Annotated in this window: 94 protein-coding genes (2 of these 94 only partly in view); 33 read left to right on the forward strand and 61 right to left on the reverse strand. The window is 59.6% G+C overall.

Annotated features, from left to right (window positions below):
• From ABTV29_RS22955 to mtnA, 19 genes are all read right to left on the reverse strand, one after another.
• Positions 1 to 436, reverse strand: partial view of a GNAT family N-acetyltransferase gene (locus ABTV29_RS22955; RefSeq protein ID WP_433766935.1) — the 5' portion only. Its footprint begins 59 nt before the window's first position; the window shows 436 of its 495 coding nt (coding positions 1–436); it begins with the start codon at positions 434 to 436; the stop codon falls past the left edge of the window.
• Entirely contained in the window at positions 433 to 1,560 is a 1,128-nt protein-coding gene (locus ABTV29_RS22960) for a DegT/DnrJ/EryC1/StrS family aminotransferase (protein ID WP_433766936.1), read from the reverse strand. Before ABTV29_RS22960 ends, ABTV29_RS22955 begins: the two co-directional genes overlap by 4 nt.
• Before the next feature lie 15 nt (positions 1,561 to 1,575).
• On the reverse strand, positions 1,576 to 2,127 hold the full coding sequence (rfbC, locus tag ABTV29_RS22965; protein ID WP_433766937.1) for a dTDP-4-dehydrorhamnose 3,5-epimerase: 552 nt from the start codon (positions 2,125 to 2,127) through the stop codon (positions 1,576 to 1,578).
• A gap of 2 nt (positions 2,128 to 2,129) precedes the next feature.
• On the reverse strand, positions 2,130 to 3,011 hold the full coding sequence (gene rfbA / locus ABTV29_RS22970) for a glucose-1-phosphate thymidylyltransferase RfbA (RefSeq protein ID WP_433766938.1): 882 nt from the start codon (positions 3,009 to 3,011) through the stop codon (positions 2,130 to 2,132).
• 2 nt (positions 3,012 to 3,013) lie between these two features.
• Positions 3,014 to 3,913: a dTDP-4-dehydrorhamnose reductase gene (gene rfbD / locus ABTV29_RS22975; RefSeq protein ID WP_433766939.1), complete on the reverse strand. Its 900-nt coding sequence runs from the start codon at positions 3,911 to 3,913 to the stop codon at positions 3,014 to 3,016.
• Positions 3,910 to 4,968, reverse strand: coding sequence for a dTDP-glucose 4,6-dehydratase (rfbB, locus tag ABTV29_RS22980; protein WP_433766940.1), 1,059 nt, complete (start codon positions 4,966 to 4,968; stop codon positions 3,910 to 3,912). Before rfbB ends, rfbD begins: the two co-directional genes overlap by 4 nt.
• 4 nt (positions 4,969 to 4,972) lie before the next feature.
• The gene (locus ABTV29_RS22985) at positions 4,973 to 5,953 is read right to left on the reverse strand and encodes a glycosyltransferase family 2 protein (RefSeq protein ID WP_433766941.1); all 981 of its coding nucleotides are present in this window, start codon (positions 5,951 to 5,953) and stop codon (positions 4,973 to 4,975) included.
• 499 nt (positions 5,954 to 6,452) lie between these two features.
• Complete coding sequence (locus ABTV29_RS22990) at positions 6,453 to 7,373, reverse strand: glycosyltransferase (protein WP_433766942.1); 921 nt, start codon at positions 7,371 to 7,373, stop codon at positions 6,453 to 6,455.
• A gap of 177 nt (positions 7,374 to 7,550) precedes the next feature.
• Complete coding sequence (locus ABTV29_RS22995; RefSeq protein WP_433766943.1) at positions 7,551 to 7,790, reverse strand: LapA family protein; 240 nt, start codon at positions 7,788 to 7,790, stop codon at positions 7,551 to 7,553.
• A gap of 27 nt (positions 7,791 to 7,817) precedes the next feature.
• On the reverse strand, positions 7,818 to 8,114 hold the full coding sequence (ihfB, locus tag ABTV29_RS23000; protein ID WP_007899751.1) for an integration host factor subunit beta: 297 nt from the start codon (positions 8,112 to 8,114) through the stop codon (positions 7,818 to 7,820).
• Positions 8,115 to 8,268: 154 nt separating this feature from the next.
• Positions 8,269 to 8,547 carry a hypothetical protein gene (locus ABTV29_RS23005; RefSeq protein WP_433766944.1) on the reverse strand — a complete coding sequence of 93 codons (279 nt, stop codon included), beginning with the start codon at positions 8,545 to 8,547 and terminating at the stop codon, positions 8,269 to 8,271.
• 245 nt (positions 8,548 to 8,792) lie between these two features.
• On the reverse strand, positions 8,793 to 10,487 hold the full coding sequence (gene rpsA, locus ABTV29_RS23010; RefSeq protein WP_224536686.1) for a 30S ribosomal protein S1: 1,695 nt from the start codon (positions 10,485 to 10,487) through the stop codon (positions 8,793 to 8,795).
• A 119-nt stretch (positions 10,488 to 10,606) separates the two neighbouring features.
• Positions 10,607 to 11,296, reverse strand: a complete 690-nt coding sequence (gene cmk, locus ABTV29_RS23015; protein WP_433766945.1) for a (d)CMP kinase — start codon at positions 11,294 to 11,296, stop codon at positions 10,607 to 10,609.
• Positions 11,293 to 13,500, reverse strand: a complete 2,208-nt coding sequence (locus ABTV29_RS23020; RefSeq protein WP_433771984.1) for a bifunctional prephenate dehydrogenase/3-phosphoshikimate 1-carboxyvinyltransferase — start codon at positions 13,498 to 13,500, stop codon at positions 11,293 to 11,295. Before ABTV29_RS23020 ends, cmk begins: the two co-directional genes overlap by 4 nt.
• Before the next feature lie 28 nt (positions 13,501 to 13,528).
• On the reverse strand, positions 13,529 to 14,641 hold the full coding sequence (gene hisC, locus ABTV29_RS23025; protein ID WP_433766946.1) for a histidinol-phosphate transaminase: 1,113 nt from the start codon (positions 14,639 to 14,641) through the stop codon (positions 13,529 to 13,531).
• 13 nt (positions 14,642 to 14,654) lie between these two features.
• Positions 14,655 to 15,749, reverse strand: a complete 1,095-nt coding sequence (gene pheA, locus ABTV29_RS23030; protein ID WP_007939916.1) for a prephenate dehydratase — start codon at positions 15,747 to 15,749, stop codon at positions 14,655 to 14,657.
• On the reverse strand, positions 15,749 to 16,834 hold the full coding sequence (serC, locus tag ABTV29_RS23035; RefSeq protein ID WP_433766947.1) for a 3-phosphoserine/phosphohydroxythreonine transaminase: 1,086 nt from the start codon (positions 16,832 to 16,834) through the stop codon (positions 15,749 to 15,751). Before serC ends, pheA begins: the two co-directional genes overlap by 1 nt.
• A gap of 212 nt (positions 16,835 to 17,046) precedes the next feature.
• A complete protein-coding gene (gyrA, locus tag ABTV29_RS23040; protein ID WP_433766948.1) occupies positions 17,047 to 19,716 on the reverse strand; it encodes a DNA gyrase subunit A in 2,670 nt (889 codons plus the stop codon).
• A gap of 445 nt (positions 19,717 to 20,161) precedes the next feature.
• Complete coding sequence (mtnA, locus tag ABTV29_RS23045) at positions 20,162 to 21,238, reverse strand: S-methyl-5-thioribose-1-phosphate isomerase (RefSeq protein ID WP_433766949.1); 1,077 nt, start codon at positions 21,236 to 21,238, stop codon at positions 20,162 to 20,164.
• A 108-nt stretch (positions 21,239 to 21,346) separates the two neighbouring features.
• Between mtnA and ABTV29_RS23050 the strand changes: the two genes are divergently transcribed.
• From ABTV29_RS23050 to ABTV29_RS23070, 5 genes are all read left to right on the forward strand, one after another.
• Positions 21,347 to 22,681: a TRZ/ATZ family hydrolase gene (locus ABTV29_RS23050; protein ID WP_433766950.1), complete on the forward strand. Its 1,335-nt coding sequence runs from the start codon at positions 21,347 to 21,349 to the stop codon at positions 22,679 to 22,681.
• A 59-nt stretch (positions 22,682 to 22,740) separates the two neighbouring features.
• Positions 22,741 to 23,439, forward strand: a complete 699-nt coding sequence (gene ubiG / locus ABTV29_RS23055; protein ID WP_110967058.1) for a bifunctional 2-polyprenyl-6-hydroxyphenol methylase/3-demethylubiquinol 3-O-methyltransferase UbiG — start codon at positions 22,741 to 22,743, stop codon at positions 23,437 to 23,439.
• Between the two features lie 4 nt (positions 23,440 to 23,443).
• On the forward strand, positions 23,444 to 24,115 hold the full coding sequence (gene mupP / locus ABTV29_RS23060) for an N-acetylmuramic acid 6-phosphate phosphatase MupP (RefSeq protein WP_433766951.1): 672 nt from the start codon (positions 23,444 to 23,446) through the stop codon (positions 24,113 to 24,115).
• Between the two features lie 111 nt (positions 24,116 to 24,226).
• A complete protein-coding gene (locus tag ABTV29_RS23065; protein WP_433766952.1) occupies positions 24,227 to 24,967 on the forward strand; it encodes a YciK family oxidoreductase in 741 nt (246 codons plus the stop codon).
• A 185-nt stretch (positions 24,968 to 25,152) separates the two neighbouring features.
• A complete protein-coding gene (locus ABTV29_RS23070) occupies positions 25,153 to 26,079 on the forward strand; it encodes a GGDEF domain-containing protein (RefSeq protein WP_433766953.1) in 927 nt (308 codons plus the stop codon).
• 130 nt (positions 26,080 to 26,209) lie between these two features.
• On the opposite strand, the gene ABTV29_RS23075 is transcribed toward ABTV29_RS23070, so the two are convergent.
• The 7 genes from ABTV29_RS23075 to ABTV29_RS23105 form a co-directional block, all read right to left on the reverse strand.
• Positions 26,210 to 26,971 (reverse strand): TenA family transcriptional regulator, encoded by a 762-nt coding sequence (locus tag ABTV29_RS23075; protein WP_433771985.1) that lies wholly within the window; start codon positions 26,969 to 26,971, stop codon positions 26,210 to 26,212.
• Between the two features lie 77 nt (positions 26,972 to 27,048).
• Positions 27,049 to 29,505, reverse strand: a complete 2,457-nt coding sequence (locus ABTV29_RS23080; RefSeq protein WP_433766954.1) for an EAL domain-containing protein — start codon at positions 29,503 to 29,505, stop codon at positions 27,049 to 27,051.
• Positions 29,506 to 29,698: 193 nt separating this feature from the next.
• Positions 29,699 to 31,516: an ABC transporter ATP-binding protein gene (locus ABTV29_RS23085; protein WP_433766955.1), complete on the reverse strand. Its 1,818-nt coding sequence runs from the start codon at positions 31,514 to 31,516 to the stop codon at positions 29,699 to 29,701.
• The gene (locus ABTV29_RS23090) at positions 31,509 to 32,147 is read right to left on the reverse strand and encodes a DsbA family protein (RefSeq protein WP_433766956.1); all 639 of its coding nucleotides are present in this window, start codon (positions 32,145 to 32,147) and stop codon (positions 31,509 to 31,511) included. The genes ABTV29_RS23085 and ABTV29_RS23090 overlap by 8 nt, the downstream gene beginning before the upstream one ends.
• Positions 32,148 to 32,150: 3 nt before the next feature.
• Positions 32,151 to 33,092 carry a rhodanese-related sulfurtransferase gene (locus ABTV29_RS23095; protein WP_433766957.1) on the reverse strand — a complete coding sequence of 314 codons (942 nt, stop codon included), beginning with the start codon at positions 33,090 to 33,092 and terminating at the stop codon, positions 32,151 to 32,153.
• A 102-nt stretch (positions 33,093 to 33,194) separates the two neighbouring features.
• Entirely contained in the window at positions 33,195 to 33,494 is a 300-nt protein-coding gene (locus tag ABTV29_RS23100) for a BolA family protein (protein ID WP_110967048.1), read from the reverse strand.
• Positions 33,495 to 33,506: 12 nt separating this feature from the next.
• Entirely contained in the window at positions 33,507 to 34,031 is a 525-nt protein-coding gene (locus ABTV29_RS23105; protein WP_096512831.1) for a DUF2059 domain-containing protein, read from the reverse strand.
• A 190-nt stretch (positions 34,032 to 34,221) separates the two neighbouring features.
• On the opposite strand from ABTV29_RS23105, the gene ABTV29_RS23110 reads away from it, so the two are divergent.
• Positions 34,222 to 35,616: a class II fumarate hydratase gene (locus ABTV29_RS23110; RefSeq protein WP_433766958.1), complete on the forward strand. Its 1,395-nt coding sequence runs from the start codon at positions 34,222 to 34,224 to the stop codon at positions 35,614 to 35,616.
• 111 nt (positions 35,617 to 35,727) lie between these two features.
• Here ABTV29_RS23110 and ABTV29_RS23115 read toward each other — a convergent pair whose 3' ends face one another.
• On the reverse strand, positions 35,728 to 36,687 hold the full coding sequence (locus ABTV29_RS23115; protein WP_433766959.1) for a DMT family transporter: 960 nt from the start codon (positions 36,685 to 36,687) through the stop codon (positions 35,728 to 35,730).
• 209 nt (positions 36,688 to 36,896) lie between these two features.
• On the opposite strand from ABTV29_RS23115, the gene ABTV29_RS23120 reads away from it, so the two are divergent.
• Positions 36,897 to 37,091, forward strand: a complete 195-nt coding sequence (locus ABTV29_RS23120; protein ID WP_433766960.1) for a DUF6316 family protein — start codon at positions 36,897 to 36,899, stop codon at positions 37,089 to 37,091.
• 121 nt (positions 37,092 to 37,212) lie between these two features.
• On the opposite strand, the gene ABTV29_RS23125 is transcribed toward ABTV29_RS23120, so the two are convergent.
• Together ABTV29_RS23125 and pap are read right to left on the reverse strand one after the other, a co-directional pair.
• Positions 37,213 to 38,397: a thiolase family protein gene (locus ABTV29_RS23125; protein WP_433766961.1), complete on the reverse strand. Its 1,185-nt coding sequence runs from the start codon at positions 38,395 to 38,397 to the stop codon at positions 37,213 to 37,215.
• 102 nt (positions 38,398 to 38,499) lie between these two features.
• Entirely contained in the window at positions 38,500 to 40,020 is a 1,521-nt protein-coding gene (gene pap, locus ABTV29_RS23130) for a polyphosphate:AMP phosphotransferase (RefSeq protein ID WP_433766962.1), read from the reverse strand.
• 160 nt (positions 40,021 to 40,180) lie between these two features.
• Between pap and mnmC the strand changes: the two genes are divergently transcribed.
• Complete coding sequence (mnmC, locus tag ABTV29_RS23135; RefSeq protein WP_433766963.1) at positions 40,181 to 42,163, forward strand: bifunctional tRNA (5-methylaminomethyl-2-thiouridine)(34)-methyltransferase MnmD/FAD-dependent 5-carboxymethylaminomethyl-2-thiouridine(34) oxidoreductase MnmC; 1,983 nt, start codon at positions 40,181 to 40,183, stop codon at positions 42,161 to 42,163.
• 5 nt (positions 42,164 to 42,168) lie between these two features.
• Here the strand turns inward: mnmC and ABTV29_RS23140 are convergent, their stop codons facing one another.
• Complete coding sequence (locus ABTV29_RS23140) at positions 42,169 to 46,977, reverse strand: NEL-type E3 ubiquitin ligase domain-containing protein (protein ID WP_433766964.1); 4,809 nt, start codon at positions 46,975 to 46,977, stop codon at positions 42,169 to 42,171.
• 297 nt (positions 46,978 to 47,274) lie between these two features.
• On the opposite strand from ABTV29_RS23140, the gene ABTV29_RS23145 reads away from it, so the two are divergent.
• The 4 genes from ABTV29_RS23145 (at position 47,275) to ABTV29_RS23160 (ending at position 52,557) form a co-directional block, all read left to right on the forward strand.
• Positions 47,275 to 49,047: an N-acetylglutaminylglutamine amidotransferase gene (locus ABTV29_RS23145; protein WP_433766965.1), complete on the forward strand. Its 1,773-nt coding sequence runs from the start codon at positions 47,275 to 47,277 to the stop codon at positions 49,045 to 49,047.
• A 3-nt stretch (positions 49,048 to 49,050) separates the two neighbouring features.
• The gene (gene ngg, locus ABTV29_RS23150) at positions 49,051 to 50,802 is read left to right on the forward strand and encodes an N-acetylglutaminylglutamine synthetase (protein WP_433766966.1); all 1,752 of its coding nucleotides are present in this window, start codon (positions 49,051 to 49,053) and stop codon (positions 50,800 to 50,802) included.
• Positions 50,803 to 50,957: 155 nt separating this feature from the next.
• Complete coding sequence (locus tag ABTV29_RS23155; protein WP_433766967.1) at positions 50,958 to 52,148, forward strand: osmoprotectant NAGGN system M42 family peptidase; 1,191 nt, start codon at positions 50,958 to 50,960, stop codon at positions 52,146 to 52,148.
• Between the two features lie 181 nt (positions 52,149 to 52,329).
• On the forward strand, positions 52,330 to 52,557 hold the full coding sequence (locus ABTV29_RS23160) for a YheU family protein (RefSeq protein WP_110967037.1): 228 nt from the start codon (positions 52,330 to 52,332) through the stop codon (positions 52,555 to 52,557).
• On the opposite strand, the gene csrA is transcribed toward ABTV29_RS23160, so the two are convergent.
• The 3 genes from csrA to ABTV29_RS23175 all read right to left on the reverse strand — a co-directional run bounded on the left by csrA (position 52,546) and on the right by ABTV29_RS23175 (position 54,104).
• A complete protein-coding gene (gene csrA, locus ABTV29_RS23165) occupies positions 52,546 to 52,737 on the reverse strand; it encodes a carbon storage regulator CsrA (RefSeq protein ID WP_433766968.1) in 192 nt (63 codons plus the stop codon). The genes ABTV29_RS23160 and csrA overlap by 12 nt on opposite strands.
• 154 nt (positions 52,738 to 52,891) lie before the next feature.
• A complete protein-coding gene (locus ABTV29_RS23170) occupies positions 52,892 to 53,224 on the reverse strand; it encodes a YnfA family protein (RefSeq protein ID WP_433766969.1) in 333 nt (110 codons plus the stop codon).
• Positions 53,225 to 53,288: 64 nt separating this feature from the next.
• On the reverse strand, positions 53,289 to 54,104 hold the full coding sequence (locus ABTV29_RS23175) for an SDR family oxidoreductase (RefSeq protein ID WP_433766970.1): 816 nt from the start codon (positions 54,102 to 54,104) through the stop codon (positions 53,289 to 53,291).
• A gap of 269 nt (positions 54,105 to 54,373) precedes the next feature.
• Between ABTV29_RS23175 and ABTV29_RS23180 the strand changes: the two genes are divergently transcribed.
• Complete coding sequence (locus ABTV29_RS23180) at positions 54,374 to 54,532, forward strand: DUF3309 family protein (protein WP_170948722.1); 159 nt, start codon at positions 54,374 to 54,376, stop codon at positions 54,530 to 54,532.
• A gap of 60 nt (positions 54,533 to 54,592) precedes the next feature.
• Here the strand turns inward: ABTV29_RS23180 and ABTV29_RS23185 are convergent, their stop codons facing one another.
• From ABTV29_RS23185 to ABTV29_RS23230, 10 genes are all read right to left on the reverse strand, one after another.
• The gene (locus ABTV29_RS23185) at positions 54,593 to 56,692 is read right to left on the reverse strand and encodes an LTA synthase family protein (RefSeq protein ID WP_433766971.1); all 2,100 of its coding nucleotides are present in this window, start codon (positions 56,690 to 56,692) and stop codon (positions 54,593 to 54,595) included.
• Positions 56,693 to 57,066: 374 nt separating this feature from the next.
• Positions 57,067 to 57,672, reverse strand: coding sequence for an START domain-containing protein (locus ABTV29_RS23190; RefSeq protein WP_433766972.1), 606 nt, complete (start codon positions 57,670 to 57,672; stop codon positions 57,067 to 57,069).
• A gap of 41 nt (positions 57,673 to 57,713) precedes the next feature.
• A complete protein-coding gene (locus ABTV29_RS23195; protein WP_433766973.1) occupies positions 57,714 to 57,968 on the reverse strand; it encodes a YkgJ family cysteine cluster protein in 255 nt (84 codons plus the stop codon).
• 165 nt (positions 57,969 to 58,133) lie between these two features.
• The gene (locus ABTV29_RS23200; protein WP_433766974.1) at positions 58,134 to 58,622 is read right to left on the reverse strand and encodes a translation initiation factor 2; all 489 of its coding nucleotides are present in this window, start codon (positions 58,620 to 58,622) and stop codon (positions 58,134 to 58,136) included.
• A gap of 99 nt (positions 58,623 to 58,721) precedes the next feature.
• Positions 58,722 to 60,161 (reverse strand): PLP-dependent aminotransferase family protein, encoded by a 1,440-nt coding sequence (locus ABTV29_RS23205; RefSeq protein ID WP_433766975.1) that lies wholly within the window; start codon positions 60,159 to 60,161, stop codon positions 58,722 to 58,724.
• 202 nt (positions 60,162 to 60,363) lie between these two features.
• Positions 60,364 to 61,176 (reverse strand): OmpA family protein, encoded by an 813-nt coding sequence (locus ABTV29_RS23210; RefSeq protein ID WP_433766976.1) that lies wholly within the window; start codon positions 61,174 to 61,176, stop codon positions 60,364 to 60,366.
• Positions 61,173 to 61,529, reverse strand: coding sequence for a DUF4398 domain-containing protein (locus tag ABTV29_RS23215; RefSeq protein WP_433766977.1), 357 nt, complete (start codon positions 61,527 to 61,529; stop codon positions 61,173 to 61,175). The genes ABTV29_RS23210 and ABTV29_RS23215 overlap by 4 nt, the downstream gene beginning before the upstream one ends.
• Positions 61,530 to 61,538: 9 nt before the next feature.
• Positions 61,539 to 62,363 carry a substrate-binding periplasmic protein gene (locus tag ABTV29_RS23220; protein WP_433766978.1) on the reverse strand — a complete coding sequence of 275 codons (825 nt, stop codon included), beginning with the start codon at positions 62,361 to 62,363 and terminating at the stop codon, positions 61,539 to 61,541.
• Positions 62,364 to 62,559: 196 nt separating this feature from the next.
• Positions 62,560 to 63,489, reverse strand: a complete 930-nt coding sequence (locus ABTV29_RS23225; RefSeq protein ID WP_433766979.1) for an electron transfer flavoprotein subunit alpha/FixB family protein — start codon at positions 63,487 to 63,489, stop codon at positions 62,560 to 62,562.
• Positions 63,490 to 64,239 carry an electron transfer flavoprotein subunit beta/FixA family protein gene (locus ABTV29_RS23230; RefSeq protein WP_433766980.1) on the reverse strand — a complete coding sequence of 250 codons (750 nt, stop codon included), beginning with the start codon at positions 64,237 to 64,239 and terminating at the stop codon, positions 63,490 to 63,492.
• Between the two features lie 545 nt (positions 64,240 to 64,784).
• Here ABTV29_RS23230 and ABTV29_RS23235 point away from each other — a divergent pair.
• On the forward strand, positions 64,785 to 66,449 hold the full coding sequence (locus tag ABTV29_RS23235) for an electron transfer flavoprotein-ubiquinone oxidoreductase (RefSeq protein WP_433766981.1): 1,665 nt from the start codon (positions 64,785 to 64,787) through the stop codon (positions 66,447 to 66,449).
• Positions 66,450 to 66,586: 137 nt separating this feature from the next.
• On the opposite strand, the gene ABTV29_RS23240 is transcribed toward ABTV29_RS23235, so the two are convergent.
• The 6 genes from ABTV29_RS23240 to ABTV29_RS23265 form a co-directional block, all read right to left on the reverse strand.
• On the reverse strand, positions 66,587 to 67,999 hold the full coding sequence (locus ABTV29_RS23240) for an amino acid permease (RefSeq protein WP_433766982.1): 1,413 nt from the start codon (positions 67,997 to 67,999) through the stop codon (positions 66,587 to 66,589).
• 870 nt (positions 68,000 to 68,869) lie between these two features.
• Entirely contained in the window at positions 68,870 to 70,099 is a 1,230-nt protein-coding gene (gene rluB, locus ABTV29_RS23245; RefSeq protein WP_433766983.1) for a 23S rRNA pseudouridine(2605) synthase RluB, read from the reverse strand.
• Positions 70,100 to 70,395: 296 nt separating this feature from the next.
• On the reverse strand, positions 70,396 to 71,409 hold the full coding sequence (gene scpB, locus ABTV29_RS23250) for an SMC-Scp complex subunit ScpB (RefSeq protein ID WP_433766984.1): 1,014 nt from the start codon (positions 71,407 to 71,409) through the stop codon (positions 70,396 to 70,398).
• A gap of 11 nt (positions 71,410 to 71,420) precedes the next feature.
• Positions 71,421 to 72,119, reverse strand: a complete 699-nt coding sequence (locus tag ABTV29_RS23255) for a segregation and condensation protein A (RefSeq protein ID WP_204354372.1) — start codon at positions 72,117 to 72,119, stop codon at positions 71,421 to 71,423.
• Between the two features lie 120 nt (positions 72,120 to 72,239).
• Complete coding sequence (locus ABTV29_RS23260) at positions 72,240 to 72,869, reverse strand: L-threonylcarbamoyladenylate synthase (protein WP_433766985.1); 630 nt, start codon at positions 72,867 to 72,869, stop codon at positions 72,240 to 72,242.
• 13 nt (positions 72,870 to 72,882) lie between these two features.
• Positions 72,883 to 73,746, reverse strand: a complete 864-nt coding sequence (locus ABTV29_RS23265) for a PHP domain-containing protein (protein WP_433766986.1) — start codon at positions 73,744 to 73,746, stop codon at positions 72,883 to 72,885.
• Positions 73,747 to 73,833: 87 nt separating this feature from the next.
• Between ABTV29_RS23265 and ABTV29_RS23270 the strand changes: the two genes are divergently transcribed.
• From ABTV29_RS23270 to ABTV29_RS23295, 6 genes are all read left to right on the forward strand, one after another.
• Positions 73,834 to 74,430 (forward strand): septation protein A, encoded by a 597-nt coding sequence (locus tag ABTV29_RS23270; protein ID WP_433766987.1) that lies wholly within the window; start codon positions 73,834 to 73,836, stop codon positions 74,428 to 74,430.
• A gap of 1 nt (position 74,431) precedes the next feature.
• Complete coding sequence (locus ABTV29_RS23275; protein ID WP_008156126.1) at positions 74,432 to 74,731, forward strand: YciI family protein; 300 nt, start codon at positions 74,432 to 74,434, stop codon at positions 74,729 to 74,731.
• Positions 74,732 to 74,852: 121 nt separating this feature from the next.
• Positions 74,853 to 75,266 carry a translation initiation factor 2 gene (locus ABTV29_RS23280; protein WP_433766988.1) on the forward strand — a complete coding sequence of 138 codons (414 nt, stop codon included), beginning with the start codon at positions 74,853 to 74,855 and terminating at the stop codon, positions 75,264 to 75,266.
• 7 nt (positions 75,267 to 75,273) lie between these two features.
• Positions 75,274 to 75,951, forward strand: coding sequence for a response regulator transcription factor (locus ABTV29_RS23285; protein ID WP_433766989.1), 678 nt, complete (start codon positions 75,274 to 75,276; stop codon positions 75,949 to 75,951).
• Positions 75,952 to 76,114: 163 nt separating this feature from the next.
• The gene (locus ABTV29_RS23290) at positions 76,115 to 76,564 is read left to right on the forward strand and encodes a Spy/CpxP family protein refolding chaperone (RefSeq protein ID WP_433766990.1); all 450 of its coding nucleotides are present in this window, start codon (positions 76,115 to 76,117) and stop codon (positions 76,562 to 76,564) included.
• A gap of 174 nt (positions 76,565 to 76,738) precedes the next feature.
• Positions 76,739 to 78,082 carry an ATP-binding protein gene (locus ABTV29_RS23295; RefSeq protein ID WP_433766991.1) on the forward strand — a complete coding sequence of 448 codons (1,344 nt, stop codon included), beginning with the start codon at positions 76,739 to 76,741 and terminating at the stop codon, positions 78,080 to 78,082.
• A 105-nt stretch (positions 78,083 to 78,187) separates the two neighbouring features.
• On the opposite strand, the gene ABTV29_RS23300 is transcribed toward ABTV29_RS23295, so the two are convergent.
• Complete coding sequence (locus tag ABTV29_RS23300; RefSeq protein WP_433766992.1) at positions 78,188 to 78,754, reverse strand: NAD(P)H nitroreductase; 567 nt, start codon at positions 78,752 to 78,754, stop codon at positions 78,188 to 78,190.
• A gap of 121 nt (positions 78,755 to 78,875) precedes the next feature.
• Between ABTV29_RS23300 and ABTV29_RS23305 the strand changes: the two genes are divergently transcribed.
• Positions 78,876 to 80,330: a TrkH family potassium uptake protein gene (locus tag ABTV29_RS23305; protein WP_433766993.1), complete on the forward strand. Its 1,455-nt coding sequence runs from the start codon at positions 78,876 to 78,878 to the stop codon at positions 80,328 to 80,330.
• Here ABTV29_RS23305 and ABTV29_RS23310 read toward each other — a convergent pair.
• Complete coding sequence (locus ABTV29_RS23310; RefSeq protein WP_433766994.1) at positions 80,287 to 81,348, reverse strand: AraC family transcriptional regulator; 1,062 nt, start codon at positions 81,346 to 81,348, stop codon at positions 80,287 to 80,289. The two genes, ABTV29_RS23305 and ABTV29_RS23310, sit on opposite strands and share 44 nt — an antisense overlap.
• A 159-nt stretch (positions 81,349 to 81,507) precedes the next feature.
• Between ABTV29_RS23310 and ABTV29_RS23315 the strand changes: the two genes are divergently transcribed.
• Positions 81,508 to 81,819 carry an Mpo1-like protein gene (locus tag ABTV29_RS23315; protein WP_433766995.1) on the forward strand — a complete coding sequence of 104 codons (312 nt, stop codon included), beginning with the start codon at positions 81,508 to 81,510 and terminating at the stop codon, positions 81,817 to 81,819.
• A gap of 17 nt (positions 81,820 to 81,836) precedes the next feature.
• Complete coding sequence (locus tag ABTV29_RS23320; protein ID WP_433766996.1) at positions 81,837 to 82,427, forward strand: HD domain-containing protein; 591 nt, start codon at positions 81,837 to 81,839, stop codon at positions 82,425 to 82,427.
• Between the two features lie 138 nt (positions 82,428 to 82,565).
• Here the strand turns inward: ABTV29_RS23320 and ABTV29_RS23325 are convergent, their stop codons facing one another.
• A complete protein-coding gene (locus tag ABTV29_RS23325; protein WP_433766997.1) occupies positions 82,566 to 83,381 on the reverse strand; it encodes a UDP-2,3-diacylglucosamine diphosphatase in 816 nt (271 codons plus the stop codon).
• Positions 83,382 to 83,527: 146 nt separating this feature from the next.
• On the opposite strand from ABTV29_RS23325, the gene ABTV29_RS23330 reads away from it, so the two are divergent.
• Both ABTV29_RS23330 and ABTV29_RS23335 read left to right on the forward strand, forming a co-directional pair.
• On the forward strand, positions 83,528 to 84,292 hold the full coding sequence (locus ABTV29_RS23330) for an AraC family transcriptional regulator (RefSeq protein WP_433766998.1): 765 nt from the start codon (positions 83,528 to 83,530) through the stop codon (positions 84,290 to 84,292).
• A gap of 151 nt (positions 84,293 to 84,443) precedes the next feature.
• Positions 84,444 to 85,337, forward strand: coding sequence for a DMT family transporter (locus tag ABTV29_RS23335; protein ID WP_433766999.1), 894 nt, complete (start codon positions 84,444 to 84,446; stop codon positions 85,335 to 85,337).
• Here ABTV29_RS23335 and ABTV29_RS23340 read toward each other — a convergent pair.
• The 4 genes from ABTV29_RS23340 to recQ all read right to left on the reverse strand — a co-directional run bounded on the left by ABTV29_RS23340 (position 85,331) and on the right by recQ (position 90,180).
• Positions 85,331 to 85,618 (reverse strand): SelT/SelW/SelH family protein, encoded by a 288-nt coding sequence (locus ABTV29_RS23340; RefSeq protein ID WP_433767000.1) that lies wholly within the window; start codon positions 85,616 to 85,618, stop codon positions 85,331 to 85,333. The genes ABTV29_RS23335 and ABTV29_RS23340 overlap by 7 nt on opposite strands.
• A gap of 48 nt (positions 85,619 to 85,666) precedes the next feature.
• Complete coding sequence (locus ABTV29_RS23345) at positions 85,667 to 87,361, reverse strand: FimV/HubP family polar landmark protein (protein ID WP_433767001.1); 1,695 nt, start codon at positions 87,359 to 87,361, stop codon at positions 85,667 to 85,669.
• A 127-nt stretch (positions 87,362 to 87,488) separates the two neighbouring features.
• Positions 87,489 to 87,923 (reverse strand): MarR family transcriptional regulator, encoded by a 435-nt coding sequence (locus ABTV29_RS23350; RefSeq protein WP_433767002.1) that lies wholly within the window; start codon positions 87,921 to 87,923, stop codon positions 87,489 to 87,491.
• 130 nt (positions 87,924 to 88,053) lie between these two features.
• Positions 88,054 to 90,180: a DNA helicase RecQ gene (gene recQ, locus ABTV29_RS23355; protein WP_433767003.1), complete on the reverse strand. Its 2,127-nt coding sequence runs from the start codon at positions 90,178 to 90,180 to the stop codon at positions 88,054 to 88,056.
• Between the two features lie 391 nt (positions 90,181 to 90,571).
• On the opposite strand from recQ, the gene ABTV29_RS23360 reads away from it, so the two are divergent.
• The 4 genes from ABTV29_RS23360 to lapD all read left to right on the forward strand — a co-directional run bounded on the left by ABTV29_RS23360 (position 90,572) and on the right by lapD (position 94,452).
• The gene (locus ABTV29_RS23360; RefSeq protein WP_046816855.1) at positions 90,572 to 91,159 is read left to right on the forward strand and encodes a YecA family protein; all 588 of its coding nucleotides are present in this window, start codon (positions 90,572 to 90,574) and stop codon (positions 91,157 to 91,159) included.
• Between the two features lie 10 nt (positions 91,160 to 91,169).
• A complete protein-coding gene (locus ABTV29_RS23365) occupies positions 91,170 to 91,565 on the forward strand; it encodes a YbaN family protein (RefSeq protein ID WP_433767004.1) in 396 nt (131 codons plus the stop codon).
• Positions 91,566 to 91,781: 216 nt separating this feature from the next.
• Positions 91,782 to 92,489, forward strand: a complete 708-nt coding sequence (gene lapG / locus ABTV29_RS23370; protein WP_433767005.1) for a cysteine protease LapG — start codon at positions 91,782 to 91,784, stop codon at positions 92,487 to 92,489.
• A gap of 22 nt (positions 92,490 to 92,511) precedes the next feature.
• Positions 92,512 to 94,452, forward strand: a complete 1,941-nt coding sequence (lapD, locus tag ABTV29_RS23375; RefSeq protein WP_433767006.1) for a cyclic di-GMP receptor LapD — start codon at positions 92,512 to 92,514, stop codon at positions 94,450 to 94,452.
• A 7-nt stretch (positions 94,453 to 94,459) separates the two neighbouring features.
• Here lapD and ABTV29_RS23380 read toward each other — a convergent pair whose 3' ends face one another.
• The 3 genes from ABTV29_RS23380 to ABTV29_RS23390 form a co-directional block, all read right to left on the reverse strand.
• Positions 94,460 to 95,107 (reverse strand): HD domain-containing protein, encoded by a 648-nt coding sequence (locus ABTV29_RS23380; RefSeq protein ID WP_433767007.1) that lies wholly within the window; start codon positions 95,105 to 95,107, stop codon positions 94,460 to 94,462.
• A 96-nt stretch (positions 95,108 to 95,203) separates the two neighbouring features.
• A complete protein-coding gene (locus ABTV29_RS23385) occupies positions 95,204 to 96,169 on the reverse strand; it encodes a LysR family transcriptional regulator (protein WP_433767008.1) in 966 nt (321 codons plus the stop codon).
• 217 nt (positions 96,170 to 96,386) lie between these two features.
• On the reverse strand, positions 96,387 to 107,315 hold the full coding sequence (locus ABTV29_RS23390) for a retention module-containing protein (protein ID WP_433767009.1): 10,929 nt from the start codon (positions 107,313 to 107,315) through the stop codon (positions 96,387 to 96,389).
• A 593-nt stretch (positions 107,316 to 107,908) separates the two neighbouring features.
• On the opposite strand from ABTV29_RS23390, the gene ABTV29_RS23395 reads away from it, so the two are divergent.
• From ABTV29_RS23395 to ABTV29_RS23405, 3 genes are all read left to right on the forward strand, one after another.
• A complete protein-coding gene (locus tag ABTV29_RS23395) occupies positions 107,909 to 109,267 on the forward strand; it encodes a TolC family outer membrane protein (protein WP_433767010.1) in 1,359 nt (452 codons plus the stop codon).
• A 135-nt stretch (positions 109,268 to 109,402) separates the two neighbouring features.
• Positions 109,403 to 111,562, forward strand: a complete 2,160-nt coding sequence (locus tag ABTV29_RS23400) for a type I secretion system permease/ATPase (RefSeq protein ID WP_433767011.1) — start codon at positions 109,403 to 109,405, stop codon at positions 111,560 to 111,562.
• A 9-nt stretch (positions 111,563 to 111,571) separates the two neighbouring features.
• A complete protein-coding gene (locus tag ABTV29_RS23405; protein WP_433767012.1) occupies positions 111,572 to 112,939 on the forward strand; it encodes an HlyD family type I secretion periplasmic adaptor subunit in 1,368 nt (455 codons plus the stop codon).
• Between the two features lie 139 nt (positions 112,940 to 113,078).
• Here ABTV29_RS23405 and ABTV29_RS23410 read toward each other — a convergent pair whose 3' ends face one another.
• Both ABTV29_RS23410 and ABTV29_RS23415 read right to left on the reverse strand, forming a co-directional pair.
• Complete coding sequence (locus ABTV29_RS23410) at positions 113,079 to 113,675, reverse strand: tRNA-uridine aminocarboxypropyltransferase (RefSeq protein WP_433767013.1); 597 nt, start codon at positions 113,673 to 113,675, stop codon at positions 113,079 to 113,081.
• Between the two features lie 18 nt (positions 113,676 to 113,693).
• Positions 113,694 to 114,587 carry a LysR family transcriptional regulator gene (locus ABTV29_RS23415; protein ID WP_007984914.1) on the reverse strand — a complete coding sequence of 298 codons (894 nt, stop codon included), beginning with the start codon at positions 114,585 to 114,587 and terminating at the stop codon, positions 113,694 to 113,696.
• 355 nt (positions 114,588 to 114,942) lie between these two features.
• Between ABTV29_RS23415 and speB the strand changes: the two genes are divergently transcribed.
• On the forward strand, positions 114,943 to 115,343 hold the beginning of the coding sequence (gene speB / locus ABTV29_RS23420; protein WP_096512883.1) for an agmatinase. It continues 550 nt past the right edge of the window; 401 of the gene's 951 nt are visible here — the first part of the coding sequence; the start codon lies at positions 114,943 to 114,945; the stop codon falls past the right edge of the window.

Raw genomic sequence — 115,343 nt, forward strand, 5'->3', positions numbered from 1 at the left:
CTAGCTTTTCGTATAACTTAATCGCCCTGACATTTTCTTCAAGAACTTCTAGAAATACGCTATCAAGTGCGAGTTGCTGCCAACATGTTTCAATCAACAGTTGGCAGCCCCGCTTGATATAGCCTTTGCCGGCGCTATCTGGAGACACAAGAAAGCGCCCGACCTCAGCTCGTTTCTGCTGTAAATCTATGCCATAAACAGCACACTGCCCAACCAACTCACCATCCGCTTCGATGATAAACACAAAATCGTTAGATTTTTTCTGATAGGACTCAAACCATTTTACGTGGTCATTCCATTCAATAACGTTTGAGTTAATAAACCATCGGCGATTTTCGTCTCTGTTTCTCCAGCTCAAGGTGGCCTGTAAATCGGCCGCCTCTAATAGACGAATTTCGACAATACCATCGGATGTTGAGTGGAGGGCTAGTTTCATTTTGCGTACTTGGCTACCAATTCGGATACGGTGTCGACATCGGCCTTGCTCAGACCCAGATGTACCGGCAGCGAAATGATTTCCTGAGACGCCAACGCCGCTTTAGGGCAAGTACCCTTACCATGCGCGTACATACGATACTCAGTATTATCACGATAGTGCACACCTGGATATATTTGATGCTCGTTGAGTGCGAGCATCATCTCTTCACGGTTATTGATACGAATTTGCACCAGGTGAGTCGACGATTCGCATTCCGGATTAATGTCGATGAAGCGAACGTTATCGATGCCGCTCAGGTTCTCGCGATACCACTTGGCGATTTGGCGACGATAGGCGTTATCGCGATCCAGATACTTCAACTGCACCAGGCCCATTGCGGCCATGATGGAGTTACCGTGAAACTTGTAACCTACTTCTTCAACATCGTACATCCACTTATATGCACCCTGAGCGGCCGTACGTGCATATGTATCCTTGTTGATACCCAGCCAGCTCATCTTGCGAACACGCTCGTCATCTTCCGCATTTTTGAAGCAAATCATGCCGGAGTCAGCAGTTGCCAGGTTTTTCACGGCTTGGAAGCTAAATACCACTGCATCTGCTTCCGGACATACATGACGCCCATTAACGCGAGTGCCAGACATATGGGCTGCGTCAAGGATCAGTGCAATATTACGCGCTTTGCAAATTTCGATGATTTTTGCGTAATGGCCGACATTCCCGCCAATACCCACGAAAATCAGTGCTTTTGTTTTGTCAGTAATACGCTGTTCGACGCTAGCGGGATCAAGGCACAGCGAGTCGTCAACGTCTGCAAATACAGGCTTCATGCCTGCGTAAAGAATGGCGTGGTTAGTCGAAACAAAAGTCAGAGGAGTGGTAATCACCTCTGCATCATCGTCCCAGTTGTTCTTGGTCTTGAACAATTCAAGAGCCAAGTGAAGACCCACTGTGTTGGACGAGAGAAAATGTGCATGCGAAAGCCCAGTGTAGGATTTCCACGCTTCTTCCATCTCAACGGTTTTGAAACCCAACCCGGTCCAACCTTTTTCGAGACACTCACGAATGGCTTCAAGGCATTCATCGACACGAAAACTAGGTACAAAAAGTTGAATAGACATGTATTTGGCCTCGACTTACAAGTGCTCTGCGGTTTTAAAGTTTGATCCACTCTCATCTTTAGCAGACAATGCAAGCTTCGTACTATCTGTAAATGATGGCCATTCAATAGCCAGATCAGGATCGTTATAACGGATGGAACGCTCGAATTCGGGACACCAGTAATCAGTAACTTTATACTGAAACTCCGCAAACTCCGATGTCACGAGAAACCCATGAGCAAACCCTTCTGGAATCCAGAGTTGCTTATTATTTTCAGCCGATAGATAAACTCCAACCCACCGACCAAAAGTAGGCGATGACTTTCTAATATCTACCGCGACATCAAAAACCTCCCCGGCAGTGACTCTTACGAGCTTGCCCTGGGGTCGGGTTACTTGATAGTGAAGACCACGAAGTACGCCGCGCGTAGACTTTGAGTGGTTATCCTGGACGAAATTAGCCTCGCGCCCAGTGGCATCTGCAAACACTTTCGCATTAAAGCTTTCATAAAAAAAGCCTCGCTCGTCCCCAAAGACTTTTGGCTCAAATAAAAAAAGCCCCGGAAGCGCTAGTTCTGTCGCCTGCATAATCAGTGACTCTCATGTTCCAAGAGGCCTTTCAGATACTTTCCGTATCCGCTTTTAATTAACGGTGTAGCCAATTCTCTCAACTGTTCGTCTGAAATCCACCCTTTGCGCCATGCTAATTCCTCAGGACACGCAACCTTCAGACCTTGACGATTTTCCAGAGTAGCGATGAAGTGGCTCGCCTCAAGAAGCGATTCATGAGTACCTGTATCCAGCCAAGCGTACCCCCGTCCCATAATTTCTACCGAGAGCTTGTTGCGCTCCAGGTAAATGCGATTCACGTCGGTGATTTCCAACTCGCCACGATCGGACGGTTTAATGCTCTTGGCAATTTCCACGACGTTCGCATCGTAAAAATAAAGGCCAGTCACAGCGTAGCTGGATTTCGGAACCGAAGGCTTTTCTTCCAGGCTGATAGCTTTGCCTGACTTGGCGAACTCGACTACCCCGTAGCGCTCTGGATCGTTCACATGATAAGCGAACACGCTTGCCCCGCTGTCACGTTGCATAGCGTTAGCCAAGAGTTCCTGAAAATCATGGCCGTGATAGATGTTGTCGCCTAGCACCAAAGCGCATGCATTGCCGTCGAGAAACTCCTCACCAATTATAAATGCTTGAGCCAGCCCATCGGGAGATGGCTGAACGGCATAGTTGAGGTTGATTCCCCACTTTGCCCCATCACCCAGAAGCTGCTCGAAGCGAGGCGTGTCCTGTGGCGTGGAAATAATCAAAATATCTCGAATCCCCGCCAGCATTAATGTACTGAGCGGGTAATAGATCATCGGCTTGTCAAAAACCGGAAGCAGTTGTTTTGAAATCGCGAGCGTCGCTGGATGCAAGCGAGTACCAGAACCACCGGCTAAAATTATACCTTTACGATACATAATCATCCCTGCCTAGCTATATCAGAAAGCGTTCTCTTCATATGAATTTTCCAATCAGGAATACTTATATTGAACGCATTTTGAACTTTACTATTATCAAGTCTCGAATTTTTTGGTCTAGTTGCTTTAGTAGGGTACTCAGAACTGCTCACCGCACGTATATCGTGCTCTGTACAACTCAAACTAATCCCTAAATCCGCCGCTTCAGATACCAAATAACGAGCGTACTCATACCAGCTTGCATAACCCGATGCGACCACGTGATACGTTCCACTCAGTCCATTCGAATTTTCATCATTCAGAATTCGGTAAAGACAAAGTGCAGTGACATCCGCAACAAGTGAAGCACTTGTTGGCGCGCCAGTTTGGTCATCTACTACTGAAAGATCGGTCTTCGTCGCTGCAAGACGCAATATCGTTTTTACAAAATTTCGTCCTCTGGCGGAGTAGACCCAACTTGTTCTCAGCAAAAGATGATTACAACCACTTGAAACGAGAGCATGCTCGCCCTGCGCCTTGGATCTCCCATATGCATTCAATGGATTAGGAGCGTCTACCTCTGAGTATGGGAGTGCAGACTCTCCATCAAAAACATAATCGGTGGAATAATGTACGACCCAGGCATTATTATCCGCTGCGTACTCAGCAAGCATTTTGACCAGATAACAATTAATTTTCTGCGCGTCGTCTTCGAAAGACTCTGCCAAATCGACCGCATTGTATGCGGCCGCATTGACAATAATATCGGGACGTTCCTGCCGCAGAAAAGCCGACACGGCGTCTAAATCAGACAGGTCAACTTTACTACGGTCACAAACCGTCAAATTTCCAAGCAAGGGCAGTGAGCGTTGTAATTCCCACCCTACTTGCCCGTTGCTTCCGAAAAGCAGAATTTTTCTCATTTGTACTGCCTACTTACCCAATCTCGGTAAGCGCCGCTGGTGACATTACCTACCCAGACCTGGTTGTCCAGATACCACTCAACTGTTTTCCGGATGCCTGTCTCGAACGTTTCCGCTGGCTTCCAACCCAATTCCCGCTCCAATTTCCGAGCGTCAATTGCGTAACGGCGATCATGACCCGGGCGATCGGTAACGTAAGCGATCTGTTGGTGATACGGCTGGCCATCTGCACGCGGGCGCAACTCATCCAACAGCCCGCAAACGGTGTGCACGATTTCAAGATTGGGCTTCTCGTTCCATCCACCAACGTTATAGGTTTCCCCCACCACACCGGCTTCGAGCACACGACGGATAGCGCTGCAATGGTCTTTAACGTAGAGCCAATCGCGAATTTGTTGACCGTCGCCATACACAGGTAAAGATTTACCGGCCAGCGCGTTGACGATCATCAACGGTATAAGCTTTTCCGGGAAATGGTATGGCCCGTAGTTGTTTGAACAGTTGGTGGTAAGTACAGGCAAACCGTACGTATGGTGGTAGGCACGAACCAAATGATCACTGGCAGCCTTGCTTGCCGAATAGGGGCTATTCGGCTCGTACTGATGGGTTTCAGTGAACGCAGGATCATCTTTAGCCAGCGATCCGTAAACTTCGTCAGTGGAGACATGCAGAAAACGGAATGACTGTTTGGCATCCGTGTTGAGCCCGCCCCAATAGGCTCGCACTGCCTCCAAAAGCCGGAAGGTACCGACGATATTGGTTTCAATGAAGTCTTCTGGGCCATGAATGGAGCGGTCGACATGGGATTCGGCAGCGAAATTGAGAATCGCACGGGGCCGGTAATCACTCAACAACTGCGTTACCAATGCGCTATCACCGATATCACCCTGCACAAACACATGCCGCACATCTCCGTCCAGGCTGGCCAGACTTTCCAGATTGCCGGCATAGGTCAGTTTGTCCAGGTTAATTACCTGCTCATCCGACTGCGCCAGCCAGTCCAGTACAAAGTTTGCCCCGATAAACCCGGCGCCGCCGGTGACTAAGATGGTCATAATTTTAGATCTTTTTCAGTAGAGCTACGAGAATAAGTCCCAGGTTTCCAAGCAAGGTCTGCCGGTATATCCCAGCCCGCTGAAAACCTAAGATCCTTAAAAAGAGTTTCTGACTGCGTGCAGCTTTGAACTGGGTAAGAGTAGCCTGATTCTCAGGACTGAGGCGGTGGAACATCGCTTCCAGCGCAGAAATGATCTGATCATTCCACTCGCAAAATTGGCCTTGAAAAACCATTGACAAACGCTTAAGTCGTGCAGACCAACCAGCGTTACCACCAATCAGGTTTTCGTCGTGCTGGCGATACAACACCATGGGTTCCGGATCGTAATGAACCACCCCTCCCGCCCCGGAAACAAGCAGATATGCCCACCAATCGTGACACGGGACCTTCACGCGATCGCCGGCTTCAAGCAATAGTGAGCGCGCTGCCCGATTAAACACCATGGTGTTACCACCACCAATATTTTGAACCAGTGCATTGGAGAAATGCGGAGGGAGGCAGAACTTTGGAGAGTACCCATACGAAACGCCTGTCTCGCCAATCAGTTCGGTACGACCGCAGTAGAGCGCAGGAATGTGCGATGGTATTGTCTGTACCCAGGCAAGCGCCTTTTGGAGTTTTTCATCTTTCCAAATATCGTCCTGGTCAGACCAGGCAAAGAAATCCGCATCTATGTCCGCCTGGCAGGCCAGAGACAGGAAATTGGCAACGAAGCCCCGTTGAGGTCCCTTTTTAACCTGAACGCGCTCAGAACCCAATTTGGCTCCAAATGCTTGCAAAATCTCCAATGTCCCATCCTGGGAACCATCATCGGAAACATAAAGCGACCAATTGCGATGTGTTTGCTGCTCAAATGAGGCAAGTTGTTGCGCAAGAAATGTTGCACCGCTGTAAGTGCACATAAGGATCGCGACACTCGCAACGCTCTCGCCAGCTACCTGGTCGGCATTATCTGCAGCGAAGCACTGGTTGGAAACTGTCACAAAAACCCTCTATGCAAGAACTGTCGCCCCTAAAAAGGCGCTATCACTTGTAAGAAAACCAACCAATATTTACTTTTGCTATATCACTCTACATTCTACATCGTACAACAATTGTTGCAACGCATCCTCAAAAAAGCGACGACAGCCAGTGCTGGCACTGCCAGCGGACCAGCCATCCTTTAAGGAGGCTGCACTGCACCCCGGGGGAGCCATTCATCGGGGCGCCCTCTGGGCGCGAGCGATCGCGGCACATTGCCCGCTCATCGACGACCTTACTCGCCCCTGATGGAGGGGCAAACGCATGTCAGAGATCACAAAACCACCCGTATACCAGTGTACCGCAGCATCCAAGGGATAAGTCCAGTAAGCTTACCCACATTAGCAATGCGAAAGTAAACACTTCCAATCCGAGTCAACTTTAGTCAACACCGACACTTGCAACCGACGAAACTTCTACATCAAAAGCGCAACAGTCCCATTTTACGCTTTAATAAAATCATCACGCTTTATTCCCAATCAGCATCCTAGTCCAACAGACAAAAAAGAATAGTAATTTATCGCGTATCCGGCGCCGACAATGCCACGCACTCAAAGAAAGCCTGAACAACTGCGAACGGTTCAGCGATATCCAGCTTTTTACAAATGGATCATTGTCCTGTTTCAATAACTGGACAATTAACTGTACTTGCCTGAACCACCAACCGTTATGGATTGTTCTGTATCGAGAAACCAGAGATCGCAGCCCTGTATTGGCCCCCACTTGATTACGTTCATGCTGACGATAATCCATGGAGGGCACTGGATCGATGTACCAGCGATACCCATGACTACGTGCATACGCGTAGAAAAACCAATCATGCAGACTCACACCCTGCAAGGCCTTCCAGTTGCTGAGCATCAAAGCTTTAAGCGAGTCCGCCATCCCTCTACTAAAAACGTAAGTACAACCAGGGCCGGCCGCTTCGAATAGGAAATCCCATGCGACTTGAGGCTGAGACTTAACTAGTAAATGGGTTTTACCATTTTCCCAAAAAGCAGTGACATTGCTGGAGTAAGCATCAGCCTTCTGTTGCTCAAGCTGAGATATAGCACGCTGAAGCTTATCCGAGTGCCAGATATCATCTTGATCTGCAAAAGCAACAAAATCGAAATCGTCGAAGTCAACATCACGTATCAGTCGAAAAAAATTTCGCGAGGCGCCACCAAACCTTCCCGCAAAGGGCAGCACAATCACACTTGAAACTCTAGATGCGAGCGCCTCAGACCAAGCTTCAGTGCCATCGACGGAAGGATCAATACTGATGTATACAGTAACATCAACCCCTGACTGGGCGAGAATCGAGTCAACCTGCTCTTCGATCCACTGCATACCGTTGTAAGCAGCCAACAAAACTGCAACCCTTGGTAAATTTACAAACATACCACCCTACTTTGACGTTGAGCCTTAGAACTCAAAAGGAAAGGCTGCAGGCAGCTAGAACTCGGGTCCAGCAGTTTTTGCTTTTTACAAAGCTGTGCGCCATATGCCGCAGCTATACAGCACTTGCGGTCATGCTGAAACAATAATCGGACGAACAAACAGCGACATCTATTTCAATCAGACAAGGCGCTTATGAGAGGACCTGGATGCACGCCGCAAAAACCAGCCAACGATCGGCCCGATCACCATACCGATGAGCAATGCAATAACCATAGCCAACGACACCGACAGTTCCGGCCCCACCCAGCCAAGGAACAGTAATGTAACCGATTGCTGATTCTCGAGAACGAACGCCAGGATCGCCAATACGAGCAACAGGATGAACACCGCGAGCAATACACGCTTGAGGTTACGCATCAGCAGCTCCTTGAATGGCGACGACGGTCAAAGCCCCTCCTCCTCTTCTTCATTCACACGATCGCGCAGTTCTTTACCTGGCTTGAAATGTGGAACGAATTTGCCGTCGAGACTGACGGATTGACCGGTTTTTGGATTGCGACCTACCCGCGGCGCGCGGTAGTGCAGGGAGAAACTGCCGAAACCACGGATCTCGATGCGATCACCAGTGGCCAGACATTGGGACATTTGCTCAAGCATGGTCTTGATGGCCAGCTCCACATCCTTGGATGAGAGCAGCCCTTGATGGGTGACAATTCGTTCGATCAACTCCGACTTCGTCATATTTTTCCCTTCTTTTTCAAGCAGCTAGGAAAATCGCTTAGACGGTTTTAGCACGCCCGAATAGATTTGAAAAGCACGAGTTTTGACATCCTTCTGCACACCACGTAACGCCCGGCTTCAGGGAATCGACACACTTCTCTCACCCCTTGCGCTTTCACCTGCAGATAACCAGCATGGCGCGCGTCAGGTAGCCTGCCGGATTGAATCCAAAAGGGAACTCATCCTCTTCCTTCACATCATCAGACCTTGCCACAACCTTGTACCCCGAGGCCTTGCACTCCCTGTCCGCTCGCTTGCGGCACTTCTCCCAACCGGAACCCAATCCTGAACAATCGATTTCAATTCCACTAACCCCGCGCACCACATGCGTCTTGGCATTTGTGGTGCAACCCGCCAGTGTCAGCAGTGCTATTGCGACAATGAGCTTGTTCATTCACTTCCTTATGCAGGTAGCTGCCTGAGCGTCGTTCGCGTCAGACCAAGACTAGCTGCATTTAAACGATTGATCCTGCTAAAGAAAGAGACAGTCTTTTGGGGGCGATGGTTTCTTTGTTCGACTCAAGCCTAAAGCCATCCGGAAAATATCACAGCCTTCGGCAGCCGCTACAGGAGAGCGGGTCAAATTTCAGGCACAAAAAAGGGCGACCGAAGTCGCCCTTTTTTACAGAAACTCAGAACTTAGTTCTGTTTTTCCGCTTGTGCAGCACGCAGCAGGTCACCAAGGGTGGTGGCTACTGGAGCATCCGAAGCTACTGGCTTGTCGCGCAGGCTCTGGATGGCTTCTTTCTCGTCTTCAACGTCTTTCGACTTGATCGAGAGCTGGATTACACGGCTCTTGCGGTCAACGCTGATGATCTTGGCTTCTACTTCTTCGCCTTCTTTCAGGACGTTACGTGCGTCTTCAACGCGGTCACGGCTGATTTCGGAGGCTTTCAGAGTCGCTTCGATATCGTCGGCCAGAGTGATGATGGCGCCTTTAGCGTCAACTTCCTTCACGATGCCTTTAACGATGGCGCCTTTGTCGTTCTCTTGAACGTACTCGGAGAACGGATCGCTTTCCAGTTGCTTGATACCCAGGGAGATGCGCTCGCGCTCTGGATCAACCGACAGGATAACGGTGTCCAGCTCGTCGCCCTTCTTGAAGCGACGTACGGCTTCTTCGCCGACTTCGTTCCAAGAGATATCGGACAGGTGAACCAGACCGTCGATGCCGCCGTCCAGACCAATGAAGATACCGAAATCGGTGATCGACTTGATGGTGCCAGAGATCTTGTCACCCTTGTTGAACTGGCCAGAGAAGTCTTCCCATGGGTTCGACTTGCACTGCTTGATGCCCAGGGAGATGCGACGACGCTCTTCGTCGATGTCCAGAACCATAACTTCCACTTCGTCGCCGACTTGTACGACTTTCGAAGGGTGGATGTTCTTGTTGGTCCAGTCCATTTCGGAAACGTGCACCAGACCTTCAACGCCTTCTTCCAGCTCAGCGAAGCAGCCGTAGTCGGTCAGGTTGGTTACACGAGCGGTAACGCGAGTGCTTTCTGGGTAACGGGCTTTGATAGCAACCCATGGATCTTCGCCCAGTTGCTTCAGGCCCAGGGAAACACGGTTGCGCTCGCGATCGTATTTCAGAACCTTGACATCGATCTCGTCGCCAACGTTGACGATTTCGGAAGGATGCTTGATGCGCTTCCAAGCCATGTCGGTAATGTGCAGCAGGCCATCGACGCCACCCAGATCGACGAATGCGCCGTAATCGGTGAGGTTCTTGACGATACCTTTGACTTGCTGGCCTTCCTGCAGGGATTCCAGCAGAGCTTCACGCTCGGCGGAGTTCTCGGCTTCGAGGACGCTGCGACGGGAAACGACAACGTTGTTGCGCTTCTGGTCGAGTTTGATGACCTTGAATTCCAGCTCTTTGCCTTCCAGGTGCGTGGTATCGCGCACTGGACGGACGTCAACCAGAGAACCTGGCAGGAACGCACGGATGCCGTTAACGTCGACAGTGAAGCCGCCTTTAACCTTACCGTTGATAACGCCCTTGACCACTTCTTCGGCTGCGAAGGCTGCTTCCAGAACAATCCAGCATTCAGCGCGCTTGGCTTTTTCACGGGACAGCTTGGTTTCACCAAAGCCATCTTCAACCGAGTCCAGAGCAACGTGAACTTCGTCACCAACGTTGATGTTCAGTTCGCCAGCGTCGGTGTAGAACTGCTCAAGCGGGATGAGTGCTTCAGACTTCAGGCCAGCGTGAACGGTTACCCAGCGAGCTTGGTAATCGATATCAACGATAACACCGGTGATGATGGAGCCTGCCTGAAGGTTCAGGGTCTTTAGGCTTTCTTCAAAGAGTTCCGCAAAGCTTTCGCTCATTTTAATTCCTGTTGATAAGGGCGAAGAATACGCCCATCTCCACATCCCAGACGATGTGGGTTAGTTTCATTTAAAAGAAGCGCCGCAGGACTATGACTGGTCCCCCGCGGCCTCCTTGGTCACCCGGCGATATCGCGATTGGCGATCTCGCTCATGATGCGTTCCAGCACCTGATCGATGGATAATTCCGTGGAATCCAGCTGTATGGCGTCAGCCGCCGGCTTGAGCGGGGCTACCGCTCGCTGGGTGTCACGCTCATCGCGTGCACGTATCTCATCTAGCAGACTCGACAGACTAACACCATCGACTTTGCCCTTCAACTGCAAGTATCGACGGCGGGCACGCTCCTCGGCACTGGCCGTGAGAAAAATCTTCAGCGGCGCATCCGGAAAAACGACGGTTCCCATGTCCCGACCATCAGCCACCAGGCCGGGCGCTTCCTGAAATGCACGCTGGCGTTGGAGCAGCGCCTCGCGCACGGCGGGCAACGCAGCCACCTGGGAGGCGCCGGCACCGACGCCTTCCGTACGGATCACGTCGCTGACTTCGTCACCTTCCAGAATGATGCGTTGCAACTGACCTTCGGTCGCCGCGATGAATTGCACATCCAGATGAGCGGCTAGTTTTTTCAGCAGCTCTTCGTTGGTCAGATCGACGCCATGGTTATGCGCGGCGAACGCCAGCAAGCGGTAAAGCGCACCGGAATCCAGCAAATTCCAGCCCAGGCGCTTGGCCAGGATCCCGGCGATTGTGCCCTTGCCGGAGCCACTCGGCCCATCGATGGTGATGACCGGTGCAATGTTTTTCACGACTGAGCCTCTTGGGCAACGCGGATGCCAACCTGCGCGCACAGCGCGAGGAAGTTGGGGAAGGACGTCGCGACGTTGGCACAATCATGGATGCGGATCGGCGCACTGGCACGCAGCGAGGCAACGCTGAACGCCATGGAGATCCGGTGATCGCCGTGACCGTGCACTTCGCCACCACCAATCTGGCCGCCGTCGATGATGATCCCGTCTGGAGTCGGCTCGCACTTGACGCCCAGCGCCAGCAGGCCATCAGCCATGACCTGAATACGGTCCGATTCCTTGACTCGCAGCTCTTCGGCGCCCCGCAGCACGGTACGACCTTCAGCGCAGGCGGCGGCGACGAACAGTACCGGGAATTCATCGATAGCCAGCGGAACCAGCTCTTCGGGAATCTCGATACCTTTGAGTTTAGCCGCGCGTACGCGCAGATCGGCCACCGGCTCACCGCCCACTTCACGCTGGTTTTCCAGAGTGATATCAGCGCCCATCAGACGCAGGATATCGATCACCCCGGTACGGGTCGGGTTGATGCCGACGTGCTCGAGAACCAGCTCCGAACCCTCGGCGATCGACGCCGCCACCAGGAAGAACGCCGACGAGGAGATATCGCCAGGTACTTCGATGTGGGTTGCGGTCAGCTTGTTGCCGGACTCGACCGATGCGGTAGCGCCATTGACGGTCACCGGGTAACCGAAACCGCGCAGCATACGCTCGGTATGGTCACGGGTCGGCGCAGGCTCGGTTACGGTAGTCTTGCCATCGGCATACAGACCCGCCAACAGCAGGCAGGACTTAACCTGAGCACTGGCCATTGGCATGGTGTAGGTCAGGCCTTTGAGCTTGTTGCCACCGCGAATGGTCATCGGTGGACGGCCATCCGCGGCAGTCTCGATCACGGCACCCATTTCACGTAGCGGATTGGCCACGCGATTCATAGGACGCTTGGACAGCGAAGCGTCACCGGTCAAGGTGCTATCGAAGTTCTGCGCGGCCAGCAAGCCGGATAGCAGGCGCATCGAAGTGCCGGAGTTACCCAGATAGATCGGACCCGGTGCAGGCTTCAGGCCATGCAGGCCGACGCCGTGAATGGTCACCCGACCGTGGTGCGGACCCTCGATCACGACACCCATGTCCCGGAAAGCCTGAAGCGTTGCCAGAGCGTCTTCGCCCTCAAGGAAACCTTCCACTTCGGTAACGCCTTCAGCCAGGGAGCCGAGCATGATCGAACGGTGGGAAATCGATTTGTCACCCGGTACGCGAATCCGACCGGACAGGCGGCCACCAGGTTGAGCCAGGAAAATCAGATCGTTGGAATTCATAGCGTCCACATAGGCCCTGCGGGCCAGGATTTTACTGAAATGCTCGCGGGCAACCCGGGCGCGAGTGAAAACGCCCAACAATTGGTGCCCATCCCCTGCATCGACCGCGTCGCGCAAGGCGTCGAGGTCGGTGCGAAATGTATCGAGTGTGCGCAGGACAGCTTCGCGGTTGGCGAGGAAGATGTCGTGCCACATGACCGGGTCGCTTCCGGCGATTCTCGTGAAATCGCGGAAACCGCCCGCAGCGTAACGGAAGATCTCAAGGTTTTCATTGCGCTTGGCCAACGAGTCGACCAAACCGAACGCCAGCAAGTGCGGCAGATGACTGGTCGCCGCCAACACTTCATCGTGACGCTCGACCTGCATGTGCTCGACATCGGCGCCCAATTCGCGCCACAAGCGATCGATAACCGCCAGCGCTGCCGGATCGGTCTGCTCCAAAGGCGTCAGAATCACTTTATGGCGACGGAACAGCTCGGCATTGGAGGCTTCCACCCCACTCTGCTCGGAACCGGCAATCGGATGCCCCGGCACGAAACGCGACGGCATGCCACCAAAAGCTTCGGTAGCGGCACGCACGACATTGCCCTTGGCGCTGCCTACATCCGTCAGGATCGCACCGCCCAGATCCATGCCTGCCAGTCGAGCAAGCACTTTTTCCATGGCGAGGATAGGCACGGCCAACTGAATGACGTCTGCCCCCTGGCAAGCGGCTACCAGATCGTCTTCGCAGCGATCCACCACACCCAATTCAACCGCCAGCTTGCGCGACTGCGGGTCGAGATCGACACCGACCACTTCACGACACAAGCCGCTTTCACGCAAACCCTTGGCAAACGAACCGCCGATCAACCCCAGACCGACCACCACCAGGCGACCGATCATAGGTTCAGCAGATTGCAGTGCAGTGACATCAACCACGAGCCAGGACCTTGGTCAGCGCCTCGAGGAAGCGGCTGTTTTCCGCAGGCAACCCAATGGTGATACGCAAGTGATTCGGCATGCCATAGTTGGCCACCGGGCGCACGATCACGCCTTCGCGCAGCAAGCCCTGGAAGATCGAAGCGGCTTCGCGCCCGATATCGACACAGATGAAATTGCCCTTGGATGGAATCCAGCTCAAGCCGAGCTCGCGGAAACCTGCTTCCAGTTGCAGCATGCCAGCTTCGTTCAGGCGACGACTTTCAGCCAGGTACTCTTCGTCTTTCAACGCCGCACAAGCTGCGGTCAGGGCGAGGCTGTTGACGTTGAACGGCTGACGTACGCGGTTCAGCACATCGGCGACCACCGCGGTGGACAGACCGTATCCAACGCGTAACGACGCCAGGCCATAGGCCTTGGAGAACGTGCGCGAAACCAGCAGGTTCGGGTAGGCCGCGAGGAAGTCGAGACCGTCTGGCAGGTCGCTGCCTTCGGCGTACTCGATATAGGCCTCGTCCAGCACAACCAGAACGTGTTCCGGTACGTCCTGCAAGAATTCGTCAAGTGCCTCAGCGTCAAACCAGGTCCCGGTCGGGTTGTTCGGGTTGGCGATGAAGACTACACGGGTGTTAGCGTCAATGGCCGCCAGCATGGCTGGAAGGTCATGCCCCCAATCCTTGGCAGGAACAACCTTGGCCTGAGCGCCAACCGCCTGGGTCGCAATCGGATAGACCGCAAACGCATGCTCGCTGAATACCGCATTCAGGCCCGGGGCAAGATAAGCGCGCGCAACCAGTTCGAGGATGTCGTTGGAGCCATTGCCCAAGGTCACTTGATCAATCTCGACGCGGCACTGTTCGGCCAACAGAGACTTGAGCGCGAAGCCGTTGCCATCGGGATAACGGGTCAGCTCGGCCAGCGCGTCACGGATAGCCGCCAGCGCCTTGGGACTGGCGCCCAATGGGTTTTCGTTGCTCGCCAGTTTGACGATGCTGGCAGGATCGAGATCCAGCTCACGAGCCAGTTCGTCCACAGGTTTTCCCGGAACGTAAGGCGAAAGTTGTTGCACGCCCGGCTGTGCCAGAGCGAGGAAATTGCCACTCATTTGCTACCGCCCCTTAGAGAACTGCTTTCGGGTAGGAACCCAGCACTTTGAGTGCTACTGCTTCCTGACTGATTTTTTCCAGCACACCTTTTACCAGCGGATCGCGGTGGTGGCCGACAAAATCGATGAAGAACACGTAGGTCCATTTACCGCTGCGCGACGGACGGGTCTCGATTCGCGTCAAGTCGATGCCGTTATCGTGGAACGGCACCAGCAACTCGTGGAGCGCACCTGGCTTGTTGCTCATCGAGACGATGATCGAAGTCTTGTCGTCGCCGGTCGGCGGCACTTCCTGATTGCCGATCATGAGGAACCGTGTGGAGTTGTCCGGACGGTCCTCGATTTTCTCGGCCAGTCGGGTCAACCCGTACAAACCGGCCGCCATGTCGCCGGCGATCGCCGCCGAGTTCCACTCACCCTTGACCCGCTTGGCCGCTTCGGCGTTGCTGGACACCGCCACGCGCTCGACATTCGGGTAATGGGCGTCCAGCCATTTGCGGCACTGGGCCAGGGACTGGGCATGGGAATAGATGCGACTGATGCTGTCGGTCTTGGTGTTTTCACCGACCAGCAGGTGGTGGTGAATACGCAGCTCGACTTCGCCACAGATCACCATGTCGTGTTCCAGGAAACTGTCGAGGGTGTGGTTGACCGCGCCTTCGGTGGAGTTTTCCACCGGGACCACGCCGAAGTTCACCGCACCGGCCGCCACTTCACGGAACACTTCATCGATCGCTGCCATTGGCTTGCTGATCACGGCGTGACCAAAGTGTTTCATTGCCGCAGCCTGGGTAAAGGTACCCTCAGGGCCGAGATAGGCCACTTTCAGCGGCTGCTCGAGCGCCAGGCACGAAGACATGATTTCGCGGAACAGCCGCGCCATTTCTTCGTTGCCCAGCGGCCCCTGGTTGCGCTCCATGACACGCTTGAGCACCTGAGCTTCACGCTCGGGACGATAGAACACCGGCACTTCGCCTTCGGCCAGCGAGGCCATCTTTACTCGCGCGACTTCCTGGGCGCAGCGCGCACGCTCACTGATCAGCTCCAGGACTTTCTCGTCCAGGGCATCAATGCGCAGGCGCAGTGCCTTGAGTTCTTGCTCAGACATTAGCCGTGTTCCTTCTCGAACTCTGCCATGTACGCCACCAGCGCGTTGACCGCGTTGATGTCGACGGCGTTATAGATGGAGGCGCGCATACCGCCCACGGAACGGTGCCCCTTGAGGTTCAGCAGGCCACGCTCGTCGGCGCCAGCCAGGAACGGCTTGTCCAGACGGTCGTCCGCCAGACGGAACGGCACGTTCATCCACGAGCGATCCGACTTGTTGATCGGGTTGCTATAGAGGCCGCTGGCGTCGATGAACTCGTACAGCGTGCGCTGTTTCACGTCGTTCAACCTGGCGATAGCTTCAACGCCGCCCTGCTCCTTGAGCCACTCGAACACCAGGCCGGACAGGTACCAGGCCAGCGTTGGCGGGGTGTTGTACATGGAGCCGTTATCGGCCGCGACCTTGTAGTTGAGCATGGTCGGGCACAGGGAACGCGCCTTGCCGAGCAGGTCTTCACGAACGATGTTCACGACGATGCCGCTCGGACCAATGTTTTTCTGGGCTCCGGCGTAGATCATGCCAAAACGCGAGACGTCAATCGGACGGGAGAGAATGTCGGAAGACATGTCGGCCACCAGCGGTACATCGCCGGTTTCCGGGACCCACTGGAACTCCAGGCCGCCAATGGTTTCGTTCGGCGCGTAGTGAACGTAGGCCGCGTCCTTGGACAGCTTCCACTCGTTCTGGCCGGGAATGGCGAAATAGTCGTAAGGCTTGGCGGTCGCGGCGACATTGACGTGGCCGTAGCGCGAAGCCTCTTCGATAGCCTTCTGCGACCAGATACCGGTGTCGATATAGTCGGCCGAGCCATTTTCCGGCAGCAGGTTGAGCGGAATCTGGGCGAACTGCTGACTGGCGCCACCTTGCAGGAACAGGACTTTGTAGTTCGAGGGGATATTCAGCAGATCACGCAGATCTTGCTCGGCCTTGGTGGCGATGGACACGAACTCATCGCTGCGATGGCTCATTTCCATGACCGACAGGCCCTTGCCGTGCCAATCAAGGAGTTCACTCTGGGCGCGCTGCAGGACAGCTTCGGGAAGCGCCGCAGGACCGGCGCAGAAGTTATAGGCTCTCTTGCTCACATCCAATCTCGCTCTGATTCGGTGGTATCTGCATTCAATCAACCACTGTAGGAGCGAGCATGCTCGCGATGGACTTGAAGGCGCCGCGTTTAATCAGAAAACCTGCGTCATCATCAACGTCCATCGCGAGCATGCTCGCTCCTACAGGGGCATTCATTTCCTTACGGACAAACAACAAGGGGGCGAATTTTCATCCGCCCCCTCCTGTCCACTTACTCTTGTGGCTCTTCGTCAGCTGCGGCGTCGAGTTGCTGGTCTTCGGCAACGTCGTCAATCACGACCTCACCGGCAAACCCTGCACCCTCTTCACCTTCAAAACCTTCACCTTCGAGCTCTTCACCCTCGACTTCCGACGGCTCCTGTACCCGCTCAAGGCCAACCAGGGTTTCATCCTTGGCAAGCTTGATCAGCGTCACGCCCTGGGTGTTACGACCCAGGCTGGAAACTTCGTCGACACGAGTACGTACCAGAGTGCCCTGGTCGGAAATCAGCATGATCTCCTCGCCGTCAAGCACCTGGACCGCGCCGACCAACCGGCCATTACGCTCGTTGCTGACCATGGCGATAACGCCCTGACCGCCGCGCTTGTACTCTGGGAACTCGGTGATTGCCGTACGCTTGCCGTAACCACGCTCGGAAGCGGTAAGGATCTGGCTGCCTTCTTCCGGGATCAGCATGGAAATCAGCTTCTGGCCTTCCGGTAGACGCATGCCGCGAACACCACGAGCGGTACGGCCCATGGCGCGAACGTCGGATTCCTTGAAGCGAGTGACCTTGCCGCCATCGGAGAACAGCATGACTTCGCGTTCGCCATCGGTGATGGCCGCGGAAATCAGCACATCGCCTTCGTCCAGTTCCAGCGCGATCAGACCGACGCTGCGCTGACGACTGAAGGATTCCAGTGGGGTCTTCTTCACGGTGCCGTTGGCGGTCGCCATGAAGATGAAGTGACCCTCGGTGTATTCCTCGACCGGCAGCATGGTGGTGATGTATTCACCATCATCCAGCGGCAGCAGGTTGACCAGCGGACGGCCGCGGGCAGCGCGGGACGCTTCAGGAATTTCGTAGGTCTTCAGCCAGTACACCTTGCCCTTGCTGGAGAACAGCAGCAGCGTGGTATGGCTGTTGGCGACCAGCAGATGCGCAATGTAGTCCTCATCCTTGACGCCAGTGGCCGACTTGCCTTTACCGCCACGACGCTGAGCCTGGTACGCAGCCAATGGCTGGGTCTTGGCATAGCCACCGTGGGAAATGGTCACGACGCGATCCTCTTCCGGAATCATGTCGCCCAGGGTCAGGTCGAGACGGGCATCGAGGATCTCGGTGCGACGCACATCGCCGTATTCCGCGCGAATCACTTCCAGCTCTTCGCGGATCACTTCCATCAGACGCGTGGCGCTGTTGAGGATGCGGATCAGTTCGCCGATCTGGTTGAGAATTTCCTGGTACTCAGCCAGCAGCTTCTCGTGCTCCAGTCCGGTCAGGCGGTGCAGGCGCAGCTCAAGAATGGCTTGAGCCTGCTCTGGCGACAGGAAGTACTTGCCGTCACGCAGACCGTATTGCGGATCGAGGTTTTCCGGACGGCACGAATCGGCACCGGCCCGCTCGACCATCGCGACCACCGCCGAGGATTCCCAAGGGGTGCTGACCAGCGCTTCCTTGGCTTCCGACGGGGTTGGCGACGCCTTGATAAGGGCGATGACCGGGTCGATGTTCGACAGGGCAACTGCCTGGCCTTCCAGAATGTGCCCGCGCTCGCGCGCCTTGCGCAGTTCGAACACGGTACGGCGGGTCACCACTTCGCGGCGGTGACGAACGAAGGCTTCCAGCAGGTCCTTGAGATTGAGGATCCGCGGACGGCCATCGATCAGCGCAACGATGTTGATGCCGAATACGCTCTGCAACTGGGTCTGGGCGTAGAGGTTATTGAGAATGACCTCAGGCACTTCGCCACGACGCAGTTCGATTACTACGCGCATACCGTCCTTGTCGGACTCGTCGCGCAGCTCGGTGATGCCTTCGAGTTTCTTCTCTTTTACCAGCTCGGCGATCTTCTCGATCAGACGTGCCTTGTTCAGCTGGTAAGGGAGTTCGGTGATGACGATCTGCTGGCGGCCACCGACCTTGTCGATGTCTTCGATGATCGAGCGTGCGCGCATGTAAATGCGGCCGCGACCGGTGCGATAGGCTTCGATGATGCCGGCGCGACCGTTGATGATCGCTGCAGTCGGGAAGTCCGGACCGGGGATGTATTGCATCAGCTCGTCGACAGTGAGCTCGGGGTTGTCGATGAGCGCCAGGCAACCGTCGATGACTTCACCGAGGTTGTGCGGCGGGATGTTGGTCGCCATGCCCACGGCGATACCGCTGGAGCCGTTGACCAACAGGTTGGGAATACGGGTTGGCATGACCGCGGGGATCAATTCGGTGCCGTCGTAGTTCGGCACCCAGTCCACGGTTTCCTTGTGCAGGTCAGCCAGCAGCTCGTGCGCCAGCTTGGTCATGCGCACTTCGGTGTATCGCATGGCCGCGGCGTTGTCGCCGTCCACCGAACCGAAGTTGCCCTGACCGTCTACCAGCAGGTAGCGCAGCGAGAACGGCTGCGCCATCCGAACGATGGTGTCATACACCGCGGTATCACCGTGCGGGTGATACTTACCGATCACGTCACCGACAACACGGGCAGATTTCTTGTACGGCTTGTTGAAGTCGTTACCCAGCTCGCTCATCGCGAACAGCACACGCCGGTGCACGGGCTTCAAGCCATCGCGCGCATCCGGCAGTGCCCGACCGACAATTACGCTCATCGCGTAGTCGAGGTAGGACTGCTTCAGCTCGTCTTCGATATTGACCGGGAGGATTTCTTTGGCCAGTTCGCCCATGAGAAGCCTGATTCCTTTTTCTGGTGAAACTCCGTCACATCCATATGGGAAGAACGAAGCTCGCCGTTGCAGGCTGAGTGCCATGCACCGACTTACGACAAATCAACGAGTTATGCCATGGATCTGCGCAGTAAAGGTCGCCACGCCGGGCAACCCTGGAAACCGCCGGATGTTATCACAAGAGCCGCCACGCACCTATCCCCCAGATGCGCATGGAGCATAGTTAGTTGACCGATGACAGGCCTGAGGGGGATCAGAGGGGCTTAGAGCCAGATTGAAAGAAGAACAGGGGCCAGATTCGGGGTGATTTACTGCATTCAGGGCATCTTCGCGAGCAGGTTCGCTCCCACAGTGAATATTTGGCGAACCAACAGCACAGCCATACATCCATCAACTGTGGGAGCGAGCCTACTCGCGAAAGCGATTTTTCAGACGCGAAAACCCGTCAATGCAGACGCTTGCGGCACATCAGCTGCGCCATTTTCGCTGCATCAGGACGCTCGACGACGCCTTTTTCCGTCACGATGGCATCGATCAAATCCGCTGGCGTCACGTCGAACACCGGATTGAACGCATCAACGTCTGCACCGACCCGCTTGCCGCCGACCTCCAGCAACTCGCGACCATCGCGCTCTTCGATCGGGATGTCATCGCCGCTGGCCAGATTCATGTCAATGGTCGAACTCGGTGCAACCACCATGAAACGCACGCCGTGGTGCATTGCATTGACCGCCAGTTGATAGGTGCCGATCTTGTTCGCCACGTCGCCATTGGCGGTGATTCGGTCCGCCCCCACGATCACCCAGGTAATACCCTTGGTTCTCATGATGTGTGCGGCAGCGGAGTCGGCATTGAGCGTCACCGGAATCCCTTCGTTCGCCAACTCCCAGGCCGTCAGCCGCGAGCCCTGCAGCCACGGACGGGTTTCGTCGGCATACACGCGCTCGATCATGCCTTCAATGAATGCCCCGCGAATCACCCCCAGCGCCGTACCGAAACCACCCGTGGCCAGTGCGCCGGTATTGCAGTGGGTCAGGATCGCCTGGGCATTGCCCTGGTGCTTGCGAATCAAATCCACACCCAACTGCGCCATTGTGAGGTTGGCTTCGCGATCACTTTCATGAATGGCGATGGCCTCAGCCTCCAGCGCTGCCAGTGGATCGGCATTCTCTTTCAAGCGATCGAGCCGATCGTGCATGCGACCCAGAGCCCAGAACAGATTGACTGCGGTGGGACGGGAGTCGGCAAGCAGCGCGAAATCCTCCTCCAGCGCCGCATACCAGTCGCCACCCTCGGCAATCCGAGCGCGGGCCGCGAGCACAATGCCATAGGCCGCACTGATACCAATGGCCGGCGCGCCGCGCACCACCATCGAGCGAATGGCCTCGGCCACGCCAGCCGCGCTGGTGTAGGCAATCCAGGTTTCCTCGAACGGCAAAATACGCTGATCCAGCAGATGCAGGGCGCCATCCCGCCAATCGATGGCCTTCACCTTCTCCGCAGCCAACAGTCGATCGCGCATCCCACACCCCGCACTCATGAACAAAAGCCGCCGATTATAGCGATCCCCCCGCGAAGACGCTCGGGTATACTTCGCCATCCTTTACAAAAGCACTGGAACCGACCCTCGATGCCGAACACTGCCGCTGCGCTCGACCTGTTATTGCTGCCGACCTGGCTGGTACCCGTCGAACCTGCCGGCGTTGTCCTCAAGGATCATGGCCTGGGCATCCGCGACGGTCGCATCGTCTTCATCGGCCCGCGTTCCGCCGCGCTGAAGCTCAACCCTGGCGAAACCCGCGAACTGCCGGACGTGCTGCTCAGTCCCGGCCTGATCAATGCCCATGGGCACGCGGCGATGACTCTGTTTCGCGGCCTGGCCGACGATCTGCCCCTGATGACCTGGCTGGAAAACCACATCTGGCCGGCCGAGGCCAAGTGGGTCAATGAAGATTTTGTACGTGACGGCACGGATCTGGCCATCGCCGAACAGATCAAAGGTGGCATCACCTGTTTCTCTGACATGTATTTCTTCCCGAAGGTTGCCAGCGAGCGCGTGCACAACAGCGGCATTCGCGCGCAAATCGCGATCCCGATCCTCGATTTCCCCATTCCCGGCGCCAGTACCGCGGACGAAGCCATTCGTCAGGGCGTGGAACTGTTTGGCGATCTCAAGCACCACGAGCGCATCAAAATCACCTTCGGCCCCCATGCACCCTACACCGTGGGTGACGAAAACCTGGAAAAAATCCGGGTGATCGCCGAAGAGCTGGATGCTTCGATCCACATGCACGTGCATGAAACCGCTTTCGAAGTGCAGCAGGCAGTGGATCAGCGTGGCGAACGTCCGCTGGCCCGCCTGGCTCGCCTGGGCCTGCTGGGGCCGCGCTTCCAGGCGGTTCACATGACCCAGATCAGCGATGAAGACCTCACGCTGCTGGTAGAAAGCAACACCAGTGTCATCCACTGCCCGGAGTCGAACCTGAAGCTGGCCAGCGGTTTCTGCCCGGTGGAGCGTTTGTGGCAAGCCGGGGTCAATGTTGCAGTGGGCACCGATGGCGCCGCCAGCAACAATGATCTGGACCTGCTCGGCGAAACCCGGACCGCCGCCCTGCTGGCGAAGGCCGTCGCAGGTTCGGCTACCGCGCTGGACGCCCACCGAGCCCTGCGCATGGCCACCCTCAACGGCGCCCGCGCCCTGGGGATTGAAGCCGAAGTCGGCTCGCTGGAAATCGGCAAAGCCGCCGATATCGTGGCGTTCGATCTCTCCGGCCTGGCCCAGCAACCGGTCTACGATCCGGTTTCGCAGCTTATTTACGCCACCGGCCGGGATTGCGTGAAACACGTTTGGGTCGCGGGCAAGCAACTGCTCGACGATCGTCGCCTGACGCGACTGGATGAAGAACAGCTGAGCACCACTGCCAAGAGCTGGGGCCAGCGCATCAGCGGCCACACCGAATCGTAAGCATCCCGGACCAGACACCGGGAGCATCAGGATTTTTCAAGTTTTTCGAGGACTACACCATGAGCAACGTCGACTACTCCGAAATCGCCAAATTCGAAGCCCTGGCCCATCGCTGGTGGGATCGGGAGAGCGAATTCAAACCGCTGCACGATATCAATCCACTGCGGGTCAACTGGATTGACGAGCGCGTCAATCTGGCGGGCAAAAAAGTCCTCGACGTCGGTTGCGGCGGCGGCATCCTCAGCGAAGCCATGGCCCAGCGTGGCGCCACCGTGATGGGTATCGACATGGGCGAAGCGCCGCTGGCCGTCGCACAACTGCATCAATTGGAGTCCGGGGTGAATGTCGAATACCGACAGATCACCGCCGAAGCCCTGGCCGAAGAAATGCCGGAGCAATTCGATGTGGTCACCTGCCTGGAAATGCTTGAGCACGTTCCCGATCCATCCTCGGTAATTCGCGCCTGCTTCCGCATGGTCAAACCCGGTGGCCAGGTGTTCTTCTCCACCATCAACCGCAACCCGAAGGCGTATCTGTTCGCCATCGTCGGCGCCGAATACATCATGAAGCTGCTGCCTCGCGGCACCCATGATTTCAAGAAATTCATCCGCCCTTCCGAGCTCGGTGCCTGGAGCCGCATGGCTGGCTTGACCGTCAAGGACATCATCGGCCTGACCTACAACCCGCTGACCAAGCACTACAAACTGGCGGCCGATGTGGACGTCAACTACATGATCCAGACCTTGCGCGAGGAGTAAGCCGATGCGAATCAGAGCAGTTCTTTTCGACATGGACGGCACTCTGCTCGACACCGCGCCGGACTTCATTGCGATCTGTCAGGCGATGCGTGCCGACCGCGGCTTGCCGCCGATGAATGACAAGCACATCCGCGATGAAATCTCCGGCGGCGCCAAAGCGATGGTCGCCGTGACCTTCGCCATGGATCCGGAATCACCGGGTTTCGAGGAGCTGCGCCTGGAGTTTCTCGAGCGCTACCTAGTGGGTTGCGCAGTCCACAGCAAGCTGTTCGACGGCATGGGCGAGTTGCTGGAGGACATCGAGAAAGCCAATCTGATCTGGGGCGTAGTCACCAACAAACCGCTGCGTTTCGCCGAGCCGATCATGCAGCAACTCGGCCTGGCCGAGCGTTCGGCATTGCTGATCTGCCCGGACCATGTGAAAAACAGCAAGCCGGACCCGGAGCCGCTGATCCTCGCCTGCAAGATGCTCAACCTGGACCCTGCCAGCGTGCTGTTCGTGGGTGATGACCTGCGCGATATCGAATCGGGACGCGATGCCGGCACCAAGACCGCCGCCGTGACCTTCGGCTACATCCACCCGGATGATAATCCGCAGCATTGGGGTGCGGATGTGGTGGTCGATCATCCGCTGGAGTTGCGCAAGGTTCTAGACAGCGCCCTCTGTAGCTGCTGATTAAAGTCAAAAGATCGCAGCCTTCGGCAGCTCCTACATCGATCGCGGTCTCCTGTAGGAGCTGCCGAAGGCTGCGATCCTTTCCAACTTTAAAATGGATTGAGGTTCTTTATGTTTGATTATTCCGCCCGCCCCGATTTGCTCCAGGGCCGCATCATTCTGGTCACCGGCGCCGGTCGTGGCATCGGTGCCGCCGCCGCAAAAACCTATGCCGCCCACGGTGCGACCGTGCTGCTGCTGGGCAAGACCGAAGCCAACCTGACTCAGGTCTACGACGAAATCGAAGCCGCCGGCCATCCGCAACCCGCCGTGATCCCGTTTAATCTGGAAACCGCCCTGCCCCATCAATACGATGAACTGGCCGCCATGATCGAAAGCGAATTCGGCCACCTCGACGGCCTGCTGCACAATGCTTCAATCATTGGTCCTCGCACACCGATCGAGCAACTGTCCGGCGAGAACTTCATGCGGGTGATGCAAGTCAACGTCAACGCCATGTTCATGCTCACCAGCACCCTGCTGCCACTGCTCAAGCTGTCCCAGGACGCCTCGGTCGTGTTCACCTCCAGCAGCGTTGGCCGCAAGGGCCGCGCGTACTGGGGCGCATACGGCGTATCCAAGTTCGCCACCGAAGGCTTGATGCAAACCCTGGCTGACGAAGTCGACACCGTGGCGCCAGTGCGCTCCAACAGCATCAACCCGGGTGCCACGCGCACCAGCATGCGCGCCCAGGCGTACCCCGGGGAAAACCCGCTGAACAACCCTACGCCCGAAGAGATCATGCCGGTCTATCTGTACCTGATGGGTCCGGACAGCACAGGCATCAATGGCCAGGCTTTCAACGCCCAGTAATACCGTACGTCGCTTTTGTGCCGCGCCGACCTCCCGTCGCGGCACTTGCGCACCCTAATCCTGTACAAAGCGGATTAGACTTGTACGAAATGTCCTACGGGACTGACGGACCAGTATGACGCGCAGCCCCAGGCCGCTCTCACCCAGCTTGTAAGACCGCCTGAACGCTCAAGAGCACGCGCCATATGAAATCACCCTCCCAGACCAACGCAATTGACTTCGATAGCGCCAAATTGCAACGTCTGGGCTTTGGTCAGCAGCAACCGACTCTGGAAAGACCGGTCAGTCTTGCGCAGCTGCGCCAGCAACTGAGCATGCAGCTGCAAACCAGTCTTGAACCTCAACGTATTCTCGGCCTGTTTTTCCGTGAAGTTCAGCGACTCGTGCCGCTCGACGCCCTGACCTACGAGCACAAGAGCAGCGACCTGCGCCTGGAGTTCGGTCAACGCGGCCGCCATTCGATCAGCTATAGCCTCAGCCATGAAGGCGAACATCTGGGTGAGCTGGTGTTTCGCCGCAGTCAGCGCTTCAGCGAACAAGATCAAGGTAGCCTCGAGTCACTGTTGGCTGCACTGCTCTACCCGATGCGCAACACGCTTCTGTACCGGGCCGCGACCCAAAAAGCGCTGCGTGATCCGCTGACCGACACTGGCAACCGCATTGCCATGGACCAGACGCTGGAACGGGAAATCGAAGTCGCGCGGCGTCACTTGCAACCGCTGTCATTACTGATGCTCGACATTGATCACTTCAAATTGATCAATGACACCCATGGTCACAGCGTCGGCGATGAAGTGCTCAAGGCCGTGGCCGCATCGATCAAAAGCCAGCTGCGCAATGTGGACATGGTGTTTCGCTACGGTGGCGAAGAGTTTCTGGTCCTGCTATCCAACACCCAACGCGAAGCGGCGGCCATGGTCGGTGAGAGACTGCGATTCGCAGTACAGGCAGAGAATTACGTCGCCGAGGGTCGTTCGATCGCACTGACCATCAGCCTTGGGTGCTCGACCCTGCTGCCAGGCGAGTCGGCCGAGAGCCTGTTGCGGCGCGCCGACAATGCGCTGTACATCGCCAAGCGCGAGGGGCGTAACCGATTGACGATGGCGGGCTGAACCTTCAGCAACAGCAAAAAGTGGGAGCGGGCTTGCTCGCGAATGCAGTGTGTCAATCAGCATCATCGTTGACTGAAACACCGCATTCGCGAGCAAGCCCGCTCCCACCGCTTTATTGCGTATCGCTAAATCAGCTTTCCGCCAGCTCCAGCCGCTCACGGGCTACCGGCGATTTTTCCGTGTGCTCCAACTGCATGCAGCGTTCCAGGAACAGGTACATGTAGTCGTAGCTCTTGCACACGGCCTGACGCAATTCCATCTGCAAGGCTTTGCTCGGGTTCATGCCCGCCAGCGTGCAGATGATTTCCAGCGCTTCCCATGGGTGGGCGTCATCGTATTGCGCATGCATCTTCAGCCACTTCATCGCACGCTTGCGCTCTTCCTCGGGGAAGGACGCGGCATAAACGCCTGTGGAGCAGACGACCGCCGACCATTCTCCGGTCGCGCCTTCAATGGCGTAGTTGGTGGCGGCAATGGCCACGATCAGCGAATCCGCGGAGCTGGTGTGCCAGCACCAGTGGCTCAGCGCGTGAAGTTCCGGGGCCACCTGTTGCGCCTGCAGATCTTCCAGGCTGACGCCGTGGCCCCGACTCCAGTTGACCCAATAGTCCGCATGGTTCAGTTCGACGCGAATGTTGCGCATCAGCCAGCGACGGGCCATGTCTTCGCCCGGATGACGGGCAAAACGGGTTTTAGTGAGGTTTTGTGCCATGTACAACGCGAACTGTTCAACCACCGGCCAGCCACCGATCAGGTACTGACGCATGGTTTTTGCGCTGAGTTTGTTGTCACGCATGCGCTGATACAGTTCGTGTTCGACAACCCGGCGCTTGCTCTCGCTGCAATCCTGGATCAGGCGCTGGGCCCAGGCAGGATAACTTGCAGCTTCCATGAGTGGGCCGGTTCGGATGAATGTGTCGATCACTGTCGAGCTCCTTTTGATTGTGATTGTTGGACCGGCAAGAGACTTCAACGGAACGTGCCAGGCGCCTTGAACAGCAAAGGCTGAGGCCTGGCAGGACGACTTTGCAAACTGTCGCAGGTAAACAACTGCGGGCGTTCTATGACATACCCCTGAGCGTAATCCACCCCGATCTCCAGCAATGCCTGCTCGATCTGGGGTGTCTCTACAAACTCTGCAATCGTGCGTTTACCCATCACATGACCGATGTGATTGATCACCTCGACCATGGCGCGGTTAATCGGGTCGTCCAGCATATCCTTTACGAAACTCCCGTCGATCTTCAAGAAGTCTACAGGCAAATGTTTCAGATAAGCGAATGAAGACATACCGGCGCAAAAGTCGTCCAGTGAAAAGTGACAACCTAACCCTTTGAGCTCATTGATAAATCTGATTGCGCTGCCAAGATTGGAAATTGCGCTGGTTTCGGTGATTTCAAAACAAATCATTTCAGGCGGAATCGAATACGTAACGAACTGTTCACGAAGGAAGTCCAGAAACGCCTCATCTCCGATAGTTGTGCCTGACAGATTGATCGCACACATCGCCAACGGACCCTTGCGCTTTTCGGCCCGGCACTGGGCAATGATCCGGAAAACGTTCTGCACCACCCAACGATCAAGGGACGTCATCAAGCCATAACGTTCGGCGGCGGGGATGAAACTGTCGGGAAGGATCATGCGGCCGGCTTCATCATGCAGGCGCAACAGGATTTCGATATGCCCGCCCTCGTCACTGGTGCCCAGTGGCGCGATTTCCTGGGCGTAAAGACAGAATCGATCCTCTTCCAGCGCCATGTGCAGGCGCTGCACCCAGGCCATTTCGCCGAAGCGCAGGGACAATTCCGAATCATCCGGGTGATAGACCTGAACCCGGTTACGCCCTTTTTCCTTGGCCATGTAGCAAGCCATGTCGGCCGCTCGCAGCGAGGCTTCGAGAGTGACCGGATTGTGCGCCACATGCACCAGACCAATGCTCACCGTGGTGACAAATGGCCGCCCCTTCCATACGAAGTGCAGGTTCTGCACAGTCTGACGCAGCCCCTCGGCAATTTTCTCCGCCGCGTCCGGCCCGCAATTCTCCAGCAGGATGCCGAATTCATCGCCACCGAGTCGGGCCAGGGTGTCGCCCTCGCGCAGACCGGACTGCAGCAGCGCGCAAATATGGCGCAACAGCTCGTCGCCTGCCGCATGGCCGCAGGTATCGTTGACCAGTTTGAATTGATCCAGGTCGAGGAACATCAACGCGTGACGCCCCGACTGACGTGTCAGATTGTGTAGCGCCTGCTCCAGGCGATATTCGAATTCACGCCGGTTGGCCAGGCCCGTCAGGGCGTCATGAGTCGCCTGCCAGGAGAGATTGGCGATGTATTGCCGTTCCTGAGTCATGTCGTGCAGGACGAGTACCGTACCGCTGACCTTGCCGGCGTTGCGGATCGGCGCACCAACCAGCGTCACCGACACCGTGCTGCCGTCCAGGCGCTGGATCAGTTTGGAATGTTCGCTGCCGCCGCTGAGATGACCGCTCAAAATGCGTTCGATCAGAGTAAAACCATCGGCCTGCGCGTTTTCGTCCAGCAGATTGAACAGCGCCGCCAGCGGCAATCCGGTCGCCTGTTCCGCCTTCCAGTGAGTCAACGCCTCGGCGGCCGGGTTCATGTAGGCAATCGCGCCCGACACATCGGTGGTGATCACCCCGTCACCAATGGATTGCAGGGTGATCTGCGCCCGGTCTTTTTCCAGCTGCAAAGCGTCGGCAAAGGCGTGGCGCTGCTTGAGCAGTTTATGGGTACGCATCAGGGCCAATGCGATCAAACCCAGGGCGGTGGCAAGGTTGGTCACCAACAGCAGGCGCAGGATGACCCGCGACCCCTCACCCAAAGCATCGCTGAAGGCCTTCGCCGCAGGGGTCACCTCATCGTTGATCGCGAATACCTGCTCCTTCCAGTGCTGGATATCCGCCCGGGACGCCGGGCTGGCAGTGATGTGCCGGTGCATGTCCTGGGCAACGTCATCGAGCTTGACCAGATACGAGTCACCCACGGTCCAGAGATCGATGGCTTTTTCGAGGTAGCTGAAATGTCGGAAATTGAGATACAGCCAGATCAGGCTGGAAACGTCGTCCGGATGGTTGCCGCCCTTGAGAATCGCCTTGCGGGCCGCTTCGATATCGGGAGGTTCGTGATCCAGCGCCACACGCAACTCGTGACCGCCCTGGGGAACGGCAATCGCGTTCTGGTACTTGTGAAAAATAGCCTCGTCGCCACTGTCGGCGTATAGATTGAGGTAATAGATGGCGTCTTTCTGGCCCTTGGACCACAAGCTTTCACCAGCCACATAGCCCCGGACGGCCGACAGCACATAAAGACTGACACCACCCAGCAAGGCCTGGAACAGTACAACGGCGATAAATGGCCAGACGATGCCCAGCAACCGTGGAGTTCCGAGAGTCCGCGTTTGATTCATGAGTTCCCTTGACTTAGCACTGCCAGATCATCATCCAACGTGATCGCTACAGCTAGACTAGGGTGCGTTACAAATCCCGGCAAGTTATGAATGGAAAACATTCGGGCACGTGCGTTCCACCTATACCGCCTACCCGCATTGCCCCTCTGGATCAGCCAACCACTGCTACCACCACCGCGCACGTCGCGACAGGTCAATGCTGCTGCAAATGTCCATAAAGCTTGGCGTACAAGCCACCATCGGCAATCAACTGCTGATGATCGCCATCTTCGGCAATTTGCCCGCCATCGAATACCAGCACCCGGTCGGCCTGCTTCACCGCCGACAGGCGATGGGCAATGATCAGTGTGGTGCGGTGGCTGAGGAAACGCGCCAATGCCTGATGCAGGTTGTATTCGGTGGCAGCATCCAGCGCTGACGTGGCTTCGTCGAGAATCACTACCTTGGGATCGGCCAGCACCATCCGCGCAATCGCCAGGCGCTGCCGCTGCCCGCCGGACAGACGTACCCCGGAACGCCCTACGATGCTGTCCAGGCCGTTGGGCAGCTCGCGGATCGTGGCGTGCAGTTGGGCAATTTCCAGCGCCTGCCAGCAGGCGTCGTCACTGCGCTCACGGCCCATGGTCAGGTTGGCGCGGACCGTATCGTTGAACAGTGCCGGATGCTGCAGGACCACGGCGACATTTTCCCGCACGGTCTCCAGCCCGATCTCCTGCTGGGTCGAACCGCCGAAACGAATGGTCCCGGCCTGCGGTGTGTAGAGGCCCAGCAGCAATTGCACCAACGTACTTTTGCCGCCACCACTGGCGCCGACGATCGCGACTTTTTCCCCGGGAGCGATGGACAGGTCCATCTGGTTCAACACCAGTTCGTCGCCATAGCCGAAACTCAGGCCCTGCACCTCGATACCCACGGTCTCGCGGCCGGTGAACGGGTCGACGCCATTGGGGTATTCCGGTTCATCGGCCCGAGCCAGCAATTCGTTGATCCGCGACAGCGCACCCCCGGCGGCGTAATAGGCATATTGCAGGTTCAGCAGTTGTTCCACCGGGCCGATCATGAACCACAGGTAGCTGAACACCGCGAGCATCTGGCCAATGGACAGGTCCGAGAACAGCACAGTGAGCATCGCGGCGGCACGAAAAATATCGATACCGAACTGAAACAGCAGGCCGCTCGCACGGTTCGAGGCATCGGTCTTCCACTGCGAGCTGACCGCGTAATCGCGAACTTCCCTGGCCCGCAGCCCCAAACGACCGAGGAAAAAGCCCTGGCGGTTACCGGCACGCACTTCCTGGATCGCGTCGAGAGTCTCGGTCAGCGCCTGGGTGAAGCGCGAGGTACTGTCGTTCTCCAGCTTCTTCAGGTGCTTGACCCGCTTGCCCAGCTGCACCGTGGCGTAGATCACCAGCGGGTTGAACAGCAGGATCAGCAGCGCCAGCTTCCAGTGCATCCACAACAGAATCCCGGCGGTGCCGACCAGGGTCAACATCGCGACCAGGAATCGACTGAGGGTTTCGCCGACAAATTTGTCCAGGGTATCCAGGTCGGTCACCAGGTGAGTGGTCACCGTACCGCTGCCCAGGCTTTCGTATTCACCCAGAGAGATGCGTTTGAGCCGCTCGATCAGGCGGATGCGAATGCGGTACACGATGTCCTTGGCCAACGCGGCGAACAACCGCGCCTGCACCACGTTGAACAGCAGGGCCGCGCAACGCAGGGCCAGGGTCACCAACAGCATGAGGCCGATGTAGCCCGCGGCTTTCTGCCAAACCTGGGGAAGTGCGAGGTTCATGACTTTCAGCGCGGCGTCACCGTGCCCCAGCAGCACTTCGTCCACCAGCAACGGCAACAGCAATGGGATCGGTACGCTGCACAGGGTCGCCAACACGGCCACGCCGTTGGCGATCCACAGGGATTTCTTGTGATGAAGGGCCAGACGGCGGATTTCCGCCCAGCTCAAGCGGTCGACGCGTTTTGCGCTTGGAACGTCGTCGGGCAGGTCATGCACAGGCAGCGCGCTCCAGCCAGCGGCCGAGCAGCGGTGACAGCACACTTAGCGGTTGATAGCCATTGGTCAGCAGGGCCAATTGACCATTTCGCTCAGCCAGCATGGTAGGGAAACCGGCGATACCCAGATCCTGGACCCAGGTGAAATCGGCAGCCGTCGCAGCGTGCATGTCGGCACGGTCGAACGCGCCAGCGAACTCGATACGCGGCAGGCCGGCCTGTTCTGCCAGCTCCACCAGCACACTGGCGTGGGTAACGTCCCGGCCCTGGGCGTAAAACGCATGCTGAATCAGCCCCAGCAGTTTCCACGCGCAATCCGGCGCCAGGCTGCGCGCCGTCACCAGTGCCCGGCAGGCCGGTTCGGTGTCGTAGACGAATCCCTCTGGCAAGGCGCCTTCCACCTTGAACGGCTGGCCGGTGGCCTCGGTGACCGCCTGCCAGTGTTCAAGGATGTAGCGCCGGGTTGAAGGTTCCAGCGCCGCACCACTGCCGGTGCGCAAGCCGCCCACCACCAGATGCACGTCCACACCTGCTGCCGCCGCCTGTTCGACCAGTGCGTTTGCAACCGGGGCAAAACCCCAGCACCAGGAACACATCGGATCCATCACATAGAGCAGGCGGCATGCAGACATGGTTCAGGCCTCGGAGGATGCTTGCTTATAGTTGTAGCCGATTGGGTGAGGCTGGTTGCGTGCCTTGGCCAGTTCGATCTGTTTTTGGCGGTCGATGGCACTGCGACGGGTTTTCTCGCTCAGGTTGTCCCAGCAATGCGGGCAACTGATACCGGCCACGTAATGCTCGGACTCGCGATCGGCGACGCTGACCGGTGTACGGCAGGCATGACATTGATCGTACTCGCCTTCGCTCAGGTCATGGCGAACCGTCACGCGGTTATCGAACACGAAGCAGTCGCCCTGCCACTTGGTTTCTTCCTGAGGCACCTCTTCGAGGTACTTCAGAATGCCGCCCTTGAGGTGATAGACCTCATCGAAGCCTTCGCTGAGCATGTAGCTCGACGCTTTTTCGCAACGAATGCCGCCGGTGCAGAACATCGCGACCTTCTTGTGCACGGCCGGGTCGAAGTTGGCTTTGATGTAATCGGGAAATTCGCGAAAACTGGTGGTTTTCGGATCGATCGCGCCTTCGAAGGTGCCGATCGACACTTCGTAGTCGTTGCGGGTATCGATCAACAGCACTTCCGGATCGCTGATCAGCGCGTTCCAGTCCTGCGGCTCGACGTAGGTGCCGACCTTTTTGTTCGGATCCACGCCTTCAACGCCCAGGGTCACGATTTCTTTCTTGAGCTTGACCTTGGTGCGGTAGAACGGCTGCTCGTCGCAGTACGACTCCTTGTGGTCGATGTCGACCATGCGCGGATCGTTGCGCAGCCACGCCAACAGGCCATCGATGCCTTCACGGCTGCCGGATACGGTACCGTTGATGCCTTCTTCGGCGATCAGCAGCGTGCCTTTGATGTCGTTATCGACCATTGCCTGCAGCAGTGGCTCGCGCAGGGCGACGTAATCTTCCAGGGTGACGAACTTGTACAGTGCCGCCACGACAATCTGTTGTGTCATGGGTAAATCTCCAGGTGGCTACCCTCGTAAGGGGTGAACCGGATGCGAAAAAAAACGCGCCGGGTAAGCGGCGCGTTGGACATTCTAACAAATCTTTCGAACTTAATGCTTGCTGCCACCGGCACAGGTCGGCGAGGCCGGAGCCCCATCCATTTGTGCCCATTCCTGCGGCGTGTAGGTATGCAGCGCCAACGCATGGAACTCGCCCATCAGCTCGCCAAGCGTGCCGTAGACTTTCTGGTGACGCTTGACGCGATTGAGCCCCTCGAACTGCTGGCTGACCACCACGGCCTTGAAATGGGTCTGCAACCCGCGGCTGTGCATGTGGCTTTCATCCAGCACTTGCAGGTGCTCTGGCTGTAACAGGGCCAGCGTCGATTCGATGCGTTGTTGCATGGTCATTACGAACTCCGCTTAAGGCTTTTTCTTGGCTGGTGCCGCTGCGTCTTTCGGCGTCAGCTCGGCAGTCATGTCAGCCAGCAACTTGTTGACCACAGGAACGGCGCTTTCCAGCTTGGCCTGGGTCATCTGTGCCGATTGCTGGGTCAGCTGCGGCATTTTTTCCAGCACTTTCTTGCCCAGGGGCGACTGGTAGAACGCAACCAGGTCCTTGAGCTCCGATTCGGTGAAGTTGGTGGTGTAGAGCTTGACCATGTCCGGCTTCAGCTTGTTCCAGCCGATGGCCTGGTCCAGTGCCGCGTTGGCCTTGGCCTGGTAAGTTTCCAGTACCGCTTTTTTCGAGTCAGGGGCTTTGGTTTGCTGGAAGCGCTGGGCGAACATCTGCTGAACCTGCATGTACACCGGAGTGCCCAATTTGTCAGCATGCGCCAGGGTCAGGAAAGCTTCGGCACTGGCGTTGTGGCTGGCGGTATCGGCGAAAACCTGGCCACTGGCACAAACCAATGCAACTGCGGTACAGATGGCACGAAGACGAGTCATCGAGTTTCCTTTCTAACAGGCGAGGTAAAACCCCAAGGACGTCCATTCTGCGCCTAAAAAAGTGTGTCACTCAACCCCAAGCCTTGTCGCACCTGATTTAGAGGGGTTCAATGGACATCAGCGAGACCGATGGAACCCCGGCCGTCGAGCACGGCCTAAACTGCGCAATCAGACAACAGGAGTGTGACCGATGAGCCGTATCGAAACCGACAGCCTTGGCCAGGTTGAAGTCCCGGATGAAGCCTACTGGGGCGCTCAGACGCAACGCTCGCTGGTTAACTTCGCCATTGGCAACGAACGAATGCCGCTGGCGGTACTGCACGGCCTAGCCCTGATCAAGAAAGCCGCGGCGCGAGTCAACGATCGCAATGGCGACCTGCCCGCCGACATTGCCCGACTGATTGAACAAGCGGCCGACGAAGTGCTCGACGGCAACCACGACGATCAGTTCCCGTTGGTGGTCTGGCAGACCGGTAGCGGTACCCAGAGCAACATGAACGTCAACGAAGTGATCGCCGGACGCGCCAACGAACTGGCCGGCAACCCGCGCGGCGGCAAGTCCCCGGTACACCCCAACGATCACGTCAATCGCTCCCAGAGCTCCAACGACTGCTTCCCCACTGCCATGCATATCGCCGCGGTCCAGGCCGTGCAGCAACACTTGCTGCCGGCGATTGCCGAATTGTCAGGCGGCCTGGCCGAGCTGTCGGCGCGGCACATGAAACTGGTGAAGACCGGGCGTACGCACATGATGGACGCCACGCCCATCACCTTCGGCCAGGAGGTCTCGGGCTTCATCGCGCAACTGGATTACGCCGAACGGGCAATCCGCGCGACACTGCCGGCCGTCTGCGAGCTGGCTCAAGGCGGCACGGCCGTCGGTACCGGGCTGAATTCTCCCCATGGCTTTGGTGAAGCGATCGCCTCGGAGCTGGCGGCGCTTTCCGGCCTGCCCTTCACCACCGCACCGAACAAGTTTGCCGCGCTGGCCGGGCACGAGCCGCTGACCGCGCTCTCCGGCGCACTGAAAACCCTTGCCGTGGCCCTGATGAAAATCGCCAACGACTTGCGCCTGCTGGGCTCCGGGCCACGTGCCGGGTTCGCCGAAGTGAAACTGCCGGCCAACGAGCCGGGCAGTTCGATCATGCCGGGCAAGGTCAACCCGACCCAGTGCGAAGCGCTGTCGATGCTGGCCTGCCAGGTATTGGGCAACGACGTGACCATCGGTTTTGCCGCCAGCCAGGGCCACCTGCAACTGAACGTGTTCAAACCGGTGATCATCCACAACCTGCTGCAATCGATCCGTCTGCTGGGCGATGGCTGCAGCAACTTCCAGCAGCATTGCATCGCCGGCCTGGAGCCGGACGCCGGGAAAATGGCCGAACATCTGGAGCGTGGCCTGATGCTGGTAACGGCGTTGAACCCGCATATTGGCTATGACAAATCGGCGGAGATTGCCAAGAAGGCCTACAGCGAAGGGCTGACCCTGCGAGAGTCGGCGCTGCAACTGGGGTATCTGACGGATGAAGAGTTCGATGCCTGGGTGCGGCCGGAGAATATGCTGGAGGCTGGGGCCAAGGGCTGAGTTCTTCAGCGCCTTTAGTCAGTCATCGCGAGCAGGCTCGCTCCCACATTGAACTGCGCATGCGGTCAAAAATGTGGGAGCGAGCCTGCTCGCGATGAACGATAACTCGGACTAATTGGCCGCCATCCGCAACTTCCGGGCCTTGAGCCCGGCAATCAACGACGGCCCCAACGCCACCAGCGCCGACCCCAGCACCACCAGGATCGCCCCGCCATACCCCAGACCATTGATCGTCTCCGCATGCACGTAGTCAGGCCACCACCAGGCGGCCAATGCCACGGCGCCAAAAGTCACCAATGGCGTTATCGCCAGCGTCGCACTGACCCGCGAGGCCTCCCAATGGGCCAGGGCTTCGGCAAATGCGCCATAGGCGATCAGGGTATTCAGGCAGCAACCCAGCAGCAGCCAGCCTTGCAGCGGATTCAACTGCAGCGCTTCCAGCGGATGTACCCACGGCGTCAACAGCAGTGCGCAGAACAGGTAGATCACCATCATCACCTGCAACGAATTCCACACCGTCAGCAATTGCTTCTGGCCCAGGGCATAGAACGTCCAGACCGTGGACGCCAACAGCACCAGCAGCACGCCAGCGGTGTAGTCGGTCAAGGAGGTCAAGAGTTCACTCAGGCGCTGATTGAAGAACAGCGCGAAACCGATCAGCAGCACCGCCAGGCCAATCCCCTGCCCCAGGCTGAAACGCTCCTTGAACACAAACACACTGGCGACCAGCAGCATGATCGGGCCCATCTGCACCACCAGTTGCGCGGTGCCGGGGCTCAGCAGGTTCAGGCCCATCAGGTACAGCACGTAGTTGCCCACCAGGCCGAGCACGGCCATCAGCACCAGCCAGCCACCACGGGGACCGAGGACTTTGCGGCTGGGCAAGCGCCTGGTCGCCGCCAGATAAAGGAACAGAAACCCGCCGGAGACCATCAGACGAAACCAGGTCACCGTGACCGGGTCCATGACCAGCAACACCTGCTTGAGCTTGATCGGCAGGATTCCCCACAGCAGCGCGGTCAGCAAGGCCAGGAACAGGCCGTAAACCCAGCGACCGGATGAAATGTGCATGCGTCCCCCAAAAGGCCAAGTGTCCAGAGCCGTCATTCTAGGCGCACGGCGGTGTGGCACACAGGGACAGTTGGCGCCTGGCCGCGAATGAAACTGTGCAGGTCGCAACATTAAATTGGCGACATGCCGTCGATCCGATAGTCAGGCTGCGCAAGTGGTTCATGCATAAGCTGATTGGATCCACCCACCGCACATTTCAGGAGATAGCCATGTTCGGCATGCGCGCCCAGGACAACGCCCCCGCCACCCACTTTCGCAGTGACCGGTTGTGTCGAGTGAATGGGGAGTTGTATTTCAGCACCCGCGAAGACACGCTGGAAGGGCCGTTTGTGAGTGCGGAAGTGGCTGAGCGGGAGATTCTGGCTTACATCGAGCGGATGCAAAATTTGCAGATGAATCGGTAGACCGAGGCGTCTGCATCGCGAGCAGGCTCGCTCCCACACTGGATCTTTGTCACACACCGGATCCCTGTGGGAGCGAGCCTGCTCGCGATGGCTATCTAACAATCACCACAAATCTTCAGATTCAGCGCACCGCCTCAAACAACCCCGTAGCCCCCATCCCACCGCCCACGCACATGGTCACGATGCCGTAGCGCAGATTGCGTCGCTGCAACTCGCGAACGAGGTGCCCGACCTGGCGCGAACCGGTCATGCCGAATGGATGGCCGATGGAAATCGAGCCGCCGTTGACGTTGTATCTGGCGTTATCGATCTCCAGTCGATTGCGCGCATACAGGCACTGCGAGGCGAAGGCTTCGTTGAGCTCCCACAGGTCGATGTCCGCAATCTGCAAGCCCTTGGCCTTGAGCAGCTTGGGCACGGAGAACACCGGGCCGATGCCCATTTCATCCGGCTCGCAACCGGCCACGGTGAAGCCGCGGAAGAAGGCTTTGGGTTTCAAGCCCAGCGCCAGGGCTTTTTCCAGGCTCATCACCAGCGTCATGGAGGCACCATCGGACAACTGGGAAGAGTTGCCGGCAGTGACCGAACCGTCTTCGGCGAAGACCGGTTTCAAACCGGCCAGGCTTTCCAGGGTAGTGTCCGGGCGGTTGCAGTCATCGCGATCAACCACGCCGTCGAGGATCTGCACCTGGCCTGTCGTCTTGTCTTCCACGCGGTACTTCACAGCCATTGGCACGATTTCATCGTCGAACAACCCGCTCGCCTGGGCCAGGGCGGTGCGTTGCTGGCTTTGGAATGCGTACAGATCCTGTTCTTCGCGGCTGACGTTGTAGCGGCGTGCGACGATTTCGGCGGTCTGCCCCATCGGGAAGTAGATCCCCGGCACCTGCTCCTTGAGCAGCGGGTTGATCAGGTTATCGGTGTTGACGCTTTTCATGGTCAGGCTGATCGACTCGACGCCACCGGCAACAATGATGTCGCTGCAACCCGAGGCGATCTGGTTGGCGGCGATGGCAATCGCCTGCAGGCCTGACGAACAGAAGCGGTTGAGGGTCATGCCGGCGGTGCCGGTACCCAACTGCGACAGCACCGCGACGTTGCGCCCGATGTTGTAGCCCTGGGCACCTTCATTGGAACCGGCACCGACGATGCAGTCTTCGACGCTGGCCGGGTCGATACCGCTTCGCGCCAACAAGGCGTTGACGCAATGCGCCGCCATGTCATCCGGGCGGGTCTGGTTGAACTTGCCGCGAAAGGATTTGGCCAGGCCAGTCCGTACGCTGTCGACGATCACCACTTCACGCATGGCATACCTCATTGTTGTTGTCGGTTGAGAGTGCATCGAGCATAAGCGCACCCAATTACCGACCGCGACAATCATTCACCCCGCGTATGCGCAGCCATCGCCTTACTTCTTGTCCTTCTTCTTGCCCTCATGTCGATCGGAGCGCTCGAAGGCTTGCTCTAGCGCGTGATTGATCGTGCGCAGGACCTTCACCCGTGCCCAGCGCTTGTCATTGGCCTCCACCAGCGTCCATGGCGAGATTTCGGTACTGGTGCGGTCGACCATGTCGCCCACCGCGGCGCGATAGTCGTTCCACTTGTCGCGATTGCGCCAGTCGTCCTCGGTGATCTTGAAGCGCTTGAAGGGAATTTCTTCGCGCGCCTGGAAACGCTCCAGTTGCGTCTGCTTGTCGATGGCCAGCCAGAACTTGACCACGATGACGCCGGCGTCGGCGAGCTGTTCTTCGAAGTCGTTGATTTCGCTGTAAGCACGCAACCAGTCCGCCGGGCTGCAAAACCCTTCGATGCGCTCGACCAGTACCCGGCCGTACCAGGAACGGTCGAACACGGTGAACTTGCCCCGCGCCGGAATATGCCGCCAGAAGCGCCAGAGATACGGCTGCGCGCGCTCTTCTTCTGTCGGCGCGGCAATCGGCACAATGTTGTATTGGCGCGGGTCCAGTGCCGCCGCCACCCGCCGGATCGCGCCGCCCTTGCCCGCCGCGTCGTTGCCCTCGAACACTGCCACCAGGGCGTGACGGCGCATGCGTTTGTCGCGCATCAACCCGGAGAATCGGGCCTGTTCGGTGATCAACTGCTCCTCATAATCCTCCTTGTCCAGTTGCAGGGTCAGGTCGAGGCTATCGAGCAGGTTGATTTGATCGACACTTGGGAACACCGGCGCGGCGCTGACTTTTTCCGGGTGGATTTGCGGCCGCTTCAGGGCGTTTTGCAGACCTTCGAGCAGGATCTTGCCCACCACCAGGCTGCGATAGTGCGAGTCCATCCCGGCAATGACATGCCACGGCGCATAGTCGCGACTGGTGCGGCGCAGAACGCGCTCGCCGTACTTCACGAACCTGTCGTAGGTCTCGGACTGCTGCCAGTCCAGCGGGCTGATGCGCCAGCTGTGCAGCGGGTCGTCGGCCAAGGCCTTGAGACGCGCTTTCATCTGCTTCTTGGAGAGGTGGAACCAGAACTTGAAGATCAGCGCGCCTTCATCGCACAGCATCTTTTCCAGGCGCTCGGCACCGTTGATGGCCTGATCGAGCCTGGGGTCCTTGATCTCGCTATGGACCCGGGCCTGCAGCATCTGGCTGTACCAGTTGCCGAAGAATATCCCCATGCGCCCCGTGGCCGGCAGCATCCGCCAATAGCGCCAGGCCGGTGGCCGGGCCAGTTCTTCATCGGTTTGCTGATCGAACGTGCGGACTTCGACCAGCCGCGGGTCCATCCATTCGTTGAGCAACTTGACCGTCTCGCCCTTGCCGGCACCTTCGATGCCATTGATCAGGATGATCACCGGGAAGCGTTTCTGCTGCTGAAGTTCGAACTGCGCTTCAAGCAAGGCTTCGCGCAGGGCTGGCACTTCGGCTTCGTAGGTTTCTTTGTCGATGCTGTGATCGATTTCGGCGGATTCGAACATGGATGGCTCCCTTCCAGATCTGAGCAAGACTAGCGGATTGACCTCTCCTGTGTAGGAGAAATGCCATTTTCATTGGCTGGGCCGTCACACAGGTTGCCATGGATCAAGCGCCTGGCCCGCGATCGGCTAGAATGGCCGCCTTGCCGTTGCCGAGCCTGCCATGAAACCCGTAATACCCCACGCCCAACTCGACTGGGACGACCAAGGGCTCCCGCGTTCGCGGGTGTTCAACGATGTGTATTTTTCCGACCTCTCCGGGCTGGATGAAACCCGCTACGTGTTCCTTGAACAGAACGCATTGCGTGAACGCTTTGCCGCGTTGCCGACGGGCGGACGGCTGGTGATTGGCGAGACCGGTTTCGGCACCGGGTTGAATTTCCTCTGCGCCTGGCAGTTGTTCGAGCAGCACGCGGTGGCCGGGGCGCGCCTGCATTTTGTCAGCGTGGAAAAGTACCCGTTGAGTCTGCCGGACCTGCAGCGGGCGCTGGCCTTGTGGCCGGAACTCAAGGTGTTTGCCGACCAACTGTTGGCGCAATACGTGGCCATCCATCAGGGCTTTCAGCGCCTGGTGCTCGATGGCGGGCGCGTCACCCTAACCCTGCTGATCGGCGACGCCCTGGAGCAGTTACCGCAGCTGGACGCACAAATCGACGCCTGGTTTCTCGACGGATTTGCCCCGGCGAAAAATCCGGACATGTGGACCGCCGAACTGTTTGCCGAACTGGCTCGGCTTGCGGCCCCCGGGTCGACTATCAGCACCTTCACCAGCACCGGTTGGGTACGGCGCCTGCTCAACGCTGCGGGCTTCAAGATGAAACGCACGCCGGGCATTGGCCACAAATGGGAAATCCTGCGCGGCGCGTTCATCGGCTGGCCGGAAGAAGCCCCGAAACCTGCCGCGGCCAAACCGTGGTTTGCGCGCCCCACACTTCTGGCCGGCGAACGCCGCGCCCTGGTGATCGGCGCCGGCCTGGCCGGTTGCGCAACGGCGGCCAGCCTCGCGGCGCGGGGCTGGCAGGTCAGCTTGCTGGAGCGTCACGCCGCACTCGCGCAGGAAGCCTCGGGCAATCCCCAGGGCGTGCTTTACCTCAAGCTGTCGGCCCATGGCACGGCGTTATCGCAACTGATTGTCAGTGGATTTGGCTACACCCGGCGCTTGCTTGAACGCTTGCAGCGCGGCGTGGACTGGGACGATTGCGGAGTCTTGCAGCTGGCGTTCAATGCCAAGGAAGCCGAACGCCAGGCGCAATTGGCGGCAGCGTTTCCCGAAGACTTGCTGCAAACAATCGATCAGGCGCAAGCCGAGGCTCGCGCGGGTATCGCGCTGCCAGCAGGCGGCCTGTTCTACCCCGAAGGCGGTTGGGTGCATCCGCCAGCCCTGTGCCAATGGCAGGCTGCACAATCGAACATTCAACTGCTGACCCATCACGAGGTGCTGGAACTGCGTCGCATGGACGGACGCTGGCAGGCGTGGGATGGCGACAGGCTGCTGGCCGAGGCGCCCGTGGTGGTGTTGGCCGGCGCTGCCGAGATCGCGCGATTCCCGTACAGCAGCGAGTTGCCGCTCAAGCGCATTCGCGGACAGATCACGCGCCTGCCCCGGACGGTCGAAAGCCAAAGCCTGAGCACCGTGGTCTGCGCCGAAGGGTATGTCGCTCCCGCACGTCTGGGTGAACATACCTTGGGCGCCAGCTTCGATTTCAACAATGACGACCTGACACCCACAGCGGCGGAGCATGCGGGCAACCTGCAGATGCTCGAAGAAATTTCGCTGGATCTGGTCGCGCGGCTCGGCGCGGACACCCTGCAGCCTGAAGCACTCGAAGGGCGCGCGGCGTTTCGTTGCACCAGCCCGGACTATCTGCCGATAGTCGGCCCGCTCGCTGACGCTCAGGCGTTCAATCTTGCCTACAGCGCCTTGAGCAAGGATGCCCGGCAAACGCCGGACGCCCCTTGTCCATGGCTGGATGGCTTGTACGTCAACAGCGGCCACGGTTCACGCGGACTGATCACCGCGCCGCTGTCTGGCGAATTGCTCGCGGCCTGGCTGGATAACGAACCGCTGCCATTGCCCAGGGCCGTGGCCGAGGCGTGTCATCCGAACCGCTTCGCCTTGCGCCGCCTGATTCGAGGCAAGGCCTGAGGTGTTTAATCCAGGGCAAAGCAAGTCCGCGACTCGTCAGCCCTGATGGCCTCCTCGGTCAGGCGGCTCAATAAAACGTTTTCCGCGCGCTTGAATTCATTGGCAATGCCGTCGACCTGGGGAAGATAGTCCGCGCCAAGCTTTGCCTCGTTTTCAGCGGCCGTTTCCATCCGCACGTGAAAAGGTGCAGCAAGGTCAGTGAACTGTTTCTCGTGATGCTCTCGCAAAAAATCGCTCCAGAACGAGCGGCCACACATGTAGGTCAGCAGTTCGGGAGAGTTTTCTGCCTTGACGACCTCATCGCCTGCAGCGACCAGATCCGCAGGCGTCACGCCGCCTAGCGATGCATACCGCATATGCCGGGGCTGACCGACCAGCTTGAGTCTCTCGGCCAGGCCGGTGCGAAAAGCCAGCGCCACTTCCACCGGATCGAACTTGGGATTGGCTTTTACATGCTCCCGAGCGAGACGGTCGAGGCAATCCAGGCGGAACAGGCTTCGCCCAAGGCTTAACAGCCGAGCCGCCCGGTCATGGGCATTGACGGATTGTCGAACCACTGTGTGGACTTCCACTGCCACCTCAAGATTACTGAAGATCGTCGCTGCATCGTCAGTGCAATGGGCTTTGACTGCCATCGACAGCAGCTGATCGCACAACGCCGAGTCAGCCTGAATCGCCTCGATGACACTCCAGACCCGCCGGGTCATGTCTTCGCGCTCAAAGCGGTTGTCCGCGGTGCCTCCAACGTCTGCCAGCAACTCAAGGAATCCTTTGGAATGGGGTTCGTTCTTTAGCGCCAGCCAGGCACTGTTTCGACGGGCATAGGCCTGTTCACGCGAATCCGGCATCCACAGGTCTCGAGCCCGTTGTTCACTGAGCACCGAGGAATCGTCCTCAAGCAGACCCAAGCCGATGCCTGTGTTGTCGCGGAAGGTTTCCAGCTTCGCAAGGCTCGCTGCGGAAATCGGGTTATCCCTCAGGTTGATCGTTCGGGCGAACCGTTGCGTGGCCTGGAACAGCCAGTCGGGCAACTCCCGGATCTGATTGCCACGCAAGTCCACGATGTCCAGATACGGCGGGCGCTTGAGTCCAGCGGGAAGTTCCGTGATATGGGTATCGCGCAAGAACAGCGATTGCAAATCCAGCATTTTGCTCACGTCGATCGTGGCGCCCAGGCGATTGCCGCTCAGTCCCAGCGTGCGCAGATTGCGCAGCTCGGCCAGCTTGCGCAATGTGTGTTCGGTCAGTTGTATCTGATTGCCATCCAGCCTCAAGTGCTCAAGTTGGGGCATGTGCGACAACACCTCGGGCAATCGTGTGAGTTGATTGCGATCCAGTTCCAGCGAGACAAGCCTTTTGAACGGTTTGAGGAAATACGCCAGCTCATCGCCAGCCTGCATGTCCTTGATTGAGAGGGCGCGCACATGGGCCACATCCTCCTCGGTCAATGTCGGTAACGGCCCCACCGGGTTGCGGTCCAGCGTGAGTGATGTAGCCGCCTGATTTTGCCGCGCTACCCGGCGCCAGCAATTTTCGATGGCATTGGCAACCTGACGACGGCCGATACGAATATCGTCGAGCCGCCCCGGCAACTTCTTCATCTGCACTTCATCGTCAAGCCAGGTGCGTAGCACCCCACGCAATTTTTCCAGTTGCTGCCCCAGCTCCTTGACTCGATTGGCCCGCGCTATCGGAGTACTGCCGGCGTTGTCGAGAAACGACGAAACCTGGGCATCCGTGAACAGCGGATAGAGCTTCCTGACATTACGAATCAATCCCCTTGAGTAAGAACTCGCACCAGGCGGACTCGCCTGGACACAGGCCGACAGATGTTTCGCCGCTTCACTGCGCTCTCCCCGCAACACCCGCGCGGTATGCGTCGGATCGCCAGCCCCCGCTCTCGACAGCCGTGCCCGTAACGTCGGCAAGTCCAGCGCATCGTCCCCCGTGAACCCCATGGCGGTGCGATGGGTGGGGGGCAATGCATCCACTATCGACTGCAGCAGCATATCGCTCGACAGAGTGGCAGCCACATTGCCATTGCGTTGGGTGACCTGATAGCCGGAGGCGGTCTTGACGATGACTCCATGCGAAGGCGCATCGGCTTCACCCACGCTGTCGAGCAAGGCGCCAGTCGCCGATCCCCGTCGCAGTTCCAGTCGAAAACCATCGTTCCAGCCTTGCACCCGGTCCATCAGCCCGAGCGCCAGTTTGTCGGTGTCGGCATTGGCCAGTTGCGGGAAGCGCAACCCCGTCAATGCACGGTCCTGCCTGAGTGCCGCCTGGGCCTCGCGGGCCTGGCGGGCGAGATCCATGCCCAGGATCTTGCGGTCACGCAGGAAAAGGCGATCCCGGCCAGAAGCGTTCTCCAGCAACTCCTGACACATGCGGGTGGGCAGGTCGGGCACCTGTTCGCGCAGCGTCGCAACGTCACCGATGGCGGTGCCGTCATAGGTTTTATACAGCCACTCATGCAGCGGCCGGCGATTGCTTTTGAGACTGGCGGCGATCTGTTTTGCCATCAACTGCGCTTTCGGTTCAGTGCCCGTGCTGCCGATGATGGCCTCGACTTCTTTCGGGTACAGGCCACTGATAACGGTATCGAGCAATTCACCCCACTCCAGCTGCACCTGGCTGACATGCACGCTGTTGATGTCATCGTTGTGCGGGGCGGTCTCGGGGAAGCGGGACACGACCATATCGTTTGCGTCGCGCACTTCTATGAAGCGCTCCGCCGGCCAGCCGGGGAGCCTGGGCAGTGTAAACAGTTGCGCCTGGATGAAGTCCGTGTTCGCGGTCTCGCCGCGCTCCATGGCCGCGACCAGTGCGGTGATGGAGCGGTGGAGTTTCACCCGCTCGACACAATCGTTCAGCCGCTGCGGCAACTTGAAGTTGCTTTCGTGCAAGTAGTGAATCTGGTCCGTCGACAGGTTGCTGATGTCGGCCAACGCCTCCAGGTCAGTGCCAAGCTCGCTCAGGCGCGGGCTCGTGCGTCCCAATGCATAAGCCGTATCGTGCCACTCGTGGGCGTGCTCATAGACATGCCGCCAGCCACCTTCCACGTTTCGCTCGACGGCGGGCTGGAAGGCATCGGTTTGCACAGGATGATCGATGGTCCAGGGCCCCGCTTCGGTTTTGCGCGAGACTCGATAAGGCGCCCCATCAATGAGGATCGAAGTCAGCCCGGCATGCCGGTAGAGCCCTTGCGAGTCGGCTTGAACGTCGGCTGGCGGTGTCGTGGTCTGTTGGTATGACTCAAGTTCGGGTTTCCACAATCCGGCTTTGCCATCCGGGCGAGTGACCGCCTCGAATCCGTCGAAAAACGCCACCTGCTCTGTCACGCTTTTGTTGACGGCTGCAATAATTTTGCCGCCCGCCGCAAATGCTGCCAATTGCGCGAGGCTTTCAACAACATTCAACAAATGGGACAAGGCTTCGGTTCGCTCGCCGCGTGTCCAGTCCACCACGCCTTCATAGACCTCGCTGACGATGTCGACAACGGCCGCTGCCAACATCAGCTGGCCTATCACAGGTACGAAGAACGCCGCCGCGTTCAACAGCAGCAGGCCACCATCGAGCAATATCTGAATGGTTGTTTCCCGTTGTTGTTCATCGACATCTTCGGTGGGGACAGCGAGCAAACGCGCGTCTTTTTGAGTCTTGCTGACAAAGGTGTTGAAGAAGAAATCGGCCAGGCAGGTGTCGGCGGGCGAGGCAGTGAGCGTTCCCAGGGTCCTGTCTTTGTCAAACTCGGTAAAAAAAACCGATCGATCATGGCCGTGCAGGTACTGCTCAGCGAAAACTTTCCTGTAGCTGGCGCTCTGCAAGTGGAGGCGGAGGTAGGTCTTGAATTCGTCCAGCGAGGCATATTCAAACAACGGTCGTCGCGGTTCATTGGGCATGTAAACCACGCATCTGGCGTTCGGCTCGGTATCGATGGATACCCTGGTAAAAACCAGCGCACCACAGATGCAGGCGTCATGAATCATCAGGCCTTGCCAAAGCACCGGCCCACCATCAAACACCGCGCCCCTGATTTTCGCCGCAGGAAGATCCTGTTCCAGCGCACTCAGCAACATCGAATAAACAGCTTGGCTGATGTCTTTCCTGAGGTAGGCGATGTGGAGGGCCACCTGCATATCCAGCACTTTCAAGCGCCGAATGTCGGCGGTGGAGGCTCGACTATCGGCAGGCGCTCCTTTTCCCGGTTTTGCCGGCAACGCCAGTGCTGCGCTGATATGGCGTTGATAACGGCCCCCCAGGTCGAGCTCACGACAGAGTGTCGCGAACTTCGCGAAGGTTATTTCAGTTCCGGATTGCGCCTTCGCGTCGATGTGTATCACTGCGTCCACCGGGGGTACGCCGCCCTTCGCTTCTTCTGCGGTGAAGTTCTCCATGGCGGCGTGAAGCAGGCTGCGTGAAGTCGTGGTTTGTTGCGCCAGGGACCCCAGCGGGTTGAGTCCTGTAGACGCATACTTTCTGGTTGTGATGTCCAGCGTGTCCCGTTCGACATCAAAATCGATCGTCCACTTGCCGTTGAGGAAGGCGGTCAACTCCTCTTTGCAGAACTCGTCCAGCGGCTTGAGTTTTTCCAGTGCCGTGGCCACCTTGCCCTGGGCCAGAAAAGATTGTTCGAAAGCGGCCTTGAGGGCCTGCACCACTTTCAGGTCGGCATTCGCCAACCAGTCTGGAACAGACGCCAGCAGCGATTGCGCCTTGTCCAGATCGCCGGTGTGTTCCAACACGGCTTCGAGTCGTTGTTGAGGTGTCAATGGCGCCGCAACGGGGGTGGTCCTGGAGGTTTCAGACGGCATGAGCAATATCCTTATTGCGTTGAGGTGCGCTCAGTCTATGAAGCTCGTCAGGCCATGAATAATTCGAATACAAGGACGAATCGGCCTGCATCCAAGCAACAACTTCCATGCATCGCAGCGACAACTACCACCCCTGCGATGGGGACCTGTGTCCCCTCTTCCTCTGCCCCCGGCAACCGCTGCTTATAACTCATCGATCTAAAACTCCCACTACCGTGGCAGGTCAGTTTCTGAGTACCCGCCATTTTGGCCGGGTATCGATTGACCCTCCCCAACGGAAAAACCGGTAAGGAATTTATGTGCGGATTAGCTGGCGAGTTACGTTTTGACAATCAACCTGCAGACCTTGCAGCCATCGAACGCATCACCCATCACCTGGCACCACGCGGCCCCGACGCCTGGGGTTTTCACAGCCAGGGGCCAATTGCCCTGGGCCATCGACGCCTGAAAATCATGGACCTGTCCAACGGCTCGGCACAGCCGATGATCGACCATCAATTGGGACTGTCCCTGGCCTTCAACGGCGCGATCTACAACTTCCCGGAACTGCGCACCGAGCTGGAAAGCCTCGGCTACGCGTTTCATTCAGGTGGCGACACCGAAGTGCTGCTCAAGGGCTTTCATGCCTGGGGTGAAGCACTGCTGCCGAAACTCAACGGCATGTTTGCCTTCGCCATTTGGCAGCGCGACACGCAAAGCCTGTTCATCGCCCGCGACCGTCTCGGCGTGAAGCCGTTGTACCTGTCGCGCACCGCCCAGCGCCTGCGCTTCGCCTCTTCGCTGCCGGCGTTGCTCAAGGGTGGCGATATCAACCCGATTCTCGATCCGGTGGCGCTCAATCACTACCTGAACTTTCATGCCGTGGTCCCCGCACCACGTACCCTGCTGGCGGGCATCGAAAAACTGCCGCCGGCCAGCTGGATGCGCATCGACGCCGATGGCCGCACCGAACAGCAAACCTGGTGGACCCTGCCCTACGGCCCACACGCCGACGAGATGAACCTGACCCTGGAAGACTGGCGCGACCGGGTACTCGACAGTACCCGCGACGCGGTGGCGATACGTCAGCGTGCGGCGGTAGACGTTGGCGTGCTGCTTTCCGGCGGTGTCGATTCCAGCATGCTCGTCGGTCTGTTGCGTGAAGTCGGCGTGGAAAACCTCTCGACCTTTTCCATCGGTTTTCAGGATGCCGGTGGCGAACGCGGCGACGAGTTCCAGTACTCGGACCTGATCGCCCGGCATTACGGTACCCGGCACCATCAACTGCGCATCGATGAAAAGGAAATCATCGAACAACTGCCGGCCGCGTTCCGCGCCATGAGCGAGCCGATGGTCAGCCATGACTGCATCGCTTTTTACCTGTTGTCCCGAGAAGTGGCCAAGCATTGCAAAGTGGTGCAGAGCGGCCAGGGCGCTGATGAATTGTTTGCCGGTTACCACTGGTATCCGCAGGTGGACGGCGCCAGCGATCCGTACGCGGCCTATCGCGAAGCGTTTTTCGACCGTAGCTACGAAGACTACGCCGCCACGGTGCAACCGAAATGGCTGACAGCGAATGACGCCGCCGGTGACTTCGTGAAGGAACATTTCGCACAACCCGGTGCGGACGCGCCGGTGGACAAGGCCTTGCGCCTGGACAGCACGGTGATGCTGGTGGATGACCCGGTCAAACGCGTCGACAACATGACCATGGCCTGGGGCCTGGAAGCGCGCACGCCGTTTCTCGACTACCGCCTGGTGGAGTTGTCCGCCCGGATACCGGGTAAGTTCAAGCTGCCCGACGGCGGCAAACAGGTACTCAAGGAAGCGGCGCGCCTGGTGATCCCGAGCGAGGTGATCGACCGCAAGAAAGGTTACTTCCCGGTCCCTGGCCTCAAGCACTTGCAAGGCGACACGTTGAACTGGGTGCGCGAGTTATTGCTCGATCCGAGCCAGGATCGCGGCCTGTTCAACCCGGCGATGCTCGACCGCCTGTTGACCGATCCCCAAGGCCAGTTGACGCCATTGCGCGGTTCCAAGCTGTGGCAACTGGCGGCCCTGAACCTGTGGCTCAGCGAACAAGGAATCTGATCGATGAAACCTCACGCTACGGCCATCAGCCAACGCTTGTTGCGAGGTCAGACGCCATCCTACGAGCGCTTGCAGGCGCGCTTGGCCGAAGACGGCAGCCAACTCGGCGCAGCGCCGATCGCGGTGCACTGCGGCTGGGGCCGGTTGCTGATCGGCCACACCTTTGCCGATGCGGCCAGCCTTGCCCAAGAGTTGCTCAACGAACAGCCCGGCGAACGCGACATCGCACTGTACGTCGCCGCCCCCCAGCAAGTGCTGGGGCTGGAGCCGGCCCAGTTGTTCCTCGACCCGTCCGACACCTTGCGCCTGTGGTTCAGCGATTACCGTCAGGCCACCCGGGTATTTCGCGGTTTTCGCATTCGTCGTGCGCAAAGCGAGACGGACTGGCAGGCGATCAATCAGCTGTATCAGGCCCGCGGCATGCTGCCCATCGATGCCACCCTGCTGACCCCGCATCACTCAGGCGGCCCGGTGTACTGGCTGGCCGAAGACGAGGACAGCGGCGCGGTCATCGGCAGTGTCATGGGCCTCAATCACCGCAAGGCCTTCAACGATCCGGAAAACGGCAGCAGCCTGTGGTGCCTGGCGGTCGATCCACACTGCTCACGGCCAGGTGTTGGTGAAGTCTTGGTGCGGCACTTGATTGAGCACTTCATGAGTCGCGGATTGAGCTACCTCGATCTATCGGTGCTGCATGACAACCGTCAGGCGAAAAATCTGTACGCCAAGCTCGGCTTTCGCAACCTCTCGACCTTCGCCATCAAGCGCAAGAACGGCATCAATCAGCCGCTGTTCCTCGGCCCGGGCCCTGAAGCCGAGTTCAATCCCTACGCGCGGATCATCGTGGAGGAAGCGCTCCGGCGTGGCATCGATGTGCAAGTGGATGACGCCGATGCCGGGATGTTCACCCTCAGCCACGGCGGACGCCGGGTGCGCTGTCGCGAGTCCCTCAGCGACCTGACCAGCGCGGTCAGCATGACCTTGTGCCAGGACAAAAGCCTGACTCATAAAGTGCTGAAGGCGGCCGGCCTGAACTTGCCCGCGCAGCAATTGGCGGGTAATGCCGATGACAACCTGGCGTTTCTCGACGAGCACCAACGGGTGGTGGTCAAGCCGCTGGACGGCGAACAGGGTCAAGGCGTGGCCGTGGACCTGCGAAGCATCGAAGACGTCCAGCAAGCCATCGAAGCGGCGCGCCGATTCGATAGCCGTGTGTTGCTGGAGAGCTTTCACGAAGGCCTCGACCTGCGGATTCTGGTGATCGGTTTTGAAGTGGTCGCCGCCGCGATACGTCGACCGGCGGAGGTGGTGGGCGATGGCCAGCACTCGATTGGCGCACTGATTGAAGCCCAGAGCCGGCGGCGTCAGGCGGCCACGGGCGGTGAAAGCAAAATCCCCCTGGACCACGAGACTCAGCGCACCTTGCATGACGCAGGTTATGACTACAGCAGCATTCTGCCGGCGGGCGAGCATTTGTTCGTACGGCGTACGGCGAATCTTCATACGGGCGGGGTGCTTGAGGATGTCACCGCCATCCTGCACCCGACGCTGGTGGATGCGGCGGTGCGGGCGGCGCGGGCGCTGGACATTCCCATGGTCGGCCTGGACCTGATGGTGTCCGCGGCCGATCGGCCGCAGTACGTGTTTATCGAAGCCAACGAGAGGGCCGGGCTGGCCAACCATGAGCCGCAACCGACGGCCGAGCGGTTTGTGGATTTGTTGTTTCCGCATAGTCAGTCGGTGGCCTCCAAGTGATGTGTTGCCTCGACTGGCCCCATCGCGAGCAGGCTCGCTCCCACATTTGATTGCAGTTCCCTGTGGGAGCGAGCCTGCTCGCGAAGGCGGTCTGACAGGCAACGAATTTCTTTCTCATCGAAACCATCGATGCGCACACCCCATCAGGAGTTTCCATGACCAGCAAATACCCAGAACCGGACCTGACCTACCTGCAAAAAGTCCTGCTGGAAATGCTCGCCATTCCCAGCCCCACCGGGTTTACCGACACCATCGTGCGCTACGTCGCCGAACGCCTGGAGGAGCTGGGCATCCCGTTCGAAATGACCCGTCGTGGCACCATTCGCGCCACCCTCAAGGGCAAGAAGAACAGCCCCGACCGCGCCGTTTCGGCTCATTTGGACACCATTGGCGCCGCCGTGCGTGCGGTGAAGGACAACGGCCGCCTGACCCTCGCTCCCGTGGGTTGCTGGTCCAGCCGGTTTGCCGAAGGCAGCCGCGTCAGTCTGTTCACCGACAACGGCGTGATTCGCGGCAGTGTGTTGCCGTTGATGGCGTCCGGGCACGCGTTCAACACCGCCGTGGATGAAATGCCGATCAGTTGGGATCACGTTGAATTGCGCCTGGACGCCTACTGCGCGACCCGTGCCGATTGCGACTCCCTGGGGGTCAGCGTCGGTGATTTCGTCGCCTTCGACCCACTGCCGGAGTTCACCGAAAGTGGCCACATCAGCGCCCGCCACCTCGACGACAAGGCCGGTGTCGCGGCGCTGCTGGCGGCGTTGAAAGCCATCGTCGACAGCGGTGAAGAGCTGTCGATCGACTGTCACCCGCTGTTCACCATCACCGAGGAAACCGGCAGCGGCGCGGCGGCGGCACTACCATGGGACGTCAGCGAATTTGTCGGCATCGACATTGCACCGGTCGCGCCCGGCCAGCATTCCAGTGAACACGCGGTGAGCATCGCGATGCAGGACTCCGGCGGGCCCTATGACTACCACTTGTCACGCCACCTGCTGCGCCTGGCCAGCGACAATGAGTTGCCGGTTCGCCGTGATCTGTTTCGTTACTACTTCAGCGATGCCCATTCGGCAGTGACCGCCGGCCATGACATCCGCACCGCCCTGCTCGCCTTCGGCTGCGATGCGACCCACGGCTACGAACGCACCCACATCGACAGCCTCGCCGCCCTCAGCCGCCTGCTCGGCGCCTACATCCTCAGCCCGCCGGTGTTCGCCAGCGACGCACAGCCGGCCACGGGCTCGCTGGACCGCTTCAGTCATCAGCTCGAACATGACACGCAGATGGAGAGTGATACGCGGGTGCCTTCGGTGGACAGTCTGGTGGGGCAGCGGTCGGATAACTGACCCGGGATTTCTATCGACGGAAAAATCGCTATCGCGAGCAGGCTCGCTCCCACAGTTGAATGCGGTCAAATGTGGGAGCGAGCCTGCTCGCGATGGCGCCGGATAGGCACACACCGAACCCAAAGCTAGCCGACATCAATCATTCGCCGTAGCATCCCGACATTGTTTACCCGAGGTGCTTATGCTGATTCCCCACGACCAACTTGAGGTCGACACCCTGACCCGCCTGATCGAAGACTTCGTCACCCGCGACGGTACCGACAACGGCGACGATACGCCGCTGCAAACCCGCGTATTGCGGGTGCGCCAGGCATTGATCAAGGGCCAGGCACTGATCGTCTTCGACCCGGAAAGCGAGCAATGCCAGTTGATGCTCAAGCACGACGTCCCCAAACATCTATTCGACTGACTTTTCCTTTTTGGGCTGCTTGCGCTGGATCCGCTCATAAATCTCGGATCGGTGCACATTGACGTTGCGTGGCGCCTTGACACCGAAACGCACGCTGTTTCCATCGACAGCAACGACGCGTATGGAAATGCTGTCGCCGATTGAAATCAATTCGCCCACAACGCGACTGAGTACTAGCATGACTTTCGTCCTTCAGGATGACCGAACCCTGAAGATGCCCGGCGCATGGCAAGGCTTCAAGGCAATGGCTGTAATCCGGAACGGACTGACAGGCTGCGGCCTGAGCTCCTGACGGAAACGTCTGACGGGGGGTGTGAAATGCAGGACGGATCCTTCAGGAAGCGGAAAAGCGTGGGCCGAAAAGGATGACACTCGCCCCGATCACGCACAGTGCCACGCCGATCCAGTCCGAGCCCAACGGACGGATCCGCTCGACCACCGCCAACCAGCCAATCGACGCAATGATGTAGATACCGCCGTAAGCCGCGTAGGCGCGACCGGCGTAGGTGGCCTCGATGCGAGTCAGCAACAGGGCGAACAAGGTCAGGCTGAGCAACGCCGGTACCACCCACCAAACGCTCTTGCCCTGGCGCAGCCACATCCAGAAGGCGAAGCAGCCGGCGATTTCAAACAACGCGGCAAGGAAGAACCACAGGTAATTGAGCATGCGAGCGCCTCGTTAGGATGGCCAGTGGCGGCCACCCTAACGAGGCATTGGCTCAGGGGCAAGTTCAGCCCGCGGTTTGTTTGGCCTTGGCGCGCATCTTGTCGGCCATGACGGTCATTTCGTTGTACAGCAGTTGCGGGTTCTTCTGCTTGAGCGCCCAGGCCATGCGGCCCTGTTCGTGAGGCAGAATCATGAACTCACCGGCGGCGACCTGTTGGTAGATGTAGTCAGCAATATCGGCCGCGCTGATCGGCGAGCTTTCCAGCAACTTGCCGACCTGGGCCTTCATGGCCGGCGTCGGGCCACGGAAAGAATCGAGCAGGTTGGTCTGGAAGAACGACGGGCACACCACATGCACGCCCACTTCCTGGTGCGCCAGTTCGATCAGCAGGCTTTCCGACAACGCCACCACACCGGCCTTGGCCACGTTGTAGTTACTCATGGCCGGGCCTTGCATCAGCGCGGCCATGGACGCGACGTTGATGATCTTGCCTTTGCTCTTTTCCAGCAGAGGCAGGAAGGCCTTGCAGCCCTTGACCACGCCCATCAGGTTGATCGCGATCTGCCAGTCCCAGTCTTCCAGGGACAACTCACTGAAAAACCCGCCCGACGCCACGCCGGCGTTGTTGACGATCACGTCGATGCCGCCGAACTTCGATTCGCAAGCCTGGGCAAAAGCGGTCAACTGGCTATAGTCGCGCACGTCGCAACGCTGGATGAAACCGTCGCCGCCGGCTTCGCGTACCAGCTTGAGGGTTTCCTGCAAGCCCGGCTCGCTGACATCGGACAAGGCCAGCTGCCAGCCTTCACGCGCCCAGCGCAGCGCGATTTCGCGACCCAGGCCAGAGCCCGCACCAGTGATCATCATGCGATTTTGCATAGCAAACAGCCTTGTTGTTCCGGGGAAGATGCGCCTCAGTGTAGCGAAGGATATTGCCGGACCCACGCTCCATCAGATTGCTGAATGGCCCAAACAAAACGCCAGCAACTAGCGCTTGCGCAACGAAATAATCCGATGTTCGAAAAACATGAAAAATACTTGGAATTTTCTTTGAAGCGCGGCAGTCGGAATTTTTAAGCAGCTCGAATTAATTGCATTCCTGCTGATCATTAACGACTAGGTCATTCCTGACTACTTACAGCAAGGAAATAGACATGGGCACAATTCTACTCATCATTCTGATCCTGTTACTGATCGGTGGTCTGCCGGTCTTCCCGCACTCCAGAAGCTGGGGTTATGGCCCGTCCGGTATCATCGGCGTGGTGTTGGTAGTGATATTGATCCTGTTGTTACTCGGCAAGATATGAAGTTTCTGCCTGCAAAAAAAGAGGCCCTTGAAAGGGCCTCTTTTTATTGTCGCGAACTACTTAGTCCGGCTTGCCATCGATCACACCGGCGGTGTTGTCGAGCAGGCTCTTGGTTGCCGTTTGCAGGAACGATTCCAGCTTGGTGCGCATCTCCGCGGTACGCGGTGCATCCGGGATGACCTCGGCATGCGGATTGGCGCCCAGTTCATAGGCGTACATCTTCGGCGCCATGTCCTTGTCTTTCGGCAACACCAGAATCTGGTCGGCAGTCACGATGGCCGTGGTCTGCTCGCTACCCGATGGCTTGATCACGCCGAAGCCGGTATCGCCTTCCGGCAGGTTGAGCAGATCGCGACCCCAGCACTGGTGACGCACTTCCCCGCCAATCCGACCCATGATGGTCGGCACGATGTCGACCTGAGTACCGACGGTGTGGTCAAGCTTGCCGAACTTCTCCTGGATGCCCGGTGCGATCATCAGCATCGGCACGTTGAAACGCCCCAGGTCCATTTCGGTGATCTGGCGCTCGTTGCCGAAACCGTGGTCGCCGACGATGACAAACAGGGTTTCCTTGAAGTACGGCTCCTTGCGGGCTTTCTCGAAGAACTGGCCCAGCGCCCAGTCCGCGTAACGCATGGCCGTCAAATGCTCGTTCAGGCTGCCGCGGTCGGTCACGCGCTCGACCGGCAATGGCGTCGGCAAGGCATACGGCGTGTGGTTGGACAGGGTTTGCAGCAAGGCATAGAACGGTTTCTTGTCCTTGCCGTCGCGGGCTTTGAGCTCTTCCAGGCCACGGTTGAACATATCCTGGTCGGACACGCCCCAGGTCGGGTCGGAGAACACCGGATTAACGAAGTCGTTACGTCCGACGAAGTTGGTCATGCCCTGGTTGCTGAAGAAACCGGACTGGTTGTCCCAGGCGAAGTCGCCGTTGTAGACATACACGTCGTCGTAGTTCCGGGTGCTGAGCAACTGCGGCAGGCCGGACAGTTTGTGGCTGCCTTCCGGGGTCTGCATCAGGTATTCGAAACCCGGCAGGTTCGGGAAGCACGCCATGGTGGCGAACATGCCCTGGTGGGTGTGGGTACCGTTGGAGAAGAAGCGGTCGAACAGCAGGCCTTCCTTCGACAGTTGGTCCAGGTACGGCGTGATGTTGCCCGGCGCGCCCAAGGCACCCACCGAGTGACCGGCCATGCTTTCCATCAGGATCACGACAACGTTCTTGATCGGCAGGGTCTTGTCGGCCGGTGGCGTGTAGTCGCGACGCACGGCGGCGGTCTCGCCATCCACCAGCTTCTCGTCCTTCATCACCAACATGTCACGCACGGTCTGCTGCGCCAACGGTTGTGGCAACGTGGCTTTCCAGATGTTGTCGCGATCTTCGGACATCCGGCTCTTCGCCGCCGCCACTAGGGACAGCGTGCCGTTGAGGCCCAGTTGGTTGGCGAAGTTGGAGTCGGTGGTGTAGACGTCACCCCAACGCATTGGCGGGCCCTGGCGCAAGGTGCCGCGAGCGGCGACCACGCAGACCATCAGGCAAACCACGAACACCGCGACACGCGTGTACCAAGGGGCGACCTGACGGGCGCCGATGCTGCCGCCACTGAACGGGCCACGTGGACGGGTCGCGCGGTCGGCGCCCTTGAACGCCAGGCTGAGAATCCAGGTGCCTACGGCCCAGGCCAGCAGGTAGCGAACCACCGGGAAACCGTACCAGAGCATGCTCATCACGGTTTTCGGGTCTTCCTTCACATACTGGAAGACCAGGCCGTTGAGGCGCTGGTGGAATTCACGGTAGAAGTCCATCTCCATCAGGCCCAGGAACAGCGCGATGCTGGAGGCCAGGGTCAGCCAGAAACGGAAAAAACCGCGCGCGGCCATGGCCCGGGCACTGAACAGTGCCAGCAGCAACGGAACGCTGAGGTACACCACCAGACGCAGGTCGAAACGCAGGCCGTTGGCAAACGCTTCGACAAAGGTCGAGGCCGGCGTGTCGAGGATCATCTCGCGGTTGTAGACCAGCAGCGCAACGCGCAGCAGGCTGAACATGACCATCATGATCAGGGCACACAACAACGTGTAGGCCAGATGCGATTTGACGGTCGGTTGCAGCAGGCGACTAGAAGCTCGCTGCTGATTCAGGGCGTCCGGAATTGCCATGTCGTTTTAGGACCCATTGGAAGTTGAAGTTTCAAAAATACAGCTGCGCCCTGCCCTCTATTGGCCAATTACCTGGCCCCGGGGTTTGCGCGGTGCGCAAATGTTGCACGATCAATCGTGGCATTGCCATTGATTACTGTTCGATCATGCCGACGCGCGCGAATTGTCTTGGAGGCTTGGTGAAAATTTCGTACAGCGAATATTCAGAAACACAATAAAGGGTGCTGGCTGAATACAGGCTGTAGGAGCTGCGTAGGAGCTGTCGAGTGCAACGAGGCTGCGAACTTTTGATTTTCAGGATCAAGATCAAGATCAAAAGATCGCAGCCTTCGGCAGCTCCTACAGGGGGGAGCCCGGCGTTGGAATGCCGAGGTTTACTTCTCGGCCAACGCCTTGAGGTTTTTCAAGGTATTGAACGGTGCATCGACCACAAACTTGTTGGCAACCATCGACGGCACGCTGCCGCCCGGCTCGGTGTGTACCTGATAGGTCACCTTGACCTGATCGCCCTGAGGTTCGAACTTCCAGAAGCCATCGACCTTGGCCACCCGCACAAAGCCTTTTTCTTCAGGAAGGTACTTGGGCACGCCTTCGAGCTTGCGGGTCAAGCTGCCGTCGGCGCCTTCGAGGGTGGTGATATGCAGCACCGAGTCACGCGGGGTAACCGGCCAGGGCGTGTTGAATTGGGTGTAGGTCCAGCTCTGATCGCCTTCGTGCTTGAGCAACTTCTGGGTCTTGCACTCGTGAATCCAGGCGCAGGCACCAGCCACGTCTTCCTGCAACGCGCGCAGTTTGGCCACGGTGGTTTTCATCAGCGTGACGCCCTGGTAGGCCTTGTAATCGGAACCGGCCACTTCACTCAGGGACACCTTGATGCCGTCTTCATTCTTGGCGACTTTCCAGTCTTCGGCCTGGGCAACCGAAGTGGCCAGAACCGCCGTCAACCCACACAACACAGCCATACGATGCAGCGAACCCATAATTTTATTCCTTATTGTTGAAGTTCCGTTCGTCGAACACATCACGCCGCGGTCATTTGCTCCCACCAGCCGATCAACCTGATGGCTTGTTCACTGCTGTCGCCGCACACCTCTACGTCCGCCTTGAACCCCGAGCAAACCGCCGGGCGCTCGGGTTGGCCGAAGATGTTGCACAGATTTTCGGCAGACAATTGCACACAACGTTCCCCGGCCGGCTTGCCCAAGGGCATGCCGGGAATGGCTGAACTGATGGAAGGGGCAATGCAACAGGCGCCACAGCCTTCACGGCACTTCATGACGACAAGCTCCTCGCGACGGGCGATGTGTTAAAGGACGGGGCACAGAGTAACCGCTTAAACAGTTGTTTTAAATTACCGGGCCGCGGGTTTTTACCTGCAAACGGGTGTGACCGGGCAGTCTCCGACAAAGCGTCTGGTCCGCGGCTCGCGAACGGGTGCGATTTACCGCTTGAATTCGAATTCCAGTGCCGCCCCTTCGACTTCATGACGCTCTTCATTACGCAGCTGCAACTGCATTTCGTTGCTGATCAGGCGACCGTTGAGCTGAAACTGACTGCTGCCGGTCTTGTCACCGAACATTTGCGGCAACACCGGATCGTGTTTGGGCAAGGGTACGGTGCCGACGGGGTCCAGTTCGTCGACCATGTCCTTGGGAAGGCTCAAGTCGAGTTTGGCAGGAGGGAGTTGGGTCTTCACCACCTCGCTGGCCGGTTTCGACTTGGAGGCAACGGGTGAGCGTTTTTTGACCGCTGCGACTGGCTTTTTGGCCGGCGCTGCTTTCTTTGTCGGCGCGGTTTTGGCGGGCGCGGTTTTTTTCGAAGCCGTGCTGGTGGCCGGCTTGTCTTGGGCGGATGCGGCCAAAACGGTGATTGGCTGAATGCTGACTGACAGGCAGATCAATAACCAGACGGCGGGAAAAATCGGTTTCATGGACTCAACGACGCACTTGGCGCAAACGACACAGAGGCCATATGCTCGCTTGTTGCACGTGACATGACAAGCGTGGGCAGGCATTACCCGCCCACTGCGTCACAGGCCCAGGGCGGTCTCCTGGCAAAGCTGGGTAGCGAGCATGCCGAGGGTCATCAGCGCACGCTCGGCTTCACGGTTCCAGGGTATGCCGCAGTTGAGCCGAATACAGTGATTGAACTGCTCGGTGTTACTGAAAATCAGTCCCGGCGCAATGCTGATGCCCTGCTGCAAGGCACGCACATGCAATTCCTGGGTATTGACCCTTCCCGGCAGGCTCACCCACAAAATGAAACCGCCAGTTGGCCGGGTCATTTGCGTGCCTTCGGGGAAATACTGCTGCACCGCCAACTGGAAGGCGCTGAGGTTCTTGCGGTACTCCTGGCGGATGTAACGCAAGTGCCGGTCGTAACCGCCATTCTCCAGATAGGCGGCGATGCCCATCTGCGTGACGCTACAGGCCGAATGGGTACTGAACGTCTGCAGGCGCTGGATTTCCTGCTGAAACTTGCCGGCAATCATCCAGCCGATCCGCACGCCCGGTGACAGGGTCTTGGAGAAACTCGAGCAATAGATCACCCGGTCCAGCCGGTCATAGGCCTTGAGCGCCTTGGTACGCCCCTGCTCGAACATCAATTCGCCGTAGATATCGTCCTCGACGATCTGAATGTCGAAATCCGAGGCCAGACGCAACAATTGTTTCTGCCGCTCCTCGGGCATGGTGCCGCCCAAGGGGTTGCTCAGCCGCGTGGTCAGCACCAGCGCCTTGATCGACCATTGATTGGCCGCCAGCTGCAAGGCTTCCAGGCTCATGCCCGTGGCGGGATCGCTGGGGATCTCGATGACCTTGAGGCCCAGCAGATCGGCCAGTTGCAGCAAACCGTAATAGGTCGGCGACTCGGCAGCGATCAGATCCCCTGGACGGGTCAGTACCCGCAGGGACATCTGCAAGGCATCAACACAGCCGTGGGTGATCACCACTTCCGAGGGGTCAACCACTACGCCAGCATCGCGCATACGGATCGCCACTTGTCGGCGCAGCGGCTCGAAACCGGGGCTGAACATGTAGCTGAATGCGCGGGGGCTGTGGAAACGGGTGACTTTGGCCAATTGCTGATGCAGCGCCCGAACCGGCAGGTAGTCGACACTCGGCACCGCCGCGCCCAACGGAAAAACCCCTTCCCGGCGGGATTCGACCAGTACCTGCTGGATGATGCTGCTGCGCGTGACCAGGCCAGGACGCTCGACCCGGGCGATGTCCGGGGTCGGCGCGGTCAGGGCCGGCGTCTGGTGTACGTAGTAGCCCGACTGCGGCCGGGCACGGATCAATCCCTGATCCTCGAGGTTGGCATAGGCCTGCAAGACCGTGGCATGGCTGACGTTGAGCTGCGAGCTCATCTTGCGCACCGAAGGCACACGCTCCCCCGGTTGATAGACCCCGCGACGGATGTCTTCAGCCAGCTGTTGAGCAATACGTTGGTAGAGCAGGAGGTTGGTCATGACGCAGCACTCGATTTCACAGGCATTTTATTCTTGTCGGAAACGATACCGGAACAGTTTGGAAGTGTACTGGGACAGTTACCACAATAGTCGACCATACAGTGCAGTGTCAGCAAAAAACTGTACTGTTTTGCCGACGGGTTCGCAGGCACAAAAAAACCCGGCACTGCATGACAGGCCGGGTTTTCCAGAGACGCAACCCTTAGCGGGCGGCGCCGAGCTGGCCTTTTTCGTCGGAGAACACGATTTCCACCCGACGGTTCTGCGCGCGTCCGCGCTCGGACGCGTTGGCGTCCACCGGGTACTCATCGCCATAACCTTCGACCTGAATGCGCTTGTCGTCGATACCCAGGTCCATCAGCACGTCCGCCACCGATTGCGCACGGTCACGGGACAGCTTGAGATTTTCCTGCTTGCCGCCGGTACTGTCGGCATAGCCTTCGATGCGCACCACGCGCTTGGGGTTGAGCTGCAGGAACTGCACGATCTTCAACACCACGCGGTTGGCGGAGTTTTTGAGTTCTGCCTCGCCGGTGTCGAACAGCACATCGCCCAAGGTCATGACCAGGCCACGGTCAGTCTGGGTGGTGGCCAGCGCCACGATCTGCTCTTCGAGCCATTTGCCCTGCTGTTGCACACTGAGCAGCTTGGATTCGCGCAAGGCCAGTTGCAGGCGCTGGCGTTCCAGTTCGAGCTTGGCTGCGCGCTCTTCGTTGAGCACCTGATTGGTGTGCTCCCTGGCGATTTCACTGTAGCGCTGGCTCAGATAGGCATAATGCGCCACGTCCGAACCACTGCCCCAATAGGTGGACAGGCGATCGGCGCGGGCCAGGGACTCACCGGCACGAATCACATCTTTGGGCGCAATCCGCAATACGTTGGAGTCTTCCTTGACCTTCTGGAAGTCGGCCCCAGCCTGTTGCAACGCCGCTTCACTGTGTTGACCGGCACAGCCATAAAGGCTCGCGCAGCCCGCCAGGATCAAACCACCGATAACCTTGGAGCTGAGATTCATTGGGCATCTCCCAATTGCTTGCGCAGGCGGGCGATGCGGGTGTTGAGCACGTTCAACTGTTCCTCGCTCTTGAGGGTCAGGACCTTGGCCTCGGCCAGGCGCGCATCCAGCTCGGCCTGTTCGGAGCGCATGCGCGCATTCTTGAAGGATTGATCGGCCATGCTGCCCTTGGCGCGGTTGTACTTTTCTTCCGCCAGCTTCATTTCCGGCACATCATCGGCGGTGGCACCCACGGCCTTGGCTTGTTCGAGCGCCTGTGCGGTAAGGCGCATTTGTTCATTGGGTGCCGGATCGGCTGCGCAACCGGCCAGAGCCAGAACGGCCAGGGCAGCGAAAAGAGGTCGAATACTCACTAAGAATTCCTACTGTTTTGGGGTACTGACAGGCTGTTTCTGCTGCGTATTCCAACGCTCGATATTGCGTTGCAACACAGCCTCCGTCAGTCCGGACGCGGGCAATTCTGTCATCTTTTTGGCCAGCTGTCCGCGCAACCACGGATCGTTGCAGGCCGAGTTGTGGGAAACCGCCAGAAACAATCCCGGCCTGTCGACAGGTTGCGCGCGGGCGATCAGGTCGTTGGCCATGCCCAGGGTTTGCGCCATGGCCATGCCCGAGTAGCGCCCCGCCAGGACAAACTCCACCTCGCCCAACAGCAATTTCTGAAAGGCCTGGGTCAGGTTGGGTGTACGAATGACCGACAGTTGCTGCTGGGTGAAGGTGACGAACTCCGCAGTCAGCCGGGACTTTTCCGACAAGGCACCGACATGGCCGTGCAAGTCCTGTACGTCGTTGTAGATCAGGGGTGAATCCTTGCGGGTCCAGACCAGGTAGTCGTTTTCCAGCAACGGCGGGTGTATGTAGTCCAGTGTTTCCAGCTCGCTCACCGTCAACGGCGTATCGGCCAGCATGTCCATACGGCCGCTGCGCACTTCCTCCAGGGCCTGGGAACGTTTGCCGGCATAGAGCATCTCGACCTTTATGCCCAACTCCCCCGCCACCTGCTGCAACAAGTCGGCACTCGCCCCGATCAAGTGCTTGGGATTTTGCGGGTCCTGCCAGAGGTAGGGTGGCGCATCCGGACTGCCGGTTACCACCAGACGCTCGCACTTGCCTGCGGCATTCGACAATGCCGGCAATAACGCCAAACTCAGCAGTAATGACCAGCGACACATGCGGCGCAGATCCATGGCAGTACACTCCCGTTGAAAACGCTTATAACCCCGTAGGAGCGAGCCTGCTCGCGATGGGCGCTAACGATGACGCGGGCGTTCTGATTAAAAGCGGCGCTCTTGGGATCATCGCGAGCAGGCTCGCTCCTACAGGTACAGAGGCAAAAAAAAGCCCGACCAAAAGGCCGGGCTCTTTATAAGTGAAGCTGCCGGTTTAGACCAGCTTCTCCAGCTCAGGGATGGCTTCGAACAGGTCTGCCACCAGGCCGTAATCGGCCACCTGGAAGATCGGCGCTTCTTCGTCCTTGTTGATCGCAACGATCACTTTGGAGTCTTTCATGCCGGCCAGGTGCTGGATCGCGCCGGAGATACCGACGGCGATGTACAGCTGTGGTGCAACGATCTTGCCGGTCTGACCGACCTGCATGTCGTTCGGTACGAAACCTGCGTCGACCGCGGCGCGGGAAGCACCCACGGCAGCGCCCAGCTTGTCGGCCAGGGCGTACAGGTGTTTGAAGTTGTCGCCGTTCTGCATGCCGCGCCCGCCGGAAACGACGATCTTGGCAGCGGTCAGTTCCGGACGATCGGACTTGGCCAGCTCTTCGCCGACGAAGCTGGAGATCGCAGCGTCGTGAGCAGCGGCAACGGTTTCAATGGACGCGGAACCGCCGTCAACGCCAACCGGGTCGAAACCGGTGGCACGCACGGTGATCACTTTGATCGCGGCGCTCGACTGCACGGTAGCGATGGCGTTACCGGCGTAGATCGGGCGTTTGAAAGTGTCGGCGCTTTCTACCGAGATGATCTCGGAGATCTGGTCAACGTCCAGTGCAGCGGCAACGCGCGGCAGGATGTTTTTGCCGTTGGAAGTGGCGGCAGCCAGGATGTGGCTGTAGCCCTTGCCCAGTTCGGCAACCAGAGGCGCGACGTTTTCCGGCAACTGATGCGCGTACGCAGCGTTGTCAGCGGCCAAGACCTTGCTCACGCCCAGAACGTCCGCAGCGGCTTCGACCACAGCGCCAATGCCCTGGCCTGCAACCAGAACGTGGATGTCGCCACCGATTTTGGCAGCGGCAGCAACGGTGTTCAGCGTGGCCGGGGCCAGCACTTTGTTGTCGTGTTCAGCAATAACCAAGATAGTCATTTAGATTACCTTCGCTTCGTTTTTCAGTTTCTCGACCAGTTCAGCCACCGACTTGACCTTGATGCCCGCGCTGCGTGCAGCAGGCGCTTCGACTTTCACGGTCTTGTTGGTGGAGGCGGTGGAAACGCCCAAAGCGTCCGGAGTCAGCGTCTCGAGAGGCTTCTTCTTGGCTTTCATGATGTTTGGCAGGGACGCGTAGCGCGGCTCGTTCAAACGCAGGTCGGTGGTAACGATGGCCGGCAGGTTCAACGAAACGGTCTGCAGACCGCCGTCGATTTCGCGGGTTACGCTGACCTTGTCGCCAGCCACTTCAACCTTGGAGGCGAAGGTGCCCTGAGCGTAGCCGCTCAATGCAGCGAGCATCTGGCCAGTCTGGTTGTTGTCACTGTCGATGGCTTGTTTGCCAAGGATCACCAGCTGAGGCTGCTCCTTGTCGACAACGGCCTTCAGCAGTTTGGCAACGGCCAGGGAAGTCAGGTCTTCGGCGGATTCGACGAGGATGGCGCGGTCGGCACCCAGAGCCAGCGCGGTACGCAGTTGCTCCTGAGCGGTGGACGGGCCGACGGAGACGACGACGATTTCAGACGCAACGCCTTTCTCTTTCAGGCGTACGGCTTCTTCCACAGCGATTTCGCAGAATGGGTTCATCGACATCTTGACGTTGGCAAGATCGACGCCGGAATTGTCCGCCTTGACGCGGACCTTGACGTTGTAATCCACAACGCGTTTGACAGCTACAAGAACCTTCATGGATTCCTCGTTACTCTCCGGTGAAAAGAAAGTCGCCTAGGCGAACCTGGCGGTTGATGCTCATCGGGCCCAAGGGCACCTCTAAAAACGCCGGCATGTGTGTCAAGTGACCATCACTCATGGTGCTCTTGACCGTTCGTCAGAGTGACCGACAAGTCATTCAATATCGCGGCGTGTAAACTGCGCGCAGAATCTGAACGGTGCCTCACTTCCCACTGCCATCGCCCTGTCTTTAGAGGTGCTCTTGATACCAACAGTCAGCCTACGGCGAGCGCAAAACCGCCCGTATCTTGACCGGAACACCTATTCCGGTCAATACGGCAAAATAGCCGTTCATAACCCGCGTGACTTTGATTTCTCTGGCTTTGAGCCAATTCAAACAAACGTTTGTATTGGACCCTGAGAGTGGTGTAGATATAATGCGCCACCCAAAGACAAAGGTGGTCGATCGATTGTCCTCTCCCGACGCTTTGCCGGGATTCATGGATGCGACACCAAACCTTGAAAATTAGAAAAACTGTTGAGCCTTGAGTAGGAGATAGCCTGTGGAACGCGAATACATGGAATTCGACGTGGTCATCGTCGGTGCCGGCCCCGCTGGCCTGTCCGCCGCCTGCCGTTTGAAGCAGAAGGCCGCCGAAGCCGGTAAGGAAATCAGCGTCTGCGTGGTTGAAAAAGGCTCCGAGGTCGGTGCTCACATCCTGTCCGGTGCCGTGTTCGAACCACGCGCCCTGAACGAACTGTTCCCGGACTGGAAGGAACTCGGCGCGCCGCTGAACACGCCGGTGACCCGCGACGACATCTTCGTGCTCAAAAACGCTGAAAGCGCGCAGAAAATCCCTGACTTCTTTGTGCCCAAGACCATGCACAACGAAGGCAACTACATCATCTCCCTGGGCAACCTGTGCCGCTGGCTGGCCCAGCAGGCCGAGAACCTGGGTGTTGAAATCTACCCGGGCTTCGCTGCCCAGGAAGCGCTGTTCGATGAAAACGGCATCGTTCGCGGGATCATCACCGGTGATCTGGGCGTCGACCGTGAAGGCAATCCGAAAGAAGGCCTGTACACCCCGGGCATGGAACTGCGTGGCAAATACACGCTGTTCGCCGAAGGTTGCCGCGGCCACATTGGCAAGCAGCTGATCAAGCGTTTCAACCTCGACAGTGATTCCGACGTTCAGCACTACGGCATCGGCCTGAAAGAAATCTGGGAAATCGACCCGGCCAAGCACCAGCCAGGCCTGGTGGTCCACACCGCAGGTTGGCCGATGGACATCATGGGCACCGAAAACACCGGTGGCTCGTTCCTCTATCACCTGGAAAACAACCAGGTCGTAGTCGGCCTGATCGTCGACCTGTCCTACAGCAACACCTTCCTGTCGCCGTTCGACGAATTCCAGCGCCTCAAGCATCACCCGGTGCTCAAGCAGTACCTGGAAGGCGGCAAGCGCGTCAGCTATGGCGCCCGCGCCATCTGCAAGGGCGGCCTGAACTCGCTGCCGAAAATGGTCTTCAAGGGCGGCGCGCTGATCGGTTGCGACCTGGGCACCCTGAACTTCGCCAAGATCAAGGGCAGCCACACCGCCATGAAGTCCGGCATGCTGGCGGCTGAAGCCGTGGCCGATCGCCTGTTCGCAGAATCCGAAGGCGGCGATGAACTGACCAATTACGTCGACAGCTTCAAGAAGAGCTGGCTGTACGAAGAACTGTTCGCCAGCCGTAACTTCGGCCCGGCGATCCACAAGTTCGGCGCCATCATCGGCGGCGGCTTCAACTGGCTGGATCAGAACATCTTCGGCGGCAAACTGCCGTTCACCCTGCACGACACCAAGCCGGATTACGCTTGCCTGAAACTGGCGGCCGACTGCAAGAAGATCGACTATCCGAAACCGGACGGCAAAATCAGCTTCGATAAATTGAGCTCGGTGTTCATCTCCGGTACCAACCACGAAGAAGAGCAACCTTGCCACCTCAAGCTGACCGACCCAAGCATCCCGATCGGCAAGAACCTGCCGCTGTACGACGAACCTGCCCAGCGTTACTGCCCGGCTGGCGTGTATGAAGTGGTGACCAAGGAAGACGGCGAGAAGCGCTTCCAGATCAACGCCCAGAACTGTGTTCACTGCAAGACCTGCGACATCAAGGACCCTGCACAGAACATCACCTGGGTGACACCTGAAGGTGCCGGCGGCCCGACTTACCCGAACATGTAAGCCGAACGCCTGAACAACAAATGCCCCGACTTGTCGGGGCATTTGCGTTTCTGATGCCTGAAAACCAGAGCGCCCATAAAAAATGCCCATATCTCGCGATACGGGCATTTGCGTTATCAAGCCAGCCGGTCTGTTGCTTACCGGGCTGGAGCAGCCACCACGGCGGCGTCACGACGCTTGTTCTTGATGCCGTAGCAGACCCACATGAACACGACCCATACCGGAATCGCATACACCGAGACCTGGATCCCCGGGATCAACAGCATCACGCCAAGAATGAACACCACGAACGCCAGGCAAACGTAGTTCCCGTACGGGTACCACAAGGCCTTGAACAAGGAGGTCTGGCCGGTTTTGTTCATGTGTTGGCGGAATTTGAAGTGCGAATAGCTGATCATCGCCCAGTTGATCACCAGAGTTGCCACTACCAGCGACATCAGCAGTTCCAGCGCACTCTGCGGCATCAGGTAGTTCAACAGCACCGCAATCAGGGTCACGGCAGCCGAGGCCAGGATCGAACGCACCGGCACACCGCGCTTGTCGATCTTCGCCAGGGCCTTGGGTGCATCGCCCTGCTCCGCCATGCCCAGCAACATGCGGCTGTTGCAGTAGGTGCCGCTGTTGTACACCGACAACGCCGCGGTCAGGACCACGAAATTGAGGATATGCGCGGCGGTGTTACTGCCCAGCATCGAAAACACTTGAACGAACGGGCTGCCGCTGTAGGAGTCGCCCGAAGCATTCAGGGTGTCGAGCAGGCTGTTCCAGGGCGTCAGGGACAACAGAATAACCAGCGCACCGATGTAGAAAATCAGGATCCGGTAGATCACCTGGTTGATGGCTTTCGGGATCACGGTTTTCGGCTTGTCCGCTTCAGCAGCGGTGAAACCGAGCATTTCCAGGCCACCGAAGGAAAACATGATGATCGCCATGGCCATCACCAGACCGCTGACGCCGTTCGGGAAGAAACCACCGTGAGACCACAGGTTGCTGACCGCCGCTTGCGGGCCGCCATGACCGCTGACCAGCAAGTAGCTGCCCAGGCCGATCATGCCGACGATCGCCACGACCTTGATGATGGCGAACCAGAACTCGGCCTCGCCAAAGACTTTGACGTTGGCCAGGTTGATTGCGTTGATCAGCACGAAGAAGGCAGCCGCCGTGGCCCAGGTCGGGATATCCGGCGCCCAGTAATGGATGTACTTGCCGACCGCGGTCAGCTCGGACATGCCCACCAGAATGTACAGGATCCAGCAGTTCCAGCCCGACAGGAAGCCGGCGAAGCCGCCCCAGTATTTGTGGGCGAAGTGGCTGAAGGAACCGGCGACCGGCTCTTCGACGATCATTTCGCCCAGTTGGCGCATGATCATGAAGGCAATGAAGCCGCAGATGGCGTAGCCAAGGATCATCGACGGACCGGCGGATTTCAGGACCCCGGCCGAGCCGAGGAACAAACCGGTACCAATGGCGCCACCGAGGGCGATCAATTGAATGTGGCGATTTTTCAGGCCGCGTTTCAGCTCGCCTGAATGCGAGTTTTGTCCACTCATGAAAAAGGTCTCACGCAAGGTTTGATGATGTTCGAAAGACGTTGCAGCTCAGAAAAAACGTTAAGCGGCATCGATCAAACCCCAGCGCAGGCACCAGGAGTTCAGCGTATTTACAACGGTCATGCGTCACCTGTTTGTTTTTATCTGTGACGAAATCGAACCCGACGCGCTCGTGACGCGACGGAGTGAACAAGGCGGGTAGCCTTGAGGTTTGCGCGATTGCGCAGGAGGTCACAGGTAAAACGCGGCGCATTGTACACCGCCAACCCCCTGCTGCCAGACACCACTGGATCAGTGTGTCGTCGGCCGGGATTGCCTGTGTCCGCCCCGAGAGGCTCGGGCGGCTGCAAAAAAGGATTCAGGCCTTTGCAGGCCATTGACGGGGACGGCTTGGGAACCGGCCCACGATGGGAGCTGGAAACGGATTGCGGCGTTCATTGCGCCTCCTTTTTGTTATGCACCTGCACGACAGGCATGGCGCGCATGACACCTTGCATGGGGTGGGGAAACAAGCGGGATAGAGCGTTGGAGTCGCTCCAGGAAGACTGCTGCGCGGAAGGTTTTTCTTACAGTGTTGGAGTGATGACGATTTCACAGGGGCAATCCGTGAAATTCGTAAGGTTTTCTTTACGACGCGTAACATTGGTTTTCCAATCCGGACATAACGGTGTTGCCGCTGACGCCTTCGCGAGCAGGCTCGCTCCTACATTGGTCCGAGCCCTCAAATACACTGGATTACCTGTGGGAGCGAGCCTGCTCGCGAAAGCGCCCTCAAAAACAACACCAAGCTAACGGCAGACCAAAAAAAAACGCCAACCCGAAGGTTGGCGTTTCTCACTTGCAGCTCAAGGCTCGAAGCTCAGCGCAGCCTCACTCCGGCTTGCGACGTCCGAACCCCGGGCGCTGACCGGAACCGGCCGGCGCGCCACGACGCTTGCCCGAAGGCGCATCGCCATCAACCAGCTTGATTCCCGGACGCTTCGGCGCCGGCTTGGCCGGGCGCTTGGTGTCGACCGGACGATCGGCTACCGGGGTACCGCGACCGGCTGGCGCTCCACGACCTTCGCCACGCTCGGTACGACCGTTGGCCGGACGTGGCGTGCGCGGGCTGCGCTCGCCATCCTGGCGCGCGGCCGGCTTGCGACCCGGACGCTCACCTTCGAGCTGCGGCTCGCGGATGGCCCGTGGCGCGGCAGGCGCGTCAGTCGCCGGACGCAAGGTGCGCACACGCTCGGTCCGCGCCATTGGTCGCGACGATTTACGCTGCATACGCTCCAGCTTGTCCTTGCTCTTGGCATTCAACTGCGGCATCGCCACAGGCGTCAGGCCAACCTCGGCGCTGAGGACGTCGACTTCGTACTGGCTCATTTCACGCCAGCGGCCCATCGGCAGGTCGGAGTTAAGGAACACCGGACCGAAACGCACACGCTTCAGACGGCTGACCACCAGGCCCTGGGATTCCCACAGACGACGAACTTCACGGTTACGACCTTCCATCACCACGCAGTGGTACCAGTGGTTGAAACCTTCACCGCCCGGTGCCTGCTGGATGTCGGTGAAACGCGCCGGACCGTCTTCGAGCACGACGCCCGCTTTCAGGCGCTCGATCATCTCGTCATCGACCTCACCGCGCACACGCACGGCGTATTCACGGTCCATCTCGAAAGACGGGTGCATCAGACGGTTGGCCAGCTCACCGTCGGTGGTGAACATCAGCAAACCGGTGGTGTTGATGTCCAGACGGCCGATGTTGATCCAGCGCCCTTCTTTCGGACGCGGCAACTTGTCGAACACAGTCGGACGGCCTTCCGGGTCGACGCGGGTGCAGATTTCGCCGTCGGGCTTGTTGTACATGATCACGCGGCGTACCGACTCGGCGGCTTCTTCGCGCTTGATGACCCGGCCATCGATGCTGATGGCGTCGTGCATGTCGACACGCTGGCCAAGTGTGGCGTCTTTGCCATTGACCTTGATTCGGCCGTGGCTGATCCAGGCTTCCACGTCACGGCGCGAGCCGACGCCGATACGGGCGAGGACTTTTTGCAGTTTTTCGCCTGCTGGGCCGATTGGCTGGTCGTCTTGCTGGTCGTTGATACTCATCTGGGCACCTCCCGGTGTGATCTGTTCAGGACGGCTTGAGTTGAGCGTCCTGAAGCGATGTAAATCTGGGTACTTGAGCGATGGGATCGCTCGAGGGTCGCGAATCATACGCGCATGGCGGCGTTCGCGCATCAGAGACTAGTTGATCGACACCAGATTATTTGTTTTTCCGCCGACCGGTGGCATGACACCCCCCCCTGTAGGAGCGAGCCTGCTCGCGATGATGGCAGCACATTCAATATTTAAGTGAATGGCAGTCCGCTATCGCGAGCAGGCTCGCTCCTACAGGATCGGTATCAGTCTTCGAATTGGCGGCGTTCGGCTTCAATGGCCTCGGCCAACGCCAGGGCTTCGGCTTCTTCCTCGCTCAATTGCGGCTCGGGCTTGGGTTGTTCCAGCGCAGCGACGGCCGCCAGGAGTTTTTCCCGGGCCTCGGCAACGCCAAGGATGTCGTCTTCCTGTTCTGGTTCGATGTCCGACGCGGGCTCGTCTTCCGATTCAAACTCAGGTTCAGGTTCAGGTTCAGCTTCAATCTGCGTCGCTTCACCCTGCGCCTCGATATCGGGTTGATCCGAATCGAACCGAGGCAGCTCACCATCACGCAACAAATCATCGAAATCGGTCTTGAGCCCCTCTTCCATGCTGTCCAGTTCCAGTAACAGCGTATGGAAACTGGTTTCCTCCTTGGGCTCCTCCGGCTCGGCACTGGCATCGGCCAATTCCTGCAACGTGGCAGGCACCGGGGCGTCGTCGAAGTCGAGCACTGGATCAGGCTCCAGCTCCCGCAGTTCCGCCAGCGGCGGCAGGTCGTCGAGGTTTTTCAGGTTGAAGTGATCGAGAAATGCCTTGGTGGTGGCGAACATCGCCGGTTTGCCCGGTACGTCGCGGTAACCGACGATGCGAATCCACTCGCGCTCCATCAGGGTCTTGACGATCTGGCTATTGACCGCCACGCCCCGCACATCCTCGATTTCGCCCCGAGTGATCGGCTGGCGATAGGCGATCAGCGCGATGGTTTCCAGCATTGCCCGGGAATAACGCTGCGGACGCTCCTCCCACAAACGACCGACCCACGGCGAAAACTTTTCGCGGATCTGTAGACGATAACCGGAGGCGACTTCCTTCAATTCGAACGCGCGGCCATCGCAGGATTTGCCCAGTATCGTCAGGGCTTTCTTGAAAACCGCCGGCTCCGGCCGCTCGCCCTCTTCAAAGAGTTCGAACAGGCGTTCAATGGATTGCGGTTTTCCCGAGGCCAACAGAAAGGCCTCAAGCAGTGGAGCCAGCTCGCGGGGTTCACTCAGGTTCATGATTCAACTCGTTATTCGGCTCGGGCTCGCACGTGGATCGCTGCGAACGGCTCATTCTGCACCAGCTCGACCAAGGATTCCTTGACCAGCTCGAGGACTGCCATAAAGGTCACTACCACGCCGAGGCGCCCTTCCTCAGCGGTGAACAGCTCGACAAACGGCACGAAACCGCCGCCCTTGAGACGTTCGAGCACATCGCTCATGCGCTCGCGGGTCGACAGCGCCTCGCGACTGACCTGGTGACTTTCAAACATGTCGCCACGGCGCAGGACCTCGGCCATCGACAGCAGTAGCTCCGACAGGCGCACGTCCGGCAGCAACTTGCGCGCACGGGCTTCGGGCGCATCGAGCTTGGGCACCACCACGTCACGACCGACGCGGCTCAAGCCATCGATGCCTTCGGCGGCAGCCTTGAATCGCTCGTACTCCTGCAATCGCCGGATCAGCTCGGCCCGCGGGTCTTCTTCCTCTTCCTCGATGGTTTCCGAGCGGGGCAGCAGCATGCGCGACTTGATCTCGGCGAGCATGGCGGCCATCACCAGGTACTCGGCGGCCAGTTCCAGGCGCACCGACTGCATCAACTCGACATAGCCCATGTATTGGCGGGTGATTTCCGCCACCGGGATGTCGAGGATGTCGATGTTCTGCTTGCGGATCAGGTACAGCAGCAGGTCGAGCGGGCCTTCGAAGGCTTCGAGGAAGACTTCCAGCGCATCGGGCGGAATGTACAGGTCCAGCGGCATTTCCATGACCGCCTGGCCATAGACCACGGCGAATGGCAGCTCTTGCTGGGCACCTGCTTGCGGATCAACGGGTTCTACTGCGGACATCTAGGCCTCGGCCATGAACGGCGTGGCGTCGCCGCAACCGACGCGGATCACTTCAGGCTCACCGTCGGCGAGGCTGATCACGGTGGACGCCTTGATGCCGCCAAAGCCGCCGTCGATGATCAGGTCGACCTGATGCTCGAGCAACTGGCGCATTTCGTAAGGATCGCTCATCGGATCGGTTTCACCGGGCATGATCAGGGTCACACTCATCAGCGGCTCGCCCAACTGCTCCAGCAGCGCCAGGGCAATCGGGTGGCTCGGCACGCGCAGACCGATGGTGCGTTTTTTAGGGTGCAACAGCAGCCGCGGGACTTCGCGAGTGGCGTTGAGAATGAAGGTGTACGGCCCAGGCAGGTGAGCCTTGAGAATGCGGAATGTCCCGGTGTCGATCTTGGCGAACAGCCCCAGTTGCGACAGATCGCTGCAAATCAGCGCGAAGTTGTGCTTGTCGTCAAGGCCTCTCAATCGGCGTACGCGCTCCACGGCGACCTTGTCGCCGATCTGGCAACCGATTGCGTAGGAGGAGTCTGTGGGATAAATCACCACCCCGCCGCTGCGGATGATCTCGACTGCCTGTTTGATCAGGCGCGGTTGCGGGTTTTCCGGATGAATCTGGAAAAATTGACTCACATTCTCTACCTGTTCAGACGACGGCAATAATTGGGTCATGTTTGAACCGACACCACAGTGGTGGCAGATCCTCCGGGAGCGGGCGGTATTCACCGATCTCGGACCAGCCTCCAGGGCCATGAAAATCACTGCCGGCGCTGACCAGCAGACCGAACTCGCGGGCCAGAATGGCCAGGCTGCCTACCTGCTCGGCGGGCTGATGACCATTGACCACCTCGATTGCCTGGCCCCCTGCTTGAATATAGTCGGCAATCAGGCGGCGGCGCTTGCTACGGGTGAACTCATAGTGCCATGGGTGAGCCAGACTGACCCAGGCATTGGCCGCGCGCAGGGTTTCGACGGTTTCTTCCAGGGTCGGCCAGTGCTGCTTGACGTCCCCCAGCTTGCCGGCGCCCAGCCATTTGCGAAATGCCTCGGCGCGATCCTTGACCAAACCTTCACGCACCATCCAGTCGGCGAAGTGCGGGCGGGCGGGCGCGTTGCCGCTGTCACCCAGCTCCTGCTGGATTTCCCGGGCGCCTTCCAGAGCCCCGGGCATGCCCTTCAATGCAAGTTTGCGGCTTATTTCTTCGGACCGTAGCCAGCGGCCATCGTGCAATTTGGCGATCGCCTCGACCAACGGCGCGGCATCGACGTCGAAACCATAGCCGAGCACATGAATGGTCGCGCCACCCCAGGTACAGGACAGCTCGACGCCATTGACCAATTGCATCCCCAGTTCATTGGCCGCGATTCGCGCCTCTGCGAGGCCTTCGGTGGTGTCGTGATCGGTCAGGGACAGGACTCGCACGCCGTGCTCGAACGCACGCGCCACCAGAACCGCAGGCGCCAGGGCGCCATCGGAGGCCGTGCTATGGCAGTGCAAATCAACATTCACAGGGTTTCTAGACCTCAAATCAGCTGGCGCTATCGCGCGCCCATATGTTTGTTATTATGCCGCCACATCCTGCTTCTGGCTGCCACTGTGAAACAATTCATCGATTTCATCCCGCTCCTGCTGTTTTTCATCGTCTTCAAAATCGATCCACGGGTCGTCGACATTGCCGGCCACGAGGTAACTGTAGGCGGTATTTACAGTGCCACCGCGATGCTGATCATCAGTTCCCTGGTGGTCTACGGCACTCTGTTCATCAAGCAGGGCAAGCTGGAGAAGAGCCAGTGGCTGACGCTGATCGCCTGCCTGGTCTTCGGTAGCCTGACCCTGGCCTTCCACAGCGAGACCTTCCTCAAATGGAAAGCCCCGGTGGTCAACTGGATCTTTGCCCTGGGCTTCATCGGCAGTCACTTCATCGGTGACCGCCTGCTCATCAAACGCATCATGGGCCATGCGCTGACCCTGCCGGAGCCGGTCTGGACACGCCTGAACATCGCCTGGATCGTGTTCTTCCTGTTCTGCGGTGCCGCCAACCTGTTCGTCGCGTTCACCTTCCAGAGCTACTGGGTCGACTTCAAGGTCTTCGGCAGCCTGGGCATGACGTTGCTGTTCCTGGTCGGCCAGGGCATCTACCTGTCCCGCCACCTGCATGACGCCGATACCACATCGCCCAAAACCGAGGACTGACATGCTTTACGCAATCATTGCCACAGACGTCGCCAACTCCCTGGAAGCTCGCCTGGCCGCACGCCCTGCCCACCTTGAGCGCCTGCAAGTGCTCAAGGGCGAAGGTCGCATCGTATTGGCCGGCCCGCACCCGGCGGTCGACAGCAACGACCCGGGCGCCGCAGGTTTCACCGGCAGCCTGATCGTCGCCGAATTCGACTCCCTGAGCGCCGCCCAGGCCTGGGCCGATGCCGATCCGTACATTGCCGCCGGCGTCTACGCCAACGTTTCGGTCAAGCCGTTCAAGCAAGTCCTGCCGTAACTTTCTTCTCGCAATTTCCCCGCGCGGTGAACCTTATCGGTTCACCGCGCTCTCAATCGCTCATTATTCTCGTTTGCCGGCCGACAACTTCCCAATACCCGTATTGGAATCAGGAGTCGCGATGCGCAAGGGTCCGTTGTGTCTGATGTTGGTCACGTTGTCGATTGTGGCCCCCGCCCACGGTGAAGAACACGCCGAGGGCGCGAACTCCACGCCGCTGTCACTGAGCGCGGGCGCCCAGATAAACGAGTTGCAGCAACGCTTGAAAGAAAGCGAGCGGCAACGGGAAGAACTGAGCAAACAATTGCAGAATGCCGATGGCGAACGCGAAAGCCCGCAACTGGCCCGGTTGCGCCAGGAGAACCAGCGCCTGAAGCTGCAACTGCGCGAAGCCCAGGCCGGTAGCTCCACCCCGCGCCTGCTGACCGATCAGCAACAGTGGTTCGTCGTCGGCGCCGGAGTTGCACTATTGGCCCTGCTCTGCGGTATCTTCGCCAGTGGTGCAAATCGAAAACGTCGACAATGGCTAAATTGAGTGAGTCATGAGCGAGCTGTTACTGATTGACGATGACCAGGAGCTGTGTGAGCTCCTGAGCAGTTGGCTGGGCCAGGAAGGCTTCCAGGTACGGGCCTGCCACGATGGCCAGAGCGCCCGCCGCGCCCTGGCAGAAACCTCCCCGGCGGCCGTGGTGCTGGACGTGATGCTGCCGGACGGCAGTGGCCTGGAACTGCTCAAGCAATTGCGCAGCGATCACCCGGATTTGCCGGTGCTGATGCTGTCGGCCCGGGGCGAACCCCTGGATCGCATCCTCGGCCTGGAACTGGGCGCCGACGACTATCTTGCCAAACCCTGCGACCCACGCGAACTGACCGCCCGCCTGCGCGCCGTGCTGCGCCGCAGCCATCCGGCAGCAGTGTCCAGCCAGATCGAACTGGGCGACCTGTGTTTCAGCCCGGTGCGTGGCGTGGTCAGCATCGATGAACAGGAGTTTTCCCTCACGGTTTCCGAAAGCCGACTGCTCGAAGCCCTGCTCAAGCAGCCTGGCGAGCCGTTGGACAAACAGGAACTTGCGCAAATCGCCCTGGGCCGCAAGTTGACCCTGTACGACCGCAGCCTCGATATGCACGTCAGCAACCTGCGCAAGAAGATCGGCCCGCACCCCGATGGTCGCCCGCGCATCGTGGCGCTGCGCAGCCGCGGTTATTACTACTGCCTCTGAAATCAACACGACCCTATGGGGTCGTGTATTGATCTGCGGGTTTGTCAGCAAGGTCCAAATCCGTCTTTACCCAAGCTTTACGCTCCGCTGACCGCCGCTGACCTTGATCTCCGTAATCTGTACTCATCCGGAACGTACCGGGAATGAGACAAGGAGATTCACCATGCGCAAGACTCTTATCGCTCTGATGTTCGCCGCCGCTCTGCCGACCGTGGCCATGGCCATGCCTGAAGGCGCAGGTCCTATGGGTGGTCCGATGGATGGTGCACGCCACGGCGGTCAGATGCACGGCATGCACGGTAAAGGCCCGTACAGCCAGCTGGACCTGAGCCGCGAACAACGCGAGCAGATCCGCAAAATCATGGGCGAGCAGATGCACGAGCGTAAGCAAGTGGTCGACAAGTACCTGGAAAAACTCTCGCCAGCCGACCAGAAAGCCATGAAAGACGAGATGGCCGCCAACCACAAGAAAGCCGAAGCCGATGTGCGGGCCGTGCTGAAGCCGGATCAACAGAAGAAATTCGACGAGATCCAGAAGAAACAGGCCGAACGTCGCGCCGAATGGGCCGAGTTCAAGGCGTGGAAAGCGCAACAACCGCAAAAAGCGCAATAATGCGTTAACGCAGACCCAACGGCTGAACACCGTTGGGTCTGATTCCACCCGAATAAATGTGGGAGCGAGCCTGCTCGCGATGGCGGCCTTTCAGACACGTTGATGTTGAATGTGCCGACGCTATCGCGAGCAGGCTCGCTCCCACAAAGGTTTGTGATTGCCTGAGGATTTTCTGTGCGCTCATTGTTCTGGCGTATCCTGGCCAGCTTCTGGCTGGCTATCGCTCTGGTTGCAGGGCTGTCCATTCTGCTTGGGCACATGCTCAATCAGGACGCCTGGATTCTCAGTCGCCACCCGGGCCTCAACACCCTGGCCGAACAATGGACGCAAACCTACGAATCCCAGGGTGAAGAAGCCGCCCAGGACATTCTGGAACAGCGCAAACGCCAGTATCACATCGATGTGCAGGTGCTGAACGAGAGCGGTGACCCGGTCGTGCGTGGCACTTTCCCGCGACGCGCGGCGGCTTTCGAAGCGCGGCAGAACAACGATGACCGGCGCCTGCCCTGGCGTCGCCTGACCGATGAATACACCAGCGAAAAAACCGGCGACACCTATCTGCTGATCTACCGCATTCCCCATCCGGAACTGGACGCCTGGCACCGTGAAAGCCTGCTCTGGCCGTTGAGTGCCCTGGGCATCGCCCTGGTGGTGCTGACGCTCTTCAGTCTGTTGGTGACCCTATCCATCACCCGCCCCCTCAGCCGCTTGCGCGGTGCCGTGCATGACCTGGGACAAACCGCCTACCAACAGAACAGCCTGGTCAAACTGGCCAATCGCCGGGATGAATTCGGGGTGCTGGCCAACGACTTCAATCGCATGGGTGCGCGTCTGCAAAGCCTGATCGGCAGCCAGCGACAATTGCTGCGGGACGTCTCCCATGAGCTGCGCTCGCCCCTTGCCCGCCTGCGTATTGCCCTGGCCCTGGCCGAACGGGCTTCCCCCGAGGAAAGGGAAAGACTCTGGCCGCGCCTCACCCGCGAGTGCGACCGGCTCGAAGCGTTGATCAGTGAAATCCTGGTGTTGGCACGGGTCGATGCCGACAACGCCAGCGCCGAAGACGTGGACCTCAACGCTTTACTCAATACGCTGCAAAAGGATGCGCAACTGGGCTCGCCGGAGCAAAGCGTGCGACTGGAGGCAGAACCGCAACTGAACCTGCGTGGCTGGCCGACCATGATCGAGCGCGCCGTGGACAATCTGTTGCGCAACGCCCAGCGCTTCAATCCGGCAGGCGGGCAACCGATTGAGATGCTGGCATTGCGCAATGGCGAACGGATTGTGGTGACCGTGCGCGACCATGGTCCGGGGGTCGACGCCGAGCATTTGAATCAGTTGGGAGAACCCTTCTACCGGGCACCGGGGCAGACCGCCGCCGGGCATGGCCTGGGATTGGCCATTGCCCGGCGCGCAGCGGAACGGCATGGCGGGAGCCTGGTGCTGGCAAATCACCCGGAGGGCGGGTTTGTGGCCAGCCTGGAATTGCCACTGGAGCCGGGGGCAGTCATTCAACCATGACCCCTGTGGGAGTGGGCTTGCCCGCGAAAGCGTTGTATCAGACACTTCGAGGCTGAATGTGCTGACGCCTTCGCGGGCAAGCCCGCTCCCACAGGGATTGGGGACTCAGTTGCTACCGGTCCAGGCGCTGACAAACTCAGCCAGATCCACCTTCTCTGCCACACGCGGTTCCTTCTGCGGTGTGCCCAAGTAAAGGAAAGCAATCACCTCCTCCCCTTCCGCCAGCCCCAACCCCTTGGCCACATGCGGCGAATAGGCCAGTTCACCGGTACGCCATACCGCGCCAATACCTTGCGCGTAGGCCGCCAGCAGAATCCCATGGGCTGCACAACCCGCCGCCAGCAACTGTTCTGACTTCGGATACTTGACGTGATCCTGAATTTTCGCGATCACGACCACCACCAAGGGCGCACGCAACGGGCCGTTTCGCGCCTTGTCGATGGCCGCCTCGGTGACTTCGCTGTCCTGCAGCTTCGCCGCCTCGGCCAGCAACTCACCCATTTGCTCGCGCGCTTCGCCTTCGACTGTGAGGAAACGCCAGGGCTGCAAATGACCGTGATCCGGCGCGCGCATGGCCGCGCCGAACAGCACTTCGCGCTGTGCCTGGGTCGGTGCCGGTTCGATCAGTCGCGGGACGGAAACACGGTTGAGCAAAACGTCGAGAGCCTGCATCGGCCACCTCCTGAAAAAAATGTGCGGCTATTCTAGCTGTAAGTCCTGCTGGAGTGCCGGTTTACATGCCCTGCCCCGCAGGTAGAATGGCGCCCTTACCTTTCACAGCCGAGCGGATTTCATGGCGTTGCCGACCTTACGTCTCATTGGTTTCATCATCGGCATCTTCCTGATAACCCTGGCCATCGCCATGGTCGTACCCATGGCCACGCTGGTGATCTTCGATCGTACGGGCGACCTGCCGTCGTTCCTCTGGGCCAGCATGATCACTTTTGTCGGTGGCCTGGCCCTGGTCATTCCGGGCCGTCCCGAGCATGTACACCTGCGGCCGCGGGACATGTACCTGCTGACGGTCAGCAGTTGGCTGGTGGTGTGTATCTTCGCCGCGCTGCCGTTTCTGTTGACCCAGCACATCAGCTACACCGACTCCTTCTTCGAAAGCATGTCCGGCATCACCGCCACGGGATCGACGGTGCTCAATCACCTCGACGACATGTCCCCCGGCATCCTGATGTGGCGCTCGTTGCTGCACTGGATCGGCGGCATCGGGTTCATCGGCATGGCGGTCGCGATCCTGCCGCTGCTGCGTATCGGTGGCATGCGGCTGTTCCAGACCGAATCGTCGGACCGTTCCGAAAAAGTCATGCCCCGCTCCCACATGGTGGCGCGCCTGATCGTCGCGGCCTACGTCGGCATCACCATTCTCGGCAGCCTGGCCTTCTGGCTGGCCGGGATGAGTCCGTTCGATGCGATCAACCATGCGATGTCGGCGATTTCCACCGGCGGTTTTTCCACCTCGGACCAGTCCCTGGCCAAGTGGACACAACCGGCGGTGCACTGGGTAGCGATCGTCATCATGATTCTCGGCAGCCTGCCGTTCACCCTCTACGTGACCACGTTGCGCGGCAATCGCAAGGCGCTGATCAAGGATGAGCAGGTTCAAGGCCTGCTCGGCATGTTGCTGGTGACCTGGCTGGTGCTCGGCACTTGGTACTGGTGGACCACCCAGCTGCATTGGCTGGATGCGCTGCGGCATGTGGCGCTGAACGTGACCTCGGTGGTGACGACCACCGGTTTCGCGCTGGGGGACTACAGCCTGTGGGGTAACTTCTCGCTGATGCTGTTCTTCTATCTGGGCTTCGTGGGTGGCTGTTCCGGTTCGACCGCCGGCGGGATCAAGATTTTCCGCTTTCAGGTGGCCTACATCCTGCTTAAGGCCAACCTTAATCAACTGATCCACCCGCGCGCGGTGATCAAGCAGAAATACAACGGTCACCGTCTCGATGAAGAGATCGTGCGCTCGATTCTGACTTTTTCCTTCTTCTTCGCGATCACCATCTGCGTGATCGCGCTGCTGTTGTCGCTACTGGGTGTGGACTGGATGACTGCCCTCACCGGCGCGGCCAGCACCGTGTCCGGTGTCGGCCCGGGCCTGGGAGAAACCATTGGCCCGGCGGGCAATTTCGCCTCGCTGCCGGATGCGGCGAAGTGGATTCTCTCGTTCGGCATGCTGTTGGGCCGACTGGAGATCATTACGGTGTTTGTGCTGTGTATTCCGGCGTTCTGGCGTCATTAGCCGATTCAGGTACCTGCATCAGCCGCGCCCGGTACTCGCCGGGCGTGGTGTCGAACCAGCGGCGGAAAGCGCGGAAGAAGTTGCTCGGATCGGCAAAACCCAGCAGGTATGCAATTTCCAGCAAGGTCATGGTCGGTTGCGCCAGATATTGCTCGGCCAGTTCGCGGCGGGTGTCGTCGAGCAGTGTCTGGAAGCTCGTACCCTCTTCCTGCAGGCGTCGCTGCAAGGTGCGTTGCGACAGGTGCAGCGTCTGCGCCACGGCATCGCGCTTGGGTTCGCCCTGGGGCAACAAACGGCATAGCACCTGTCGAGCCTTGTGGGTGACCCGGCTCTCGGAAAAACGCGCCAGGTATTCACCGGCAAAACGGTCATGCAACAGCGCCATGGCCTCGTTGGCCGTGGGCAGCGGTGCCTCCATGTCCGCGCGTTCGAAGATCAGCGCATCGTAAGGCGCGTTGAACACCAGTGGCGCATGGAAGGCCTGTTTGTAGGGTTCAAGATCGGCTGGTTGGTCGCCCTGCACCAGCACCTTGCGGGGGTGCAGCGTGCGTCCGGTCAGCCAGCCGCACAGCGCCAGGGCACAGGCCAGCGAGGCCTCGGCGCTTTGGCGGGTCGGTGGCAAGTGATCGCCGTGCACCGTGAGAATCAGTGCGTAGCCCTCGTCCAGCAGGCGAAAGCTCAGGTCGGCACTTTCGGCAATGATGCGCTGGTATCGCACCAGTCTCCGGAAGCCTTCGGCCAGGGTCTGGCTGGACATCAGGGCGTAGCCGGTTACGTGAAACTGCGCCGGTCGCACCACCTTGCCCATGTTCAGGCCGATCGCCGGGTTGCCGGACAGCTCGACCGCGCGCTGCCACAGTCGTGTCATGGAATCTTGCGGGAAGCGGGCATCCGGATCGTCCAGTGCCGCGTAGTCGAGCCCCAGCTGTTTGAACAGAACCCGGCAATCCAGGCCGTCCATTTCCAGTGCTTTGACAATCCCCATCGCCCAGCTTGCAGATGTCGTTCGTTCGCTCATGTCGGGTTCTTGCATGATGAGCCGCAAGCGCGGCCAATTTCCGAAGGATACTAAAGTGGCGCCGATTGTCACTGGCTCGCACCACTGTTCACTCTAGACTTAAATAAGCTACCCGCAGAACAACTTGCAGTCAGAACAATAACCACAGAGATCGCAGTCGTGGAAAACATCAGACGATTCAACAGCTTCGCTGAGTTTTACCCGTATTACCTCAGCGAACATGCCAACAGTAACTGCCGCAGGTTGCACTTCATCGGCACCACGCTGGTGATTTTCATCCTGGCCCTGACCATCGGCCGAGGCGCCTGGATGCTGTTGTGGCTGCTGCCGGTGGCCGGCTACAGCTTTGCATGGGTCGGGCACTTCTTCTTCGAAAAGAATCGTCCCGCGACATTCCAGCACCCCTTCTACAGCCTGCTCGGTGACTTCGTCATGTATCGGGACATGGTCCTGGGACGCGTGCCGTTCTAGATCACAGAGGATTGCCGATGAATGCCAATGCTCGTTTTACCCATATGAAAGACGGCACTCAGGAAGACTGGGCGATCATCGCCGCGGACTTCAGTGCCTACGCCCGACAATTGCCGTCCCGGATCGCGGCACACCTGAAGCTGCTGGAAGGTGATTTTGGCGGTTTTCCGGTGGATCGCCTGACCCACTCACTGCAAACCGCGACCCGTGCCTGGCGCGACGGCCGCGATGAAGAATATGTGATCTGCGCCCTGCTCCATGACATCGGCGACACCCTGGGTTCCTACAACCACCCGGACATCGCCGCCGCGATCCTCAAGCCGTTCGTCAGCGCCGAGAATCTGTGGATGGTGGAGAAGCACGGGATTTTCCAGGGCTATTACTTCTTCCATCACCTGGGGATGGACCGGCACCTGCGCGAGCAATTCAAGGACCATCCGCAGTATCAGGCGACCATCGAGTTCTGTGCCAAATACGATGCGGCGGCATTTGATCCTGCGTATGACACGCTGCCCTTGAGCTTCTTTGAGCCGATGATGGAACGGCTGTTTGCGCAGCCGAAGAACTCGATCTATAAGGCGGCGATGGAAGAGCATTCGCCCGCCTGACGGATCCAGCGGGACCGCTTCGCGGTCCATCGCGAGCAGGCTCGCTCCCACAGGGGTTTTGCGGTGAACTTTAGACCGCCGCGAAACATTGTGGGAGCGTGCCTGCTCGCGAAGCGGCCCGCGCAAACACCGTGATTTCTAAGCCAGCTCCGCCACCTTGGCCGCCTTCAACTCCGCCTCCCGCGCCTGAGCATCCGCCAACCGATACAACTCGATCGTGCCATCCCAATGCTCGATCAGCGCCGTGCACGACTCCACCCAATCACCACAATTGAGGTAGTCCACCCCGCCGACCTTGCGAATCTCGGCATGGTGGATGTGCCCGCACACTACGCCATGCAGCTCGCGCTTGACGCACTCATGGGCGATGGCTTCTTCAAAGTCGCTGATGAAGCTGACTGCGGTTTTCACCTTGTGCTTGAGGTAGGCCGACAGCGACCAGTAGCCGTAGCCATAACGGGCACGCCAATGGTTGAGCCAGCGGTTGAGGGTCAGGGTGAATTCGTAGGCCGAGTCGCCGAGAAACGCCAGCCAGCGGTGATAACGGGTAATCACGTCGAACTGGTCGCCGTGGATCACCAGCAGGTGCCGGCCATCGGCGGTCACGTGCACCGCTTCGTCCACCAACTGGATGTTGCCCAGAATCAGTTTGGAATAGCGGCGCAGGAACTCGTCGTGGTTGCCGGTGACGTAGATCACCTCGGTGCCGCGCTTGCTCATGGTCAACAGACGCCGAATCACGTTGGTGTGCGCCTGCGGCCAGTACATGCCACCACGCATTTTCCAGCCGTCGATGATGTCGCCGACCAGGTAGATTTTGTCCGCGTGATAAGCCTTGAGAAACTGCGACAAGTGCTCGGCCTGGCAATCGCGCGTGCCCAGGTGCACGTCGGAAATCCACAGGGTCCGTACACGTTGCTTACGGGTGGGTTTGGCGAGCTCGGCGCTGGTCATGGGCAGCCCTCAGGACAGGTTTTGGCAAGCTTGCGCCCATCGGATTAATCGCCCATGACAAGCGCAAGTCAGTCCTGTGACAGCGCACGCCGGCCCTGCCGGTGTAGACTGCGAGCTCACTCATCAAACCTGCCATGAGATCCGTGATGAGACCGATCCTCACGCTGCGCCAGTACAACCACGACCTGATCGTTCACAGCCACGAACACGCGCAATTGGTGTTCGGCCTGTCGGGTGCACTGGATTTCGAGGTCGACGGGCGTGGCAGCCAGGTGGTTCAGCAGAGTTTCGTGGTGATCCCTTCGGGTTTTCACCATGCCTGCGGCAGTGCCAATGGCAGCCGTTGCCTGGTGCTGGATGTGCCCGACGACCAATGGCTTGGCCAGTCCATGGGCGATCACGCCGAAGCCAGTCGTCGCTTGCTCGATAGCGCCGGTCGTTTGTCGCTGGATGCCGGGCAGAGCCAATTGGTCAACTGGTTGGCCAACAGCGAGGTCGCCGACCCGCTCATTGCACAGCAAGGCGCGGTGCTGTTGCTGGCCAGCCTCAACAACGCCAGGCCCGATAGCGTTGCCGGCCGGCGCCTGCCCTATGCCGCGCTGAATGCGCACATCGACCAATACGCCGCCTACCCGCTGCAAGTCGCCGACCTGGCCCGTGTGGCAGGCCTTTCCAACGCTCGCCTGCATGCGCGATTTGTCGCCGAATGCGGCCAGACACCGATGGATTACATCCGCAGCCGGCGCCTGCACAAGGCCGTGGGCATGCTGCGCGATACTGCGCTGCCCATTGGTGAAATCGCCGTCCGGGTCGGTTACAGCTCCCAGAGTGCCTTTTGCGCTGCCGTGCTGCGCGAGTTCGGCGCCTCACCCGGCGCGTTGCGGCGCGAGGCTGGCGACAAAAGACAATAGCCTGACGACAGACACGATTGGCTGAAATGCGCTCCAATGTGTAGGAGCTGCCGAAGGCTGCGATCTTTTGACTTTGCTTTTTCCAAAATCAAAAGATCGCAGCCTTCAGCAGCTCCTACCTTTTCGTTTGCTTGTTGAGTTAAGGATTGCCATGACTCCCCGTACCGCCCTGGGCGCGCTGCATATCGGCGCATTGATGTTCGGCCTGACTGGCGTATTCGGCAAACTCGCGGCCGCGTCACCGGCCATCATCGTCTTTGGCCGGGCGGCATTCGCGGTGCTGGCCTTGGCCGTCTTTGCCCGGTTTGCCAGCAATACCCGCTGGCAAAAACTCGAAGCGGTGGACTGGCGCCGACTACTGCTCAGCGGCTTGCTGCTGGCCGGCCACTGGGTGAGCTTCTTCATTGCGGTGAAGGTCGCAGGCGTCGCCATCGCCACCCTGGGCTTTGCCAGTTTCCCGGCCTTTACCGTGATTCTCGAAGGCCTGATTTTCCGCGAGCGAATCCGCGCCAATGAAATCCTCCTGGTGACTTTGGTGAGCATCGGATTGGTGCTGGTGACACCGGATTTCGATCTGGCCAGCGGCGCCACGACCGGCCTGCTCTGGGCGGTGGCATCCGGTTTGCTGTTTTCCCTGTTGTCGCTGGCCAACCGCGCCAGCTCCGCTCGCATTGCGCCGGTGCAGGCTGCGCTGTGTCAGAACGTGGTGGTCGCCTTGTGCCTGCTGCCGGTGGCAGCACCGCAATTGAGCGAAGTACGCGCCATGGACTGGTTGTGGATCGCCCTGCTCGGGGTTTTCTGCACCGGCGTCGCCCACAGCCTGTTCGTCGCCAGCCTGGCGGTGATCAAGGCGCGGACCGCCGCCGTGGTTTTCGCCCTGGAGCCGGTGTATGGCATCACCGTGGCCTGGCTGCTGTTCGATGAAAACCCGACCCCGCGCATGCTGCTCGGCGGAGCGTTGATCATCGTTGCGATTGTGGTGTCCAGTCGGCTTTCCGGGAGTTCAAGCAAGAAAGCCGTCGCCGCCGAAGCCGCCTCTCACTGAGTCCGGTCGTTATGACCCAGGTCGCGGTCCGGGTCGATCCGGTCGCGCACCCGCTGCTTGAGCACCTTGGCCTCGGGGAAACCACCGTCGGCCTTGCGCTCCCAGATCTGCACGTCGTCGCAGAAAATGTGGAAGACGCCGCCAGTACCCGGCACCAGCGACACTTTGCCAAGGTCGTCGCCAAAGGTACTGAGCAGCTCCTGGGCCAGCCAGGCCGCACGCAGCAGCCACTGGCACTGCGTGCAATAGGTAATGACGATTTCCGGTTTTTGAACGGTCATGAGTTGTGGGCCTTCCTGAGGCAGAGAGATCATTCTCAATACCAAAGGTTACCGTATTCCGGCCAGCAAGCTCCGGGCGGTCTGTTTCATCGGCTCATCGGCTTCCTTGAGCAACTCGTTGAGCAGTTTGATGGCGCTATCCAGATCGCCGTCATCGATGCAGGTCTGAGCCTGTTCCAGTTTGCCCGCACTGCTGGGTTCGGTCGGCTCCAGGCTCAACGGCTCAAGCGCCAGCGATGGACCTTCGCTGAACTCGTCGAGAAAGCTGTCATCCAGGGATCGCGAGGCGGGTTCGACTTCCCATTCGATCTCCGGCTCGGGCAGCACAGGCTCGCTCGAACGCAGACCAGTCACTGGTGACTCGTCCATCGGCCCCAAATCCCACTGGGTATCCATCGACAAATCATCCAGATTCAACTGGTACTCATCCACGGGTGCAGGTTCCGGAGGCGTAGTGATGGGCGCAACCACGGGCATCGCAACAGCAGCCGGGGCAACAGACTCGACTTTCGGATGGCGGGAGCGGATCTCCTGAAGCGCTTGCCCATCAAACCCCGCATTGCGCAGGCTGGCTTCCTGAGTGTCATAAGCCGCCCGGTCGCCCTGTTTGCCGAGAACTTCCAGCAATTGCACGGCAAGGTCAGTGCGTTGCGGGTCCTTGTCGATAGCCTCTCGCAACAGGCTGATGGCTTCGGCAAAGCGACCGTATGTCAGGTAGACCGCAACCGCTTCCAGCACATCGCTGGCAGGTGTCTCTTCCGGGTGCGCGTGTGTCGACTGCAGCACAGGCGCCTGCCCCAGGGGTTCTGCGGCGGGACTGAGCAGCGGTTCAGGGCGCGGTGGCTGACTTGCTGCCGCCCCGAACGCCGCTTGGGCCTGGCTGCGTCGACGAACCCACACGGCCAGCAACCCCAGCGCTACCAGAAGCAACAAGCCGCCGATCAACAGCCAATCCGTGCCGGACTCTTCGACCACCACCGGCGCCGGCGCTACGGCAACAGGCGCAGCGGGCTCCGTCGGTGCTTGCTTGATTTCCAACTCTGCCAGCCGGGCTTGCAGTTCGGCCGCCTGTTTCCTTTCAACGGCGATCTGTTCGTCCTGCGCCTGAACCTTCAGGTTGAGTTGATCGATGGTCGCCTGCAATTGCTGGTTCTGCAGGACGCTTGCAGCCAGTTGCTCGGCAAGCGGATCCGGCGCAGGGGCAGCGGCAGGTTTTGGCAGCGACTGCTTGGGCGCAGGCGTCGTCGCGACAGTGGGCTGGACCTTGGGAAAGGCGGAATCGGAATGACTGGGCACCGGCTCATCAGTGGCCGGCACAATGCCCGGAGTACCCGGCGGGTCGATAAGCACCGTGTATTCGCGCAGCAATCGGCCGTTGGGCTGATTGAGCTGCACCAGGAAATTCAAGAACGGTTCATTGACCGGTTTACTGGACGTGACCTGAATCCAGTTGCGGTTGCCCCGCAGCACAGGTGTGAACTTCAGGTCGTTGAGGAAGAACACCCGCTCCACGCCCGCACGATTGAATTCGTCCGCCGTGGCCAGGCTGACCGACAGCTCGCCTTCCTCAAGGCCACCGACATCCACCAGGGCAATGTCGGCACGCAATGGCTGATTCAGCGCCGAATGCAGGGTGATTTCACCCAGGCCCAGCGCTGGCGCCAATGCCGACCAACAGACAGCGATACCGGCCAGCATCCACCTGACACAGCACCGTACAACGACCCGCCGACTTTCGAGCATGAGCATCCCTTAGATAACAAGAACCAGCTTCCGCGTGTTCGCATATCCAGTACGAACACGATATTGCCTAGTAGTTCTTATAGTCTGCTCAATGCGCTAACTCAAAAAACTGACGACGGGTACTGCCTCAGGATTTTTCCAGGTTGGCCAGAATGTGCGCGTGGACCCGCATGCAGGTTTTCAGGTCTGCCTCATCGACGCCGTCGAACAGTTCGTGACGTAATTGATTGGCAATGGTTTCGATTTGATCGATCAGCGGACGGGCCGGGGTGCACAGGACGATCTTCTTCGCGCGACGGTCCTCAACAACCGATTGCCGTTGCACCAGGCCCTGGCCTTCCAGGCTGTCGAGCAGCCGGGCCAGAGTCGGGCCTTCGACGCCGACACTTTGCGCCAGTTCACGTTGGGTGGGGGCTTCATCGAATCGCGCCAGATGCAGCAGTACCAGCCAGCGAGCCTGGGACAAACCAAGGCCCGCCAGGCGACGGTCCAGCTCGGCACGCCAGCCGCGGGACATCTGGGCCAATTGCATGCCAAATCGGTGTTGATCGGTTAACGGCATAAAACACTCATGGTTAGCTGAAATAAAGAATTACTAATTATTAGTCAGCTAAGCATGAGCCTGAAGCAGTGGCAAGGCCTGTTCTGTACTGAATCGTTACATCAGCGATTCGGCGTTAAAAAACAGCAGGTTAAATCTCAAATTCAGACTGAAGGGCGGCTCGGACGCAGTACAACACCCCTTCCGGCACTCGACCGGCAAAGAGTTCGGAAATCTCCGACACCGAGGGTAACTCGCCCTCACCGTCCAGGAACGCATCCTGAACTTCACCCATCAAGTCTTCCGGCAGATCCAGCGCCTGCTCCAGCGACAATTGCTGCTTGCCAATGGCCTCGGCCAACATCGTGTAGACGTTCTTTTCCGAGCATTGCAACTGACCAGCGATCTGCAGCGGTGTCATGCCGGCCCGTGCCAGGGTGATCAGTTCGTGGCGCAAGTCGGCCACGGGTTTCGGCGCTTCAGCCTGGCCACCGAGGACTTCGAGGAAGGCCTCGCCATAGCGTTCCAGTTTGCGTGCGCCGACACCGCTGACCCGGGCCATTTCCGCCAGCGAGGTCGGCTGGCTGCGCAGCATTTCCAGCAAGGTCGAATCCGGGAAGATGACGTACGGTGGCACGCCATGCTCTTCGGCAAGCTTGCGACGCAAGGCACGCAGGGCTTCCCACTGTTCGCGCTCTTCGCCCCGCACCAGCTGGCTTGCCTGGCTCTTGCTGGTTTTTGTGGTGGTTTGTGCCTTGAGATCGCGGCGCAGCTCCAGGGTGACTTCGCCCTTGAGCAGCGGCCGGCAACTGTCGCTCAGACGCAATCCGCCGTAGCCTTCGTGATCAACGTCCGCCAGGCCGCGCGCCACCAACTGGCGGAACAGCGAGCGCCATTCGCTCTCGCCCAGAGCCTTGCCGACGCCATATACCGACAGGTGCTGATGACCGAAACTGCGCACCTTCTCGTTATCCTTGCCCAGCAATACATCCACCAGATGACCGACGCCGTAGCGCTGGCCGGTACGGAAAATTGCCGACAAGGCCTGACGCGCAGGTTCTGTGGCATCCCAGGTCTGGACACCATCGGTGCAATTGTCGCAGTGGCCACAGGGCTCGGGCATCTCCTCATCGAAATAGGCCAGCAGCGCCTGACGACGACAGCGAGTCTCTTCGCACAGCGAGAGCATGGCGTCGAGCTTGTGCTGCTCCAGACGCTTGTGGCGCTCATCGCCTTCGGAGTTCTGCAGCATCTGCTTGAGCATCACCAGGTCTTGCAGGCCGTAGGCCATCCAGGCATCCGCCGGCAGTCCGTCACGCCCGCCGCGCCCGGTTTCCTGGTAATAGGCTTCAAGGGATTTGGGCAGGTCCAGGTGCGCGACGAAGCGCACGTTGGGCTTGTCGATGCCCATGCCGAACGCCACGGTAGCCACCATGATCAGGCCTTCCTCATTAAGGAAGCGCTTCTGGTGGTAGGCGCGCAGATCGTTAGGCAGGCCGGCGTGGTATGGCAGCGCCGGGAAACCCTGCTCGGTGAGAAATGCCGCGACTTCCTCGACTTTCTTACGCGACAGGCAATAGACGATGCCGGCGTCGCCGCGCCGCTCGGCAAGAAACGCCAGCAACTGCTTGCGTGGCTGCTCCTTGGGAACGATGCGGTAAAAAATGTTCGGCCGGTCGAAGCTCGACAGGAAGCGCTCGGCGTTCTGCAGGTGCAGGCGGGTGACGATTTCTTCCCGGGTACGCTTGTCGGCGGTGGCGGTCAGGGCAATGCGCGGCACATCCGGGAACATTTCCGCCAGCTGGCCCAGTTGCAGGTACTCCGGGCGGAAATCGTGGCCCCACTGCGATACGCAATGCGCTTCATCAATGGCGAACAGGGCAATGTCCAGGCCTTGGAGGAAAGCCATCATCCGTGGCTGGACCAGGCGTTCCGGGGCGAGGTAGAGCATTTTCACTTCGCCGCGGCGGATGCGGGCCGCCAGATCGCGTTGCTGCTCGGCACTGAGAGTGGAGTTCAACGCGGCAGCGGCCACGCCCAGCTCTTCGAGGGTGGCGACCTGATCGTCCATCAAGGCGATCAGCGGCGAAACCACCACCGCCAAGCCCTCGCGCAACAGCGCCGGCACCTGGAAGCAAAGGGACTTGCCGCCACCGGTAGGCATCAGAACCAGGGCATCGCCGCCACTGGCCACGCGCTCAATGATTGCACCCTGGCGGCCACGGAAACTGTCGTAGCCGAAGATGTCCTTGAGGACGCGTTGAGCCTGTTCGAGCATAGAAACTCCAAAAATCACCGAAACATCCCTGCAAGGCTGGTTCAGGACCCGCAATGCTGCACCGTCAAATCGTAAGTGCGCATTGCATGACGCTTCACATTCCAGCCGTGACGCCAGCAGGGCATCACAAAACGCGCGAGTATACCCGAGCCCTCCCCTGCAAAGGGTGCCGCTGAGAAGACACTCGAAGACCAACGGGGGTGAAAACCTGTGGGAGCGAGCCTGCTCGCGATGGCGGCGCCACATTCAACGTCAATGTTTACTGAACCGCCGCTTTCGCGAGCAGGCTCGCTCCCACAGACAATAAGGCGCAAATATGCCGCGCGGCTGGCCCCGGCGCTCAAGAAGGCCTAGAATTCCCGCATCGCACATTCCCCAAGGTAGTCCTTTAATGTCCTTCGCTGAGCAACTAACCCGCCTGCAAGTCTTCCTCGACGCCGATGAACTGCATGACGAGGCTCTGGACTACGTGGCCGCCCACGGCTACCTCACTGCCCTGTCGATCTGTTCCGAAACCGTTCCCGATCGCGAATGGATCGACGCGCTGTTCGCCGAAGAGCCGCATTACAGCGGCGAAGCCCAGCGCGAGGAGATCGAAGCCACGCTGATCGGCCTCAAGGCCCATATCGCGCGCCAACTGGCTTCCGACGAAGAGTTCGAGCTGCCGTGCGATCTCGACCTGGGCGACGATCCGGACGATTCCGAATTGCGCGGCTGGTGCATCGGCTTCATGGAAGGCGTGTTCCTGCGCGAGGAAGCCTGGTTCGAGACCGCTGAAGACGAAGTCAGTGAAATGCTCCTGCCGATCATGGTCGGTTCGGGCCTGTTCGACGAGCAACCGGAGTTCTCCGACATTGCCGCCGACGCCAACCTGATGGACGACATGATCGTGCAGATCCCGGAAGCCCTGACTGCGCTGTACCTGCTGTGCAACGCACCAGACGAAAAACCGGCGATCCTCAAGCCTCGTCACCACTAAGGTCCCGCCTATGGACAACCCCATAGGCAACCGCCCCCTGATGTTGCGCTACGTGCTGCTGGCCATCGGCTGGCTGAGCGTAGTGCTGGGGGTGATCGGGATTTTCCTGCCGGTACTGCCCACCACCCCATTCCTGCTGCTGGCGGCCGCCTGTTTCGCCCGTAGCTCGCCGCGTTTCTATCAATGGCTGGTGGACCACCCACGACTCGGGCCGTGGATTCGCGATTACCTGGACGGCAACGGCATCCCGCTCAAGGGCAAGGTCTACGCCATCGGCCTGATGTGGGCGAGCATCCTGTTCTCCTGCTATCTGGTGCCAATGCCGTGGGCGCGCGGGTTCATGCTGACCAGTGCGGTGTTGGTGACCCTTTACATCCTCAAACAGAAAACCCTGCATAAATCCTGATGCCTGCCCCTTGTGGGAGCGAGCCTGCTCGCGAAAAACCTCCTGCAAAGCGATCATTCAGACAGGGTGCGTTATCGTTCACGCCCATCGCGAGCAGGCTCGCTCCTACAGGTGGAGCGGTAATAGCCAACAAACGAGTGCTGTTCGCCGACGACCTGCCCTACCCCCGTCAAAACACCACCTAGACTTCACAACTCTGCATCCGAGCAGCCAGACATGCTCCGTAGTCCGCGTAGTCCAGGATGGTCAGCGCCCCGGCTTCGGTTCGGCGGATGGCTGTTGCTGGCTGGATTTCTGCTGGCGGGTCTGGGCAGTGTCTGGGCCGACTGGAATTTTGCGCAGATCCTGCAAACCGCCGAAAAGCGCTATGGCAACCTCGGCCCGGCCCGGGGGCGGATCGAGGCCTGGGGCCAGATGCTGCAGGGTGAACGCGATGCCCCCGAGCGCGAGCAGTTGAATGCGGTCAATCGCTTCTTCAATCAGCAGCTGAATTTTCAGGACGACACGCGGATCTGGCATCAGACCGATTACTGGGCCACACCTGTCGAGGCGCTGGTCAAGGGTGCCGCCGATTGCGAAGACTACGCCCTGGCGAAATATTTCAGCCTGCGCGAGCTGGGGATTCCCAGCGAAAAACTGCGCATTACTTACGTCAAGGCGCTGACCCAGAATCAGGCGCACATGGTGTTGACCTTCTACAGCAGCCCTACCGCCGACCCGCTGGTGCTGGACAACCTGATCAGCGACATCCGCCCCGCCTCGCAACGCAAGGATCTGCTGCCGGTCTATGCCTTCAATGCCGAGGGCCTTTACCTGCCGGGCGCCAATGGCGGCAAACGCAGCAGCGACTCGAAAAAACTGTCGCGCTGGCAAGACGTACTGAAAAAAATGCAGGCCGAAGGCTTCGCCGTCGGCGACGGCTGAAGGCCCAGGCAAGGAGCGTGTCATGAAACTGCGCAATCAGTTGTTTCTCGCCATCTGCCTATTCCTGGTGGTGGCGTTCAGCGGCAGTTTTTTTGTCAGCCTGGAAAGCTCTCGCGAACAGACGCTCGGCCAGTTGCGCTCCCATGCCCAGGATGCGGCGACCGCACTGGGCCTGTCGCTGACCGCGCAGATCGATGATCCGGCCATGATGGAGTTGATGGTCAGCTCCATTTTTGACAGTGGCTACTTCAGCAGCATTCGCATCATCGACAACCAGGATCAACGGGTGTTGGTGGAGCGCAATGCTTCGTCAAGGATCGAAGGCGTCCCGGGCTGGTTTGTCCGGCTGGTCGACCTGCGGCACCAAGGTGGCGATGCGCTGATCATGCGTGGCTGGGAACAGGCGGCACGGGTCGAAGTGCTGAGCAATCCGCAATTTGCCCTGGCCAAGCTCTGGGACAGCACCCTTGGCAGTCTGATCTGGCTGCTGCTGTGCGGCCTGCTGAGTGCCGTCTTCGGTGGCTGGCTGTTGCGCCGCCAACTGCGCCCTCTCGACACTCTGGTCAAACAGGCTGAAGCCATCAGCAAACGTGAATTCCTGAGTCTGCCGAAACTGCCGCGCACGCCGGAGTTGAAACGCGTGGTGCTGGCGATGAATCAGATGGTCGAGAAACTCAAGGCGTTGTTCAGCGAAGAAGCCGCACGCAGCGAGCAATTGCGCAACGAGTCCTATCAGGACAGCCTGACCGGGCTGGCCAATCGACGCTTGCTGGATGAACAACTGGCGGACCACCTGCTGGTCGCCGAGCACCATGGCGACGGTCATCTGCTGATGCTGCGGCTCAATGACCTGACCGGACTCAACCAGCGCCTTGGCGGCCAGCGAACCGATGCGCTGATCAGCGCGGTCGGCGAATTGCTCAAGCGTCTGACCGGGCTGCCGGATCGACGCACCTGGCTGGCGGCGCGCAACCGCGGGGGCGAATTCAGTCTGCTGACGCCGGGCCTGAACGCCGAAGATGCGGCACGCCTGGCCGCCGAAGTGAGTACCACCCTGGAAAATCTGCGCCTGACCGGCGCCAGTGACTGCCTGCCCGTTGCGCACGTGGGCATCGTTGCCTACCACCCGGGCGAATCGACCAGCGATGTACTGATGCGCCTGGATCAGGCGCTGGCCCAGGCCCGACAACAGGGCGAGCGCCCTTGGGTGCAACTGAGCCACGGCGAGCACGCACCGCATCACAGCCAACAGGATTGGCGCACCTGGATCGACGACGCCCTGAACCAGGGCAAATTGCAGCTGTATTTCCAGCCGGTGGTGCAATGCGCCGACACCAGTGAAATGCTGCATCACAAAGTCCTCGCCCGCCTGCTCGATCCGCAGGGCCAGGCGATTGCCGCCGGGCAGTTCCTGCCGTGGATCGAACGTCTCGGCTGGTCCGCTCGCTTCGACCTGGCCATGCTCGAAGCGACCCTCGACTACCTGGCCGTCAACCGCTGGCCCCTGGCGCTGAGCCTGTCCGGTACGACCTTGCGCGACCAGGCGCAGCTGCAATTGATCCTCGACATGCTCGATTCATTGCCGGAACTGGCGCCATTGTTGACCCTGGAAATCGACGAACGCCAACTGCCGCCCCCCGACGAATTGCATCGGCTGAGCCACAGTCTGCTCGACACCGGCTACCGTCTCGGCCTGCAGCATTTCGGCGGCAGCTTCAGCCAAATCGGCAACCTCACCCAACTCGGCCTGGCTTACCTGAAAATCGATGGTGCCTACATCCGCCATATCGATGAACAGCGGGATAAGCGGCTGTTCATCGAGGCGATCTTCAGGGCGACCAACAGCATCGACTTGCCGCTGATTGCAGAGATGGTCGAGACCCAGGGCGAGCTGGAAACCATCAGGGAGCTGGGGGTGTTCGGGGTGATGGGAAGGCTGATCGGGCCGCCGGAGCCGATGTAGTTCGAGGTCAGTGCCGCTCCCAATGCGAGCACAAAATGATGCTGCACAGATTGGTGCGCTCAAAGCCCGGATCCTTGAACGCAAGGAAATCATCGTTGAAGGTGCCGAAGGTGCTGCCGGGCCGGTGTTTCATCCCGTGATAAAACGCGTCGATCATCTGGTGGGCGAAATCCGGCTCTCGCGGATAGGCGCCGATCACCGCCTGGCGTTGCTCGTCGCTGAACTGTTCGAAACCACGTCCGGCTACATCCATGCCCGCGCCGGCCTGCACCAGGGCAATCTCCGGGTGCATGTGTTCCGCAATGCCTGGCGTTGTGTGCAGGGCAATGGCGTTCCAAACCTTTTCCACCTCTGCCTCGCCAATACCATGGCCGCGCAGGAAATCCCGGGCGGCATTCGCACCGTCCACCTCGAAACGCAGCTGGCTCTTCTGGTAGATCGATGTCAGGCCGATGTCATGGAACATCGACGCTGCGTACAGCAGCTCCGGATCGAAGGCCAGGCCCTTCTGCCGCCCGATCAGGGCGCCCCAGAAATAGACCCGGGTGGAGTGGGCAAACAGCAGCTCGCTTTCGGTGTCGCGAATCAACTGCGTCACCTCACGGGCCAATCGGCTGTCGGGAATGCTGATGTCGAGGCTGTGGTTGATTGCCATGAAGGTCTGTCTCCGCGATAGGCAATCATTACGCTACCGGGCTGATCGGCCTGGATGAAGTGCAATTTTCATCAAATGAAAATGCACGCGGTGCATTCAGCCAGCATCCATCTGCGCCACTTGGTGCGCGGCCTCTGCCAGAAGCTGGCGTAGCCATTGGTGCCCGGGATCATGGCTATGGCGCTCATGCCAGACCATATGCGCCGGACGCGCCGCCGAGGGCCAGGGCAGTTCCGAGAAAACTGCCGTGCCTGCCTTGTGGAAAATCCTTGCCAGAGTGGCCGGTACGATCGCGGCCATTTCGGTGCCTGCCAACAAGCTGGGAATCGCCAGGAAATGCGGCTGGACCACCTTGATATCCGGCAATCGGCCGATCGAATTGAACGCCGCCTTCAGCACCGCACGCTCGAACATTTCGGCACGTCGCGACAGCCCTCGCTCGGACAGCAGGCCATCGTCTGTGGTGCCGGTGGAGACGACCAGCAAGCGTAAACGGCAAAGCGCCTCGAGGCTGATTTCGCTGCCGGCCAGGGGATGATCCGGTGCGATCACCAGCACGTCCCGCGCCTCGAACAGCACCTGTTCCCGCAATCGATTGGGGACGCTGGCGAAGGACCCGAGTGCGATGTCCACGCGTCCGACATCGATTTGCGTGGTCAAGTCGGGCCGGCAGGCGGGCAGCACGGTGACACTCGCATGGGGCGCCTGGATGGAAACCTCGCGCAGGACATGGGGCAGCACCACCGATGAGAGGTAGTCCGTCGCCGCGATGCAGAATTGCCGATCGGTGATGGCAGGCTCGAATTGTTCATGCCCGAACGCACGCTCGATCATCACCAGTGCATCGCGCACCATGGGCGCCATTTCCAGCGCTCGTACAGTGGGCTCCATGCCGATGGCCGTGCGCACGAACAATTCATCCTTGAGCAGCGCGCGCAGCCGCGAAAGGGCATGACTGACGGCCGACGGACTGAGGCTGATCGCGTCCCCTGCGCGGAGCACATTGCGCTCGCGCATGACCGCGTCGAATACCCGAAGCAGGTTCAGATCCAGATTTTTCATTGCCAGGCACCATCAGGGAACGGTCTATCGGAGAACGACATGCAGGGGATGCATTTCGTTTTGCCAATATTGCACGTCCCGGGGCGCAGGCGTATCCCCCACTGTAGGAGCGAGCCTGCTCGCGATGAACCTGAGGACGCAGCGTGGTTTCAGGTACCCAGCGTCATCGTTGACGACCATCGCGAGCAGGCTCGCTCCCACAGGGAGGCGGGATTGATTACACGGTATCCACCTTCAACGAATGATCGTTGAGCATGCCGTTGATGATAGTGGCCGTGTCAGCGCCGGAAACCACCCCGCCCGCCCCGGGTGTGACCCCGTAATGACTGGCCAGGTTGACCCCGGCCAGGTCGATGGTCTGGTTCGGCGCCGCGCCGGCCATGGCGCTGACGTCGATACTGGTCACCAGTGACGCGCCGCTGCCGCTGACCGTGAAGTGGAGGTAGTCGTCCAGCGAGGCCGCGGTGCTGTTCTCCCCTTGCAGCAATTGCGACAGGTCGAGTTTGTCGGTGCCCGGCGTGAAGTCGGTGATCAAGTCATGGCCGCTGTTGCCCTTGAGCCACTGGAAGGTGTCGGCGCCGCTGCCGCCGGTCAGGGTATTGTCGCCCAGGCCGCCGATCAGGAAGTCGTCGCCACCGCCACCGTTGAGCACGTCGTTGCCCAGGCCGCCGGTGATGATGTTGCTGTTGTTGTCGCCGGTGAGGTTGTCGTTGAAGTTGGAGCCGACGAGGTTCTCGATCCCCGTCAGGGTATCGGTGCCGGCGCCCAGGGTGTTCTGCGCCCCACTGGCCCCCAGGTTGACCGTAACCCCCGCCGTGGCATGGGCGTAGCTGGCGGTATCGTTGCCGGTGCCGCCGTCGAGCAGATCATTGCCCATCCCGCTGAACAGCAAGTCATTGCCGGCACCGCCATGCAATTCGTTGTTGCCGTTGCCAGCCATGAGGATGTCGTTGCCGTCGCCGGCATTGAGGATGTTGTTGCCGTCCCCCGCCACCAGCGTGTCGTTACCTGCCGTACCGGTGAGGGTATGGCTGTCCTGGTAGGTGATGGTCACGTTGGCATTGGCGCTGCCGCCATGGTCGTCGCTGGTGGTGTAGGTGCCGTGATAGTCCGGGGTGGTGTCATGGGCTCCGGCGTAGTTGAGCGTCATGGTCAACTGGTAATTTTCCGCCGCCCCCGTATTGCTGCCAGAGGTATTGGTGATGTTGGTGACGTGGATCTGGTACACACCATCCGACGCCGCGGTGATGGTCTGGCCATCGCCGATGGCAATCCAGGCGCCCCCGTTGACGGAGTACTCCATGGTGATGTGACCGGCCGCCAGGTTGTGATCCAGGTTGAGGGTTTCGCCCTGCTTGAGGTTGACGGTGATCTTGTCCTCATCGTTGGCATTGGCATTGGTGACTGGCCCCAGGTAGCCACTGATTACCAACAACGCAGTCATGGCTGCGGTATTGGCTGCGAAGGAAGCGCGCACGTTGGCCAATTCCTGGTTGGACGGCTTGGCTCCGCTGCCTGAAAAGTCGATCGCTCCACTTCCGGTGAAGTCCGCAGCCTTGCTGGTCCAGCCGGTGTTGAAGGTGGTCGGCGAGGCCTTGATCGGATCGCCATCGGGATCGCTGTCGTTGGCCAGCAGCACATCCCCCGCCACCGCGAGGTTGCCCGAGAGCACGTTGGTGATGATGTGGTCATCGACCGCCACCGGTGCCGCATTCGGAACGACTTTGACGACCAGGGTTGAGCTGGCGAGATCACCGTCGTTGTCGCTGAGGGTGAAGCCGATGTTTTCGGTCACCACCACCGCCGTGGCCTTCTGCGAAATGTAGCTGTACTCGCCGGTATCGAGGTTCACCACCAGGGTGCCCTTGTTGTTGGTGGCGATGCTCAAGGTGTTGTTGACGGTGTTGAAGGTGCCATGGTTGGCGCCGCCGCTGAAGGCCAGCGAACCCTGGTTGCTGTTGCCCTTCGGATCGTAGGTGTAGGTCGTGCCATCGACCGTGATGGATTTGACGAAACCGCCGTCGGCCCCGAACGAACCGCCTTCGAGCAGCGAACCGGTGACCGGTGCGCCAATCACGGTGCCCGAGAGCACCGAGTTGAGCTGGCCGAGGTCGGTGACGATCACCGCGTTGGTATTGGTGCCCGTGCCGGTGCCGTCATATGCCAGTGGATTGAGGTCCCCGCTGTCGACACCGGTGCCCAGGCCGATGGCGTAGTTCTTGATTTGATTGTTGGTGAGGAATTCTTTCCAGTCCGCCTCGTCCCCGCCACCAATCGATCCTTCGTTGGGCTTGCCGTCGGAGAAGAAGTAACCGACGTTTTGCGCGCCCGTCAGTTTGCCGCTGGTATTGAACGCGGTTTGCGCGACGTCGACCGCGGCGTCGTAGTTGGTGCCGCCGCCCGCCGTCAGACCGGCAACGATCGTCTTGGCGGTGGCGATGTCCACCCAAACCGAGGTCTTGTCGGTGGCGTTGCTGCTGAAGGTGACGATCTGCACTTTGACGTCGCCCAGATCGTCGTACTTGTCGAGCAGCGCGCTGATCGCCTGCTTGGCCAGCTCCAGCCGCGAGAGCCCCGGCACGCCGGAAGCGTCGGCCATACTGCCGGACACATCGATCACCAGCAGCAGGTTGGTGTCGATCTCCACGGCGGCCACCGACCGCTCGGAAGCCGCGGCCTTGGGCACGTCATCGACGATGTTGACCACGATGGTGCTGGTGGTGCTGTTGCCCAGCGCGTCGGTGGCCTTGTAGGTGAAGCTTTCAGTCAGGGTGTTCGGACCATCGTTGGCACCCGGCGAGGTTTTCGGCGCGGAGGTCAGGGTGTAGGTGTAGGTGCCGTTGGGGTTGAGCAGGATCTGCCCGTAAGTCCCGGTGGCGCTGCCGACCAGGGTGTAAGTGATGGCGCCGCTGCCACCGGTCACCGAACCGACCAGGGTACCGGTAGCCGTTTCGGTGGTGCTGCCCGGCTCGCTGCCGGTCACGGTGCCCGCCGCCAGGTCCTGGCCATCCTTGCTCAGGTCGAGAGCTTTTTCGTAGACCGTCACATCGGTATCGGTGACTGCCTTGATGCTGCTGTCGGCGACATTGATGGTGATGGTCGTGGTGCTTTCGTCGCCGTCGGCATCGCGCACGGTGTAGGTGAAGGTATCGGTAGCCCCCGGCGGGCTGACCGAGTTCGGGTTACTGTGATAGACCGCGTTGCCCGCGGCATCGAGGGTCAGGTAGCCGTAGGTGCCATTGATGTTGCTGCCCAGGCCGCCGATCGCCGAGGTCGAGGTATTGCCGCCGAAGCGCACGCCCACCACCGTCGCCGGGCCATCGGCACCGTTGATGTCGTTGCCCAGTACGCTGATGTTGACGGTGCCGCCTTCCGTCACCGAGGAGGTGTCGGGTTTGGCGGTCGGAGTGTCGTCGATGATGTTGACGTTGATCTGCCCCGACGCCGTGCTGCCATCGCCATCGGTGGCCACGACGTTGAAGTTCTCGGTGATGCTGTTTGTGCCATTGGCGTTTGGATGGGTTTCGTTATCTACCAGGGTGTAGCTGTAGCTGACCACACCCGTAGTGGCGTTGAAGCCGGTGATGGTCAGGGTGCTGCCCAAAGGCGTGGTGATCGATTGCGGGAAGCCGGCGGCCACGCCATTGGTCACCACGGCGATGCCACCCACCGTCAGGGTTTGCAGGCCATCCAGTGCAGTGACGGTGAAGGTGCCGCTTTGAGTCAATGCTGGTGTGTTGGGCGTGGTGCCGTCGCTGAGGTTTTTCTCGTAGACGGTGAGCTCGCCGCCATACACATCCAGGCCGGTTAGCGTGACGCCGTCGTCGTTGTTGTGGATGTTCAGCACCAGGTTGGCGGTGCTGGCGTCGCCATCGGCATCGGTGAGGGTGTAGGTGAAGGTTTCAGTGCCGTTGCCGTTACCGTGCAGGGCTTTGAAATCCGCATCGCTGGTGTTCAGGGTGTAGGTGTAGGTGCCGTTGGCATTCAGCACCAGGGTGCCGTAGGTGCCGACGAAAGTACCGGGGGTGATCGGACCGCTGCTGGGGCCGGTCGGCACACGGTCGGCGCCTTGCACGTCGTTGGTCAGCACGTTGCCGTTCAGGGTCAGCTGGGTTTCCGAAGCGGTCGTGGCGTTGCTGTCGTACACGGCCTTCGGAAGGTCGTCGACGATGTTCACGTCGAGGCTGCCGTTGGCAGTGGTGCCGTTGTCATCCACTACGGTGACGGCGAATTGCTCGGTGAGGCTGTTGGCGCCATTCGCGGTCGGATGGGCTTCGCTGTCCACCAGGGTGTAGCTGTAGCTGACCACGCCTGTGGCCGCATTGAAGCCAGTGATGGTCAGCGTGCTACCCAGTGGTGTGGTGATCGATTGCGGGAAGCCTGCGCTTACACCACCAACCACGACGTTGATCCCGCCGATGCTCAGGGTCTCCACGCCATCCGGTGCGGTGATGGTGAAGGTGCCGCTCTGGGTCAGCGCGCCGGCGTTCGGGTTGCTGCCGTCGCTGAGGTTTTTCTCGTAGACGGTGAGTTCGCCGCCGTAAACATCCAGACCGTTGATGGTCACGCCATCGTCGTTGTTGTGGATGTTCAGTACCAGGTTGGCGGTGCTGGTATCGCCGTCAGCGTCAGTCAGGGTGTAAGTGAAGGTTTCGGTGCCGTTGCCACCGCCATGCAGGGCTTTGAAATCGGCATCGCTGGTGTTCAGGGTGTAGGTGTAAGTGCCATTGGCGTTCAGCACCAAAGTGCCGTAGGTGCCGACGAAGGTACCGGGTGTGATCGGTCCGGCGTTTTCACCCACCGGCACACGGTCGGCGCCTTGCACGTCGTTGGTCAGGACGTTGCCATTCAGGGTCAGCTGGGTTTCCGAAGCGGTCGTGGCATTGCTGTCGTAAACGGCTTTTGGCAGGTCGTCGACGATGTTCACGTCGAGGCTGCCATTGGCGGTGGTGCCGTTGTCATCGACCACGGTGACGGCGAATTGCTCGGTGAGGCTGTTGGCGCCATTCGCCGTTGGGTGGGCTTCGTTGTCCACCAGGGTGTAGCTATAGCTGACCACGCCCGTAGCGGCGTTGAAGCCGGTAATGGTCAACGTGCTGCCCAACGGTGTGGTGATCGATTGTGGGAAGCCTGCGCTCACCCCGCCGACCACAACGTTGATGCCACCGATGCTCAGGGTTACGACGCCATCGGGTGCGTTGATGGTGAAAGTACCGCTCTGGGTCAGCGCCCCGGTGTCCGGGTTGCTGCCGTCGCTGAGGTTTTTCTCGTAGACGTTGAGCTCGCCGCCATACACATCCAGACCGTTGATGGTCACGCCATCGTCGTTGTTGTGGATGTTCAGCACCAGTTTGGCGGTGCTCTTGTCGCCGTCGGCGTCAGTCAGGGTATAGGTGAAGGACTCGGTGCCACTGCCACCGCCGTGCAGCGCTTTGAAGTCGGCATCGCTGGTGTTGAGGGTGTAGGTGTAAGTGCCATTGGCATTCAGCACCAGGGTGCCGTAGGTGCCGACAAAAGTACCAGGGGTGACCGGACCGCTGCTGGGGCCGGTCGTTACACGGTCGGCGCCTTGCACGTCGTTGGTCAGCACGTTGCCGTTCAGGGTCAGTTGGGTTTCCGAGGCGGTCGACGCATTGCTGTCGTTCATCGCCTTGGGCACATCGTCGACGATGTTGACGTTGATCTGCCCGCTGGCAGAACTGCCATCGGTGTCGGTCGCCACGATGTTGAAGTTCTCGGTGATGCTGTTGGCACCATTGGCGGTCGGGTGGGCTTCGTTGTCCACCAGGGTGTAGCTGTAGCTGACCACGCCCGTTGTCGGGTTATAACCGGTGATGGTCAGGGTGCTGCCCAGCGGCGTGGTGATCGATTGCGGGAAGCCGGCGGCCACGCCACCGCTGACCACTGCGATGCCACCCACCATCAGGGTTTGCAGGCCATCGAGTGCGGTGACGGTAAAGGTGCCGCTTTGGGTCAGCGCTGGTGCGTTGGGGTTGCTGCCGTCGCTGAGGTTTTTCTCGTAGACGGTCAGTTCGTCGCCACACACATCCAGGCCTTTGATAATCACCGGGTCGTTATTGTTGTGGATGTTCAGCACCAGGTTGGCGGTGCTGGTATCGCCGTCTGCATCGGTGAGGGTGTAGGTGAAGGTTTCGGTACCATTGCCACCGCCATGCAGGGCTTTGAAATCGGCATCGCTGGTGTTCAGGGTATAGGTGTAAGTGCCGTTGGCGTTCAGCACCAGAGTGCCGTAGGTACCGACGAAGGTACCGGGGGTGATCGGGCCGGCACCTGGGCCGGTCGGCACACGGTCGGCACCTTGTACGTCGTTGGTCAGGACGTTGCCGTTAAGGGTCAGCAACGACTCCGATGCCGTATTGGCATTGCTGTCGTATACGGCTTTTGGCAAGTCGTCGACGATGTTCACGTCGAGGCTGCCGTTGGCGGTGGTGCCGTTGTCATCGACTATGGTGACGGCGAACTGTTCAGTCAGGCTGTTGGCGCCATTTGCGGTCGGGTGCGCTTCGTTATCCACCAGGGTGTAGCTGTAGCTGACGACACCGGTGGCGGCATTGAAGCCGGTGATGGTCAGGGTGCTGCCCAGCGGTGTAGTGATGGATTGCGGGAAGCCTGCGCTCACTCCGCCGACCACGACGTTGATGCCGCCGATGCTCAGGGTCTCTACGCCATCCGGTGCATTGATGGTGAACGTGCCGCTCTGGGTCAGGGCTCCGGTGTCCGGGTTGCTGCCGTCAGTCAGGTTTTTCTCGTAGACGGTCAGTTCGCCGCCATACACATCCAGGCCATTGATGGTCACGCCATCGTCGTTGTTGTGGATGTTCAGCACCAGGTTGGCGGTGCTGGTGTCGCCGTCGGCGTCAGTCAGGGTGTAGGTGAAGGTTTCGGTACCGTTGCCACCACCGTGCAGGGCTTTGAAGTCGGCATCGCTGGTGTTCAGGGTGTAGGTGTAAGTGCCGTTGGCATTCAGTACCAGGGTGCCATAGGTGCCGACGAAGGTTCCGGGGGTAATCGGCCCGGAGTTTTCACCCACCGTTACGCGGTCGGCGCCTTGTACGTCGTTGGTCAGGACGTTGCCGTTCAGGGTGAGCTGAGTTTCCGAAGCAGTCGTGGCGTTGCTGTCGTACACGGCTTTTGGCAAGTCGTCGACGATGTTCACGTCGAGGCTGCCGTTGGCGGTGGTGCCGTTGTCATCCACCACGGTGACGGCGAATTGCTCGGTGAGGCTGTTGGCGCCATTCGCCGTTGGGTGGGCTTCGTTGTCTACCAAGGTGTAGCTGTAGCTGACCACACCCGTTGCCGCGTTAAAGCCAGTGATGGTCAGGGTGCTGCCCAGCGGCGTGGTGATCGATTGCGGGAAGCCTGCGCTCACACCACCGACCACGACGTTGATGCCGCCGATGCTCAGGGTCTCTACGCCATCCGGTGCATTGATGGTGAAAGTGCCGCTCTGGGTCAGCGCGCCGGTGTCCGGGTTGCTGCCGTCAGACAGGTTTTTCTCGTAGACAGTGAGCTCGCCGCCATACACATCCAGGCCATTGATGGTCACGCCATCGTCGTTGTTGTGGATGTTCAGCACCAGGTTGGCGGTGCTGGTGTCGCCGTCGGCGTCAGTCAGGGTGTAGGTGAAGGTTTCGGTACCGTTGCCACCACCGTGCAGGGCTTTGAAGTCCGCATCGCTGGTGTTCAGGGTGTAGGTGTAAGTGCCGTTGGCGTTCAGCACCAAAGTGCCGTAGGTACCAACAAAAGTGCCCGGGGTAATCGGGCCGGAATTTTCACCCACCGTCACGCGGTCGGCGCCCTGTACGTCGTTGGTCAGGACGTTGCCATTCAGGGTGAGCTGGGTTTCCGAAGCGGTCGTGGCGTTGCTGTCGTACACGGCCTTCGGCAGGTCGTCGACGATGTTCACGTCGAGGCTGCCATTGGCGGTGGTGCCGTTGTCATCGACCACGGTGACCGCGAATTGCTCGGTGAGGCTGTTGGCACCGTTGGCCGTTGGGTGCGCTTCGTTATCGACCAGGGTGTAGCTGTAGCTGACCACACCCGTGGTGGCGTTAAAGCCAGTGATGGTCAGGGTGCTGCCCAGCGGTGTGGTGATGGATTGCGGGAAGCCTGCGCTCACTCCGCCGACCACGACGTTGATCCCGCCGATGCTCAGGGTCTCTACGCCATCCGGTGCATTGATGGTGAAGGTACCACTCTGGGTCAACGCGCCGGTGTCCGGGTTGCTGCCGTCGCTTAGATTTTTCTCGTAGACGGTCAATTCGCCGCCATACACATCCAGACCGTTGATGGTCACGCCATCGTCGTTGTTGTGGATGTTCAGCACCAGGTTGGCGGTGCTGGTATCGCCGTCGGCATCGGTGAGGGTGTAGGTGAAGGTTTCGGTGCCGTTGCCACCGCCATGTAGTGCTTTGAAGTCCACATCGCTGGTATTCAGGGTGTAGGTGTAGGTCCCGTTGGCGTTCAGTACCAGGGTGCCGTAGGTACCAACAAAAGTGCCCGGGGTGATCGGCCCGGCGTTTTCACCCACCGGCACACGGTCGGCGCCTTGCACGTCATTGGTCAGGACATTGCCGTTCAGGGTCAGCTGGGTTTCCGAAGCGGTCGCGGCGTTGCTGTCGTATACGGCTTTTGGCAAGTCGTCGACGATGTTCACGTCGAGGCTGCCGTTGGCGGTGGTGCCGTTGTCATCCACTACGGTGACGGCGAATTGCTCGGTGAGGCTGTCGGCACTATTCGCCGTTGGGTGGGCTTCGTTGCCCACCAGGGTATAGCTGTAGCTGACGACACCCGTGGTGGCGTTGAAGCCAGTGATGGTCAGGGTGCTGCCCAGCGGCGTGGTGATGGATTGCGGGAAGCCTGCGCTCACTCCGCCGACCACGACGTTGATGCCACCGATGGTCAGGGTCTCCACGCCATCAGGTGCGTTGATGGTGAAAGTGCCGCTCTGGGTCAGGGCCCCTGTATCCGGGTTGCTGCCGTCGCCGAGGTTTTTCTCGTAGACGTTGAGCTCGCCGCCGTACACATCCAGGCCGTTGATGGTCACGCCATCGTCGTTGTTGTGGATGTTCAGCACCAGGTTGGCGGTGCTGGTATCGCCGTCGGCGTCAGTCAGGGTGTAGGTGAAAGTTTCAGTGCCGTTGCCGCCGCCGTGCAGGGCCTTGAAGTCGGCATCGCTGGTGTTCAGGGTGTAGGTGTAAGTGCCGTTGGCGTTCAGCACCAGAGTGCCGTAGGTACCAACAAAAGTGCCCGGGGTAATCGGCCCGGAGCTTTCACCCACCGTTACGCGGTCGGCGCCTTGTACGTCGTTGGTCAGCACGTTGCCGTTCAGGGTCAGCTGGGTTTCCGAAGCGGTCGTGGCATTGCTGTCGTACACGGCTTTTGGCAGGTCGTCGACGATGTTCACGTCAAGGCTGCCGTTGGCGGTAGTGCCGTTGTCATCCACTACGGTGACGGCGAATTGCTCGGTGAGGCTGTCGGCACTATTCGCCGTTGGGTGGGCTTCGTTGCCCACCAGGGTATAGCTGTAGCTGACGACACCCGTGGTGGCGTTGAAGCCAGTGATGGTCAGGGTGCTGCCCAGCGGCGTGGTGATGGATTGCGGGAAGCCTGCGCTCACTCCGCCGACCACGACGTTGATGCCACCGATGGTCAGGGTCTCCACGCCATCAGGTGCATCGATGGTGAAAGTGCCGCTCTGGGTCAACGCCCCGGCATCCGGGTTGCTGCCGTCAGACAGGTTCTTCTCGTAGACGGTGAGTTCGCCACCCTCGACGTCCAACCCATTGATGGTCACACCGTCGTCGTCATTGTGGATGTCCAGCACCAGGTTGGCGGTGCTGGTGTCGCCGTCGGCATCGGTGAGGGTGTAGGTGAACGTCTCCTTGCCATCGCCACCACCGTGCAGCGCCTTGAAGTCGGCATCGTCGGTGTTGAGGGTGTAGGTGTAAGTGCCGTTGGCGTTCAGCACCAGGGTGCCGTAGGTGCCGACGAAGGTACCGGGCGTGATCGGCCCGGCGTTTTCACCCACCGGTACACGGTCAGCGCCTTGTACGTCGTTGGTCAGGACATTGCCATTCAGGGTCAGCCGGGTTTCCGTAGCCGTGCCATTGTGGTCATCGAACGCTTTGGGCACGTCATCGGTGATGTTGACGTCCAGGGAGCCCGTGGTGGAGCCGCCATTGCTGTCGCCCGCCACCACCGTGAAATGCTCGCTGAGGGTGGTGCCATCGCCGCTCGTGTGGGTCTCGCTGCCGTTGAGGGTGTAGCTGTAGCTGACCACGCCGGTGGCCGGGTTGTAACCGGTGATGGTCAGCGTGCTGCCCAGCGGCGTGGTGATTGATTGCGGGAAGCCCACGGCGACGCCGCCGGTGATGACGTTGATCCCGCCGATGCTCAGGTTGTTCAGCCCGTCAGGTGCGGTGACCGTAAACGTACCGCTCTGGGTCAGGTCCCCTGGATTGCTCGCCGAGCCGTCAGGCAGGTTCGCTTCATTGAGATTCAGTTCACCGCCTTCTACCGACAACCCACCGAGGGTGACAGGGTTGTTCACGACCGGTGGAGGTGGAGGTGGCGGCACGATTACGGGCGCCGGCGTGTCATCGGCCGTGTTGACGACCGCATCGTGGCGTTCTTCGGGAAACTCGGGAATGCCGTTGAAGCCCGCAGTGGGAAAGCCGATGTTCGGATCGACACGCCCGCCGACCTCTTCCAGCAATACAAAACTGTGGCCGCCGCCCAGTGCTCCGCCGGCAGGTCCGGTCGAGCCTGGCCCCGCCGCCGTGGCTTCGGCGGTCTGCGTCGGGTCGTCACCGGCGGCAATGGCTTTTTGCAGCTGCTCGACGTCGCTCAGTTGCGCATCGCTTGGCGTCACCGATTCGTTGGTGTTCAGGTGGGGCGATTCATGGGCCAGCAACTGAGGGGTCATTTGCAGGCTGCTGCCGCGTCCGAGGGTCAGCTCCTGGCCATTTTGCAGATGCACCGCCACGGCGCCTTCGGCACCGGTAACGAGCTGATCACCGGCGAACAATCGGTCCCCCTCGACCAGAGCGCGACGAGTGCCGTCGCCCGCCACCGCGAACACCTGACCGATGACCTTACTGACGATACCGATGAGCGTAGCCATGTGCATTTCCTCCGCTGCCAACCGCTGTCGGCACCTTTTTTTGTTGCGGAGAACATGTTCATGGACGGCTCAGGCGGCTTGCCCGGCGGCTCGTCTACCGGTGAGCGTTTACCTGAGTAAGCCGCTTCCCTGGCGACGATCTCGCCCAGCGTATTGCCCATGGGCGTCGTCTTCATCGGAGGAAAAGCCTTTGCAATCAATGGCATCGGCCCTCACTTCCTGGACGACTCACCCTGCAGAGATGCGTAACGTTGGTGAATCACACAAGTGACAAAATTTTGTCACCCCTGTGCCGCTTCGCTTCCCTCCCTCCAGCACTTCTCCGCTCTATGTCGATAAGTGGATGGAACTTTTGCAAAGCCCTCGATGAGCGCCCTAAAGCTCAGAAAACAAGGGCTTCGCAACTGAACAATGTGCTGGATTTTGCAGAGCGCATAAGTTTTTTTCGGCATAAACCTTATGAGAAAAGCTTCTTAGGTTCTCTCCAGAATGTTCTTAGCTCTGATGTAAAACCAATGAAACGGTTTACCTATAAATGTCGTCAATTATTTGGCGACGATAAAGCACCATCAGGACTTCAGGGAGATGCACCCATGCGCCGCTTAAACCCCCTCTGCTCCGCAGTTTTACTGGCCATGGCCTGCACCTACCAGGCTCAAGCCATGACCATGACCGAGGCGATCCAGAGCACCATCGCGACCCACCCGGAGCTGGCATCACGGGTGGACAGCCGTTTGTCGGCTGATGAAGACGTGAAGGTCGCCAAAGGGGGCTTTTATCCATCGGTGGACCTCAATGCCGCCTACGGGCGCGGCTACAGCGATAACACCAACACTCGGGCGTTCGGCGATCACCACACATCGATCCTCAACTACACCCAGTCGGAATTGCGCTTGCGGCAGATGCTGTTCGACGGTTTCAACACCGCCAATGAGGTCGAGCGCACCAAGGGCGTGGTCAACTCCCGTGCCTATTACGCCCAGGGCACCGCCCAGGACCTGGCCCTGCGCACCATCGAGGTTTATCTCGAAGTGCTCAAGCGCCGCGAGCTGGTGACATTGGCCCAGAACAACCTGCAGGCGCACTTGCGGGTCAACGACCAGATCGGCCTGCGGACCGAACGCGGTGTCGGCAGCAACGCCGACGCCGACCAGTCCACCGCTCGTCGGGCACTGGCGGAAAACAACCTCGATACCGCCCAGGTGGACCTGGCCGACGCCGAGTCGAATTTCGCCGCCGTCGTCGGGCGCCTGCCCGATGAACTGGAAGCACCGCCCTCGACCCGAGGCGAACTGCCGGCAACCCTGCAGGAAGCCCAGCAGAGCATGGTGGACAACAACCCCTACCTGAAATCCGCCCAGGCCGACGTGCAATCGGCCGAGAGCCAGTACGAAGTGGCCAAGTCACCGTTCTACCCGCGCTTTGACGCCGAAGCCGCGGTAGGCGCCAACAACAACATCCAGGGCGACAAGGGCCATGACAATGAATGGCGGGTCGGCGTGGTGATGAACTACAACCTGTTCCGTGGCGGCAGCGACAAGGCGCGCCTGCAATCGGACGCACACAAGATCAATCAGGCGATGGACATCCGCAACAACGCCCTGCGCCAACTCAACGAGAACATTCACCTGGCCTGGAATGCCATGGTCAATGCCAAGAAGCAAACCCCTACCGCCCGTGAATATGCCGAAACCAGTAAACGCGTGCGGATTGCTTACCAGGACCAGTTCGGCCTCGGCCAACGCACCCTGCTCGACCTGCTGGACAGTGAAAACGAACTGTACAACGCCAACCGCCGCTACACGGAAGTGCGCTACACCGAGGAGTTTTCGATGTACCGTGTACTGGCGAACATGGGCCAGTTGCTGAGCAAACAGCGGGTCGTGCTGCCTGCCGATGCAATCGCCCAGGCCGAAGTCAAAAGTGAAGCGCGTCTGCCTGAACTCAAATGAGGCCCCTGTAGGAGCGAGCTTGCTCGCGATGAACCTGAGAGCGCAGTGGGGTGTCAGGCTTCCCTCGTCATCGTTAACGTTCATCGCGAGCAAGCTCGCTCCTACAGTAGTCGTGCAAATACGGGAGCGATCAATGTGACCAGCATGGAACCCGGCAACACCGGTGTCGATCCGCGCCTGAGCTTCGATGACCCGCTTCTGGACGGTCTGTTGATCCTCTGCAAACTCCACGGCGCGACGGTCAGTCGCGCCAGCCTCAGTGCCGGCCTGCCCATGGCCAAGCAGCGCATGAGCCTGGACCTGCTGCCCCGTGCCGCGGCCCGGGCCGGCTTGCAGGCGCGCCTGCTGCGCCGCGACCTCAAGGACATTTCCCCGCTCAACCTGCCGGTGTTGCTGCTGCTCAACAATGACCGCACCGCGGTGCTGCGGCGTATCGGCGAAGACGGCCGGGTGCTGATCCTGCCCAGCGAAGCCGACGGCGGTGAACAATGGATCAGCCCCGAAGAACTCGCCGAACACTACAGCGGCCAGGCCCTGTTCGCCCGCCCGCGACATGAACTCGAAGACCTGCGCTCGCCGTTGGTACCACGGGTGCAAGCCTGGTTTCGCGACACCCTGAAACTGTCGAAATGGCTATACAGCGATGCGATCCTGGCGAGCTTCCTGATCAACCTGCTGGGGCTGATGGTGCCGCTGTTCGTGATGCAGACCTACGACCGGGTAGTGCCGAACCAGGCCACTTCGACCCTGTGGGTGCTGTCCATCGGCCTGTTGATCGGGACCGGTTTCGAACTGGTGTTGCGGGTGGTGCGCGCACACTTGCTGGACACCGCCGGCAAGAAAACCGACGTGATCCTTTCCGCGACTCTGTTCGAGCGCATCACCGGCATGGCGATGAAAGCCCGGCCGGCGACCATTGGCGGCTTTGCCCAAAGCATCCATGACTTCCAGGGGCTGCGGGAATTTCTCACGGCGGTGACACTCACCAGCCTGATCGACATGCCCTTCGCCCTGCTGATGCTGCTGGTGATCGGCCTGCTGGGCGGCTGGCTGGTGGTGATTCCGGTCCTGGCCTTTCCGATCACGATCATTTTCGCCATGGTGATTCAGGCGCGCCTGCGCGACACCGTGCAAAAAAGCCTGACTCTGGGAGCCGAACGCCAGGCCCTGCTGATCGAAACCCTCGGTGGCCTGGAGACCCTCAAGGCCTGCAGCGCCGAAAGCGAGCGCCAGCACAAATGGGAAAGCACCCACGGCGCCCTCACCCGCCTCGACAGCCACGCGCGCAATCTGGCGGCGCTGGCCACCAACGGCACCCTGTTCATCCAGCAGCTTTCCGGCATGGCAACCATCGTCGCCGGGGTCTACAGCATCATCGCCGGCAACCTCAGCGTCGGTGCGCTGGTGGCGACCTACATGCTCGGCAGCCGGGTTCTGGCGCCACTGGGGCAAATCGCCGGGCTGATTACCCGTTACCAGCAAGCGCAGTTGACCATGAAAAGCACCGATGCCCTGATGGCGCTGCCCCAGGAGCGTGACGCCCGGCAGCGGCCACTGGAACGCACACACCTGCAAGGCGCGCTGGACGTGACCGGCGTGACCTTCCACTACAGCGGCCAGAGCTCGGCGGCGCTGGCCAACATCAGTTTCAGCGTCAAACCCGGCGAGCGGATCGGCATCATCGGTCGCAGCGGCTCGGGCAAAAGCACCCTGGCGCGCCTGGTCATGGGCTTCCTCGAACCCGAGGAAGGCCAATTGCTGCTCGATGGCCTGGACCTGCGGCAATTGGACGTCGCCGACCTGCGCCATCAGATCGGTTACGTTGCCCACGACCTGCCGCTGCTGGCCGGCAGCCTGCGCGACAACCTGACCCTCGGCGCACGCTACATCAGTGATTCGCGCATGCTTGAAGTGGCGGAACTGACCGGCGTCACCGAACTGGCCCGGCAACACCCGCAAGGCTTCGACCGGCCCGTGGGCGAGCGCGGGCAATTGCTCTCCGGCGGCCAGCGCCAGGCCGTGCTGCTGGCCCGGGCGATGCTGCTGGACCCGCCGATCATGTTGCTCGACGAACCCACCAGCGCCATGGACAACAGCAGCGAAGACGTCCTGCGGCAAAAACTCCACGGCCTGGTCCAGGGCAAAACCGTATTGCTGGTCACCCATCGCACCTCGATGCTCAGTTTGGTGGATCGGCTGATCGTGCTGGACAACGGGCGGATCGTCGCCGACGGGCCGAAAGAAGCGGTTATTGATGCACTGCGCAAGGGCCGTGTCGGCTCTGCGGCAGTCTAGGAGTCGCCCATGTCTGCATCGCAACCGGCTACCCCCAAGGGACGTGGCTACTTCGACAGTTTCGGCAAAAGCGCCGAAGCCGAATTCATGCCGGAAACCGCTGGCGCCTCGCTGCAGGATTCGCCGCGCTGGTCGCGGATCACGGTGTGGCTGGCGGCGGCGCTGCTCATCAGCGCGCTGGTCTGGGCCAAGTTCGCCGTGCTGCAGGAAGTCACCATGGGCGAAGGCAAGGCGATTCCGTCGAGCAAGGTGCAAGTGATCCAGAACCTTGAAGGCGGCATCGTCACCGAGATCTTCGTGCGCGAAGGGCAAATGGTGAACAAGGGCGACACCTTGTTGCGCCTGGATGACACGCGCTACCTGTCGAACAAGGGCGAAAGCGAGGCCGATCGCTATGCCCTGACCGCGCAGGTCGAACGGTTATCGGCGGAGGCCGAGGGACGCCCCCTGAAACTCTCGGATGAAGTGATCGCCAAGGCGCCGCAAGTGGCTGAAGACGAGCGCGCGCTGTACGAGCAGCGGCAACGTCGCCTGGCCAGCGAACAACGGACCCTGAGTGAACAGCTTCGGCAGAAAACCCAGGAACTGGCGGAGTTTCGCTCCAAAGCCGGGCAATACAGTTCGAGCCTGGCGCTGGTCAATCAGGAAATGGGCATGTCCGAACCGCTGGTCAAGACCGGCGCCGTATCGCCGGTGGAGATCCTGCGGCTCAAACGCAGCGCCGTGGAAATCCGCGGTTCGCTCAACGCCACCAACCTGGCGATTCCCCGGGCGGAATCGGCGATTGCCGAGATCAGGAGCAAGATCGACGAATCGGAACAAACCTTCCGTTCGGAAGCGGCCAAGGAACTGAATGAGAAACGCACCGACCTGTCGAAAATCACCGCGTCGAGCATTGCCATCGACGACCGCGTGACCCGCACCACGGTGACCTCGCCGGTCAAGGGCATCATCAAGGTGCTCAAGGTCAACACCATCGGCGGCGTGGTTCAGCCGGGCAGCGACATGGTGGAAATCGTGCCGTTCGAAGACAACTTGCTGATCGAGGCAAAAGTGCGGCCACAGGACGTCGCGTTCCTGCATCCGGGGCAGAAAGCCATGGTCAAGTTCAGTGCCTACGACTACACGATCTATGGTGGCCTTAGCGCCAAGCTGGAGTTGATCGGGGCTGACACTATCACCGATGACAAGGGCAACAGTTTCTACCTGATTCAGGTGCGCACCGATAGGAACCATTTGGGCGGGGATGTGAAACCGCTGCTGATCATTCCGGGGATGGTGGCGACGGTGGACATAATTACCGGGGAGAAGACGGTGCTGGATTATCTGCTCAAGCCGGTGCTGAAGGCGCGGACTGAGGCGATGCGCGAAAGGTAGTCTCGATCAGATTTTTTGGTTGCCTGCTCTATCGCTTTCGCGAGCAGGCTCGCTCCCACAGGGGATTGCATTTCTTCGGGAGGAACTCAGTCAACTGTGGGAGCGAGCCTGCTCGCGATGAGGCCAGCACAGACAACTCCTATTTCGACCCATGATTACGCTGGAAGGTCTCCTCCCCCATCGCCGCAATCTGCCCCTCGATCAACGCTTCGAACGGCTTCAACAACGGTTCGAATGAAGCCGGCGCTTCCAGTACCTGCAACGCCTGGACAATCGCCTCCACCGTCGACAACGCCCCCGGCCCCGGCGCCTTGCGCAACCGATAACGGGACACCCCGCCCTCGGCCAGGGTCACCCTGGGCAACGCGGCCAGCAGCGGATTGAGGTGCAGCATCTTGCGCGCCTTGCGCCAGGTGCCGTCCGGAACCACCAGCAGCATTGGCTCATCGGATGCGGTGTAGGCCTGCATCGGCTGCGCATCGTCGCCGGGAAACAGCAACCGCGCCTGATACTCCGGCCGGTTCAACAACTGCGGCAAATCCTCGAACACTTCGCCGACGATCAACTCGGCATTGTTCAAACCCAGCGCCGCTAGCCGCGCCGTATTCAACGCATGATTCACTTCGCTCGGATGCTGCAACAGCAACACCCGGGTACGGCTGTCGAGGCTGGGGATCAGTGGGCACAGGCAATGGCTTTGCGGGCGCAGGCAGCGGGGACACTGGGGTCTGGACATGTTGCTTTTCCTTCAAGCTCAGGCCTGATTGAGTTGTGCTTTGAGCAGATCGCGGAAGGTCTGGATCAACGGCTCGCGGCTGCGGCCCCGGCGCACGATCATCGAGAACGGCGCCTGATAACCGAAGGTCGCCGGCAACAGCACGCGCAGGTCGCCCTTGTCGGCCCAAGCCTGGGCGTAGTGCTCGGGCAAGTAACCGATGTAGGCGCCGGACAGCACCAGGATCAGCTGCGCCTCCATACTCTCCACCGTTGCCGCGCTGTGCTTGAAGCCGTGGCGCGCGAGCTCGGCCTGGCTCCAGTAACCGCGACCGACCATGCGCTGCTGGGTGATGACCTGCTCGGGAATGCGCCGCTCGTTGAACAGCGGGTGCCGAGTGCTGCAATACAGCCAGTGCTGTTCGCGGTACAGCGGCATGTACACCAGGCCGCTCATGCGCGTGGAAAACGCGCCGATGGCCAGGTCAAGACGGTTGTCCTGCACACCCAGTTGCAGCTCATAGGGGCTCATCACCGACAAATGCAAATGCACCGCCGGGTGTTCCTGGCTGTAGGCACCGATGGCTTCGGCGAAGGGCAAAGCCTTGTCGCTGACGGTGGAGTCGATCACCCCCAGGTTCAGCGTGCCGCGCAATTCGCCCTTGAGCGCGGCGGCGTACTGTTCGAACCCCTCCAGCTCGCCTAATAGACGCAGGGTTTCCTGATGGAACAACTCGCCCTTGCTGGTCAGGCTGAACCCCCCCCGGCCGCGATGGCACAGCACCAGACCCAATGCCGACTCGAGCTGACTCATGTAGGTGCTGATGGCCGACGTAGAGAGGTTGAGCTCTTGCTGGGCGTTGGCGAATCCCTGGTGCCGCACCACGCTGACGAAGATGCGCAATAGTTTCAGGTCGGGTAAAGCGTTGGCCATGGGGAGCTCCGATTACACAGTCAGGCATCTTGCTTTTGTGGCGAGGGAGCTTGCTCCCGCTCGGCTGCGCAGCAGTCGAAAACCTGGCGATGCGGTCTGTCTGACACAACTGGGTGAATGGTTTCGGGGCTGCTTCGCAGCCCAGCGGGAGCAAGCTCCCTCGCCACAGAGTGCGGCACATGGCCGCAAGTCTATCTCCAAGCCGGCCATTAGTTTAGAAAAATCTGAACTAAGTATTTGCCCGTAGCGATTCTTCCCGGCCACTACATTTCGCAGAATCGGCTCAAAGCGGTGCCCGTACCTTCCGTGAACGGCGTGCCTGCATAAATAAAACAACGACGATGAGGCCTTACCCGTGGAAAAGATTCTTCACCAACCACTGGGCGGCAACGAAATGCCGCGTTTCGGCGGCATCGCCACCATGCTGCGACTCCCCCATGTTCCTACCGCTGCCGGCCTGGACGCTGCCTTCGTAGGCGTGCCCCTGGACATCGGTACTTCCCTGCGCCCTGGCACCCGTTTCGGGCCGCGTGATATCCGCGCCGAATCGGTGATGATTCGCCCATACAACATGGCCACCGGTGCTGCTCCGTTCGACTCGCTGTCGGTTGCCGACATCGGCGACGTGGCGATCAACACCTTCAACCTGCTGGATGCCGTACGGATCATCGAAGAGTCCTACGACAACATCCTCGAACACGATGTGATTCCCCTGACCCTGGGCGGCGATCACACCATCACCCTGCCGATCCTGCG

Origin of the sequence: Pseudomonas putida (assembly GCF_050989985.1) — a bacterium.
Taxonomy (GTDB): Bacteria; Pseudomonadota; Gammaproteobacteria; order Pseudomonadales; family Pseudomonadaceae; genus Aquipseudomonas; species Aquipseudomonas putida_AI.

Bases quoted from the DNA above. Each gene is read 5' to 3' on its own strand.
- ABTV29_RS23175 (WP_433766970.1), bottom strand. From the start codon at position 54,104: ATGCAAAATCGCATGATGATCACTGGTGCGGGCTCTGGCCTGGGTCGC.
- ABTV29_RS23090 (WP_433766956.1), bottom strand. From the start codon at position 32,147: ATGTCTGCATGCCGCCTGCTCTATGTGATGGATCCGATGTGTTCCTGG.
- ABTV29_RS23340 (WP_433767000.1), bottom strand. From the start codon at position 85,618: ATGACCGTTCAAAAACCGGAAATCGTCATTACCTATTGCACGCAGTGC.
- rfbC (WP_433766937.1), bottom strand. From the start codon at position 2,127: ATGCAGGCGACAGAACTAGCGCTTCCGGGGCTTTTTTTATTTGAGCCA.
- ABTV29_RS23120 (WP_433766960.1), top strand. From the start codon at position 36,897: ATGTTCGGCATGCGCGCCCAGGACAACGCCCCCGCCACCCACTTTCGC.
- ABTV29_RS23105 (WP_096512831.1), bottom strand. From the start codon at position 34,031: ATGACTCGTCTTCGTGCCATCTGTACCGCAGTTGCATTGGTTTGTGCC.
- mupP (WP_433766951.1), top strand. From the start codon at position 23,444: ATGCGAATCAGAGCAGTTCTTTTCGACATGGACGGCACTCTGCTCGAC.
- ABTV29_RS23110 (WP_433766958.1), top strand. From the start codon at position 34,222: ATGAGCCGTATCGAAACCGACAGCCTTGGCCAGGTTGAAGTCCCGGAT.
- ABTV29_RS23075 (WP_433771985.1), bottom strand. From the start codon at position 26,971: ATGGAAGCTGCAAGTTATCCTGCCTGGGCCCAGCGCCTGATCCAGGAT.
- recQ (WP_433767003.1), bottom strand. From the start codon at position 90,180: ATGCTCGAACAGGCTCAACGCGTCCTCAAGGACATCTTCGGCTACGAC.
- ABTV29_RS23185 (WP_433766971.1), bottom strand. From the start codon at position 56,692: ATGGCAATTCCGGACGCCCTGAATCAGCAGCGAGCTTCTAGTCGCCTG.
- ABTV29_RS23290 (WP_433766990.1), top strand. From the start codon at position 76,115: ATGCGCAAGACTCTTATCGCTCTGATGTTCGCCGCCGCTCTGCCGACC.
- ABTV29_RS23170 (WP_433766969.1), bottom strand. From the start codon at position 53,224: ATGCTCAATTACCTGTGGTTCTTCCTTGCCGCGTTGTTTGAAATCGCC.
- ABTV29_RS23360 (WP_046816855.1), top strand. From the start codon at position 90,572: ATGTCCTTCGCTGAGCAACTAACCCGCCTGCAAGTCTTCCTCGACGCC.
- ABTV29_RS22995 (WP_433766943.1), bottom strand. From the start codon at position 7,790: ATGCGTAACCTCAAGCGTGTATTGCTCGCGGTGTTCATCCTGTTGCTC.
- ABTV29_RS22960 (WP_433766936.1), bottom strand. From the start codon at position 1,560: ATGTCTATTCAACTTTTTGTACCTAGTTTTCGTGTCGATGAATGCCTT.
- ngg (WP_433766966.1), top strand. From the start codon at position 49,051: ATGAAACCTCACGCTACGGCCATCAGCCAACGCTTGTTGCGAGGTCAG.
- ABTV29_RS23380 (WP_433767007.1), bottom strand. From the start codon at position 95,107: ATGGCAATCAACCACAGCCTCGACATCAGCATTCCCGACAGCCGATTG.
- ABTV29_RS23415 (WP_007984914.1), bottom strand. From the start codon at position 114,587: ATGGCCAACGCTTTACCCGACCTGAAACTATTGCGCATCTTCGTCAGC.
- ABTV29_RS23210 (WP_433766976.1), bottom strand. From the start codon at position 61,176: ATGAATCTCAGCTCCAAGGTTATCGGTGGTTTGATCCTGGCGGGCTGC.
- lapG (WP_433767005.1), top strand. From the start codon at position 91,782: ATGCTCCGTAGTCCGCGTAGTCCAGGATGGTCAGCGCCCCGGCTTCGG.
- ABTV29_RS23145 (WP_433766965.1), top strand. From the start codon at position 47,275: ATGTGCGGATTAGCTGGCGAGTTACGTTTTGACAATCAACCTGCAGAC.
- ABTV29_RS23155 (WP_433766967.1), top strand. From the start codon at position 50,958: ATGACCAGCAAATACCCAGAACCGGACCTGACCTACCTGCAAAAAGTC.
- mnmC (WP_433766963.1), top strand. From the start codon at position 40,181: ATGAAACCCGTAATACCCCACGCCCAACTCGACTGGGACGACCAAGGG.
- rfbD (WP_433766939.1), bottom strand. From the start codon at position 3,913: ATGAGAAAAATTCTGCTTTTCGGAAGCAACGGGCAAGTAGGGTGGGAA.
- lapD (WP_433767006.1), top strand. From the start codon at position 92,512: ATGAAACTGCGCAATCAGTTGTTTCTCGCCATCTGCCTATTCCTGGTG.
- rluB (WP_433766983.1), bottom strand. From the start codon at position 70,099: ATGAGTATCAACGACCAGCAAGACGACCAGCCAATCGGCCCAGCAGGC.
- ubiG (WP_110967058.1), top strand. From the start codon at position 22,741: ATGAGCAACGTCGACTACTCCGAAATCGCCAAATTCGAAGCCCTGGCC.
- ABTV29_RS23020 (WP_433771984.1), bottom strand. From the start codon at position 13,500: ATGATCGGTCGCCTGGTGGTGGTCGGTCTGGGGTTGATCGGCGGTTCG.
- gyrA (WP_433766948.1), bottom strand. From the start codon at position 19,716: ATGGGCGAACTGGCCAAAGAAATCCTCCCGGTCAATATCGAAGACGAG.
- ABTV29_RS23160 (WP_110967037.1), top strand. From the start codon at position 52,330: ATGCTGATTCCCCACGACCAACTTGAGGTCGACACCCTGACCCGCCTG.
- ABTV29_RS23220 (WP_433766978.1), bottom strand. From the start codon at position 62,363: ATGGATCTGCGCCGCATGTGTCGCTGGTCATTACTGCTGAGTTTGGCG.
- ABTV29_RS22990 (WP_433766942.1), bottom strand. From the start codon at position 7,373: ATGTTTGTAAATTTACCAAGGGTTGCAGTTTTGTTGGCTGCTTACAAC.
- ABTV29_RS23100 (WP_110967048.1), bottom strand. From the start codon at position 33,494: ATGACCATGCAACAACGCATCGAATCGACGCTGGCCCTGTTACAGCCA.
- ABTV29_RS23115 (WP_433766959.1), bottom strand. From the start codon at position 36,687: ATGCACATTTCATCCGGTCGCTGGGTTTACGGCCTGTTCCTGGCCTTG.
- ABTV29_RS23070 (WP_433766953.1), top strand. From the start codon at position 25,153: ATGAAATCACCCTCCCAGACCAACGCAATTGACTTCGATAGCGCCAAA.
- csrA (WP_433766968.1), bottom strand. From the start codon at position 52,737: ATGCTAGTACTCAGTCGCGTTGTGGGCGAATTGATTTCAATCGGCGAC.
- ABTV29_RS23050 (WP_433766950.1), top strand. From the start codon at position 21,347: ATGCCGAACACTGCCGCTGCGCTCGACCTGTTATTGCTGCCGACCTGG.
- ABTV29_RS23385 (WP_433767008.1), bottom strand. From the start codon at position 96,169: ATGAAAAATCTGGATCTGAACCTGCTTCGGGTATTCGACGCGGTCATG.
- ABTV29_RS23320 (WP_433766996.1), top strand. From the start codon at position 81,837: ATGAATGCCAATGCTCGTTTTACCCATATGAAAGACGGCACTCAGGAA.
- ABTV29_RS23225 (WP_433766979.1), bottom strand. From the start codon at position 63,489: ATGACTATCTTGGTTATTGCTGAACACGACAACAAAGTGCTGGCCCCG.
- ABTV29_RS23365 (WP_433767004.1), top strand. From the start codon at position 91,170: ATGGACAACCCCATAGGCAACCGCCCCCTGATGTTGCGCTACGTGCTG.
- ABTV29_RS23390 (WP_433767009.1), bottom strand. From the start codon at position 107,315: ATGGCTACGCTCATCGGTATCGTCAGTAAGGTCATCGGTCAGGTGTTC.
- ABTV29_RS23230 (WP_433766980.1), bottom strand. From the start codon at position 64,239: ATGAAGGTTCTTGTAGCTGTCAAACGCGTTGTGGATTACAACGTCAAG.
- ABTV29_RS23330 (WP_433766998.1), top strand. From the start codon at position 83,528: ATGAGACCGATCCTCACGCTGCGCCAGTACAACCACGACCTGATCGTT.
- ABTV29_RS23065 (WP_433766952.1), top strand. From the start codon at position 24,227: ATGTTTGATTATTCCGCCCGCCCCGATTTGCTCCAGGGCCGCATCATT.
- ABTV29_RS23410 (WP_433767013.1), bottom strand. From the start codon at position 113,675: ATGTCCAGACCCCAGTGTCCCCGCTGCCTGCGCCCGCAAAGCCATTGC.
- ABTV29_RS23335 (WP_433766999.1), top strand. From the start codon at position 84,444: ATGACTCCCCGTACCGCCCTGGGCGCGCTGCATATCGGCGCATTGATG.
- ABTV29_RS23140 (WP_433766964.1), bottom strand. From the start codon at position 46,977: ATGCCGTCTGAAACCTCCAGGACCACCCCCGTTGCGGCGCCATTGACA.
- rfbA (WP_433766938.1), bottom strand. From the start codon at position 3,011: ATGTATCGTAAAGGTATAATTTTAGCCGGTGGTTCTGGTACTCGCTTG.
- ABTV29_RS23300 (WP_433766992.1), bottom strand. From the start codon at position 78,754: ATGCAGGCTCTCGACGTTTTGCTCAACCGTGTTTCCGTCCCGCGACTG.
- ABTV29_RS23405 (WP_433767012.1), top strand. From the start codon at position 111,572: ATGTCTGCATCGCAACCGGCTACCCCCAAGGGACGTGGCTACTTCGAC.
- ABTV29_RS23310 (WP_433766994.1), bottom strand. From the start codon at position 81,348: ATGAGCGAACGAACGACATCTGCAAGCTGGGCGATGGGGATTGTCAAA.
- ABTV29_RS23190 (WP_433766972.1), bottom strand. From the start codon at position 57,672: ATGGGTTCGCTGCATCGTATGGCTGTGTTGTGTGGGTTGACGGCGGTT.
- rfbB (WP_433766940.1), bottom strand. From the start codon at position 4,968: ATGACCATCTTAGTCACCGGCGGCGCCGGGTTTATCGGGGCAAACTTT.
- hisC (WP_433766946.1), bottom strand. From the start codon at position 14,641: ATGAGTGGCAATTTCCTCGCTCTGGCACAGCCGGGCGTGCAACAACTT.
- ABTV29_RS23200 (WP_433766974.1), bottom strand. From the start codon at position 58,622: ATGAAACCGATTTTTCCCGCCGTCTGGTTATTGATCTGCCTGTCAGTC.
- pheA (WP_007939916.1), bottom strand. From the start codon at position 15,749: ATGTCTGAGCAAGAACTCAAGGCACTGCGCCTGCGCATTGATGCCCTG.
- ABTV29_RS23305 (WP_433766993.1), top strand. From the start codon at position 78,876: ATGGCGTTGCCGACCTTACGTCTCATTGGTTTCATCATCGGCATCTTC.
- ABTV29_RS23285 (WP_433766989.1), top strand. From the start codon at position 75,274: ATGAGCGAGCTGTTACTGATTGACGATGACCAGGAGCTGTGTGAGCTC.
- ABTV29_RS23080 (WP_433766954.1), bottom strand. From the start codon at position 29,505: ATGAATCAAACGCGGACTCTCGGAACTCCACGGTTGCTGGGCATCGTC.
- ABTV29_RS23275 (WP_008156126.1), top strand. From the start codon at position 74,432: ATGCTTTACGCAATCATTGCCACAGACGTCGCCAACTCCCTGGAAGCT.
- ABTV29_RS23240 (WP_433766982.1), bottom strand. From the start codon at position 67,999: ATGAGTGGACAAAACTCGCATTCAGGCGAGCTGAAACGCGGCCTGAAA.
- ABTV29_RS23280 (WP_433766988.1), top strand. From the start codon at position 74,853: ATGCGCAAGGGTCCGTTGTGTCTGATGTTGGTCACGTTGTCGATTGTG.
- mtnA (WP_433766949.1), bottom strand. From the start codon at position 21,238: ATGCGCGATCGACTGTTGGCTGCGGAGAAGGTGAAGGCCATCGATTGG.
- rpsA (WP_224536686.1), bottom strand. From the start codon at position 10,487: ATGAGCGAAAGCTTTGCGGAACTCTTTGAAGAAAGCCTAAAGACCCTG.
- ihfB (WP_007899751.1), bottom strand. From the start codon at position 8,114: ATGACGAAGTCGGAGTTGATCGAACGAATTGTCACCCATCAAGGGCTG.
- ABTV29_RS23325 (WP_433766997.1), bottom strand. From the start codon at position 83,381: ATGACCAGCGCCGAGCTCGCCAAACCCACCCGTAAGCAACGTGTACGG.
- ABTV29_RS23350 (WP_433767002.1), bottom strand. From the start codon at position 87,923: ATGCCGTTAACCGATCAACACCGATTTGGCATGCAATTGGCCCAGATG.
- ABTV29_RS23195 (WP_433766973.1), bottom strand. From the start codon at position 57,968: ATGAAGTGCCGTGAAGGCTGTGGCGCCTGTTGCATTGCCCCTTCCATC.
- ABTV29_RS23345 (WP_433767001.1), bottom strand. From the start codon at position 87,361: ATGCTCGAAAGTCGGCGGGTCGTTGTACGGTGCTGTGTCAGGTGGATG.
- ABTV29_RS23395 (WP_433767010.1), top strand. From the start codon at position 107,909: ATGCGCCGCTTAAACCCCCTCTGCTCCGCAGTTTTACTGGCCATGGCC.
- ABTV29_RS23095 (WP_433766957.1), bottom strand. From the start codon at position 33,092: ATGACACAACAGATTGTCGTGGCGGCACTGTACAAGTTCGTCACCCTG.
- pap (WP_433766962.1), bottom strand. From the start codon at position 40,020: ATGTTCGAATCCGCCGAAATCGATCACAGCATCGACAAAGAAACCTAC.
- ABTV29_RS23125 (WP_433766961.1), bottom strand. From the start codon at position 38,397: ATGCGTGAAGTGGTGATCGTCGACAGCGTACGGACTGGCCTGGCCAAA.
- scpB (WP_433766984.1), bottom strand. From the start codon at position 71,409: ATGAACCTGAGTGAACCCCGCGAGCTGGCTCCACTGCTTGAGGCCTTT.
- ABTV29_RS23205 (WP_433766975.1), bottom strand. From the start codon at position 60,161: ATGACCAACCTCCTGCTCTACCAACGTATTGCTCAACAGCTGGCTGAA.
- ABTV29_RS23005 (WP_433766944.1), bottom strand. From the start codon at position 8,547: ATGAACAAGCTCATTGTCGCAATAGCACTGCTGACACTGGCGGGTTGC.